The following is a 113,456-nucleotide window of genomic DNA, read 5'->3' on the forward strand; positions in this document are numbered from 1 at the left end:
AGCGCCCCCAACCTCGAGGCGTACCACGCACTGTGGGCCGAACCCGCCCCGGACGACGAACTGCGCCCCACAAGGGGCTGCTCCACTCCCACATTCCACGGCTCCGCCGCCGACCTGATGGCAACCACCGCCACCCTGATCACCCTGCTGGGCATCCAGATGCGCCACCCCGTATCCGGGACCCACCTGTGCGCCCAGCCCCACACCGGGACAGCCCCGGCACACCGCTTCATTCCGTACAGCGAGTAGGGAGCACTGCCCGCGTCTCTGGACCTGCGGCCCTGCATCCCCGGCAGGGCCGTCAGCCCCTTGAGGCTGCCGGGCGTCGGCAAGACCCGCACCCCCAGCTCCGCTCCGGCCGAACTTGGCATACCCCGCCGCGGCCACACCTCCAAGCCCTGATGAGAAGGCGCTCCACGGCGCCGCACGCCGGGCCGCCGTGTGCAGGTCAGCCGGGAACCTGCCCCACCTCCAAGGTGGGCATGTAGCTGCCCGCCAAGCGCTCGTAGATCACGAGCTGCGGGTGCACCTGCGGATGGTGAGCACGGCCCAGGGCGATTGCCGCGGAGACGGGAACGGCAGGCAGGACATGCAGGCGGCGCAGCGACTTTGCCTCCCTTTCCAGCCGCGCGAGAAGCGTCCGTAGCGTTTCCTCCATCTGTTGCAGTGACGCCCGGCACCGCAGTATGTCCGGACCGGCCTGCGTGCCCACCGGGCTGACCTCGTAGCGGCGCAGCGCCGAAAGGTCCCGCGGAACCTCCGAAGGCGCGATGATCCCGGAGATGTTCATCACGACGACAGCCTCGTCCCGGTCTTGCCCGGCCTGAACCGGATGCGCGGCGAACTCGGTCACCGGGCCGCTCTCGGCAGACCACACCCAGGACTGCTCGTGTCGGTGGCGTTGGTAGATGTGCGTCGGCACGGTGTCGTCCAAGAGCGACCCGAGATAGACCAGCAATGGCAGACGCGCGAATCCGAACACGCTCAGATGCTGCACGGATTCCCGCTCTATCCCTGGTCGCAGCCGGTTTCGGACCACGTCATCGATGACCGTGGTCGCCTGCCGATAGTAGTGACGGCTGGCCTCGGCGGCAGATTCCGCGTCCCAGGCAGCGGCTGCCTGCTCGCCGGGAATGTGCCGCAGATCTATCTCCACACCGTGCCGGGAGTAGGACTCCAGATACAAAGGAAACCGGCGGCCTGCCGTCACAGCGTCCGCAGCGGTCTCCCGCGACAGCTCGACGGCATTTCCGTGCACCGACCCCACCATCCGCACCACCGTGGTGGCCCTCTCCGGCCCCAACGCGGTCAGGTGCCTGACACGGTCCTCATGCTCCTGCTTCACACGGCGCAGCCACTCGACGGTGAAGACGTCCAGCGCGGCCTTCGCATCGATCTCCATATGTTGCTGGGCACACAGCAGCATCAGATTGTCCGCCTCATCCCGCAACGCCTTCTCCAACAGATCCCCGCCGCGCGGCGAGCGCGGATCAGTGCTCTGCCCAACGATGTGCGCGACCTCCCCCAAAGGAAGCGTCCGTCCCGACATCGTCCCCTCCAGCAGGTACGCGTTGCACAGCATGCACCTGCCTCCACTGCGCACCCACACGGCGAGAACCGCCTTGGTTGAAAGACGGCTCCGCTTCCCGCCGCTCCCGCTCATCAGCACTGCCTCCATCCCTTCGCGACAGACCAGACGCTAGACGACACCTCCCCTGACACCAGGGAGATTTGACAAAGCGCGGCGCACCCTGGGAGTGCGGCTCCGCACGAGGGCGTGTCCGTGGCGGACCGATACGCGCCCGTAGTGGGCGTCGTCGAAAGCCTCAGCAGAGCTGCTGGCATATCCAGCCCCCGCTGCACCTGCGAGTCATGCGGGCGGTTGGACGCCAGCTGCGCCTCGACTTCACCCGGGCCCGGGGTGCCGGTCCTCATCGCGTCGGCGGCGCTCACTGACACCGACCACCTCGTGGCCGTGCCCTCACGTTCCTGATATGCCGTCAGGTAAGTCAGCGTTTCGTCAGCATCGGTCCTGGCGCGTTCCGCGAAGAGTGTTCAGGTAGGGGCGTGTTCGACGAGCCACAACAGCCTGGTTCGTACGGAAGCCCAGGCAGGGAGCCGGCTCACCGAAGTGAAGCGATGTTCCTCACAATCTTCGACTCAGGCGCGTGCCAGTTGTAGGGTGATACCGCCCTTGACCTGCAGAAAGCTGGCAGGGAGCCGTCATACAGGAGTCCAAAGTGCTGCGTACTCTGTTCAAGTCCAAGATCCACCGAGCCACCGTCACCCAGGCCGACCTGCACTACGTGGGATCGGTGACCATCGACGCCGATCTCCTCGACGCCGCCGACCTGCTGCCCGGGGAACTGGTGCACATCGTGGACGTCACCAACGGCGCCCGGCTGGAGACGTACGTCATCGAGGGTGAGCGTGGGTCCGGGGTCATCGGGATCAACGGGGCCGCGGCCCACCTCGTCCACCCCGGCGACCTTGTGATCATCATCAGTTACGCTCAGGTCACCGACGCGGAGGCACGTGCGCTGCGGCCCCGGGTCGTGCACGTCGACGCCGGCAACCGGATCGTGTCCCTCGGCGCCGACCCGTCCGAACCGGTGCCCGGCTCGGACCAGCAGCGCAGCCCGCAGGCCGTAGGGGCCTGACAGGACGAGGACCAGGAGCGTGCGTGCCCATGAGCGAGACCGAGATCCGCGACGACCGGGCGGCGGGCCGCCTGGAGGCTCTCGGCGACGGTGAAGTCGTCGGTCGCATCGAGTACTTCGTCCTGGAGGCACCGGAACGCGCCCTGGTCCCCGTCCACACCATTGTCGAGCCCGCCCACGAGGGCAAGGGCATCGCCGGATCGCTCGCCCGTGAGTTGTACGCCCTCGCCGAGCGCGAGGGCGTCCCGGTGGCCCCGCTCTGCCCGTACGTCGTGAAGTGGGCCGAACGGCACCCGGAGGCGGCCCCGCCGGCCGACCCCCGACTGCTGTCGGCCGCGAAGGACTGGCTGCGCGCCCACCCGGACCGCTTCTGATCGAGCGGCGGTCCGCCTGGGCCGGTTCGAGTGTGCGGTCGCCCATCGGGGCCGCCTCTCAGCGAGCGCCCGAGACCCCGGCCGCCGTCCGTCGGCAAGCGCCCGCTCAACGTACCGTCGGCCACCCGCCTGGACTCGATCGGTGCTGCTGTCGGGTGAGTGGCCGGGCGGCGGTCGGGTAGGCGGGGGAGTAGTCCAGAGGCGACGTCCCGTGACTGCCCGGAGGACACCATGACGAACCCGCACCCCGACCCGGTACCGCCGGGCCCGACACCGGGTCCGGGCCCGACCCCGCCGGATCCTTACCCGAGCCCGGTCCCGACCCCGGAACCGGTCCCGCAGCCCACGCCACCCCCGCCGGGCCCCAACCCGAGCCCGCCCCCGCCCCACCCGGGCCCCCCGGAGCCGTCACCGTCCCCCATCCCGCCGGGCCCGGAGCCCGTACCGAATCCGGAGCCGGGGCCTCCGCTCACCTGAGGCACGGCAGGGGCCGGGCGCCTGGAACACAGGGGCGCCAGGCTCCCCCCGAGGGGCGCGGGACGGCACCGAGATGCGACTCAGCCGCGCCGAGCGGGCGCGACCAGCCACGCACAGCCTCCACCCGCGCCCTGATCGACAAGAAGAGGCAATTGAACCTGCCGGGCCCCGCGTAACCCGCCGAACCCGCCGAACCCGCCGGGCCCCGCATAGCCCGCCGAGCCCCGCCGAGCCCGCTCGGCTCCCGGGGCTCCCGCGCGAGCCCCTGCGTCCCGGGCGGGGTGGAAGGTGCGCACCGCCGAGACGGCCGAGACCACGAGCCCGCCGAGATCAGGAGTCCGCCGAATCCGCGGAGACCATGAGCCCGCCGAGACCAGGAGTCCGCCGAACCCGCAGAGACCACGAGCCCGTCGGCGCCGGTGAGCCCAGGGAGACGCCGAGCCCACCAAGCCCGCCGAGCCCACCGATCCCCCCGAGCCCCCGAGACGACCGAGCCCCGAAACCACCGAGACCCCGAGACCTTTCGTGCCCGGCCGCGCTACGCGGTCACCTCGCTCCGGTCACCGCCCCACAGCGTGTGGAACGAGCCCTCCCGGTCCACACGCCGGTACGTGTGCGCGCCGAAGAAGTCCCGCTGCCCCTGCGTCAGCGCCGCCGGCAGCCGTTCCGCCCGGAGTGCGTCGTAGTAGGCCAGGGCGGCCGCGAAACCGGGCGTCGGCACGCCCTGGCGGGTCGCCGCGACCAGCACCTCCCGCCAGTCGTCCTGCGCCTCGGCGATCTCGCGGGCGAACGTCTCGTCCGACAGCAGGCTCGGCAGGTCGGCCCGGGTGTCGTACGCGGCGCGGATGCGGTCGAGGAACGCGGCCCGGATGATGCAGCCGCCCCGCCAGATCGAGGCCACCGCGCCCAGGTCGATGTCCCAGCCGTACTCCTCGCTGCCCGCGGCGATCTCGTGGAAGCCCTGCGTGTACGACACGATCTTGGACGCGTACAGCGCCTGCTCCACCCGGTCGGCGAAGGCGGCAGCCTCCGACTCGCTCAGCGGGGACGGCTTCGGTCCGACCAGCTCCCGCGAAGCGGCCCGCAGCGGCGCGTGACCGGACAGCGAGCGGGCGAAGACCGCCTCGGCGATGCCGGACACCGGAACGCCCAGGTCCAGCGCGATCTGCACCGTCCAGCGGCCGGTGCCCTTCTGCTCGGCCTGGTCCACCACGACGTCCACGAACGGCTTGCCGGTGGCCGCGTCCACGTGGGACAGCACCTCGGCGGTGATCTCGATCAGGTACGAGTCCAACCGGCCGGTGTTCCAGGTGCGGAAGATGTCCGCGATCTGCGCGGGCGCGTACCCGGCGACGTCGCGCAGCAGCTGGTACGCCTCTCCGATCAGCTGCATGTCGGCGTACTCGATACCGTTGTGGACCATCTTCACGAAGTGCCCGGCACCGTCGGGACCCACGTGCGTCACACACGGCGCCCCGTCCTCCGCCTTCGCGGAGATCTTCTCCAGCATCGGGCCCAGCGACCCGTACGACTCCTTCGAACCGCCCGGCATGATGCTCGGACCGTGCAGCGCCCCCTCCTCGCCGCCGGAGATGCCCGTGCCGACGAAGTGGATGCCCCGCTCGCGCAGCTCACGCTCCCGGCGCCGGGTGTCCGCGAAGTGCGCGTTGCCGCCGTCGATGATCATGTCGCCGGGCTCCAGCAGCGGGGCGAACTCCTCGATCACCGCGTCCGTCGGCTGGCCCGCCTTGACCATGATGACCAGCCGGCGCGGACGTTCCAGGGCCGCCACGAACTCCTCGGCGGTCTCGGCGGCGACGAAGTCGCCCTCGTCCCCGAACTCCTCCACCAGCGCCTTCGTCCGCGACACCGTACGGTTGTGCACGGCGACCGTGTAGCCGTTGCGCGCGAAGTTCCGCGCGAGATTGCGGCCCATGACCGCGAGGCCCGTGACACCGATCTGCGCTGAAGTGCTCATACCGCCTGCTCCCTGGTTGCCTCGTGTACTACGGCTCCGTCAGTACGGGTCCTTGCCCATCCTGACGTGCCGCTACGGCGAGCGCACATCCGACCCGCCACGCATGTGTACGCAGCGGGACCGCCGTCCGCCTCACTGACCGGCCCGTCGGATCAAACAAGGGCCGTTCCCGGCCACTTGGACCGCACGGGAGGCCGATTTCCTGTCTTGTCATGGCCTGTTCGGGGCGCTTACTTTTGCCGCTCCTGACGCATGCCGAGGGGATTTCGGACATGGCCGTACGCGGCCGGCACCGCCGGTACCAGCCGAACAGGATCAACCGCGCCTCACTCACCGTCACGGCGGGCGGTGCCGGCCTCGCGATCCCGCTGGTCGCCGCCGGCACCGCGGACGCCGCCGACGTGGCGACCTGGAGCAAGGTCGCCGCCTGCGAGTCCAGCGGCAACTGGAGCATCAACACGGGCAACGGCTACTTCGGCGGGCTGCAGTTCACCCAGTCCACCTGGGAGGCCTACGGCGGCACCCGGTTCGCGCCGCGCGCCGACCTGGCCACCCGGGCCGAGCAGATCGCCGTCGCCGAGAAGGTCCTCGACGGGCAGGGGCCGGGCGCCTGGCCGGTGTGCTCGGTGCGGGCCGGGCTGACCCGGGGCGGACCCGCCCCCGACGTGCACACCGAGACCAGCTCCGCGCGCCCCGCGACAACCGGTTCCGCGCACTCCGGCTCAGCGAAGTCCGGCTCCACCCACTCCGCCTCCACCCACTCCGGCTCCGTCAAGGACGTGCAGCCGCAGACCACCCCGCAGTCCCGGGCCGGCCGGGCCGAGATGTACACCGTGGTGCACGGCGACACACTCTCCGGCATCGCCGGCGACCACCACGTGACGGGCGGCTGGCGCACGCTGTACGCGGCCAACCGCGCCACCATAGGCACCGATCCCGACCTGATCATTCCGGGGCAGCGGCTCAGCCTGAACGGCACCCCGACCCGCCCCGCGCCCCCCCAAGGCACCGAAGAAGAAGGCCCCTTCCGAGCACCCCACCACCCACCGGACGCCCCCGGCCCGGCACGCGCTCGTCGCCCCGGTGACCGCGTCCGTCGGCACCGGCTACCACGTGGCGGGCTCGCACTGGTCGAAGGGCTACCACACCGGCGTCGACTTCCTCGTGCCGACGGGCACGTCCGTGAAGGCGGCGGCGGCCGGGCGCGTGGTGGCCGCGGGCTGGGGCGGCTCGTACGGCTATCAGGTCGTGATCCGGCACGTCGACGGCCGCTACACCCAGTACGCCCACCTGTCGGCCATTGCCGTGCGCACAGGCCAGAGCGTCACCGCGGGCCAGCGCATCGGCCGCTCCGGCGCCACCGGGAACGTCACGGGCCCGCATCTGCACTTCGAGGTGCGGACGGGGCCCGGGTTCGGCTCGGACGTCGACCCGCTCGCCTATCTCCGGGCCGGCGGCGTCAGGATCTGACGCGGGTACGGCGCAGAGCCGGCACCGGCAGCGGTACGGCGACGCCCGCGGGCAGCGGGGTGTACGACACGGGGAGCACGCCGTCGGCGGGCACTGGCGTGTACGACGCCGGGAGCACACCGGCAGCGGGCGGTCCGGCGTCGTCGGTGTCCGCCCCGCCGCTCCCGGCCGGGCCGGACACCAACCGTGCGGGCACGCCCGGCTCGGTGGCCCCCGCCTCGCTCGCCCCGGCGTGCACCTTGGCCTCTGCCGGACCGGTGCGCACGACTCGTCGGGCCGGCTCTGGGTGGCCGACCGGTTCGGCTGCCCCGGCGTGCGTCACCGGCTCGGTGGCCCCCGCGAGGACACCCGCCTCGCTCGCCCCGGCGCGCTCCACGGCCTCGGCCGGACCGGGGCGGCCGGCCGGCTCGCTCGACTCGGCCCGGACCGGCGCCGGAACGGCCGCCCCGGGGACGCGCACCGGCCCGCTCGGCCCGGCGGGGAACGCCGGTTCGCCCGCCCCGGCACGGTTCACCGGGTCGGACGTGCCGACGCCGGTCACTCCGCGCCGGCCCCGCTCCGCACCGGTGGCCACGCCCTCGCGCGGCTGCGGCACGGCGAGACGCGCGTGCTCGGTGGACCGCGCCGGTTCCGCGGCCACCGTCACTCCCCGCTGCCCGGAGGTCACCGCGGCCGGTGACAGGACGTCCGGTGCCGGAACAGCGGAGGCCGACTCGCCCGACGCCGCGGTCGAGACCGGCTCCGGCTCGTGCGACGGCGCTGTCGGGACCGGCGCCGACTCGTCCGAGGGCGCGATCGAGACCAGCGCCCGTCCGTCCGACGGCGCTGTCGACACCGACTCCGGCGGGTCCGACGGCGTTGCCGGGGCCGGGGCCGTCTCGCGTGTCAGCCGCTCCGTCGTCAGCATGATCAGCCCGCCCGCCGCCACCACCCCGCAGCCCAGGGCGAGCACGGTGCCCGTGGTGCCGTAGCGGAACGTCTCGCCGAACATCAGGATGCCGACCGCGGCGGCCAGCACCGGATTGACCACCGTCAGCGTTGCCAGCGGGGCGGCGAGGCCGCCACCCCGGTAGGACGCCTGGGACAGCAGGACGCCGGCGACCGCGAAAAGGCCGATCACGGCGAGCGAGGGCAGGTCGCCCAGTGCGATGCCGTGGCTCCAGTCGACGGCCACGGTCTTGGTGAACACCGACGACATGCCGAACGCGATGCCGGAGGCGGTGGCGAGCAGCACGCTGCGCACGGCGGGGTGCCGGTGCGCGGCCAGGCCCGCGAACATCAGCGCCACCACCGCCCCGCCGGTGACCAGCGCGACCGCGAGCCGCTGGGCCGGGGCCAGGGAGTGCGCGGAGGAGGAGCCGACCAGGGAGAGCAGACCGGCGAGGCCCACCGTGGCCATGAGGGCGCCGCGCCAGGCGGTCGCGCCGGCCCGGCGGCCGACGCACAGCGCCGCCATGGGCAGCGCGAAGACGATGGTCAGCGCGCCGAGCGGCTGGACGAGGCTGAGCGGCCCGTAGGCCAGTGCCACGACGTGCAGCACTCCGCCGAGACCGTTGAGCGCCAGCGCACCCCACCAGCCCGGGCGGCGCAGCGGCAGGTACCCGCTGTCGGGGGAGGACACCGCGACCTGCTCCTGCACGATCGCTCCGCCCGCGTAGGCGAGGGCGGAGACGAACGACAGGAGCACGGACAACGCCAGGGCGCTCATCGGTGTCTCCTCTGCGTGCGACGGGCGTCCTGAGCCCGGCGCGGCGTACGGTCGGCTTCCATGGCCAACACTCTGCCCGCCCCGGTGCTTCCCGTCGTCGTACCTGAGCACGCAATGCGTCCTACTGCCGATGGAGTACACCAGCGGCCTGATCATCCCCTGGACGGGTGATCGGGGGGCGGACACCCGCCTGATCAGCCCCCCGCCGCGCCTGGTACGAGTGTCTGTCGTGGACCTGGACCCCGAACTCTCAGCCCTGCGCGCGCTCGGCGGCTTCTTCCCCCTGCGCACCCTCCCGGGAGCCGCCAACGGCACCGGTGCGCGACGGCTGCCGACCCTGGCGGAGGGCTACGCGGGGGCGGCCACGGAGACCGGCCGCGACCCTCTGGCGCTGCGCGTCGCCACCGTCGCGGACCGGCTCGGCACCGGCGAGCCCCGGGTCGCCGCCTCCCTCGCCCAGCAGGGACTGGCCGCCCGGCTGTGGTCGGCGGCCCTCGGCTGTGCCGTCCTGTACGGCCGGCTGCCCGATCTGGACCCGCCCCTGCTGCACTGGGACGCCCGCGCCGCCGTCCCCGACGATCTGTGGCTCGCCGAGCTGCGCCCGCTGCCGGGAGACGCCGCCACGCTCGCCGGCACCGTGCTGCACGGTCATCTGGAGCCCCTCGCGAAGGTTCTGCGGGCCCGCTACGGCGTCGCGCCGGGCCTGCTGTGGGGCAACGCGGGCTCCGCGCTCGCCGCGACCGCCCGGGAGCTGAGCCGCTGGGCGCGCGCCCACGGCCGTACCGACGTCGCGGCCCGCGCCCGGGAGCTCACCGGTGACCTCTTCGCCCACCCCCTGCTGAGCGCCACCGGCACCCGCACCGGCCCGGCGTTCCGGCGCCGCAGCTGCTGTCTGTACTACCGGGTGCCCGGCGGGGGGCTCTGCGGCGACTGCTGCCTGACCCGACCGCCGCGCTCGTCCCCGCGCTCTTCCCCGGGCGCCGCATCTGGGTGACCATGAGGGGAACCTGCCACCGAGACCAGGGGGTTGCCGGGTGCGAGTGGGACTGCTGAGCCGGGAGTACCCCCCGGATGTGTATGGCGGCGCCGGTGTCCATGTGGAGTTCCTCGCCCGCGAGTTGGCGTCCCTGGTGGACCTGGAGGTGCACTGCTGGGGCGAGGGCCGCGGCGTCGGCGTCGTACGGCACCGGCCCTGGTCCGTCCTGGACGGCTCCAACGACGCGCTGCGCACCTTCTCCGTGGACCTCGCCATGGCTGCGGCCCTGGAAGGCCGCGAACTCGTCCACTCCCACACCTGGTACGCCAATCTCGCCGGCCATGTCGCCAAGCTGCTGTACGGCATCCCGCACGTGGTCACCGCGCACTCGCTGGAGCCGCTGCGCCCCTGGAAGGCCGAGCAGCTCGGCGGCGGCTACGCGCTGTCGGGCTGGGCCGAGCGCACCGCGATCGAGGCCGCCGACGCGGTGATCGCCGTCTCCGGCGCCATGCGCGACGACATCCTCGCCTGCTACCCGGCCCTCGACCCGGCCCGCGTCCACGTCGTCCACAACGGCATCGACACGCGTCTGTACCGGCCCGACCACGGCACCGACGCGCTCACCCGGCACGGCATCGACCCGGCCCGCCCGTACGTCCTGTTCGTCGGCCGGATCACCCGGCAGAAGGGCGTGCCCCATCTGCTGCGCGCGGTACGGGACATCGACCCCGGCGCCCAGGTCGTGCTGTGCGCGGGCGCGCCCGACACCCCCGAGATCGACCGGGAGTTCCAGGAGCTGTTCGAGGAGCTGCGCCGGGTGCGGGCGGGCGTGCACTGGATCCCGCAGATGCTGCCGCGCACGGAGGTCGTCCAACTCCTCACGCACGCGACCGTGTTCGCGTGCCCGTCGGTGTACGAGCCGCTGGGCATCGTCAACCTGGAGGCGATGGCCTGCGGCACACCGGTCGTCGCGTCCCGGGTGGGCGGCATCCCCGAGGTCGTGGACGACGGCCGTACCGGTCTCCTGGTCGACGTGGACGACGACTTCGAGTCCGGGCTCGCCCGGACGCTGGACACCGTTCTCGGTGATCCCGGCGCGGCCCGGCGGATGGGCGAGGCCGGACGGGCCCGCGCGGTGGGGGAGTTCGGCTGGGACGCGGTGGCCCGCCGCACGGCGGGACTGTACGAGGAGATCCTCAAGCAGGCTTAGTCCGGCCCGCTCGGGGCAACCATGGTTCAACCACGGTGAGGGGAGCGGCCATGCGTCGTGGAGGGCCTTCCGTACTCGGGATCGTGCTGGCCGGCGGCGAGGGCAAACGCCTGATGCCGCTGACCGCGGACCGCGCCAAACCAGCCGTCACCTTCGGCGGCACCTACCGGCTCGTCGACTTCGTCCTGTCCAACCTCGTCAACGCCGACGTGCTGCGCATCTGCGTGCTGACCCAGTACAAGTCGCACTCGCTGGACCGGCACATCACCACCACCTGGCGGATGTCCAGCCTGCTCGGCAACTACGTCACCCCGGTCCCCGCCCAGCAGCGGCTCGGCCCGCGCTGGTACCTGGGCAGCGCCGACGCCATCCTGCAGTCGCTGAACCTGGTCCACGACGAACAGCCCGAGTACGTGGCCGTGTTCGGCGCCGACCACGTGTACCGCATGGACCCGCGGCAGATGCTCGCGCAGCACATCGAGGGCGGTGCGGGGGTGACGGTGGCCGGCATCCGGGTGCCGCGCGCGCAGTCCTCCTCCTTCGGGGTGATCACCCCGGGCTCGGACGGCCGCACCGTCGAGCGCTTCCTGGAGAAGCCCGCCGACCCCCCGGGCCTGCCGGACGACCCGGAGACGGTCTTCGCCTCGATGGGCAACTACGTCTTCACCACCAAGGTGCTGATCGAGGCACTGCACCGGGACGCCGAGGACAGCCAGTCCGTGCACGACATGGGCGGCTCGATCCTGCCCCAGCTGACCGCCCGCGGCGAGGCGCAGCTGTACGACTTCAGCGACAACCACGTGCCCGGCGAGACCAGCCGCGACCAGGGCTACTGGCGGGACGTGGGCACCCTGGACGCCTACTACGAGGCGCACATGGACCTGATCGCCGAGCGCCCGGCGTTCAACCTCTACAACCGGCAGTGGCCCATCTACACGCACTCCTACCAGCTCTCCCCGGCCCGCTTCAACGCGGGCGGGATCGCGAGCGAGTCCATCATCAGCGCGGGCTGCCTGATCCGCGGCCAGGTCACCCGGTCGGTGCTGTCCCCGGGTGTCCGCGTCGACCCCGGAGCGGTCGTCCAGGGCTCCGTCCTGCACGACAACGTCCACATCGGCCGGGGCGCGGTGGTCCGCGGTGCCGTGCTGGACAAGAACGTCGAGGTGCCGCCCGGCGCGACGATCGGCGTCAACCCGGAGCGGGACGCCGAGCTGTACACCGTGTCCAAGGGCGGGGTCATCGCGTTGGGGAAGGGGCAGCGGGTGCCCTGACGGACAGGGCGTCAGCGGCCCCCACGGCGCGACGCGTTCGACATCACCCTCTCGGAATGCCCAGGTTTGCACCGTCGGCCGTCCAGGATGCAGGCAACGACGTCCAACCTGCGGAGGTCATCCGACATGAGAGGGACCCGGCGCACACGGCTGTGCCTGGCCGGGGTGATGGCAGCGTCCGCGCTGATCGCCACCCCCGCCGCACGCGCCGCCGAGCGGACCGACGGCCACCTCACCGACCTGGTCAACCCCTTCATCGGGAGCCAGAACGAGGGCAACACCTTCCCCGGCGCGGCCGTGCCCTTCGGCATGGTGCAGCTCTCCCCGGACACCGGGCACAGCACCGGGTACGACTACGCGCAGAACCGTATCCGCGGGTTCTCGCTGGTCCACCTCTCGGGCGTCGGCTGCCGGATCGGCGGCGACCTGCCCGTGCTGCCCACCACCGGCGACGTCACCCAGACGGACTACGCCCAGTACGCGGCGGCCTTCTCGCACGACGACGAGGAGGCGAGCCCCGGCTACTACCGGGTCGGCCTCGCCTCCGGCATCCGCGCCGAACTCACCGCGACCGCCCGCACCGGCGTCCAGCGCTACACCTTCCCGGCCACCGACAAGGCCAACGTCCTGCTGAACGCGGCCCAGTCGCTGCACAAGGCGGTGAGCAGCGCGGTGCAGATCCTGGACGACCGGACCGTGCGCACCGAGATTACCGGCCACGGCTTCTGCCGGGACACCGGCCCCTACACGGTCTACACGATCACCCGCTTCAGCCGGCCCTTCACCGCCTACGGCACCTGGGCGGGCGGGACCGTCACCCCGGGCGCCCGCAGCGGATCCGGCGGCGCCTACGTCCGCTTCGACACCACCCGGGACCGCACGGTCGAGGCGACCACCGCCCTGTCGTACGTCGACTCGCGCGGCGCCGCCGGCAACCTGCGCGCCGAGGGCGGCCAAACCTTCGACGCCGTACGCCACCGGGCCCGCGAGGAGTGGGAGCGCCGGCTCGCCGCCGTCCGGGTGCGCGGGGGCACGCCCACGCTCCGCCGGACCTTCTACTCCTCGCTGTACCGCTCCCACCTCGCGCCCAACATCGGCAGCGACGCCGACGGCCGCTACTTCGGCTGGGACCGCCGTACCCACCGCGCCCGCGGCTTCACCTACTACCAGAACTGGTCGCTGTGGGACACCTACCGCACCCAGGCCCAGCTCCTCGCGCTGCTCGCCCCGCGCGAGGCCCGGGACATGGCCCGGTCGGTGGTCGCGGTCGACGAGGACGGCGGGTGGCTGCCCAAGTGGGGCTACGGTCCGGTCGAGACGAACATCATGAGCGGTGACCCGGTCACCCCGTTCCTGACCACCGCCTACCGGATGGGGCTCCTGAAGGGATTCGAGGAGCGGGCCTACCGCGCGCTGAAGAAGAACGCCGACGGGGTGCCGCCCGCCGAGTACCCGGGCATCGGCCGGGAGGCCAACGCCGAGTACATCGCGGAGGGTTTCGCGCCCTACGTCAAGGGCCGGCCGTACGCCAAGATGGGCGACTCCGACTACCACCACGGGGCTTCCGTCACCCTGGAGTACGCGCTCGCCGACGCGATGCTCGCCCAGATGGCCCGCGGTCTCGGCCACGAGGACGACGCCGTCCGCTACGCCGCCCGCTCGCGCAACTACCGGAACGTCTTCGACCCCGGCACCGGCTTCTTCCGCGCCCGTGACGCCTCCGGCGCCTTCACCGGCTCGCCCGACCCGGCCCGCGGCACCGGCTTCCACGAGGGCACGGCCTGGCAGTACCAGTGGCTCGTCCCGCAGGACGTCCCGGGCATGGTCGATCTGATCGGCGGCACGCGCGCGGCCAACGCCCGCCTGGACGCCTTCTTCGCCTACGACCGGCTGCTGGCGGACCCGGAGGGGACCGCCCGCGAGGTGTGGGTGCACGGCGACCCGTACGCCTACTACAACGCCGCCGTCTACAACCCGATGAACGAGCCGGACCTCATCGCGCCCTACACCTACCTCTCCACCGGCCAGCCCTGGAAGACCACCGACGTGGTGCACGCGGCGCTGACCCTGTTCACCGACAGCCCCACCGGCATGACCGGCAACGACGACCTCGGCACGATGTCCGCCTGGAACGTCCTGTCGTCCATCGGCCTCTTCCCGGTCCAGCCCGGCTACGACACCTGGGGCCTGACCACCCCGGTCTTCGACCGCGTCGACCTCGCCCTGGACCGCCGCTACTGGCCCGCCGGCCGGCTGACGGTGACCGCCCCCGGCACCTCGGCCGCCGACCGCTACGTCCAGGCCGTGCACACAGACGGCAGGGCGCACGGCCGGACCTATCTGACGACCGGCGCGCTGCGCTCCCTGCGCTCCCTGGCCTTCACGGTCGGCCCGCGGCCGTCGGAGTGGGGTACGTCACCCGAAGCGGCGCCGCCCGTCCTGAAATGACCTCAGCCGTCGCCTGCGTCCCGCCGATTTCACCGGTGGCGGGACTTAACCTGGCGTTAACTGTGCGTAGCGTGATCGTACTTGACCGTAATCGCTCAGCAGGGATTGACTGCTGATCCACCCCTCGTCGACGCGTGAGGCAAGCCCTTGACTTCCGACCTGCTGGCTCCACTCGACCTGGCCTTCTGGAACATGGAGTCCGACCGGCACCCGATGCACCTCGGGGCGCTCGGCGTCTTCTCCGCGCACTCGCCCACCGCCGGGGCCCACGCCGCCGACCTGCTCGCAGCCCGGGCCGCCGCCGTACCCGGGCTGCGCATGCGCATCCGCGACCTGTGGCAGCCGCACGCCTTCGGCGGCGCCGCCCGCGAGACCGACCCGGACTTCGACCCCCTGAACCACGTGACGCTGCACGCCCCGACCGACGACTTCCACGCGGACGCCGGGCGGCTGATGGAGCGCCCCCTGGAACGCGGCCGGCCGCCATGGGAGGCGCACGTGCTGCCCGGCGAGGACGGGATGTCCTTCGCCGTGCTCTTCAAGTTCCACCACGCCCTCGCCGACGGGCTGCGCGCGCTGAAGCTCGCCGCCGGCGTCCTCGACCCCGTCGACCTTCCCGAGCGCGCGCCCCGCGTGATCGAGCCGCCGCGCGGCCTGCTGTCCGACGTGCGCCGGCTTCCCGCGCGGATGCCCGGGCTCTTCCGGGACGCGCTGTCCGACGTGGGCCGGGCCCTGGACATCGGCGCCTCGCTCGCCCTGTCCACCCTCGGCATGCGGCCGTGTGCCGCGCTGACCTCCGCGCCCAGCGGCACCCGCCGCACCGCCGGGGTCGTCCTCGACATCGACGACGTGCACCGGGTGCGCAAGAGCGCCGGCGGCACCGTGAACGACGTCCTGATCGCCGTCGTCGCCGGCGCGCTGCGCCGCTGGCTGGACGAGCGGGGCGACGGCAGCGGGGGCGTGGCGCCCCGCGCCCTGATCCCCGTCTCCCGGCGCCGTCCGCGCACCGCCCAGCCACAGGGCAACCGGCTCTCCGGGTACCTGATACGGCTTCCGGTGGGCGAGCCCGACCCGCTCGGCCGGCTGGAGACGGTGCGGACCGCGATGATCCGCAACAAGGACGCGGGTCCCAACCGGGGTGCCGGAGCGGTCGCGCTGCTCGCCGACCACGTGCCGGCCCTCGGGCACCGGCTGGGCGGGCCGCTGGTCGGCCAGGCGGCCCGGCTGTGGTTCGACATCCTGGTCACCAGCGTGCCGCTGCCCGGGCTCGGGCTCCGGCTCGGCGGCCACGAGCTGACCGAGGTGTATCCGCTGGCCCCGCTCGCACCCGGCCAGGCGCTGGCGGTCGCGATCTCGACGTATCGCGGGCGCGTGCACTACGGGCTGGTCGCCGACGCGGAGGCCGTGCCGGACCTGGACCGGTTCGCTCATGCGGTGTCGGCGGAGGTGGAGACGCTCCTGGCCGTCTGCGACGGCTGAGCGTCGGCCACGGGGCTCGCAGCCGCGCCACCCGTGCGGCTCTCGTCGTCGGGTGCGGGTGGCTCCCGCGGGGCGTGCGCGCCGTCGGCGGCCGCGGGCGCGGGGTGGGCTGTCGGGCGGGTGCGGCACCCACCCGCCCGGGCAGCGGTTTGGTGCGCCGGGCCGGGCTCCGTAAAATTCGCTGTTCGAAAGCGGGCGCGACTCGGAGCGCTGCGCGGGTGATCAGGGAAGCGGCAGCGCGATGACGGTGACAGACGACGGCTCGGCGGCGATGGACGTGCCCACGGACGCCGCCATGGAGGAGGCGGTCCACGGGCCCGGTATCGACCCGGAGCGGCTGGCCGTCTGCCTGAGCGTGCTGGAGGAACTGGACCGGCTGGACGTCGACCACCCCGACGCCATCGCGGTCCGCCGGGCCACCTCGCACATCTACCGGACGGTGAAGCAGCGCCGCCGCCAGGAGCGCCGGGCCGCCAAGACCGCGCACGACCGCTCCGTCACCGAGGCCACCGCCACCGGCTCCGCCGAGCGCATCGACGACGAGACCGAGGGCATCCTGCCCTCCTCCAAGGTCGAGCCCGGCCGGATCGCGGGCATACTCCAGCGCCCGCGCTCCTGCTACATCTGCAAGCAGCGCTACGTCGAGGTCGACTACTTCTACCACCAGCTGTGCCAGAAGTGCGCCGCCGAGAACCGCGCCAAGCGGGAGGCCCGCACCGACCTCACCGGCAAGCGCGCCCTGCTCACCGGCGGCCGGGCCAAGATCGGCATGTACATCGCGCTGCGCCTGCTCCGTGACGGCGCGCACACCACCATCACCACGCGGTTCCCCAAGGACGCCATCCGCCGCTTCAAGGCGATGGAGGACTCGGCGGACTGGATCCACCGCCTGGAGGTCGTCGGCATCGACCTGCGCGACCCCGGTCAGGTCGTCGCGCTGGCCGATCAGGTCGCCGGGGCCGGCCCGCTGGACATCCTGATCAACAACGCCACGCAGACCGTACGCCGCCTGCCCTCGGCCTACGCCGCCCTGGTCGAGGGCGAGAGCGCCCCGCTGCCCGCCGGGGAACTCCCCGCCCACCACGTCATCGGTGCCTTCAACTCCGGCGCGGTCGACGGCCTGGCCGCGCTGCCCGTCGGCACCAGCGGCCTCGACGCGCAGAAGGTCGCCGACCTCGCTCTGGTCGCGGGCAACGCCAGCGTCGCCCGGCACCTCGACGGCACCGCCATCGACGCGGGCGGCCTGCTCCCCGATGTCGTGGAGTCCAACACCTGGGTGCAGACGATCGAGCAGATCTCCCCGGTGGAGCTGCTGGAGACCCAGCTGTGCAACTACACGGCGCCGTTCATCCTGATCAGCAAGCTCCGCCCGGCCATGGCCGATGCCGCCAGGAAGGCGGCGAGCGGACGGGCGTACGTGGTGAACGTCTCGGCCATGGAGGGCGTCTTCAGCCGGGGCTACAAGGGCGCGGGCCACCCGAACACCAACGCCGCCAAGGCCGCCATGAACATGGTGACGCGGACCAGCGGCCACGAGATGTTCGAGACCGACCGGATCCTCATGACCTCGGTCGACACCGGCTGGATCACCGACGAGCGCCCCCACTACGACAAGCTGCGCCTCGCCGAGGCCGGTTTCCACGCACCGCTCGACCTGGTCGACGGCGCCGCCCGCGTCTACGACCCGGTCGTGCGCGGCGAGGCGGGCGAGGACCTGTACGGCGTCTTCCTCAAGGACTACGCCCCCGGCAAGTGGTAGAGGGCGCGCGGAGCCGCCGCGGGTGACACCCGGGCGCACGCCACGGCGGCGGCGCCCCCGCGGACAAGCCCCGGCGCGGCGCCCCCCCGGGCGCGCCGTGGCGGCTGCCGTGCCCTCAGTCCACCGCGCCGAGCCGGGCGTGGCGGGCCGCCACCAGTTCCAGCACCGTGCGCCAGTCCTCCAGCACGCCCGCGTCGAGGCCGGCGGTGCGGCTCTCCTCGCCGGCCTGGCGCAGCCGCAGCGCGTCGTCGTCCGCCGGGTCCGCGTCCCCACGGACCAGCCGGAACACCCGCTCCCCGAGCAGGGCGCGCACCGCCTCGGCCGCGCTGCGCGCCCGGGCCGCCTCATCCCCCGGGCAGAGCACCGGCCCGATGCCCAGCACCAGCCCCGCCACCTGGAGCTCCTTGTCGGCGGGACGGCTGCGGCGCAGCAGCGCCGCGGTCCGCAGCGCGTGCACGGGCCGGCCGGCGTGCAGCAGATCCATCAGCTCCTCGACACTGCGCAGCTCCATGCGTCAGCCCTTCCGCGAGACAGCCGTTGCCGCGTCAGCAGAACACGGCGACCTTGCGGCCGGGCCAACAGCACTTGAAGAGGTGTTCGTCCCTGTAGGCCACGCGGGTGATTCGCCGCGTCGTCCGAGTGAGCGATTTGTTACAAAAAGCTCCATATTGGGGGGTGTTGAGGAGCGGTAGGAAGCATATCGGTTACAGCTTGTTTGCACTCCCTATCGAGCGGTTGCCCGCTCATTTGGTTAATCTGGAGCCGACGGACACCAGCACCGGGGTTCCACCCACACCCACCGTCCGTCCTGGGGCGAGCCGGCGGACAACGGCGCGCTCTGACAGAGGAACCGGCGCCACCGCGTCCGAACTGGCCTTCCACCCAGACCCGAGCGGGCGTCGAGCACCGGAGCGCAGACTGTCCGGTACGCCCCGAGGGTGACCCGACACATAAGGAGTGCGCGGTGACACCGGAGAAGACGAATCGCGAGCAGCGGCCCGACGAACACACGGAGCGCGCGGGCCGCCGGCCCGGAGAACTCGGCAGCCTCGACGTGTGGGCCCGGTCCGCCCCGATCCGCCTCGCGGGTTACGAGGACGACCTCGCCGAGCCCCACATCCTGCCGAGCGTGGACTGACCCCGGGGTCGGTTCCGTCGCGATCGCCGCCCGCGTGGGCGTGACAGACGCACGCCCACGCGGATCACAGAAGCCGCACCCGTACACCGGCCGCCGGTCGCCTCCCGCGCCCCGTACACCGGCCGCCCGTCAGGCCCATCGGCCTCACCGACCAGGTGCCGGCCCCTCGCCCTGCTCCGCCACCGGTGCCGTCCGCCGCCACGGGCTCAGTTCCTCCAACTCCCGCGCCAGCTCCAGCAGCACGGCCTCCGTGCCCGGCCGCCCCACCAGCTGTACGGCACAGGGGGCACCCGAGGGCAGACTGCCGGCCGGCACGGACATCGCCGGCCAGCCCGTCAGGTTCCACGGCGGGGTGAAGGGCGAGTAGGCGGTGTTGGCCAGGACGTTGCGCAGCCAGCCGCGCTCGTGCCACGGGCCGGCCGTGGGGGAGCGGCGGGCCAGGGCCGGGGTGAGCAGCACGTCGTACTCGGTGAGGAACGGCGTCAGCCGGGCCCGCAGCCGCTCGCGCGCCGCGCCGGTGCGGACCGGCCGGACGAACCGGCCGCCCACGGCCGCGTGCACCCGGGTCCGGCGGGCCAGCCGCGCCCGGTCCAGGCCCTGGGCGTCCACCGCCGTACCCGCCGTCCAGTGCTGGAGCGCGGTCACGCCGAGGGAGAGCGGGTACGGCGGCTCGGCCCGCCGCACCTGATGCCCCGCCCGGGCCAGCGTCCCGGCCGCCTGCCGGACCGCGGCCGTATACGACCGGTTCACGCTCACCCCGGCGAGCGGACTGCGCAGGCCGACGGCGATCTTCCGGCGCGTCCCCTCCCGTGGCCGTACGAACTCCGTGTCCGCGAGGACCCCCAGCATCAGCCGCAGGTCCTCGACCGTGGTGGCCAGCGGGCCGTTCTCCGACATGCCGAACCAGTCGCCGTCGCCGATCCCCGCGGGCACCACCCCGTGCCCCGGCTTCAGCGTGACCAGACCGCAGTTCGCGGCCGGGATGCGCAGCGAGCCCATCCCGTCGTTGCCCAGCGCGAGCGGCACGAGCCCCGCGGCCACCGCCGCCGCGCTGCCCCCGGAGGAGCCGCCGGCCGTGCGGGAGAGGTCCCAGGGGTTGCGGGCGATGCCGTACGGGCCCTCCGTGGTGCCGAAGACACACAGCTCGGGCACGTTCGTCAGCCCCACGACCACCGCGCCCGCCGCCCGCAGCCGGGCCACCGTCACATGGTCCTCGGCGGCCGGGGTGTCCGGGGTGGCGGCGGAGCCGTTGCGGCACGACTCGCCGCGTACCGCGAGATTGTCCTTCACCGCCACCGGCACGCCCGCGAGGGGCAGTTCGGCGAGGCCGGCGCGGGACGCCAGCTCGTCGGCCTCGGCGAGCGCCGCCTGGGCCCGGACCTTCCGGAACGCCCCGAGTCGGCCGTCGAGCCGCTCGATCCGCGCGAGGTGCTCGGCCACCACCTCCCTCGGCGTCACCCGCTTCTCGCGGACGGCGGCGGCGATCTCGGTGGCACTCCGGCCGGCCCAGTTGCTCACGGGCGCTCCTCGTTACTCATGGGTACGGAAGACGGGCAGGGAGAACTGTGCCCGCTCAGGGGGTCGCACGTCGAGAGGCCGTGCACCGCCATTGACTTCCGTCGAAGGCCCCGACAACGATGTCACGGCGCAGTCGTCACAGCAGGTACGTTCCATCCCTCATGGAGGCCTCCGCTCGTGAACCCCACCAGACGCACGGTCCTGATCGCCGCCGGCGCCGCCGCCCTGACCCCCGCGCTGCCCGCGCAGGCGGCCCCGCGAGCCGCCGCCGCGACCCCGCCGTACGCCTCCTACTGGTACCCGGACTCGCTGCCCGCCGGCAGTCCGGGCCCCGGCATCACCTGGCGCAGCCTGAAGAGCTGGCGCGCCGCCGACGACCCCGACCTCGCGTTCAACGCCGCCTCCATACCGCTCGCCGCCCGCTTCACCCCGACCCCGGCGAACACCACCGCCCGCTCCGGACAGGCCCGCGTCCAGGCCCTCGTCTCCTTCGGGCCCACCTCCGCCAACCCCTCCCAGGGCTCGGCCACCGCCGACTACTACGCCCTGACCCACTGGGCGTACATCGACGAGCTGGTGTTCTGGGGCGGCTCGGCCGGCGAGGGCCTGATCCTCGCGCCGAACGCCCCCATCGTCGACGCGGCCCACCGGCACGGCGTCCCCGTCCTCGGGAACATCTTCCTGCCCCCGGTGGCCTACGGCGGACAACTCCAGTGGACCCGGGACCTGGTGCAGAAGGACGCCACCGGCCACTACCCGCTCGCCGCGCAACTCGTCGCGGTCGCCTCGGCGTACGGCTTCGACGGCTGGTTCGTCAACGCCGAGACCAGCGGCGGCAACACCGCGCTGGGCACGGCCATGCTGGGCTTCCTCAAGGAGCTGAAGGTGCTCGCGGCGGCCTCGGGACAACGGGTGACCTGGTACGACGCGATGACCGTGAACGGCACGGTCAGCTGGCAGGGCGCCCTGAACAGCCAGAACCAGGCGTTCTTCCAGGCCGCCGACGACATGTTCGTGGACTTCCGGTGGAGCGCGGCCACGCTCGCCGCCTCCGGTACGAAGGCGGACCAACTGGGACGGAGCCGCTACCAGTTGTGGGCGGGCGTCGACGTCGAGTCCAACGGGTCCGGTACGTCCGTGAACTGGGACGCGATCGTGCCGACCGGCAAGCCGCACATCACCTCGATCGGTTTCTACCGGCCCGAGTGGACCCGCAACCACCTGCCCGCCGACCAGCGCGCCCCCGAGGACTTCCACGCGGCCGACGACCGGTTCTGGACCGGGCGGTCGCTCGACCCTTCGCGGCCCGACGCGAGCGATCCGTGGCGGGCGCCGGCGGTGTCCGTGGCGGACCGGTCGACGGTGACCTCCCTTCCGTTCGCGAGCGTGTTCAACACCGGGCACGGACTGCGGTGGTACGAGGAGGGGGTCGTCACCTCGGACGCGCCCTGGAACCACCTCGGGCTCCAGGACCGGTTGCCCTCGCGGCGGTGGGCGGTCCACACGACGGGGGAGCGGCCGGCCGTCTCCTTCGACTTCACCGACGCCTGGCGGGGCGGGAGCAGTGTGCTGGTCGCGGGTGAACTGGATCAACCGGCGGTGGTGGATCTGTACGCGACACGGCTGCCGATCGGTGAGAACACGGTTGCCGAGCTGACCTACCGGAGCGAGTCCGGGGAGATGGACGTCGAGCTGGCGGTGGCGACGGCCGAACCGAGCGCGCCGGGGGCGACACCGCCGTACACATATCTGGCTGTGAACTCCGTCAACACCGGGGTCCGGGTTCGGTCGGTCAACGGCTGGCAGACCGTGACCGTGCCGCTCACAGGTCTTTCCGGCACCGTCCGCGCGCTAGGCGTACGGCTCACCGCGACCGAGGGCCCGGTCCGCTGGCGCCTGGGCGGCCTGGCCGTACGCGACACCGTCACCGCGCCCGCGGCCCCTTCCGGCGCCCGCGTCACCGCTGCGAACGGCGGCGACCTCCGCCTCGCCTGGACCGCCGCCCCCGGAGCCGTCCGCCACTACACCCTCCACCGCCTCCTCCCCGACGGCACCCGCCGCTTCCTCGGCGCCACCGGCCAGCGCGCCTACTTCGTCGCCGGCCAGCGGCCCGAACAAGGGGAGACGGCCGCGCGGTTCGAACTGCGTGCGGTGGGGGAGCTGTTCAACGCCTCGACCCCGGTGACCGTGACCCACCCCTGGTAGTCCCGGAACCCCGGGGAGCACCCCGCACACCGGACGACCGCACGCTGATCAATGCCCGCCTCAAACGTGTCCGGAGAGGTGGAGCCGGTGGCAGGTGGGGGTCCGGTGGGGTGCTTCCTGGGGGACGAGCTGGTCCCGGGTGACCGGGACCGTGCACCGGGCACGGGCGGGCAAGACGGTAGGCCGGCTAGCCGCCGAGCTGGGCCCGTAGCCACTCCTCCACCTCGCCCACGTGGGCCGCTGCCGCCGCCCGGGCCGCCTCCGGATCGTGGGCGGCGAGGGCGCGGTGGATGGCGGCGTGTTCGCGGCGGGTGCGGGCGAAGGCGCCCTCCTCCTGGTAGCCGCGCCAGACGCGGGCGCGGAAGGTGCGCGAGGACAGGCCGTCCAGGATGGCGGCCATGGTCTCGTTGCCGGCGGCGGACGCGATCTCGCGGTGGAAGGCGAGGTCGTGGGCGAGGATCTCCTCGGGGTCGTCGGTGGCGTTCATCGCCGCCAAGTGCTTGTCGACGGCGGCCAGTTGGTCGGCGGTGATGCGCGCGGCGGCCAGTGCGGTCGCCGTCGACTCCAGGATCCGGCGCACCTCCAGGAGCTCCACCAGGCGCGGGCCCCGGGACAGGTCGGCGACCACGCCGAAGGTCTCCAGCAGGTCGCCGGCCTCCAGCGCGGTGACGTAGATCCCGGAGCCGTGCCTCGCCTCCAGGACACCCATGACCGTCAGGGCGCGGATCGCCTCCCGCATCGAGCTGCGGGAGATGCCCAGCTGAGCAGCCAGTTCCCGCTCGGTGGGCAGCCGCTGGCCCGGCTCCAGCCGACCCTCGGCGATCATCGCCTTGATCTCCTCGATGGCGCGCTGGGTCACCGTGCCCTTCTGCGGGGCTGCCTCGTCCACGCCACTCCTCCAGTCACCGGGTGCGTCGCAGTCTAACCAGCCGAGTGGTCCGACCACTACGCGCCGACAGCCGGAATTTTTGGTGCGCGAGGGTGTTCGACCGCCTGAGTGGTCTGATAAGTATGCGGTCGTCTGCTCGAACCCCCTCGACGAGGAGCCGCGAGATGCCCGCCAGCACAGTGAGCAAACGCAGCAGGTCCCGGATCACCGGCGCGGCGGCCCTGGCCGTCGGCGCCTCGCTGGTGCTCGCCGCCTGCGGCAGCACCAAGGACACCGCGAGCGCGGGAAGCGGCGGCACCGGCAAGGTCGGCGTGATCCTGCCGCTGCTGACCTCGCCGTTCTGGCAGTCGTACAACGACTACGTGCCCAAGATGGCCAAGTCCGAGGGTGTCGAGGCGCTGAAGACGGTCAACTCCAACAGCGACCCCTCGCAGCAGATCACCGACATCGACAACGAACTCAACCAGGGCGTCAAGGGGCTGGTCGTCGCCCCATTGGACAGCGCCGCGATCCAGGCCGGACTCGACCAGGCCGAACGCAAGGGTGTGCCGGTCGTCGCCGTGGACGTGGCGCCCGACAAGGGCAAGGTCGCCATGGTGGTGCGCGCCGACAACGTCGCCTACGGCAAGAAGGCCTGCGACTACCTCGGGCAGCACGTGAGCAGCGGCAAGGTCGTGCAGATCATGGGCGACCTGGCCTCGGTCAACGGCCGCGACCGCTCCGAGGCGTTCCGGTCGTGCGTGAAGGAGAAGTACCCCCGGCTCAAGGTGCTGGAGATCCCCGCCAAGTGGGAATCCGACACCGCCGCCGCCAAGCTCGACACCCTCCTCAACGCCAACCCCGACATCAAGGGCATCTACCTCCAGGCGGGCGGCGTCTACCTGGCCCCGACCCTGCAGACCTTGAAGTCGAAGAACATGCTCAAGACGGCCGGGCAGAAGGGGCACATCGCGATCGTCTCCAACGACGGCATCCCGCAGGAGTACGAGGCGATCCGCAAGGGCCAGATCGACGCCACCGTCTCCCAGCCGGCCGACGCCTACGCCAAGTACGGCCTGTACTACATCAAGGCGGCGATGGAGGGGAAGAAGTTCAAGCCCGGCCCGACCGATCACGACTCCACGATCGTCGAGCTGCCCAGCGGCATCCTGGAGGACCAGCTGCCCGCCCCGCTGGTCACCAAGGACAACGTCGACGACCCCAAGCTGTGGGGCAACACGGTCCGATGAGCCACGGTCCGCTCAGCCACACTTCGATGACCACCCCGTTCATCGACACCGCGCCCCTGGTCGAAGCGAAGGACATCGTCAAGCGGTACGGCCCCACGGTCGCCCTCGCCGACGGCCGGCTCACCGTGCTGCCCGGCGAGTCCCACGCCCTCGTCGGCCGCAACGGCGCCGGCAAGTCCACCCTGGTGAACATCCTCACCGGCCTCCAGGCACCGGACGCGGGCACCGTCCGCTTCGACGGCGAGCCCGCGCCCCCGCTCGCCGACCGGGACGCCTGGCGCCGCAAGGTCGCCTGTGTGTACCAGAAGCCCACCGTCGTACCGGAGCTGACGGTCGCGGAGAACCTCTTCCTCAACCGGCAGCCGCGGGCACGCGGGCTGATCAGCTGGCGCCGACTGCGCACCGAGGCCGCCGACCTCCTCGCCACCTGGGACGTTCACGTCGACCCGCAGGCCCGTACCGCCGAACTCAGGGTCGAGGACCGCCAGATGGTGGAGATCGCCCGCGCCCTGAGCTTCGGCGCCCGGTTCATCGTGCTGGACGAACCCACCGCCCAGCTCGACAACCGGGAGATCGAGCGCCTGTTCAGCCGGATGCGGGCGCTCCAGGACTCCGGGGTCACCTTCCTGTTCATCTCGCACCACCTGCAAGAGGTCTACGAGGTCTGCCAGACGGTCACCGTGCTGCGGGACGCCCGCTGGATCACGACGGCCCCCGTCGCCGAGCTGCCCAGGTCGGCCCTGGTGGAGGCGATGGCGGGGGAGTCGGTCGCCGAACTCGCGCGGTCGCGCGGCACGGTGAGCGATGCCGCCCCGGTCGTGCTCGACGTGCGCGGCCTGACCTCCACCGCGTACGACGGCATCGACCTCACCGTCCGCCGCGGTGAGGTCGTGGGACTCGCCGGGATCAGCGGCAGCGGCAAGATCGAGCTGGCCGAGACCCTCGCCGGACTGCACACCCCGGACGGCGGATCGGCGCTGCTCGAAGGGGAGCCGCTGCCGTTCGGCGACGTGCGGGCGGCGCTGGACGCGGGCGTCGGCTGTGTGCCCCGCGACCGGCACGAGCAGGGCCTGGTCCCCGGCATGACCGTCGGCGACAACACCACCCTGAGCGTCCTGGACCGGCTCGGCCGCTTCGGTTTCGTCGGCACCGACCGCAGAAGCGGTCTCGCCACCGAGCTGATCGACCGCCTCGACATCCGCACCGAGGGCCCCGCACAGCCCGTCTCCGACCTGTCCGGCGGCAACGCGCAGAAGGTCGTCATGGCCCGCGCCCTGGCCTCCGACCCCCGCCTGCTCGTCCTGATCAACCCGACGGCCGGCGTCGACGTGAAGTCCAAGGAGTCCCTGCTGGCCCGCATGGACAGCGCCCGCGAGGACGGCACGGCCGTGCTCGTCGTCTCCGACGAACTCGACGATCTGCGGCGCTGCGACCGCGTCCTCGTCCTCTTCCACGGCCGCATCGTCGCCGAGCACCCGGCCGGCTGGCGCGACCACGAGCTGATCGCCTCCATCGAAGGAGTGGACCATGGCTGACACCAAGGCCCCGCCGCTCACCTCGCCCCGCCTTCCCGACCAGCGGGCCGCCCGGGCCGTGCTGCTCCGCCGCGCCCGCGAACTGGCCCTCGTACCAGCCCTGTTGCTGCTCGTGGTGCTGGGCGCGGTGGTCAACGACTCGTTCCTCACCGAGCGGAACCTGATCTCGATCCTGGGCGCGTCGGCCGCCCTCGCCATGGTGGTGCTCGCCGAGTCGCTGGTGCTCATCACCGGCAAGTTCGACCTGTCCCTGGAGTCGGTCGTCGGCATCGCGCCCGCCGTCGGGGCGCTCCTCGTCCTGCCCTCGGCGCAGGCCGGCTGGGGCACCGGGTTCCCGGCGCCGGTCGCCCTGCTCGCCATCCTCGTCGCGGGCGCGGCCGTCGGCGCCTTCAACGGCGTCCTGGTCGTGAAGTTCAAGCTCAACGCGTTCATCGTGACCCTCGCGATGCTCATCGTGCTGCGCGGGCTGCTGGTCGGCGCCACCAAGGGCAAGACCCTGTTCGGCATGCCCGACAGCTTCTCCTCGCTCGCCACCACCACCTTCCTCGACGTCCCGATGTCGGTGTGGCTCGCCGCCGTCGCCTTCGCCGTCACCGGGGGCGTGCTCAAGTACCACCGGGTCGGCCGCGCCCTGTACGCCATCGGCGGCAACGCGGAGGCCGCACGCGCCGCGGGCATCCGTGTGGAGCGCGTGATGCTCGGGGTGTTCGTCGTCGCCGGTGTCCTCGCCTCCGTCGGCGGCATCATGCAGACCGGCTACGTCGGCGCCATCAGCGCCAACCAGGGCCAGAACATGATCTTCACCGTGTTCGCGGCGGCGGTGATCGGCGGCATCAGCCTGGACGGCGGCAAGGGCACCATGTTCGGCGCCCTCACCGGCGTCCTCCTCCTGGGCGTCGTGCAGAACCTGCTGACCCTCGCCCAGGTGCCGTCGTTCTGGATCCAGGCCATCTACGGCGGCATCATCCTCGTCGCCCTGATGATCGCCCGTGTGACGACGGGCCGCGCCCAGGACTGATGAACCGTCACCTTCTCCCAGCAGAAAGGGCATCCGTGTCCGACGCTCCCGCCCGCGTCATCGCGGTCGACACCCACGACATCCGCTTCCCCACCTCGCGCGAGCTGGACGGCTCCGACGCGATGAACCCGGACCCCGACTACTCGGCGGCCTACGTCGTCCTGCGCACCGACGCCGCCGACGGTCTGGAGGGACACGGATTCACCTTCACCATCGGGCGGGGCAACGACGTCCAGGTCGCCGCGATCGACGCGCTGCGCGGCCATGTGCTGGGCCGCGACGTCGGGGAACTGTGCGCCGACCCCGGCTCGCTCTTCCGGGACCTGATCGCCGACAGCCAGCTGCGCTGGCTCGGCCCCGAGAAGGGCGTGATGCACATGGCCATCGGGGCCGTCGTCAACGCCGCCTGGGACCTCGCCGCCCGGCGGGCCGGCAAGCCCCTGTGGCAGCTGCTCGCCGACGCCGAACCCGAGTGGCTGGTCCGGCAGATCGACTTCCGGTACATCACCGACGCGCTCACCCCCGAAGAGGCCCTCGACCTGCTCAGGCGCGGCCGAGCGGGGGCCGGGGAGCGCCGGGCCCGGCTGCTGAAGCGCGGCTTCCCCGCCTACACCACCTCCCCGGGCTGGCTCGGCTACGACGACGACAAGCTCGGCCGGCTCGCCGCCCGGGCCGTCGCCGACGGCTTCCGCCAGATCAAGCTGAAGGTCGGCGCCGACCTCGACGACGACATCCGCCGCTGCCGGGTGGCCCGCGCCGTCGTCGGACCGGAGATCCGCCTGGCGATCGACGCCAACCAGCGCTGGAACGTGGACGAGGCGATCCGCTGGACCAACGCCCTGGCCGAGTTCGGCCCGTACTGGATCGAGGAGCCCACCAGCCCCGACGACGTCCTCGGCCACGCCACCATCCGTCGCGCGGTCGGCCCCGTGAAGGTCGCCACCGGCGAGCACGTGCAGAACCGGATCGTGTTCAAGCAGATGCTCCAGGCCGGCGCCCTCGACATCGTGCAGATCGACGCGGCCCGCGTCGGCGGGGTCAACGAGAACCTGGCCATCCTGCTCCTCGCCGCCAAGTTCGGCGTCCCCGTCTGCCCGCACGCGGGCGGCGTCGGCCTCTGCGAACTCGTCCAGCACCTGTCGATGTTCGACTACCTGGCCGTCTCCGGCAGCACCGAGGACCGGGTCATCGAGTACGTCGACCACCTCCACGAGCACTTCGTCACCCCGGTCGTCATCCGCGACGGCCACTACACGGCACCCACCGCGCCCGGCTTCTCCGCCGCCCTGCGCCCGGAGTCCCTCGCGCGGTACACCTTCCCCGGCGGCACCTACTGGGCCGCCGACCCCGACACCCAGAAGGGACAGGCGGCATGAGCGACTTCGCGGGACTGAGGGCCCTGGTGACCGGCGGCGCGTCCGGCATCGGCCGGGCCACCGCCGACCTCCTCGCCGCCCGCGGCGTCCAGGTCGCCGTCCTCGACCTGGACCCGTCCGCGGTCGACAAGCCCCTCCTCGGGCTGCGCGCCGACGTCACCGACGACGCCTCGGTGCGCACGGCCGTCCAGGACGCGGCCGAGGCGCTGGGCGGGCTGGACATCCTGGTGAACAACGCGGGCGTCGGCGCCCAGGGCACCGTCGAGGACAACGACGACGCCGAGTGGCGGCACGTCTTCGACGTCAACGTCCTCGGCATGGTCCGCACCGCCCGCGCCTGCCTGCCGCACCTGCGCCGCGCCGCCACCGACCGTCCGGGCACCGCGGCGATCGTCAACACCTGCTCCATCGCGGCCACCGCCGGCCTGCCGCAGCGCGCCCTGTACAGCGCGACCAAGGGCGCGGTGTACTCCCTGACCCTCGCCATGGCCGCCGACCACGTCCGCGAGGGCATCCGCGTCAACTGCGTCAACCCCGGTACGGTGGACACCCCGTGGATCGGCCGGCTGCTGGACGCGGCCGAGGACCCGGCCGCCGAACGCGCCGCCCTGGAGGCCCGCCAGCCCACCGGGCGGCTGGTCTCCGCCGCCGAGGTCGCGGCCGCCATCGCCTACTTGGCGAGCCCCCTCGCCGGCGCCACCACCGGCACCGCCCTCGCCGTCGACGGCGGCATGCAGGGCCTGCGGCTGCGTCCGGCGGCGGACCGGTGACCCGCCTGGGCCGCGGGGGCGTCGAAGTCACCCCCCTGGGCTTCGGCGTCGCCGCCCTCGGCAACCTCTACACCCCGGTCGGCGACGATCAGGCGCACGCGGCCGTGCGAGCGGCCTGGGAGCGCGGCATCCGCTACTTCGACACCGCCCCGCACTACGGCCTCGGCCTGTCCGAACGCCGCCTGGGCGCGGCCCTGCGGGAGTACGACCGCGCCGACTACACGGTCTCCACCAAGGTCGGCCGGCGCCTGGAGCCGGCCGACGGCACCGGCGACGACCTGGCCAACGGCTTCGCCGTACCCGCCGCCCACCGCCGTGTCTGGGACTTCACCGCCGACGGTGTCCGCCGCACCCTGGAGGCGAGCCTGGAACGCCTCGGCCTCGACCGGGTCGACGTCGTCTACCTCCACGACCCCGACGACCACGCCGAACAGGCCTTCCGCGAGGGCTACCCGGCGCTGGAGAAGCTCCGTGCGGAGGGCGTGGTGGGCGCCATCGGGGCCGGAATGAACCAGGCGGAGATGCTGGCCCGGTTCGTCCGTGACACGGACGTCGACGTGGTGCTCTGCGCGGGCCGGTACACCCTCCTCGACCAGAGCGCGGCCACCGAGCTGCTGCCCGAGGCGGTACGACGTGGCGTGTCCGTGGTCATCGGCGGCGCCTTCAACTCCGGCCTGCTGGCGGACCCGACCCGCCAGGCGACGTACGACTACACGCAGGCACCCCCGGAGCTGCTGGACCGGGCGCTGCGGATCAAGGCGGTCGCCGAGCGCCACGGCACCACCCTGCGCGCCGCCGCCCTCGCCTTCTGCTCCGCCCACCCGGCCGTGGCGAGCGTCCTGGCCGGCGCCCGCTCGGCGGCCGAAGTCCACGACTGCGCCGACCAGTTCGCGACGCCGGTGCCGGACGCCTGCTGGCGGGAACTGCGCGCGACCGGCCTGCTGCCCCCGGAGGAACCGTCATGAGGGTCGCGCTGCACACCAAGGTCCGCGCGGACCGGGTCGAGGAGTACGAGGCCGCCCACCGCGCGGTCCCCAAGGACCTCACCGACGCCATCCGCGCCGCCGGGGCCACCTCCTGGACCATCTGGCGGTCGGGGACCGACCTCTTCCACGTCCTGGAGTGCGCCGACTACGCCCGTCTCCTCGCCGAGCTGGAACGGCTCCCGGTCAACACGGCCTGGCAGACCCGGATGGCGGACCTGCTGGACGTGGCGCACGACTACTCCGCCGAGGGCGCGGCCGCCACCCTGCCCGTCGTATGGGAGCTGCCGTGAGCGTCGACGCCCACCACCACGTCTGGGACCTGACCGTCCGCGACCAGGACTGGATCCGTGGCCCCGAACTCCAGCCGCTGCGCCGGAACTTCACCGTCGCCGACCTGGAACCCGAGGCCCGCGCCGCCGGAGTCGACCGTACCGTCCTCGTCCAGACGATCACCGTGCCCGAGGAGACCCCCGAGTTCCTCGCCCTGGCCGCCGCCCACGACCTGATCGCCGGGGTCGTCGGCTGGACCGACCTCACCCGCCCCGGCATCGCCGACGAGCTGGCCCGGCTGCGCGCGCTCCCCGGCGGCTCCTACCTGAAGGGCATCCGGCACCAGGTGCAGGGCGAACCCGATCCCGAGTGGCTGCTGCGGCCCGACGTCCTGCGCGGCCTGGCCGCCGTGGCCGACGCCGGACTGGTGTACGACCTCGTGGTCCAGGTTCACCAGCTCCCGGCCTGCGTGGCGGCGGCCCGGGCGCTGCCCCAGCTCACGTTCGTCCTCGACCACCTGGGCAAGCCGCCCATCGCCTCCGGGGACCGCGCGTCCTGGGCCGCCGCCCTGCGTGCCCTCGCCGCCCTTCCCAACACCGTCGCCAAACTCTCCGGCCTGGTCACCGAGGCCGGCCCGGACACCCGGAACCCCGCCGGACTGCGCCCGTACGTCGACATCGCCCTGGACGCCTTCGGCCCCGCCCGGCTGATGACCGGCTCCGACTGGCCGGTGTGCACCCTGGCCATGAGCTACACCGACGTCCACGCGCTCACCCGGGAGGTGACGGCAGGGCTCGGCGAGGCGGAGCGGACGGCGCTGTTCGAGACCACCGCGAGCCGCGTCTACGACCTCTGAACCGCGCCCGCGAGCCGTGTCGGCGGCAGGTACTCCTGCACGAACGTCCGCTCCCAGCACGCCCCCGTCTCCCGCAGCTCCTCCCAGGTCGTGTACCGGTACCGGAACAGCCGGGCCCGGACGTAGCGCGGCGGGGTGTCCGGCGGGAACGGGGAGCGGCGCAGCAGCCGCAGCGTGTCCCGGTCGTTCTCCAGCAGGCGTTCCACCAGGCCGCCGAACCACTCCCCGGCATAGGCCGGCGACAGCGCCGCGAACCACATCAGCCAGTCCAGGCGCAGATGGTAGGGGGCGAACTGGCGCGGCCAGCGGCGGGGATCGCCGGGCTTGCCCTTGAAGGCGTACTCCCGCCAGTCCGAGTCCGGGTGCGGGGTGTCGTCCAGCGTGCCCTCGACGACCACCTCGTAGCGGACCCGGCTGACGCTGCCGAACGCACCGTAGGTGTTCACCAGGTGCAGCGGGTCGAAGGAGCGGTTCATGACCTGGCGGCGGGAGACCATGTTCACCACCGGGCGGTAGCTGAGGAAGAGCAGCAGCGCGGCGACCGCGAGCACCAGCACCTCGTACCACAGCGGCGCCGACGGCACCGGCGGCGCGGTCGCCGGCAGATGGAGCGCGGACAGCGCCAGCACGATGGTGATCCAGTTCAGCCAGGAGAAGTTGCCGGAGAGCACCAGCCACAGCTGGGTGACGATCATCAGCGCGGCGGCGGCCGAGGCGATCGGCTGCGGAGTGAACAGCAGGACCGGTACGACGAGCTGGGTGACGTGGTTGGCGGCCACCTCCACCCGGTGCAGCGGCTTCGGCAGACGGTGGAAGAACCAGCTCAGCGGGCCCGGCATCGGCTGGGTCTCGTGGTGGTAGTCCAGACAGGTCAGCCGCCGCCAGCAGGCGTCGCCCCGCATCTTGATCAGCCCGGCGCCGAACTCCACCCGGAACAGGATCCAGCGCAGCAGGAACAGCACCACGACCGGCGGCGCCACCTCGCCGTTGCCGAGGAACGCGGCGAGGAACCCCGTCTCCAGCAGCAGCGACTCCCAGCCGAACGCGTACCACGTCTGGCCCACGTTGACGATCGACAGGTACAGCGCCCACGGCACCAGCCACAGCAGGATCCCGGCCCACAGCGGCAGCAGCGAGTCCGCCCCCGCCAGCAGGGCCGCCGACACCGCGCAGCCCGTCCAGGCGCAGGCCGCGAAGAAGCGGTCGGAGTAGTGCAGGTGGAACAGGCTGGGGGCGTGCCGGAACCGCACCCGGGCCAGGTGGCGCGGGATCGGCAGCATCCCGCGCTCGCCCAGCAGAGCCCGGAACTGCAGGGCCGCCGTCAGGAACGCGACCAGGTACACGGCGGCCAGGGCCCGCTGGAAGACCAGCCGGCTCAGCCAGTAGTCGGGTGCGGTGAACCAGTCCACGGCTGTGCGCGCCCTCCTGTGCGGCGAACCCGGCGCCGCTGTCGTCACGGCGTTCTCCGAGTTGCCAGCCAAACCTGAGCAATGCCAACAATAGGGCGTAATCACCCACAGTGATGCGGAGTGTGCGGTGCGGATACCCACCCGATCCATCGTCGCGGCCTGGGCGCTCTCGGTGGCGCTCCTCGCCGCCGGCTGTGCGGGCGCCGGTGTCAAGCAGACCAGAGCGGGCGAACTGGTCGTCCTGGAGGCCGCCACCGACCGGGGGCCCGACCCCTTCACCGACTCCACGGAGACCGCCACCACCCGGCCGGAGTCCCCCCGGGGCAGCGCCAGGGTCCAGCCCGGCGAGGTCGAGGCACCCCTGCGCGCGGCCCGTACCGTGTCCGGCGCCACCCCCGGCCTGTACCGGGGCACCCCGCACGTCGCCGCCTGTGACGTCGAGCGGCACATCGGCCGTCTGGTGGCGGACGGGGCCAAGGCCGACGCCTTCGCCCAGGCGGCCGGCGTCACCCGGTCGGCGCTCCCGGGCTATCTGCGCGGCCTGACCCCGGTCGTCCTGGGCGGCGACACCCGCGTCACCAACCACGCCTACCGCGACGGTCAGGCGGCCCGCTACCAGGCCGTCCTCCAGGCCGGCACCGCCGTCCTCGTCGACGACCGGGGCATGCCCCGGGTGCGCTGCGCCTGCGGCAACCCGCTGAAGCCGCCCGCGCCGACCCGCGGCGGTGCCGGGGCCCGGGGCACCCCCTGGGCCGGATACGAGCCGGACCAGGTGATCGTGGTGGCCCCGGCGCCCCGGGCCGTCAACAGCATCACGATCATGGACGCCGCGACCCGTACCTGGATCGAGCGCCGGGTCGGCCCCGATGTGCGCCGGGACAGGATCGTGCCCCCGCCCGCACGGGCCGCCGCCAGCCCGGTCCCGTCCGGTCCGGCGGACGCCGGGCCGTCGGTCACCGGGCGGCCGAGTCCGCGCGAGAGCGGCCCGGCCGTGTCGGAGTCCCCGTCCGGTACGCAGCGGTCCCCGGCGGGTACGCCGTCGTCCCCGTCCGGCTCCGCCGCGCCGGACGGCCGTGGCGATCGCCCGGCCGGTGCCAGCGGGCTCGCGGACCGGAACACCGGGACGACGGCGCAGGAGCCGCCGCCCGCCGAGGACGCCCCCGACCCCGACCCGGTTCTCGATCCGGCCCGCGATCTCTCCCTCGACCTCTCCGTGGCCCCCACGGACCCGGGTGTCTCCGACCCGGACGTCTCCGACCCGGACGTCTCCGATCAGGGCGCCCCCGATCAGGGCTGAGCGCGGCCCCTGCCCGACCGACCTCACCACGCCCCCGCCGTGCACACGTGCCCGGTCGCCGATCAAGTCGAAGAATCGGCCGGTTCCTGGCAAGGTGGCCCCATGGCCGATCGGGGAGCGAGCGCCCTGTCACTCCCGGAGGACTGGCCCGCACACCCGGACCCGATCCTCGCGCTCAACCGCATGGGCAGCTTCGACTGGGACCTGGACGCCGGTCTGTTCCACATGGACGTCCAGGCCTTCGAGGTGTTCGACCTGCTGCCCGAGGAGTACGACGGGCGCCCGGAGACCCTGGCCGTCCGGGTGCCGCCGCCGGAGGCCGCCCGGCTCGACGCGGCGGTCGCCCGTGCGATCAAGGACGGCAGCGAGAACTACGGCGCCTACTTCCGCATCCGCTGCCGTGACGGCACCATGCGCTGGACGCACACCCAGGGCTACATCCGGCGCGACGACACCGGCCGCCCGCGCCGGGTCGTCGGCATCGTGCGCGACGCCACCGAGGAACTCGCCGACAGCGCGGCCCGCAGCCTCCGGGCCGCCCAGGACGAGGCGTTCCGGCAGCAGACCAGTGTCGTCCAGGTCATCTCCGCCGCGCTCGCCCACGCCCGCAGCGTCCAGGACGTCATCGACGTCCTCAAGGACGCGCACGGCATCCGCCACCTCGGCGCGGCCAGCCTGGTGATGGGCCTGGTGGAGGCGGGCCGGATCCGGCTGGTGGCCGAGGGACCGGTGGGCGCCTCCGTCCCCGGGACCCGGATCACCCGGATCGACGAGCCGTACCCGATGAGCGAGGTCGTCCGCACGCTCAGCCCCCGGTTCATCGAATCGCCCGAGGAGTTCGCCGAGGGCTACCCGATCCTCTGGCCGCACCTCACGGACCTGCACGTCACCTCGGCCGCCTACCTGCCCCTGATCGCCCAGGCCCGCCCGATCGGCGCGATGGGCCTGCTCTACGACGACCGGCGCGGCTTCTCCGCCGAGGAGCGCGCCGTCCTCGTCGCGCTGGGCAGCAGCATCGCCCAGAGCCTCATGCGGGCCATGCTCTACGAACAGGAGAAGGACCTCGCCCAGGGCCTCCAGCAGGCCATGCTGCCCCGCACCATCCCCAGCGTCCCCGGCGCCGACGTCGCGGTCCGCTACCGCTCGGCAGCGCTGGGCCGGGACATCGGCGGCGACTGGTACGACCTGATCCCGCTGCCCGGAGGCCGGGTCGGCGCGGTCATCGGGGACGTCCAGGGCCACGACACGCACGCGGCGGCCGTCATGGGCCAGCTGCGCATCGTGCTGCGCGCCTACGCCGCCGAGGGCCACCCCCCGGCCACCGTGATGGCGCGCGCCTCCGTCTTCCTGCACGAACTCGACACCGACCGCTTCGCCACCTGCCTGTACGCCGAGGCGGACCTGTCCACCGGAGTCGTCCAGGTGGTCCGCGCCGGGCACATCGACCCGCTGATGCGCAGCGGTGACGGCAGGTGCGCCCGGGTCGGCGTCGAGGGCGGGCTGCCGCTGGGCCTGTCCGCCGAGTTCGGGCGGCTGGAGTACCCCGTCACCACCCTCGAACTCGACCCCGGCCACACCCTGCTGCTGTACACCGACGGGCTGGTCGAACAGCCCGGCGCCGACCTGGACGACGGCATGAGCGGCCTGGTGGCCCTCGTCTGCGACGGCCCGCGCGAGGTGCGCGACCTCGCCGACCGGCTGATCGAGCTCGCCGAGGAACGGGGCGGCGACGACGACGTAGCGCTGCTCCTGCTGCGCCGCCGCAGCCGCGAGGCCACGCGGGCCGGCGGCCGGCTCCGGCAGCATGTGGCGCCCGGCGACCCGGAGGCCCTCACCCACGCCCGGCACATGATCCAGGCCGCGGTCCGCGCCTGGGGCGCCGACGACCTCGCCGACGAGATCGAGCTGGTCGCCGGCGAACTGATCACCAATGCCCTGATGCACACCGAGGGCTCCGCGATCGTCACCCTGCGGGCCCTGGACGGCGGCGACCGCAGGCTGCGCATCGAGGTCGAGGACGGCTCCAGCGCCCTGCCGCGGCGCCGCGACGCGGGCGAGATCGGGGTCTCGGGGCGGGGCCTGGTCCTCGTGGAACGGCTCTCCGACAGCTGGGGCGTGGAGGCGCGGGGCGGCGGCAAGGCGGTGTGGTGCGAGTTCCGGGTGCCGTAGCCACCGGTCCGGGCGAGACGGCGGGGCGTTGTCGGTGCCGGGTGGCACTCTGGACGTATGCCCGAACTGCCCGAGGTAGCAGCGCTGACGGACTTCCTCACCGAGCACCTGGTCGGACGGCGGGTGGTGCGGGTGCTGCCCGTCGCCATCAGCGTCCTGAAGACGTACGACCCTCCGGTCACGGCCGTCGAGGGAGCCGGGGTGACGGCCGTGCGCCGGTACGGCAAGTTCCTGGACATCGAGACGGACGGCGGGCTGCATCTGGTGGCCCACCTGGCCCGCGCGGGCTGGCTCCAGTGGAGGGACCGGCTGCCGGACGGCCCGCCGAAGCCCGGGAAGGGCCCGCTGGCGCTGCGCGTGGCGCTGGAGACCGGCGAGGGCTTCGACCTGACCGAGGCCGGCACCCAGAAGCGCCTCGCCGTGTACGTCGTCCGCGACCCGGAAGAGGTGCCCGGCATCGCCCGCCTCGGCCCGGATCCGCTCGCCGGAGACTTCGACGAGGACCGCTTCGCCGCCCTGCTCCAGGGCGAACGGCGGCAGCTCAAGGGTGCCCTGCGCGACCAGTCGCTGATCGCGGGCGTCGGCAACGCCTACAGCGACGAGATCCTGCACGCGGCGAAGATGTCCCCGTTCAAGCTGGCCGCCTCCCTCACACCGGAGGAGACCCACCGGCTGTACGAGGCGCTGCGCGACACGCTCGCCGAGGCGGTCGAGCGCTCCCGGGGCGTGGCCGCCGGGCGGCTGAAGGCGGAGAAGAAGAGCGGTCTGCGCGTCCACGGCCGTACCGGCGAACCGTGCCCGGTGTGCGGCGACACCATCCGCGAGGTCTCCTTCAGCGACTCCTCGCTCCAGTACTGCCCCACCTGCCAGACGGGCGGCAAGCCCCTGGCCGACCGCCGGCTGTCCCGCCTGCTGAAATGAGCCCGACGCTCGGCGCCGGCTGGTGCGGAGGCCGATGACCACCGCTCCCCGTCGGCACACCCGGCCGTCGACGACGGGCCCGAGCACCAGGGCGAGTTCGGCCGGGGTGAGGGCGGCGCCCGGGCCGGGGTCCCGGTGCGGTCACCGTGGCCGTACCGTGACCAGCCGTTTCCCGTCCGTCGTGCGGATCTCGAACCGGGCGATCTGGTCCGGACGCATCGCGGCGGCGCCCATCGCGGTGGTGGGCCGGGTGCCGTCGCCCGCGTTGGTCCAGCCGGCGACGACCTGTTCCGTGCCGTCGCGGCCGACCGCGACCAGCCGGCAGGTGTGCGCTCCGGAGCCGTCCTTGACCTCCAGCCGCAGATCGCTGCCGAAGCCCTCCTCCGCGGAGGTGACCCGCGCCCACACCCCGGTGTCCGGATCGGTCGCCGCGGCGACCTGTGCGGCCGGGTCCGTGTGGCCGGCGAAGGCCACGATCCCGGGGCCGGCCACGGCCAGCACCACGGAGGCGGCCAGGCCGTACAGCATCCGGCGGCGCCGCGTCCGCCGCAGGCGCGCCAGCTCGCCGAACAGCCGGTCCGGCAGCCGGGGGCCGGGCTGTGCCATGGGGTGCACGAAGCGCGGCGTGGCCCGGCGGTACAACATCAACTGCCGGGTCGTGGCTCCGAATTCGGTCACGTGTGCCGCGCACTGAGGGCACTCCATGAGGTGGTCCTCGAAGCGGAAGGCCTCCGCCTCGTCCAGCACGCCGAGCGCGTACGCGCCGACGTCGCGATGCCTTTCCAGGGACCTCATGCCGAATCCTCGTGCCGAAGGGTGGGGGAAGGGTTACTCCTTGCTCCCACCCGTACGCAGGCGACCGCCGAATCACTCAAGCCGCGCACGAAATCACGGACAAGAGATTCGGAGCGGCCCGGCCCGCGGATTGGTGTGAATTCCGGAAGGTTCAGAAGAGGTGGATCGCGAGGTGCCCGAGGGGCAGCCCGAGCCGCCAGGCGGGGGTCCACACCTTCGGCCCGTCGTCCTCCCCGAACACCGCGCCCCCGCCGGGGACCGCGTCCAGGTCAGGCGCGAGCAGCTCGGTCTCCTCCAGCCAGCGCCAGGCGTCCGCCGCCAGTGCCAGGTCGGGGCTGGGCGTCCCGGAGCCGGCCGCCCGCTCGGTCAGCTCGGCCAGGCGCTCCCGTACCCAGTCCTGCCACGGCTGGTCGTAGGCGGTCAGGGACAGCCAGTTCTCCAGCTGGGAGATCACCCGGATGCCGGACAGCTCCCCGTCGGTGTCGGACAGGAAGACGGTCAGCGCCAGCGCGTCCCGGCCGGCCCGGAACTCGAACGACGTCGGTGGCATCAGATCGCCGGTGCGCAGCAGCTCGTCGGCGATGTACTCGGCGTACAACCAGGCCATCGGAACGGCCAGTTCACCGCCGTCGGCGCCGTCCGTGCTCTCGTGCCCTCTGTGCAGCATCCCTTCCTGCCTTCCTCCGGTGCGTGCGCGTCGCCCGGCCCCCGCCGGGACCGCGGCCCCGGTGCCCGCCGGAACGCGGATGAGGACAGCCCATGCCCGAACGGATGCCGCAGCAAGGCGCTTTACCGAGGTTTGACCCGGCTCCCGGTTTCACCGCAGGTCGGTCGCGTAACCCGGAAGGCCCCGGCGCAGGGCGCGCAACGCGTAATACGCGCGGGATTTCACGGTACCGGGTGGGATCCCCAGGGTCTGCGCCGCTTCCGCCACACTGGCCCCGCGGAAATACACGAGTACCAGTACGTCACGGTGCTCCGGCGTGAGTGTCTTCACAGCCTCCCGGACGTCGAGCATCGCGGCGGCCCGCTCGGCGTGATCAGCGGTCACCCGCGCGTTCTCGGGGACCTCGTCGCCGATCTCGGGCGGCCGCGCCTGCCGGGCCCGCCGGGCGTCGATCGCCAGCCGCCGGGCCACGGTGAGCAGCCAGGGCCGTACGGAGTCGTAGCCGTCGGCGTGCAGCGCCTCCGGATGCTGCCAGGCGCGCACCAGGGTCTCCTGGACGAGGTCCTCGGCACGCTGCCGGTCTCCGTCGCAGAGCCTGAACAGCAGGGCGAACAGGGGTCCGCCGTGCTCGCGCTGGAGCGCGGCCAGCTCGTGCTCGGCGGTCGTCGTCCCGGGGGTGAGTGAGGTTCCGGCCGTCATGGCCGTATGGCAGCGCAGGGCGCGGCCGGCGGACAGGGGGCGGACCCGGTTGTGCGACGGACGGTCGAACGCGTCGGCGAACGGTCGGACGAGCGGTACGCCAGGACCAGGGCGAGCGGTACGTCAGGACCCCGGACGGGCTAAGGACAGCTCTCGTGCCGTTTATCCGACTCATCAGATTCATACCCATATGCCCGTGACGGCTTCATCTGTATATACGACAATCTTGGGGTGAGTTGATGATCGGACGCAGACAGCAGGTGGCCCTGGCCCTGACCGCCGTCCTCGCGGCCGGAGCCGCCTGCCAGAACCAGAACCGGGAGTCCGGCGCGGAGGGACACGCCGCGCCCGCCGCCGCGGACGGCTTCACCCTCGTCGCCTCCGGGGACGTCCTGCCGCACACCTCCGTCATCGAGCGCGCCTCCTTCGACGCCGGCGGCAGCGGCCACGACTTCCGCCCGATGCTCGCCGGCATCAAACCACTGGTCGCCCAGGCCGATCTGGCTCTGTGTCACATGGAGACCGTCTACGGCGCCGACGGCGACTACGCCGGCTACCCCGACTTCAAGTCCCCGCCGCAGATCGCCCAGGCCCTCGCCGACACCGGCTACGACGGCTGCTCCACCGCCTCCAACCACGCCCTGGACGACGGCGCCAGCGGCATCCGGCGCACCCTCGACGCCATGGACCGGGCCGGCCTGCGGCACGCCGGGACCGCCCGCAACGAGGCCGAGGCCCGCTCGGTCACGCTCCTGCGGGCCGGCTCGGCCAAGGTCGCCCACCTGTCGTACACCTTCGGCACCAACGGCAACGCGCTGCCGCCCGGACAGCCCTGGGCGGTCAACCTGATCGACGCCGACCGGATGATCGCCGACGCCCGCGCGGCCCGGCGGGCCGGCGCCGACGTGGTCGTGCTCTCCGTGCACTGGGGCACCGAATGGCAGGACGAGCCCGACCGGCAGCAGCTCACCCTCGCCCAGCGGCTCACCGCCTCGGCCACGGCCGGCCGCCCGGACATCGACCTGATCCTCGGCACCCACGCCCACGTCCCGCAGGCGTACGAGAAGGTCAACGGCACCTGGGTGATCTACGGGATGGGCGACCAGATCGCCGGCGAGATGTACAACGGCGAGGGCGCCCAGGACCCGCGCGGCAACGAGTCCACCCTCGGCCGCTTCACCTTCGCCCCGCCCGCCCGGCCGGGAGAGGCCTGGCGGGTCACCAAGGCCGAGTTCGTTCCCCAGCTCTACGACCTCGACGCGGGCCGGGTCGTCGACCTCGACAAGGCCATCGCCGAGGGCGCCGAACTGGAGGGGGTGCGCAACCGGATCAGGGACGTGGTGCTCAGCCGGGGCGCCGGGCAGGACGGGCTGGTCATGGCGGAGTGACTACGGCGCCGGCCGCTCCGCCAGCACCGAGCGGCGGTAGGAGTAGCCGAAGTAGACACCGCAGCCGATCAGGAACCACACCGCGAACCGGACCCAGGTCTGCCACTGCAGGAACGTGATCAGCCAGATCGAGAAGACGACCCCCAGCGCGGGCACGACGGGCATGCCCGGCGTCCGGAAGGTGCGCGGCAGCTCCGGCTGCCGGTAGCGCAGCACGATCACCGCCGTGCACACCACCACGAACGCGAGCAGGATGCCGATGTTGGTCAGCTCGGCCGCCTCGCCGATCGGTACGAACCCGGCGATGACGGCCGAGGCCAGCCCCACGATCCAGGTCACCCGGGTGGGCACGTGCCGCGTCGGGTGCGTCTTCGCGAACCACCGGGGCAGCAGTCCGTCCCGGGACATCGAGAACCACACCCGGGTCACGCCCAGCATGAACGTGAACATCACGGTGAGGATGCCGATGATCGCGCCGACCGCGATCACGTCCGCGAGCGCGCCCAGCCCCACCGACTTGAACGCCGTGGAGAAACCGCTCTCCGGATCGATGTGCTGGTAGTTCTGCATGCCCGTCAGCACCAGACAGGCCGCCACGTACAGCACCATGGAGATCACCAGCGAGTAGATGATCGCCTTCGGCATGTGCCGCTGGGCGTCCCTCGACTCCTCGGCCGCCGTCGACATCGCGTCGTAGCCGAACACGGCGAAGAACACCGTCGCGGCGCCGGTGAACGCCCCGCTGATGCCGAACGGGAAGAACGGATGGTAGTTGCGCGTGTCGATGTGGAAGACGCCCACCCCGATCACCAGCAGCACCACCAGCACCTTCAGCGCGACCACGAACGTCTCGAAGCGGGCCGCGCTGCGGATGCCCTGGTTCAGCAGCCAGGCGATCAGCAGGCAGAGCAGGGCCGCGAAGAGGTCGACCCGGTGCCCGGACCCGGTGCCGGGCGCGCCCAGCATCCACCGCGGCAGGTCGGCGCCCATCTGCTCCACCAGGAAGCTGAAGTAGCCGGAGATGCCGATGGCCACCACGGCCACGATCGCGGTGTACTCCAGCAGCAGGTCCCAGCCGATGAACCAGCCCGCGAACTCGCCGAGCACCGCGTAGCCGTAGGTGTACGCCGACCCCGCCTTCGGGATCAGCCCCGCGAACTCGGCGTACGACAGCGCCGCGCAGGCGCTCGCGACACCGGCGATCAGGAAGGACACCAGCACCGCGGGCCCGGCCGTGCCGTTCGCCACCGTTCCGGCCAGCGTGAAGATGCCCGCGCCGATGATGCCGCCCACACCGATGGCGGTCAGCTGCCAGAGCCCCAGCGACTTGTCCAGCCGGGTGCCCTCGCCGACCTCCGTCTCCTCGATGTGCTCGATGGGTTTGCGGCGGAGAATCCCCTCACCCGCGCGGAGCCTGTCCATGGGCCTCACCTCTTCGCCGACGGCAAACGGCTGACGGCCGATCATGATGGCCCAGTGGAGATCCCCAGGGAAGACGCCACGCACGGCCCACGCGGAGCCCGGACCCGACCTCCGGCGAGCACGACGGGCCAGTGGCCGGCGACGGTACGGGTGCACCCCGCCGCCGGGGTGATCGAGGCGCGCGGCGATGCGGACGGGGGAACGCGTCCCGGCGATCGGGGCGCCCCCCGAGAAGCCGTCCCGGTCAGGGGGCACCGGGCCGGCCGGAGCCGCGGCAGGCGCGGGCGCCCGTGCGGTCCGCCGCGCCCCCGGTGGTCCGAGCGCCGGTCTCACCTCCGCCGAGACGCCCCCGCGGCGCCGCCCTACGGCACGACCGTGACCGGCCAGCGGCCGGCCTTCACCAGGCGGACCGCCACCGAGCCGATGATCCGGTGGCCGGCCTGTTCCGAGGCGCCCACCACCACCGCGTCCGCCTTCAGCTCGTCCGCCGCCTTCACCAGCCCGTTGTACGGGTCGCCGCGGAAGGTGTGGAACTCCCAGCGCACCTCGAACGTCCCCTTGAGCCGCTCGGCCGCGTCGCGGATCTGCGCGACCAGGTCCTCGGCGATCTCGTCGGTGGTCTCCGCCACCGGCGCCCCGAGCGCCGCCCCGGCCGCGAGCACCGGCTGCACGTACACCACCGCCAGCAGCGCGCGCTGGCGCCGGGCCAGACCCGCCGCGTACGCCGCGGCACGCATCGAGGAGTCGGAGCCGTCCACGCCGACCAGGATGACCTTCGGTCCGTCCGTGCCCCGTTCGAACCGGTGCGCATGCGAGTGCTGCTCGTGATGCTGTTCCGTCACGGCAAGAGGCTATCGGAATCGACCGTTCCTGGTGAACGGCGGTTCACGAGGGGCCGCTCGTCGGGCGGGGCACGGCGGCCCTTCCCGGAGTCGGAGCCATGACCGCCGCCGCGGAGCCGCCGCACGGAGGGCCGCCACAGCGCCGCACACCTGCCCGCCGGCGGACGCCTCGGCCGGGGCCCGGAGGCCTTCCCGACCCCCTTCGCCACCCTCGGCCTGCTGTGCGCCCCGCTCCCGATCACCAGCCCGCTGCGCCGGTGCGGCGGGAGACGGCGTACAACGGAGATCGCCGTGAGGCCGACGCCTGGCGGGACAGCGAGACCGAGCGTGGCTCCTCCATGGCCCTGGACCGGCTCGGCTCGCGCCGGCCTCCTGCATGCCCTGGGCCCACGACGGCGTCTGCCTGGACCTGACGGACCGTCACCGGGGGACCCCCGAAGAGGTCATGGAGTTAGCGGTCGCCGAACTGTGCGCCGCCGCGTCGAAACTGGACGTGCGCCGCGTCTCCCCGGACTTCGCCGTCGTCCGCTCGGCCTTCGAGCAGGACGCCCGCGTCGGCGCCGGACCGGTCCTGCGGCTGTGGCGCCGGCCGCTAGCTGTTCCTCTCCGCTGGTGGCAGCCGGAGGCCCCGTACCGCTCCGACGTCGAGCACCTTTCCGAGTGGTACCCGCGCTTCGTCTCCGTCCCTTCGTTGCGCAAACTCCGGGGAAAGGGGCACCCGGAGAGCGGACGGCGGCCCGCCACCACGGCGGGCCCGCCGTCCGTGCCGGTGTCCGGCCCCGCCGGAGGGGACGGGGCCGGGCCCGCCACCCCCGGACGCGGGCCCGCCCGACGGGCGGACCCGGCCCCGGCCTCGGCGTCGACCGTAGCGCCGTCGCGGTGTACGTGCGGGGGCGACCGCGGGTCCGTCATGGCCGTTCGCGCGGTTCCCCGCGCCGCTGGGGAGCTGCCGTGCCGTCGGCTTCGTGGCACCCGCGCCCTGCCGGCGCCGGTGAACGGACGGGGGACGCTGACGCCCACTCCGCTGTCCGGGTGTATTACCGCCGCCGCACCGGTGCCGTTGTGGTGCGCCGGAGCCCGGTGGGGCGACTGATGGGTCATGCAGAAGGATCAGTTGTTCACCCGGCGCCGGATGCTCCTCGCCGGCGTCGCCGCCCTGGGAGCGGCGGGCACCGCCGGAGTAGTCCTCGCGCAAGGCGGCGAGGAGACCGCCGGGACCGCCGCGGCCCCCGTCGCCGGCCCCCAGGCCCGCCAGGCGCTCAAGCCCTCCGCCTTCCGGCTCCAGCCGCTCACCGGAGACGGACCGCCACGCGCCGCCCCCCGCAGGCTGAAGGTGCGGAAGGAACCCATCATGCGGGTCTCCACGAGCGGCCGGCACATGGTGCTGACCTTCGACGACGGCCCCAACCCGGCGTACACCCCGCACATCCTGGACACCCTCGCCAAGCACGACGTACGGGCGATGTTCTTCGTCTGCGGGGAGTGCGTCGTGCAGAACAGGGAACTGCTGGCCCGGATGGCCGACGAGGGCCATGTGGTCGGCAACCACACCTGGACGCACCCGTTGCTGACCGAGCTGAACCGCCGTGAGATCCGCTCCGAGATGGAGAGCACCAGCGACGCCATCGAGGACGCCTACGGGGAGCGCCCGCAGTGGTTCCGCGCTCCCTACGGCGCCTGGAACCGCGCCGCGTTCCAGCTCGGCGCGGAGATGGGCATGGAACCGATGGCCTGGACCGTGGACACCACCGACTGGATGGAGCCCGGCACCCGCACCATCATCGACCAGGTGGAGAACGGCGCCGCCCCCGGTGTCGTGGTGCTCTCCCACGACGCCGGGGGCGACCGCTCGCAGACCGTCCGCGCGATCCGCGAGTGGCTGCCCTATCTGCTCGACTCCGGATACCGCCTCACCGTGCCGCGCCGGCGCGTGTGACGCCTTCCGGCCGTCCCGGCTCCTCCTCCGCCCGTCTGGCCGCGGTGGTTCAGACGACCGCGGCCAGACGGGCGAAGACCACGACGTTCCCGTCGTAGCCGTTCTGCTTCGAGAAACCACCGCCGCAGGTGATGACCCGGAGTTCCGGTGCGCCCTTCGAGCCGTACACCCGGTCGCCGGGGAAGTTGGTCTTCTCGAAGACCTCGACCCCGTAGATCTCGAACACGGCGGTCTTGCCGTCCTGGCGCAGGACCTCGACCTGGTTGCCCTTCTTCAGCGCCCCGAGCCCGTAGAACACGGCGGGGCCCTGCTTGTTGTCGACGTGTCCGACGATGACCGCGGTGCCCTTCTCCCCCGGGGACACGGCGCCGGTGAACCAGCCGGCCAGGCCCGGGTTCTCCGGCGGCGGCGCGGCGACCCAGCCGTCCGCGTCCAGCCCGACCTGCACGACGGGCGCGTCCACCTGGATCGCCGGGATCCGGACCCGCTGCACGGGGGAGAACGGCAGGGGGGCGGGCGCCGGTGCGTAGGTGCCCAGGGTGGCGCGGTTGTCCGGGGCCGCCGCGGTGGCGGGCTGCGGCGGGCCGACGTCGAATTCGCCCGAGCCATTGCGAATGAGCGCCAGGCCGGTCAGCAGAACAAGCGCTATCACGCCCCAGGGGGCACGCTTCCTCCGCCGCTCCTCCTCTTCGGCAAGCTGGGCCAGCTTGGACGCAGACATTCGTCACCCCTCTCGACGCGGGCCTCGCCACGTCCCTCGCGCATGGGAAAACGCTAAGTCCCGCGCGTGCGGCGGGCGACGGGTCGAACGGCGAACGGGTGGCCTCGCACCCGGCCGGTGCGCCATCCGAGTTGCCGTTTCCAGGAAATTTCTGACGGTCCGTGACCTGCGGCAATATCCGATTGTGTGGTTGTCCGTCGGCGTGTCGGCTCACCAGGACGGACCATTCTCGACATGCGGGCGTGTTCTGCGCGTCTGAGGGTCTACCCGGGAGGTGTTTTCTCGCCGATCCACCGGGGACGGGACCCGGGGTGCCTCCCGCGGAGGATCACATGCGCAACCAACGCGCCCTGGCCGCGGCGTGCACCGCGGTCGCCGTGCTCGGGCTCGCGGCCCCCGACGCCGTCGCGGACGGCATGGGCAACGGGGGCGGACCCAGCAGCACCGACAACAACGCCACGGTCATCGTGCCCGGTACCGGCAACATCGGCACCTTCAGTGGGAACGGCGTCCTCCCGGGGAACGGCGTCTTCCCCGGGAACGGGAACTTCAACGGGAACGGCCACTTCAACGGCAACGGCAACGGGAACTTCAACGGGAACGGGAACGGGAACGGCCACGGGAACGGGAACTTCAACGGCAACGGCAACAACCGGGGCGGCGAGGGCAACGGCCGAGGACGCGAAGGCAACGGCCGCGGGGGCGAGGGCTTCGGCAACGGACGCGGAGACGACTTCGGCCGCGGGAACGAGTTCGGGGGCCGTGGCGACGACTTCGCCAACTCGGGCGACATCTTCGTCACACCGGACATCGTTTCGGCCGGGGGCCGCCTCACCATCATCGTGAACGGCTGCCGGCGCGGTACGGCGAGTTCCGACGCCTTCGGCACCATCGACCTGGAACAGTTCCACGACGACACCGCGCGGGGTGTCGCCATCGTCGACCGCGACGCCGGCCGCGGCCGGTACGACGTCACCGTCCGCTGCGACGGCCGCACCCTGACCCGCCGCGGTGCCTTCAGTGTCGTCGGCGGCGTCAACGGCGGTTTCGGCGGCAGCAGGACCAGCGGCGCGACGCCCACCGACATGGCCATCGGCGGCGGCCTGGTGGGCGCGGCCGTGCTCGGCAGTGGTGCCTTCTGGATGCGCCGTCGGCACGAGAAGCGCGCCTGAGTCCCCGGTGCGCCGCCGAGGCCACCGGATCCGTCTCCCGAGCACACGCACGTCGGCAGGCCTTCGCCCCGGTTCCTCGCGGAAGCGGGGGCGAAGGCCTGCCGTGGCTGCCGTCCCGGTCCAGCGGCGGGCGCCGCTCCGGCGGGACGGCGGGGGTCACCCGGTGATGCCCGGGAACAGGCTCTGGAACGGCTCGGCCGTCACCGCGATGCCCCGGCTGTAGGGCGCGTCGAAGTCCCAGATGAGGAACAGCATGAAGGCGATGGTCGCGGAGAACAGCCCGGCCAGGACCAGTTCGCGCCCGGTGCGCCGGATCTGGAGCGCGAACACCATGCCGATGGTGATCAGCGCGCCGGTGAACAGCCCCCACCACACGACCGGCGGCATGGTGGCCCCGGTGGAGTCGGCGCGCGCGTTGCGCGCCTGGTCGGCGGTGGCCATCTGGTCCAGCAGCGGCTGGTAGGCCTGCGCCTCGAAGTCGTTCTTCGGCTGGTAGTCGGTGACGGCCTCCCGGACCTTGTGCAGCAGTTCGGTGCCGCGGTCCGTGACCCGCTCCTCGTCCGCCATCGTCCGCCACTCGGTGTGGACGACGTAACCGACGTAGGCGTCGACGTCCGCGCGGATCCCGTCCCGGACGTCCGGCGGGTAGACCCGGACCCGCTCCGAGATCTCGTGCAGCGCCTGGGCCTCGGTCTGCACGTGGTCCTGGGCGGTGTTGCGGGCCTCCCACACGCCCGCGATGGCCAGTCCCAGGACGATGGCGTAGATGACGCCGATCCACATCGTCATGTACTCGATGACGTCCGGGGTCTCGTTGGGATCCTCGTCCTCGGCGGCCGCCCGGTGCCGTAGCAGCGTGATGACGACCACCACGGCACAGGCCCCCAGCATCGCGAGGACGAGAACAAGCCAATCCGACAACTGATGCCTCCAGGGAGTGAGGGAGCCGGCGCGTCAGCGCGGGCGCAGCGCCGCCACGGCGACGATCGCGGGGACGGTGATGAGCAGGACGTAGGTGACCGGTGAGGTGTGACCGCGCGTGGGGCGGCTGATGGCGTGGGGGTGGTACTCCGGGTAGCTCACCGGGGTCACGGAGGGCCGTGGGGTGGGCTTGGGCGTCGGCTTCGGCGCGGGTCTCGGCGGTGCCGGCGGTGTGGGGGTGGGTGTCGGCCGGGGAGCCGGGGGAGCCGGGGGCGGCGGAGCGGGCCGGGCGGGCGGTCGCGGTGCGGGGGCCGGCCTGGGCGGCGGTTCCGGCGTCGGCCGGGGCGGCGGTGTGGGAGTCGGCGTCGGAGTCGGCTCGGGCGGAGGCGGCGGCTTCGGCGGGGGCGGTGTGGGAGTGGGCGTCGGTGTCGGCGTCGGCGTCGGCGGACACGGTGGCGGGGGCGGCTTCGGACAGGGCGGGTCGGGCCAGTGGTGGCCGCCGGCATGGGCCACCGCCACCGTGCCGTCCGGGCCCGTGGAGGCGTACGCGCAGGCGTCGGCCGACGCGCTGCCGGCCGGCCAGCCCACCAGGGCCCAGGTCAGCGTCAACAGGGCCAACACCCGTGTGGCGGGCGCGCATCGGGTCACTTCGGGTCCAGGCACGACCGAGATCATGAGGCGCGGAAGGCCGCCGTACCCCGCAGTGGGCCGAGATTGCTCCGAAAGAGGGAGATGGGGTGATCGGAGGTTTGACGAGCGGAAGAGTCCACTATCGCCCCGTATGTCCCTCTGGTGTTCCCGCTGCGGCCCGGGCACCGCACGGCACTGCGGAAAGAATTTCCGGCCGCCGTTGAACACCGGGGCCCCTGCGGTGCGTACCCATGGCCGTGCGGCGGCACATCAGGGCGCTGCAATATCCAGGCGATAATGGGGAGTTGACGATGAAGACCTCCTGGCGGACCGCCTCACTGGTGGCGACAGCCGCTTCTGTGCTGGCGCTGACGACGGCGTGCGGTCAGGACAATGCCACCACTCCCGCGTCGGCGGCCCAGAACGTCGGGGCCACGGCCGCGGCCGGCGACTACGGCAGCCCGGGCAGCGGCACCGCTGCGGGCGCGGGCAACGGATACGGTGCCGACGGCAACCAGAGCTCCAGCTCCCCGGCCCCGGCCAGCCCCGCGGGCAAGCTCACCGTGGCCGGCAACCCCCAGCTGGGCAATGTGCTGACCGACGGCTCCGGCCTCACCCTCTACCGGTTCGACAAGGACACCGCCAACCCGCCCAAGTCCAACTGCGACGGCGACTGCGCCACCACCTGGCCGCCCGTCCCCGCCGCCGACGCCACCGCCGGCGCCGGCATCGACAAGGCCCTGCTCGGCGAGGTCACCCGCGCCGACGGCTCCAAGCAGCTCACCGTCGGCGGCTGGCCCGCCTACCGTTACGCCAAGGACGTCAACGCCGGTGACGTCAACGGCCAGGGCGTGGGCGGCAAGTGGTTCGCGCTCGCCCCCACCGGCAAGAAGGCCAAGCTGTCCGACCTGCCCGGGCTGTCCGTCCGCAAGGACGCCAAGCTGGGTGACATCGTCGTCGACAAGAACGGCATGACGGTCTACCGCTTCATGAAGGACCAGGCCTGGCCGAAGTCCGTCTCCAACTGCACCGGCGCCTGCCTGGAGAAGTGGCCGGCGGTCGGCCCGGTCAACGCCGACGACACCGAGGGCGTCAAGAAGAAGGGCCTGATGCCCTTCACCCGCCCCGACGGGGTGAAGCAGATGACCGTCAACTGCTGGCCCATCTACACCTTCTCCGGGGACAAGGCCCCGGGCGACACCAACGGTCAGGGCGTGGGCGGCACGTGGTACGCCGTCTCGCCCGACGGAAAGCCGGTCGGCGCGCCGGGCGACTGATCACCTCCCCAGGTCGATCGCCCCGCCCGCCCCGGCGCGCGGCCGAAGATCCGCCCCCTCCGCACCGCACGGAGGGGGCGGATCGTTGTGTGCGGTGAGCCGGGTGTCCGTACAGCCGTCACACAGCGGGGTCGTACGGGCACTTGCCGCAGGCAGTGACCGGGAACGGACGGTCAATTTCCGGTTCGGGTCGCTCCCTTGGCGGGCGATCAGTAGCCTCAGCTCGAACACCGGATCGCCTGCACCCGTCCACGCCTTGGAGAGATACATGGAGCGTCCCGCCTGGGCCCCACGGAGCATCGACATCTCGGTGCCCAGCGTCTCGCGGATCTACGACTACTACCTGGGCGGTTCGCACAACTTCGAGGTCGACCGGGAAGCGGCCCGCAAGGCCATGGAGTTCATGCCGGGCCTGCCGAAGATCATGCAGGCCAACCGGGCGTTCATGCGCCGGGCCGTGCGGTTCGCGGCGGGGGAGGGCATCACCCAGTTCCTCGACATCGGGTCCGGCATCCCCACCTTCGGCAACGTCCACGAGGTGGCGCAGGCGGCCGTACCGGGCGCGCGCGTGGTCTACGTCGACCACGACCCGGTGGCCGTCGCGCACAGCCAGGCGGTCCTGGCGGGCAACGACGACGCGGACGTGGTCGCGGCGGACCTGCGCAAGCCCCAGGAAATCCTCTCCAGCCCTCAATTGCACCGCCTGATCGACCTGAATCGGCCAGTGGCCCTCCTCCTCGTTGCCATACTGCACTTCGTGGAAGACGCGGACGACCCGTACGGTGCGGTGGCCGAGCTGCGCGAGGCGCTCGCGCCCGGCAGCCTGCTGGTCCTCACCCATGCCTCGTACGAGGGAATCCCGCTGCCCGCCGAGCGGGCCGGGGGCGCGGTGGACGTGTACAAGGACATTCGCAACCCGCTGATCATGCGCTCGCGCGAGGAGATCGCGCGGTTCTTCGAGGGGTACGACATGGTGGAACCCGGACTGGTGCCGATGCCGCGCTGGCGCCCGGACTCGGCGCCGGAGGACGAGGATCCGTATGCCTTCTCCGGATTCGCCGGCGTGGGGCGTACGGCGTGAGCGCGGAGCCGGACGAGCCGGAGGACAGACTGCGCCGGCTGACGACGATCTGGAGCCGGGCGCTCTTCCCGGTAACCTCCACGTCACTGACCCGCGCCGAGTTCGAGGAACAACTCCTGCCGCTCGCCCGCCGGTTGAGCGAACTGCTGCGGGCCCGCAGCTTCGACGCGGACGCGGCGAAGGCCGTCGGGGCCGCCCTGGTCGGGGCGCACTGCACCGACCCCGAGGCACTGGCCCGCACCCTCGACTGCGTCGACGCCTACCTGGTCCTGTACTGCGGCGAGGGCGGCCCCCAGGACGAACTGCGCATCCGCTCCTCCCGGTTGCAGCACGCCATGGCCGCCGGCTACGCCCAGGCGCTGCGCGAGCGCACCCTCGCCGAGCAGGAGGCCATCGCCCAGGCCGCGTTGCGGGCCCAGGGCGTGGTGGCCCAGGCGCTGCACGCGAGCGAGGCCCGCTTCCGCGCGGTCTTCGAGGGCGCCGCGATAGGAATCGGCATCGCCGACCTCGACGGCAACGTCCTCCAGGTCAACGAGGCGCTGCTGCGCATGTTCGGCCTCTCCGAGCAGACCCTGCGCGGCCGGCGCGTCCAGGACTGGGTCCACCCCGAGGACGCCCCGCAGACCTGGCGGCTGTACGACGAACTCGTGCGCGGCGAGCGCGAGCACTACCACGTCGAGAAGGCCTTCAACCGCCCCGACGGGACGGTCCTGTGGACCAACCTGACCGTGTCCCTGCTGCGCGACGCCGACGGCGACCCGCAGTACCAGCTCGCTCTCATGGAGGACACCACCGAGCGCCGGCTGCTCAACCTCCGGCTGCGCTACGAGGCCACGCACGACGCCCTCACCGGCCTGCCCAACCGCTCCCTGTTCTTCGAACGGCTGGAGAAGGCCCTCAGCGCGGGCGAGGGCCAGCGCTTCGGGCTGTGCTACCTGGACCTGGACGGCTTCAAGACCATCAACGACAGCCTCGGCCACGCGGCCGGCGACCGGCTGCTGGTGGAGGTCGCCGACCGGCTCCAGTCCTGCGCGACCGCGCCCGGCGAGATGGTCGCCCGGCTCGGCGGCGACGAGTTCGTGGCCCTGACCACCGGCCCCGGCACCGAACGGAAGGTGGACGAACTCGCCGAGCGCATCATGAACGCGCTGGTCACCCCGATCAGCATCGACGGCCGCGATCTCATGGTGCGCGGCAGCCTCGGCATCGTGGAGGGCCCGGCCGGGGAGCGCACCGCGGCCGAGGTCCTGCGCAGCGCCGACATCACCATGTACCGGGCCAAGTCGGCGGGCGGCAACCGCTCCGAACTCGCCGACCCCGAGGCCGACGCCCGCGCCATCACCCGGCACGGTCTGACCACGGCCCTGCCGACCGCGCTGGAGCGCGGCGAGTTCTTCATCGAGTACCAGCCCCTGGTCCACCTCGGCGACGGCAGCGTGCGCGGCGCCGAGGCCCTGGTGCGCTGGCTGCACCCGCAGCACGGCGTCCTCGGCCCCGACCGTTTCATCCCGCTCGCCGAGCACACGGGCCTGATCGTCCCGCTCGGCCGCTGGGTCCTGGAGGAGTCGATCCGCCAGGCCCGCGCCTGGCGGGAACTGCACGGCGAGCAGAAGGCGGCCGGTCCGCTGCGGATCAACGTCAACCTGTCCCCGTGCCAGCTCAGCCATCCCGGCCTGGTGCAGGACACGGTCGACATCCTCGAACGGTCGGGCGTCACCCCGGACGCGCTGTGCCTGGAGGTCACCGAGTCCGCGCTCATCGGCGCCGACGACGACCTGCTCAAGCCCCTGCGCCGGCTCGCGGAGATGGGCGTCGACATCGCCCTGGACGACTTCGGCACCGGCTACTCCAACCTCGCCAACCTGCGCCGCCTGCCGGTGAGCATCCTCAAGCTGGACCGCTCCTTCACCCAGGGCATGCAGCAGTTCCCCGCCGACCCCGTCGACCTGAAGATCGTGGAGGGCATCGTCTCGCTCGCCCACAGCCTCGATCTGGCGGTCACGGTCGAGGGCGTGGAGACCGGCGCCCAGGCCGAGCAGTTGCGGATACTGGGCTGCGACACGGCCCAGGGCTGGTACTACGCCCGCCCGGGTCCGCCGGAGAGACTCCACGACCTGGCCCTGGTGGACGCGACGGGCTGACCGGCCGGAGGCGTGCCGTCGTCCCCCTCCCGGGCCGCCGCGGCGACGGCGGCGGCCGCCCGGACGAGTGCCGCGGTGGCCGTGGAACGGGACTGCTGCGGCCAGGCGACCGCCAGCAGCGAGGGCGGCGCGTCCGGGACGGGCCGGTAGACGACCCCCGGGCGCGGATAGCGTTCGGCGACGGACGCCGGCAGCAGGGCGACCAGCTCGCCGAGGGCGACACGGGTGAGCAACTGGGCCAGATCGCGGCCCTCGTTCCGCATGCCCTCCAGGAACCGGTGCACATCCCCGGGGCGCAGCCCCAGGTCGGCGAGGAGGACGTGGTCGCGGGCGGCGAGCGGGTGAGCCGCGCCGAGCACCGCGACCCGCGGCTCGGCGATCAGGGTCTCGCTGTCCAGGCCGGTCCGGTCGAAGGGCTCGTGGATCAGCGCGGCGTCGGCCTCGCCGCGCCGCAGCAGCCGCGGCTGTTCCAGCCAGCCGCACAGCCGGACGGTCACCGGTACGGCGGCGGGGTCGGTGGCGTAGTGCTCCAGGACCGGCTCCAGCAGTCCCGCGTCGCCGTCGGCCTTGACCGCCAGGACCAGCTTCCGGTCCGGGTCCGCCGCGCGCCGGGCCCGCCGCCCGGCGGCCTCCAGGGCGTCCAGCGCGAACCGCGCCTCCGGGAGGAGCTCTTCGCCCGCGCGGGTCAGGGTCACGCTGTGGGTGGTCCGTTCGAAGAGGGTGACCCCGAGCTCCGCCTCCAGGTGGCGGATCGCCCGGGACAGCGGCGGGGCGGAGATGCCCAGCCGGTCGGCCGCGCGGGCGAAGTTGAGTTCCTCGGCGACGGCGACGAAGTAGCGCAGCGGGCGGGACTCCACGGCTTCGCCCTCCCTTCGGCGGTGCCTTGGGCTCGGTATCGCTGAGCCCGGTATTGCCCTGAGGGTAACAACCCGGAGCCAAGCGGTCCTTCAGTTGCCGGGCGGCGGACGGCAGTCTCGATCACGCCCCCTCCCGTCTCTTCCAGGAGCTTCCCGTGATCCTTGTCACCACCCCGACCGGCCAGATCGGCAGCCAGGTCCTCGACTCCCTCCTTGACGCCGGGGACGCGGCGGGAGAGGTCCGCGTGATCGTGCGCGACCCCGCGCGCCTGTCCCCGCGCGTGCGCGCCCGCGTCGAGGCCGTCACCGGCTCGCACGCCGACCCCGGCGTCACCGCCAAGGCGTGCGCGGGCGTCGACCGGGTGTTCTGGCTGGTGCCGCCGACGCCCACCGCGGACAGCGTCGACGGCCACTTCCGCGCCTTCACCCGGCCCCTGGTCGACGTGATCCGCAGCGAGGGCGTCGAGCGGGTCGTCGCCGTCTCCACCCTGGGCCGCGGTGTCGCCCGCGACGCCGGGCAGATCTCGGCCTCGCTGGCCATGGACGACGAGATCCGGGCCACCGGGGTCCACCACCGGGCGCTGTGCCCGCCGTACCTGATGGAGAACCTGCTCCACCAGGCCACGGCGATCCGGGACAACGGGGTGATCGCCATGGCGGCGTACGGCGACCGGGTGCTGCGCACCTGCACCACCCGTGACATCGGCGCGACAGCGGCACGGCTGCTGCTCGACGGTTCCTGGACCGGTCAGGCCGACGTCCCCATGGTCGGTCCCGACGCGCTGACGCCCGAGGCCATGGCACGCGTCGTCTCCGAGGTGCTGGACCGGCCGGTCCGCTTCCGGCGGCTCAGCGGGGCGGAGTACCAGGCATCGGTGCTGCGGCACGGCGCGAGCGGGAACTGGGCCCGGGCCCTGGCCGACCTCGCGGCCGCGACCGCCGAGCAGGGCTTCTACGGCAGCGCGGCGCCCAGCACACCACAGACCGCGCCCACGTCCTTCCGCCGCTGGTGCGAGGAGGTGCTCAAGCCGGCCGTACTGACGCCACCGTCGGCATCGTGAGTCACCGGCAGCGCCGCACGGCCCACCGGTGGCGCCCCGCCGGCCATCCGAGGCCACCGGCACCGCCTACCGCTCCAGCAGCATCCGTTGCAGCTCCCGGGCAGCCCGCGGCGGAGCCACATCGCTGCGGTGGGCGAGGGCGATGGTGCGGTGCAGGCCGGGGCGGGCCAGCGGGGTGACCCGCAGTCCCCGGCCGCCCGGGTGGCCACCATCCGGGGCACGACGGCGAGGCCGAGGCCCGCCCGGACGAACCCCAGCACCGCGTCCATCTCGCCGCCCTCCACCGCGAAGTCGGGTTCGAACCCGGCGGAGCGGCACGCGGCGACGGTCAGTTCCCGCAGGTCGTACCCGTGCCGGAACATCACCAGCCGTTCCCCCTCCAGGTCGGCGATCTCCACGGCCCGCCCGCCCCGGCCGGGTTCCGGCGCCTCCGGCGAGGACACCACCACCAGGTCCTCGCGCAGCAGCTCCACGGTCGTCAGCGCGGGCGCGGGCGTCGGCAGCGGCAGCACGACGAGCGCGAGGTCGAGCGCGCCGCGCGCCAGCCCCCGCACCAGGTCGTGCGAGCCGCCCTCCTCGATCAGGAGCTGGATACCGGGATACCGGTCGTGGAAGGCCCGCAGCACGTCCGGCAGCAGGCCCGTGCACAGGCTCGGTGTCGCACCCAGCCGTACCCGCCCCCGCCGCAGCTGCACCAGTTCCTGCACCTCGTGCCGGGCGGTGTCGGCGTCGGCCAGGATGCGCCGGGCCAGCGGCAGCAGCGCCTCGCCGGCGTCGGTCAGCGTGATGTTGCCCCGGGCACGCAGGAAGAGGTCCGCGCCCAGTTCCCGCTCCAGCGCCTTGATCTGCTGGGACAGGGAGGGCTGGGCGACGTGGACCAGCTCGGCGGCCCGGGTGAAGTGCCGGGTCTCGGCGACGGCCACGAAGTACTGGAGCTGCTGGAACTGCACAAACCCAGAATAGTCCCAGCCTATGGAAACGAGCTGCACCATGTCTTGGACCGATCGGGTCCTTCGGCCCTAGCGTGCTGTTCCATGGCTCTGGCAACGCGGACGGACCGACGGCCGTCCATGGCGCGCACGATGTGGGACTCCTCCGTCGGCAAGAAGACGGTGATGGCCGTCAGCGGCGTGATCATGCTGCTGTACCTGGTCGCGCACATGATCGGCAATCTGAAGATCTACTTCGGCGCGGGCGAGTTCAACCACTACGCGCACTGGCTGCGCACCGTCGGCGAGCCCTTCATGCACTACGAGTGGACGCTCTGGCTCATCCGGATCGTCCTCGTGGTCGCCGTGGTGGCCCACGCCACGTCCGCCTACCAGCTCAGCCGACGCGACATCAAGGCACGGCCCGGCAAGTACGTGCACAAGAAGCCACGGGCCAGTTACGCGACCCGCACCATGCGCTGGGGCGGCGTCATCCTCGGCCTGTTCATCGTCTGGCACCTCCTCGACCTGACCACCGGCACCGTGCACTCCGGCGGCTTCCAGGAGGGCCATCCGTACCAGAACGTGGTGGACACCTTCTCCACCTGGTACGGCAACGTCATCTACATCGTCGCGATGCTCGCGCTCGGCCTGCACATCCGGCACGGCTTCTGGAGCGCCGCCCAGACCCTCGGCGTCGGCAGCCGCAGCCGCGACCGCGCCCTGAAAACCCTCGCGAACGTCCTCGCGCTGCTGCTCACGGCGGGCTTCATCGCCGTACCCGTGGGCGTCATGACCGGAGTGGTGAGCTGACATGACTACCTACGCCGACTACGCGACCGGCGCGCCGGTCACCGACAGCAAGGCCCCCGCCGGGCCCGTCCACGAACGCTGGGACAAGCGCCGCTTCGAGGCGAAGCTGGTCAACCCCGCCAACCGCCGCAAGCACACGATCATCGTGGTCGGCACCGGCCTGGCCGGCGGCTCCGCCGGTGCCACGCTGGCCGAACAGGGCTACCACGTCGTCCAGTTCTGCTACCAGGACTCCCCGCGCCGCGCCCACTCCATCGCCGCGCAGGGCGGCATCAACGCGGCGAAGAACTACCGCAACGACGGCGACTCCATCCACCGGTTGTTCTACGACACCGTCAAGGGCGGCGACTTCCGGGCCCGCGAGTCCAATGTCCACCGGCTCGCGCAGATCTCCGTGGAGATCATCGACCAGTGCGTGGCCCAGGGCGTGCCGTTCGCCCGCGAGTACGGCGGCCTGCTCGACACCCGCTCCTTCGGCGGCGTCCAGGTCTCCCGCACCTTCTACGCCCGCGGCCAGACGGGCCAGCAGCTCCTGCTGGGCGCCTACCAGGCGCTGTCCCGGCAGATCGCCGCCGGCAACGTGGAGATGCACCCGCGCACCGAGATGCTCGACCTGATCGTCGTCGACGGACGGGCGCGCGGGATCGTGGCGCGCGATCTCGTCACCGGGAAGATCGACACGTACTTCGCGGACGCCGTCGTCCTCGCCTCCGGTGGCTACGGCAACGTCTTCTACCTGTCGACCAACGCGATGAACTCCAACGCGACCGCGATCTGGCGGGCGCACCGGCGCGGCGCGTACTTCGCCAACCCCTGCTTCACCCAGATCCACCCGACCTGCATCCCGCGCACCGGCGACCACCAGTCCAAGCTGACACTGATGAGCGAGTCGCTGCGCAACGACGGCCGCATCTGGGTGCCCAAGGCCCAGGGCGACACCCGCCCGCCGAACGAGATCCCCGAGGACGAGCGCGACTACTACCTGGAGCGCATCTACCCGTCCTTCGGCAACCTCGTGCCCCGGGACATCGCCTCCCGCGCCGCGAAGAACGTCTGCGACGAGGGCAGGGGAGTGGGCCCCGGCGGGCAGGGCGTCTACCTGGACTTCGCCGACGCCATCCGGCGCATGGGCCGCAAGGCCGTCGAGGCCAAGTACGGCAACCTCTTCGACATGTACCAGCGGATCACCGACGAGGATCCGTACGAGGTGCCGATGCGGATCTACCCGGCCGTGCACTACACGATGGGCGGCCTGTGGGTCGACTACGACCTCCAGACCACGATCCCCGGCCTGTTCGCGATCGGCGAGGCCAACTTCTCCGACCACGGCGCCAACCGGCTCGGCGCCTCAGCGCTGATGCAGGGCCTGGCCGACGGCTACTTCGTGCTGCCGGCCACCATCAACGACTACCTGGCCCGCAACCCGCACCAGGACCCGGTCACCGAGCAGCACCCCGTCGTCCAGGAGGTGCTGGCCGAGACCGAGGACCGGATCAACCTGCTGCTGGCCGTGGACGGCGACCGCACCCCGGACTCCTTCCACCGCGAACTCGGCGAGCTCATGTGGGAGTTCTGCGGCATGGCCCGCTCCGACACGGGCCTGCGCAAGGCGCTGGAGCGGATCCCGCAGATCCGCGAGGAGTTCTGGCGGCGGATCAAGGTGCCCGGCACCGGCGAGGAGTTCAACCAGTCGCTGGAGAAGGCCAACCGGATCGTCGACTACCTGGAGCTCGCCGAGCTGATGTGCCTCGACGCGCTGCACCGCACCGAGTCCTGCGGCGGCCACTTCCGTGAGGAGTCCCAGACACCGGACGGCGAAGCCGCCCGCAAAGACGAGGAGTTCTCGTACGCCGCCGCGTGGGAGTTCACCGGCACCGGCGAGGCGCCCGTCCTGCACAAGGAAGACCTGGTCTTCGAGTACGTCCATCCCACCCAGCGGAGCTACGCATGAAGCTCACCCTGCGCGTCTGGCGGCAGAAGAACGCCGACGCCGAAGGAGCGATGTCCACCTACGAGGTGGACGACATCTCGCCCGACATGTCCTTCCTGGAGATGCTGGACGTCCTCAACGAACAGCTCATCCTCTCCGGGGAGGAGCCGGTCGCCTTCGACCACGACTGCCGTGAGGGCATCTGCGGCGCGTGCAGCCTGGTCATCAACGGCGACGCGCACGGGCCGGAGCGGACCACCACCTGCCAGCTGCACATGCGGTCCTTCCAGGACGGCGACACGATCGACATCGAGCCGTGGCGGGCGTCCGCCTTCCCGGTGATCAAGGACCTGGTCGTGGACCGGTCGGCGTTCGACCGGATCATCCAGGCCGGCGGCTACATCACCGCGCCGACCGGATCCGCGCCCGAGGCCCACGCCACGCCGGTGCCGAAGGCCGACGCCGACTTCGCGTTCGAGCACGCCGAGTGCATCGGGTGCGGGGCGTGCGTCGCCGCGTGTCCCAACGGGGCGGCGATGCTGTTCACCTCCGCCAAGGTCAACCATCTGAACGTACTGCCCCAGGGTGCGCCCGAGCGCGAGACGCGGGTGCTGGACATGGTGGCGCAGATGGACGCGGAGGGGTTCGGCGGGTGCACGCTGACCGGTGAGTGCGCGACCGCCTGCCCCAAGGGCATTCCGCTGGTCTCGATCACCAGCATGAACAAGGAGTGGCTGCGGGCTGCCCGGAAGGCGGGCAAGAGGTAGCACCCAAGAGCGTTCGCCGATCGGTGGACGGGCGGGGCCGGGAGTGGTGCTCCCCGGCCCCGTCTGGCTTTCCCGGCCCCGGTAGGCTCCGCGCATGATCTTCGGGAACAAGGGGAGGGAGCGGTTCCTCGACGCCGTAGCCGGTTTCGAGGCCGCTGTCCGCGAACGGGACGCCGACCGGTCGCAGCAGTGCTTCCAGGACATGCACCGGTTCTTCGGTGACGCGGCGGACCAGGAACTCCTCAAGGCCGGGCCACGGCTCGCCGGAACACTCGACGAGGTGCCACCCGGCCCACGCGCCACCGTCGCCGTGATCGTCGGCGCCTGCGTCGAGCGCGGTGCCGACGCCTCCGCATGCGGGCCGCACGTCCTGGCCGGGCTCGCGGAGACGCTCGACGGGGTGCATGAGGCCTGCGAGCGGTGGGAGGCGACCGGCGGCGGGGAGTTCCCCGACCCGGAGGCCGGGGAGCCGCACCCGGACCTCTTCGACCGGGTGGGGGAGGACGCGGCCGTGGCCTGGCTCACCCTGCACCAGTGGGAGATGGCCTCCGTCGCCATGCTCAACCACGCCGCCGTCCGCACCGCCCTCGACGCCGACACGCGCGCCCGCCTGTTCCGGACGCTGCGCTCGGTGGAGGAGGCCTCCGGGCACGACTTCAAGTGCCTGGCCTACGCCCTGCTCGTCCTGGACGACGAACCGCTGATCGTGCTCGACCGCCCCACCGGCACCGGTTACGCGCTGCGCATGAGCGGCATCGGCGACAACTTCCAGCTGCACACCCTGCTCGCCGACGTGCTGATCGGCGGCGGTCACCTGCCCGGCCGCGCCCCCTCCGCCGAGGAGGCGGCCGTCTGCCGGGACCGGCCCGGACAGGTGGACACCACCGGCTCCTTCAACCTCGTCACCCCGTCCGGCGACTGGGTCTGGAACGAGGGCACCCCCTCGGACATCCCCGTCGTGGACGGCGCACGGCTGCTCGTCCTGGACCCACCGCCGTACGAGCGGAGCTGGCCCGCCGGCCGGTTCTTCCCGCACATGACGGGCGACCTCGTCCTGGAGCGGGTGCTCGGCGAGGAGGAGGCCGGGCGTCTGCTCGCCGGGTGCGTGACCAAGGACGCGTGACCGAGCACGGGTGATCAAGAACGTCTGACGGAGCACGGCCGACCCCGCCGACCCCGGCGTTCACCACCCCCACATCCCCTCTCCCGGCACCGGTCACGCGCACGCCAACCGGCCTCGGAAGAACAGGAGCGGCGGGCCGTACGCACCAGGCCCGCCGCCTCTGTCGCCGACCCGGCCCGTGCCCAGGAGAGAGCCATGACCGGCGTTTCCACCCTCGACCGCCCCCCGCAGCCCGCGGCACCCACCCGCTACACCGTCACCCTCGCCCGCGACGAGGCCGACGTGCGTGCCGCCCAACGGCTGCGGCACGACGTCTTCGCCGGGGAGATGGGGGCCCTGCTGACCACCGCCGAGCCGGGGCACGACGTCGACGCCTTCGACGCCTACTGCGACCACCTGCTCGTGCGCGAGGAGGTGACCGGGCAGATCGTCGGCACCTACCGGCTGCTGCCGCCGGAGCGGGCCGCGGTCGCCGGCCGGCTCTACTCCGAGGGCGAGTTCGACCTGGCCGCGCTCGACGCGATCCGGCCCGGCCTGGTCGAGGTCGGCCGCTCCTGCGTCCACCCCGACCACCGCGACGGCGCCGTCATCGGTCTGATCTGGGCCGGCATCGCCCGCTACATGACCGACCGGGGCCACGAGTGGCTGGCCGGCTGCTGCTCGGTGCCCCTCGCCGACGGCGGCGCCCTCGCCACCGGCACCTGGGAGCGGGTCCGGAACAAGCACCTGGCACCCGAGGAGTTCCGGGTCCGGCCGCTGCTGCCATGGACCCCGAGCGCCGCGGCCCCCGCCGCCCGCACCGAACTCCCCGCCCTGCTGCGCGGCTACCTCCGGCTGGGCGCCTGGGTGTGCGGCGAGCCCGCGCACGACCCCGACTTCGGGGTCGCCGACCTGTACGTCCTGCTGTCGATGCGCCGGGTCGACCCGCGCTACCTGCGGCACTTCCTCTCCCTCGTCCCGGCCTGATGAGCGTCTGGCTGCCCACCGCGCCCTGCACCCCGGGGGCCTGCCTGGAGCCGGTCCGGGCCGCCGCGGCCGTACCCCGTGCCGTGCTGCGGCTGACCGCGGTCGCCGTCCTGCTGCTGGCCGGGATCGCGCTGTCCCCGCTCGGCGGGAGGATCCCCGCCGAGTGGGTCAGGCGGTGGTGCCGGATGATCGTGCGGGCCATCGGGGTCCGGGTCCGCATCACCGGCGCCGCCCCGCCGGCCGGCGGGCTGCTGCTGGTCGCCAACCACGTCTCGTGGCTGGACATACCGCTGCTCACCGCCGTACGCCCGGCCCGGATGCTGGCCAAGACCGAGGTCCGGCGGTGGCCCCTGGCGGGTGCGCTGGCCGCGCGCGGCGGGGCCCTGTTCATCGAGCGGGACCGGCTGCGCGCCCTGCCCGGCACGGTCGCCGAGATCGCCGGCGCCCTGCGCGCCGGCGCGGCCGTGACCGCGTTCCCCGAGGGCAGCACCTGGTGCGGGCGCGCCCACGGCCGCTTCCGCCGGGCCGTCTTCCAGGCCGCGCTCGACGCGGGCGTGCCCGTCCAGCCGGTCGGACTGCGCTACCGGCGGCAGGACGGCGGGCCCGGCACCGCGGCGGCCTTCGTCGGCGAGGACACCCTGCTGGCCTCCCTGTGGCGGGTGGCCCGGACCCGCGGCCTGGTCGCCGAGGTGGAAGTCCACCCGTTGATCCGGCCGGGCGCCCACCCCGACCGCCGCGCCCTCGCCCACGCGGCCCAGCCCGCCGCACCCGAGCCGGCCTGGACCCACGCGGCCCTGGTTTCGAGCGCGCTGGAGGGCCCGCACGGACGGCCCCGAACAGGCGTGCACGAGGGCCGGACGGAGGTCCTTCGGCTCCCAGCGCGGTGACCGCGGCGCGGTGTCGAACGGCACCCGCACGCTCCCGTCGAGGCCGGTGCCCAGGGTCCGGTGCGGCTCGTCGGGCGAACCCGGGCGGTGCGAGCCGGGCGGTGCAGCAGCACAGGATCAGCCGGTCGGTGCGGTCCGGGACCACGTCCTGCCGATCGTGCTCGGTGACCCGTCCGCCCACGTGGGGCACCCGCTCACGGCATGACCCGCGCCAGATAGGGAGCCGTCGCGCTGCCCTCCGCGCGGGCCACCCGGTCCGGCGGGCCGGCCGCCACGATCCGGCCGCCCCGGTCGCCGCCGCCCGGGCCCAGGTCGATCACCCAGTCCGCGCCCGCGACCACCGTCATGTCGTGCTCGACCACGACGACGGTGTGCCCGGCGTCGACCAGCCCGTGTAACCGGTCCATCAGGACCTCCACGTCGGCCGGGTGCAGTCCGGTCGTCGGCTCGTCCAGCAGGTACAGGGTGTGGCCCCGGCGCCCGCGCTGGAGCTCGCTCGCCAGCTTGATCCGCTGCGCCTCACCGCCGGACAGCTCGGTCGCCGGCTGGCCGAGCCGCAGATAGCCGAGGCCCACGTCGAGCAGGGTGGAGAGGCTGCGGGCGGCGGCGGGGGAGTCCGCGAAGAACTCCGCGGCGGCCTCCACGGTCAGGTCGAGCACGTCGGCGATGGTCCGCCCCCGGTACGTCACCTGGAGCGTCTCGGGGTTGTAGCGGGCGCCACCGCAGTCCGGGCAGGGCGCGTAGGTGCTCGGCAGGAACAGCAGTTCCACGCTGACGAACCCCTCGCCCTGGCAGGTCTCGCAGCGCCCACCGGCCACGTTGAACGAGAACCGCCCGACGCCGTACCCACGCTCCCGCGCCTCCCCGGTGCCGGCGAACACCTTCCGCACGACGTCGAACAGGCCCGTGTAGGTGGCCAGGTTGGAGCGCGGGGTGCGCCCGATGGGCTTCTGGTCGACGCGGACCAGCCGTTCGACGCCGTCCAGATCCTCCGTCAACTCGCCGATGAGCGTGGACTTCCCGGAGCCGGAGACACCGGTCACCGCGGTGAACGCGCCGAGCGGGAACGTGGCCGTCACCTCCCGCAGGTTGTGCCGGGTGACCGGACCCACCGTCAACCAGCCGCGCGGCGAACGGACTTCGCGTGGCGGACCGGGCGACTCGTCGAAGAGGAACACGGCCGTCGCCGACTCCTCGACCGAGGCCAGCTCGGCGACCGGCCCGCTGTACAGCACCCGCCCGCCGTGCTCCCCCGCGCCGGGGCCCACGTCGACCACCCAGTCGGCGCCGCGCACCACCTCCAGGTGGTGCTCCACCACGAACACCGAGTTCCCGGCCGCCTTCAGCCGGTCCAGCACGGTCAGCAGGGCCTCGGTGTCCGCCGGGTGCAGCCCGGCGGACGGCTCGTCCAGCACGTACACCACACCGAACAGCCCGGACCGCAACTGCGTGGCGAGCCGCAGCCGTTGCAGCTCGCCCGCCGAGAGGGTGGGGGTGGCCCGGTCCAGGCTGAGATAGCCCAGTCCCAGCTCGACCACCGGCGCGATCCGGGACGTGAGGTCGGCCGTGAGCACCCGGGCCGTCCGAGTCCCGGTCCCGCCGTCGAGCAGTCCCGCGAGGTCGGTCAGCGGCAGCGCGGCCAGCTCGGCGATGGTCCGCCCGCCGAAGGTCACCGCGAGGGCCTCGGGCCGCAGCCGGCTGCCCCCGCAGGCGGGACAGGGCGCGCTGGTCAGGAAGCGTTCCGCCTTCGCCCGCAGGGTCGGTGACCTGGTGTCGGAGAACGTCTTCAGTACGTACCTGCGGGCGCTCATGTAGGTGCCCTGGTACGGCCGTTGGATGCGGTCGGCGTCCCGGACCGGGTGCACGGTGACCACCGGCTGCTCGTCGGTGAACAGGATCCACTCGCGCTCACGGGCGGGCAGTTCCCGCCAGGGCCGGTCCACGTCGTGGCCGAGCGCGTCCAGGATGTCCCGCAGGTTCTTGCCCTGCCAGGCGCCCGGCCAGGCCGCGACGGCACCCTCCCGGATGCTGAGCGAGGGGTCCGGGACCAGCAGCTCCTCGGTGGTCTCGTGCACCTGCCCGAGGCCGTGGCACGTGGGGCAGGCACCGGCCGCCGTGTTCGGCGAGAACGCGTCCGAGTCCAGCCGTTCGGCGCCGGGCGGGTAGGTGCCGGCACGCGAGAACAGCATGCGCAGCGAGTTGGAGAGGTTGGTGACCGTGCCCACCGAGGAGCGCGAGCCGGGGGCGGAGCGGCGCTGCTGGAGCGAGACCGCGGGCGGCAGCCCGGTGATCTCACCGACCCTGGGCGCCCCCACCTGGTGGATCAGGCGGCGTGCGTACGGGGCGACCGACTCGAAGTACCGCCGCTGCGCCTCGGCGTAGACCGTGCCGAACGCCAGCGACGACTTGCCCGAGCCGGAGACGCCGGTGAAGACGGCCAGGACGTCCCGGGGGATGTCCACGTCGACGCCCTTGAGGTTGTGCTCGCGGGCGCCGCGGACGCGGACGTACGGGTCATGGGGGCTGTGCATCGGGGGGATACTCCAACCGCCCCCGTGCGTCAGACCTGCGGAGGGTTGTCCCGGTCCTGCGGCCGGGTGCCGAACTCGTCACGCAGCTTGTCCTGGCCGGTGTCGACCTGCGACTGGTACTTGTTCCCGGTGCGCTGGTCGACGTAGTCGCCGCCCTTGTCGATGCCCTTGTCGGCCATGCCCTCACGGCCCTTGAGCATGCCCTTGATCTTGTCCTTGAGGGACATGGCAGCCCTCCTCGTCGCTAGGGGTTCGCCCTCCCAGGGTCACCGGCCCGGGCCGGGTTCGCATCTCGGGCGGGTCACCGGACCGGCGCGAAGAGCGCGGCGAGCCGCCGGTGGGAGTCGAGCAGGGCCGTACGGTCGTAGGTGCTGGTGGTGACCAGCACCTCCTCGGCGCCCGTCTCCTTGAGCACGGTCTCCAGCTCGTGGGCGACCTGGTCCGCGGTGCCCGCGATGTGCCCGGCGAGCCCGGACGCGTAGAAGTCCCGTTCCTTCGCGGTCATCGCGCGGGCCTCGACCGCCTCGGCGGGGGCGAGGGGCGGAAAGGTGCCGTGCGTGCGGGAGTACGCCATCGCCCAGGCCTCGGGGACCAGCAGCCGGCGCGCCTCGGCCTCGGTGCCGGCGACCGCGACCGTGCCGGAGATCACGACGTACGGCTCGGCCGCCCAGCGGGAGGGGCGGAACAGGGAGCGGTACCGGTCGATGCCGCGCAGCATCTTCTCGCGGTCCCGCAGGTCCCCGATGACCAGGGGCAGGCCCGCGCGGGCCGCGATCCGCGCGCCCTCGCCCATGGCCAGCACGAACGGCGGCACGGTCAGGCCCTCCGCGGGGCGGGCGTGCACCCCGGTCGGCGAGCCGCCCGTGAACCAGTCCAGCAACTCGCCGAGCTGCGCCGCGAAGTCCTCCGCGTCGCCCTTGTCCCGGCCGAGCGCCCGGCGCACCCCGTCCGTGAAGCCGACGGAGCGGCCGAGCCCCATGTCGACACGGCCCGGGAACAGGGCCTCCAGCACCCCGAACTGCTCGGCGACGACCAGGGGTCGGTGGTTGGGCAGCATGACCCCGCCGGTGCCGACCCGGATGGTGCGGGTGGCGGCGGCGACCGCGGCGGCGAGCACGGTCGGCGCGGAGCCGGCGACACCCGGCACACCGTGGTGCTCGGACACCCAGAACCGGTGGTAGCCCAGCGCCTCCACCTCGCGCGCCAGCGCGACGGTGTCCCGCAGCGCCTCGGCGGGCGGATGGCCCTCGCGGGTGCGGGAGCGGTCGAGGACGGAGAACCGGGTGCGGCTGATCACGGTGCTGCTCACACCAGGGTTCAACGCCGTGGCGGGCCCGGGATTCCCCCGGCCACACCCGGTGGGTGCGCGGGTACGCACCGTACGACCGGCCGGGCGGGCCGTCCGCCGGTGGGCGCGCCCCCGGACCGGGCCGGGGGCTGGTTAGGGTGGTCGGTGTGACCGACAGCAGCACGCGCCCGCTCGCCGTGTTCGACCTCGACAACACGCTCGCCGACACCGCCCACCGCCAGCACTTCCTGGAGAGCCGGCCGCGGAACTGGGACGCGTTCTTCGCCGCCGCGCCCCAGGACCCGCCGATTCCCGAGGGTGTGGCGCTGGCCGTGGAGAGCGCCGGCGCCTGCGAGGTCGTCTACCTCACCGGCCGCCCCGAGCGGTGCCGCCGGGACACGCTGGAGTGGCTCGCGGCCCACGGGCTTCCCGAGGGGCGCGTGCACATGCGGCGCGACGCCGACCGCAGGCCGGCCCGCTTCACCAAGCTGGCGATCCTGCGCCGGCTCGCCCGGGACCGGGAGGTCCGGATGGTCGTGGACGACGACGAACTGGTCTGTGACGACGCCGAGCGGGCCGGGTTCACCGTCGTACGGGCCCGCTGGGCCGCGAAGTCGGCCGCGCTGGAAGAGGCGCAGGAGCGGGAAGGGCGTACCTGAGGAGGGCCCGAGCGGACGGGCTCAGTCGCCGTCCTCCAGGCGGAAGCCGACCTTCAGGCCCACCTGGTAGTGCTCGATCCGGCCGTTCTCGATCTGGCCGCGGATCTGGGTCACCTCGAACCAGTCCAGGTTGCGCAGCGTCTGGTCGGCGCGGGCGATGCCGTTGCGGATGGCCTGGTCGACGCCCTCGTGCGAGGTGCCGACGATCTCGGTGACCCGGTAGGTGTGGTTCGACATGCGGGTGCTCCTCTCGTGTCACGCCGTACTCCACCGTGCCGTATCGGCGCTCCGCGCGCACGGTGTCGCGGGCCGGCCGGGGCCGGCCCTTGACCTCGGCATTGGTCCATACCAAAATCCAGCACACCCGTACGAGCCGCGCGCTCGTCCCCCCCACGTCGGGCCCCCACCCCTGTCCCAGCACTCCCGCCAGACAGAACAGGACCCCCCGTGAGACGTCGTCTGCTCGCCCTCATCTGCGTCACCGGCTCGCTCGTCAGCGGCTGCGGGATGCTCCCCGGCGACCACGACCGGAAGACCGTGACCGTGTGGCTGATGAAGGGCAGCGCCTCCGGGGAGTTCCTGCGGCGGTTCACCGAGGACTTCGAACGCACCCACGATGATCTGCGGCTGGACATCCGCATCCAGGAGTGGACCGGCATCGTCGACAAGGTCCGCGGCGCGCTCAAGGCCGACTCCGGCGACGGCCCCGACGTCATCGAGGTCGGCAACACCCAGGTGCCGCTGTACGCGGACGGCGGCCGGCTCGTGGACCTGACCCTGGAGTCGATGCGGGACTGGGACAAGGAGAAGTGGCTGCCCGGTCTCGCCGAGCCGGGCAAGGACGGCAACAAGCAGTACGGCATCCCGTGGTACGCCGCCAACCGCGTCGTCATCTACCGCAAGGACCTGTTCGAGCAGGCCGGCATCACCAGCCCGCCGAAGACCCGCGACGCATGGCTCGCCGCCACCGAGAAGCTCGACTCGGGCGGCAACCAGGGCATCTACCTCGCCGGGCAGGACTGGTACACGCTCTCCGGCTTCATCTGGGACGAGGGCGGCGACCTCGCCCGGGAGAAGGACTACGAGTGGCAGGGCACCCTGGACACCCCGGCCGCCCTGCGCGGCATGGACTTCTACCGCCGGCTCCAGGCGCTGGGCGAGGGACCCGTCGACGCCGACGAGGAACACCCGCCCCAGGCCGGGGTGTTCGCCGGCGGCAGGGTCGCGCAGATCGTCGCCGTACCCGGGCTCGCCCAGGCGGTCGTCCGGCAGAACCCGGACCTGAAGGACAAGCTCGGCTTCTTCCCCGTCCCCGGCCGGACCGCCGGGCGGCCCGGCACGGTCTTCACCGGCGGCTCGGACCTGGTCGTCCCGCGCAACACCGACGACCAGTTCGCCGCGACCGCCGTCGTCGGGGCGCTCACCGGCGCCAAGTGGGACACCGAGCTCGCCCGCACCATGAACTACGTGCCCAACAAGACCACGCTGGCCGGTGCGGTCGGGAGCGAGGAGGGGGTCGCCGCCATGGCCGCGGGAGCGGCACACGGCCGGGCGACCCCCAACACCCCTCAGTGGGCCGACGTGGAGGCCGACAACCCGATCAAGGAGTACATGACCCGGGTGCTGGGCGGCGCGGACCCGGCGACCGAGGCCCACCGCGCGTCACGGAAGATCACCGAGGCGCTCGCCCCGAACGTGGGCTGACCGGGCGCACCGGCTCACCGCACCAGGCTCAGCGACCGCGCGCACCGGCTCACCGCACCACGCTCAGCGACAGCGCGAACCGGCCCTCGGCATCCGTCCACCAGTGGGTCAGCTCCAGACCGGCCGCGGCCAGTTCGCCGGTCACGCCCTCCTTGCGGAACTTGGCCGACACCTCGGTGCGCAGCTCCTCGCCCGCCGCGAAGTCCACGGCGAGATCCAGCGCGGGCACCTTCACGGTCTGCGCGGTGCGGGAGCGCAGCCGCATCTCGATCCACTCCCGCTCGGCGTCCCAGAGGGCCACGTGGTCGAACGCGTCCGGATCGAAGTCGGCGCCCAGTTCCCGGTCGACCACGGCCAGCACGTTCTTGTTGAACGCGGCCGTCACCCCGGCCGCGTCGTCGTACGCCCGGACCAGCACCCGCTCGTCCTTCACCAGGTCCGTGCCGAGCAGCAGCCCGTCGCCCGGGACGAGCAGCGCGCGCACGGAGGCCAGGAACCGCGCGCGTTCGGCGGGCAGCAGGTTGCCGATCGTGCCGCCGAGGAAGGCCACCAGCCGGGGTCCCGGCGTGACGGGCAGGGTCAGCGGGGCGGTGAAGTCGGCGATCAGCGCGTGGACTTCGAGCCCGGGGCGCTCCTCGATCAGGGCCTCGCCGGCCTGGGTGAGGGCACTCTCGCTGACGTCGACCGGGACGTACGCCGACAGGGGGAGCGCGTCGATCAGATAGCGGGTCTTCTCCGAGGAACCCGAGCCCAGTTCGACCAGGGTGCGGGCACCGCTCGCCGCCGCGATCTCACCGGACCGGGCGGCGAGGATCTCCCGTTCGGCGCGCGTGGGGTAGTACTCGGGCAGTTCGGTGATCCGCTCGAACAGCTCGCTGCCGCGGGCGTCGTAGAACCACTTGGGCGGCAGCCACTTGGGAGTGACGGTGAGGCCGTGCAGGACGTCGGCGCGCAGCGCGGCGTCCGTCGCGTCCTCGGGGAGCGTGCGGGTGACGTGCAGGGGACTCAACGGCAGGGCTCCTTCGGTGATCGGGGTGCTCCCGCCCGGGCGGAGCCGAGCGCGGGGGAGGCCGCCGGGTCCTCCAGCGGCGCGAGCAGCACGCCGGCGCGGCTCGCGGTGAGCACGGTGCGGTCGGGGACCTCCTGCCAGAGCGGGTCGTCGTCGTACGGCTCGGAGGCGACGACCGTGCTCCGGCCGGGCTCCGTGCGGTACCAGAGCGAGTCGCCCCAGGCGGTGGCCGTGATCGTGGCCCCGTCGGTCAGCAGCAGGTTGAGACGGGAGGCGGGGGCCGCCCGCGCCAGTTGGCGAACCGTTTCGCCTATGGCCTGGTCCGGTTCCTCGCCGCTGCGCAGCCGGTGCAGGACCAGCGCCCAGACGAACGCCGAGTCGGTACGGGCCTGGAGCGAGAGCAGCTCGACCGGCGGCAGCGCGGACACCAGGGGCGCCGCCGCGTCCGGCCAGCCCGCGACAGCGCCGTTGTGACTGAACAGCCACCGCCCGGACGCGAACGGCGCCGCGGCGGCCTCGGCGTCCGCCCCCGCGAAGGTCGCGTCCCGGACGGCCGCGAGCACGGCACCCGAGCGCACCACCCGGCACAGGTCGGCGAAGGACAGGTCGGCCCAGACCGGCCCGGCCCGCCGATAGCGCGCCGGCACCGGGTCCTGGGAGGCGTACCAGCCCACCCCGAACCCGTCGGCGTTGACCGTGCCGTGCCGCTGCCGGCGCGGCGCCCACGACTGGCGGAACAGACTGTGCGGGGGGTCCATGAGGACCCGGCCGAGCGGCTCCTCGGGGCCCAGGTAGGCGAGGTGACGGCACATCAGACCATCTCCGAGCGGGCGGTGCGGAACCCGGAGAAGATCTGCCGGCGGATCGGGTAGTCCCAGTTGCGGAAGGTGCCCCGGCAGGCCACCGGGTCCACGGCGAACGAACCGCCGCGCAGCACCTTGTACTCGGGGCCGAAGAACACCTCCGAGTACTCCTTGTACGGGAACGCCCGGAAGCCCGGGTACGGCAGGAAGTCGCTCGCGGTCCACTCCCACACGTCACCGATCAGCTGCCGCACCCCGAGCGGCGAGGCACCCGCCGGGTAGCTCCCGGCGGGAGCGGGCCTGAGGTGGCGCTGGCCGAGGTTGGCGTGTTCCGGTGCCGGGTCGGCGTCCCCCCACGGGTAGCGCCGCGAGCGGCCGGTGGCCGGGTCGAAGCGGGCCGCCTTCTCCCACTCCGTCTCGGTGGGCAGCCGCCGCCCGGCCCAGCGGGCGTAGGCGTCCGCCTCGTACCAGCACACGTGCAGCACCGGCTCGTCCGGCGGGACCGGTTCCGTGATCCCGAACCGGCGCCGCAGCCACTGGCCGCCGTCCCGCCGCCAGAACAGCGGGGCCGAGACGGCGTGCTGCCTGATGTGCGCCCAGCCCTGCGGCGACCACCAGCGCTCGGTGTCGTAGCCGCCGTCCTCGATGAACGCCTGGTACGCCGCGTTCGTCACCGGGGTCGTGTCGATCCAGAACGGCGCCACCTCGCGCGGGTGCGCCGGGCGCTCGTTGTCCAGCGCCCAGGGCTCGCTGGAGGTGCCCATGGTGAACGGGCCGCCGGGGACCAGGACTTCGGCCGGCCCGGTGAACAGCGGGGCCGGCTCCGGGTCCGGGGCGGTCAGCGCCTGCGGACCCTTGCGGAGCTGATGGGTGATCAGCATGGTCTCGTCGTGCTGCTGTTCGTGCTGCGCGATCATGCCGAAGGCGAAGCCGGCCTCGGTCAGCCGGGTGCCGTGGAAGTCCGCCGCCTGGAGCAGGTCCAGCGCCCGGCCGCGCACCTCCGCCGCGTACCGGCGGGCCTCGGCGGGCGGCAGCAGCGGAAGGGTGGGGCGCTCGGAACGAGGGTGCTCGAAGGCGTCGTACAGGCTGTCTATCTCGGGCCGCATCGCCTCCCGGCCGCCGACCGTCCGCAGCAGCCACAGCTCCTCCTGGTTGCCGATGTGCGCCAGGTCCCACACCAGGGGCGACATCAGCGGCGAGTGCTGGGCGGTGAGGTCCGGTTCGTCGATGCAGGAGGTCAGCAGCGTGGTGCGGTCGCGGGCGGTGGTGAGGGAGGCCAGCGCGCGCTCCCGCAGCGCCTCGGCGTCCGTCTCGGCCGTCCGGGTCTCGATGTCGGTCTCGGGGGCGGTCATGTGCGGATGTCCTTCCTCCCGTGGGCGGTGCGGGTGCCTCCGGCCGGGCCGGGCCCGGTCACGGGCAGCCGGTCCAGCAGGTCGTCGGCCGGGCAGCGGCCACGGGCGACATAGCGGTCCCGGTACGCCGCCACGGCGTCGGTGACCCGGGCGGTGGCGCCGAGCCGGGGCAGCGCGTCCAGGGCCGCCGCGAAACAGACGTCGGCGGCCTCGCGCAGCTCCGGGTCGGCGAGCCCGAACCGGGCCGCGTCGACCCACAGGGGGTTGTGCGGGGCGGGCAGGTTCAGGGCGCGTTCGCCCAGTGGTTTCACGGTCCGGTAGGCGGTCTCGGCGGCCTCCGGGTCGTCGAACAGCGCCGCCGTCACCGCGAGCGGCACGATCCAGCCGTCCTCGCCGGGCTGGGCGTCGATCATGCGCAGTTCCAGGTGGCCGCGCGGCCGGACCGGCGGGAACAGCGTGGTGAGGTGGTAGTCGAGGTCCGCCCGGGTGGGCGGCCGGGGCGAACCGGAGCGGGTCCACTCCCGGAAGGTCAGTCCCTCGGGCACCTCCCAGGGCCCGTGGTCCCGGCGTACGCACATCACCGGTGCGTCCAGCACGTGCCGGGCCCACGCGGCCCGCGGCTCGCCGTTCAGCGGGGGAGCGCCGGCCCGGCCGGCACCGATCTCCGTCCACATCAGCTGCCGGGTGGACTGCCAGCCCGTGGGGCGGCGGCCGATCAGCGGCGAGTTGGCGAACGCGGCCACCAGGACCGCACCCAGCTGGTGCGCCAGCCACCAGCGCCGGGCGTGCCCCAGCGGGCCGGGCTCCTCGTGGCCGGCGTCCACACAGACCTGGACCGACGCCGAGGCGCACATCATGTGCCGGCCGGCCGGACCGGTGCGGTCCAGGCAGGCCTCCATGGCGTCGTAGCGGGGCTCGTGCAGGAATCTGCGGGGTGCGTGCCAGGGATCGTGGCCGATGCCCGCGAGGCCGAGACCGTCCTGCGCCAGCACGGCCCGGACGGCGTCCAGGTCGGCGGAGACGGTGTCGACGCACTCCATCAGGGAGGCGGCGGGCGGCGAACTCAGCTCCAGCTGGCCGCCGGGTTCGACGGTAAGCGCCGATTCCAGGGGTACGGCCCGGACGCGGGCGTAGGCCGCGTCGAGTCGTTCGGGTGTGACCGGGAGCTGCGGCAGCTCCAGCGGGTGGACGAGCCACTCCAGCTCGACACCGAGGGTGCGGGGCGGTCCGGTCTTGAAGCAGATGCCCCGGACCAGGGCCTCCACCTCGGCCTCGGTGACGGCGGTGCGGTGCTCGGTACAGTCACCGCCGTCGCTCTGCGTATGAGACATGTCGGGATCCTCCTGAGATTCCACCATGCCACCGGCCCCGGGTGCGGGCCGGGCAGGCACTCGTCCCACCCAAGACCTTCGCACCGATTCGCACAAGGGTGCCAGTCGGGACGTTCCGGATCCGTCACCTCCGTTTCCTTGTGCGTCTCCGGGCCGTTGCGGGGCGTGGAAACTCCGTTGCACCGCCTCACCAGCATCACCCAGGATGCGTGCATGAGCACGACGGGGGAGACCGCGCGGGCCGCGGTCGTGGCGCCCACGGGGGTGGCGCCGTGAGCGCGCGCCTGCGCGGGATCGCCGAGGAAACGGAACGTGTCGTGGCCGCGGGCCGGTATCGCGCGCCGGACGGCCGGGAGGTGTCGCTCGCCGAATCCGTGCAGGCCGCGCGGGCGGGCACCCGGATGTTCGGTCCCTCCCCGGTGCCGGTGACACCGGCGAGCGGAACCGATGTGGTGGTCGAGGTCACCGGCGAGAGCAGCCTGGAGGCGGCCCGTCGGCTCGCCGACGGGCCCGTCGCCGTCCTGAACTTCGCCTCCGCCCGCAATCCCGGCGGTGGTTACCTCAACGGCGCGCAGGCCCAGGAGGAAGCCCTGTGCCGCGCCTCCGCGCTGCACACCTGCCTGCTGACGGCCCGCGCCTTCTACGACCATCACCGCGCCGACCGCGATCCGTTCTACTCGGACCGCGTGATCCACTCCCCGGCCGTCCCCGTCTTCCGCGACGACCGGGGCCGGCTGCTCGCCGAGCCGTACCTGGCGGGCTTCCTGACGGCCGCCGCCCCCAACGCGGGCGTGGTCCGGCGGACGGCGCCGGAGCGGGCCGCCGCGCTCCCCACAGCCCTGGCCGTACGGGCCGAACGGGTCCTGGAGACGGCCGCGGCCCACGGCTACCGGCGTCTGGTGCTCGGCGCCTGGGGCTGCGGCGTCTTCCAGAACGACCCGGCGCAGGTCGCGGGTGCCTTCCGGACGCTGCTGGGGCCTGACGGCCGGTTCGCCCGGGCGTTCGAGCACGTGGTGTTCGGGGTGCTGGACCGGACGCCGGGGACGACGGTACGGGGGGAGTTCGAACGGGCGTTCCCGGAGTCGGTGGGGGTATAGCGACAGTTCGGGGTGCGGCTTCCGGCCTTGCCGAGGCGAGGGGTGCGGTCTGAGTCGGCCGTGGCTGTTCGGCCGGTGGGCGCGGGTCCGGGTCGGTGAGGTCCAGCGTCAGCGCTGGGCTGGTGGGCCCGGGGTCGGTCGGGTTCGGCCGTGGCGTTCGGTCGGTGGGCCGGGGTCGATCAGGTCCAGTCCCACCGCTCGTTCCGTGGGCCGGGGGCGGTCAGGTCCAGCCGTAGCGCTGGTGCAGGCGTTGGCGGACCAGGTTGAACCGCATGCGGTCCAGTGCGCACGCCTCCCGGCGCATGCCCTGCTCGTGCAGGCGCAGCACCCGGTCGACGTCCACCCATGAGTCGCGGCCCGACCGGTCCCACGGTCCGCTCCCGATCGCCACCCACTCGCGGTCCCCGTCGTGCCGCTTGCTGGACAGCTGTACGGCGAGCAGGGTGCCAGCCGCCTCCCGAGCCACCACCAGCACCGGGCGGTCCTTGCCCCGGCCGTCGTTCTCCTCGAACGGAACCCAGGTCCACACGATCTCCCCGGGGTCCGGGTCGCCGTCAGGGGCCGGGGAGTACTCGGTGCGCACCCGGCCGACCTCGCGCGGGTCGGCTTCGGTGGTGGCGTGCGGGCCGTGCCGGCCGGGGACGTTCTCTTCGGTAAACGTGCTCACGGAGGCACCCTAGTGGTCCGCGCAACTCGGCTCCCGAGCAGGTGGGTTACCGCGGGGTGGAGCCTGGGTGCCGGGCCGGTGCGGAACCGGGGCGCTGGAGCGGTGCCGTGCCCGTCGGGCGGGCGCCGATCCGCATGCCGGGGCGCCGTGTGTGCACCGTCAGATAGGTCAGCCCGGACTCGCCGGCGGTGATGCTGCGGGCGGCGCCGTGCGGCAGCCAGACGAGGGCGCCCTCGGTGAGCGCCTCCACCGCCTCCGAGGAGCCGTTGCCGAGCGTGCCGTGTCCGGCGACGACCAGGACCAGCACGTCCAGTTGCGCCTCGGTGTGGGCCGTGATCCGCCCGCCCGGAGCCAGCCGGACGACATTCGCGTCGAGCTGCCGACCGCTCTCCGCCAGCTTCCACAGCACCCCGGCCGGTGCCGGGGGCGCGTCGGCCAGCGCACGGGTGTCGCACAGCACGCGCGGGTCCGCCGGACGGCCTGCTGCTGCGGTGTCGGTCGCGGACGGCGACGTCATCTGGTGTTCCCCTCGGCTCTTCCGTGTCCCGGGCCACGGTATCCGACCACTCTATAATTAATACATGTACGATTCGTGAAAATGGGCCTGATGAGAGGCGCGGGTGGGAGAGGGGTGTCCGGACGTGACCACGCGGGAGAGCCCACGCCGCCGGGAGGTGCTGGAGGTGCTGCGCACCGCGTCCGCACCGCTCGGGGTCGCGGAGGCCGCCGAGCGGATGGGGCTCCATCCCAACACCGTGCGGTTCCACCTCGACGCCCTCGTGGCCGACGGCCTGGTGGAGCGCCGGGCCGTGGCGCCCACGGGACCGGGCCGGCCCCGCACCGTCTACTCCGTGCGCCCCGGCATGGACCGCGGTGGCCACCGCGACTACCGGTTGCTCGCCCGTATGCTGCTCAGCCGGTGGGCCGCCGCCGACCCGGCCGGGGCGCGGGCGGAGGCGATGGAGACGGGCCGGGCCTGGGGCCGCTTCCTGGTGGACCCCCTCCCGCCGTACGAGCCGGCGACGCCCGGGCGCTCGGTGGCCGCGTTGCTCGCCCTGCTGGACGGCCTGGGCTTCGCGCCGCAGCCGGACGCGGAAGACGGAGCGAGCGGCGAGTCCGGCCGGACGCCGGAGCGGATCCGCTTGCGGCACTGCCCCTTCCTCGAACTCGCCGAGGAACAAGGCGGGCTGGTCTGCCCGCTCCATCTGGGCCTGATGCAGGGAGCGTTGGCTGAGCTGGGTGCCCCACTGACGGCCACCGCGCTGGAACCGTTCGCCGAACCCGATTCCTGCGTGGCCCACTTGGCGGGGACCGCGCCCGGCTGAACAACCGTCCCGCGCGGGTCCACGCGGTCCGGGCGCCTCACTCACCGATCCCGCCGCGTCCCGGCGAGCCGTCGCACTGCCTGTTGGATCGGCAGCCACCGCACCGCTCGCCGGACCAGCAACCACCGTGCCGCGCGCCGAAAACGCAGCCGTCGCACCATCCGCCGCGTCGGCAGCCACCGCACCGCTCGCCGGACCAGCAGCCGTCGTACCGCCCACCCCGATCAACCCCGCCGCCCGACCCACGCCGGCGGAGAAGGGCCCCTCATGAACACCACCGCCGCCGCCACCGCCGGCGCGGTCACCTTCGTCTGGCTCGGCATGGTGCTGGCGATCTCCTTCCTTGAGGCGCCGCTGAAGTTCCGTGCGCCGGGCGTGACGATCCCCGTCGGTCTCGGTATCGGACGGCTGGTCTTCCGCGCGCTGAACGCCGTGGAGGCCGTCCTCGCGGTCGTCGTGGTCCTCGCCGTCGCGCTGGGCGAAGCCCCGGCCTCCGTCATCTCGCTGACCGCGGCGGTGGCGGCGCTCCTCCTCGTCCAGCTCGCCGTCGTCCGCCCCCTCCTCAACCGCAGGTCCGACCGGGTCCTCGCGGGAGAGGAACTGCCCCGCTCGCGCAGCCACCTGTGGTACGTGGCCCTGGAAGTCCTGAAGGCGGGCGCCCTGATCGCCCTCGGCGTCAGCCTGCTCACGGCGTGATCCCGTAGGGTCGGTGCGGGTGGCCGCGAGGCCGGGACGCGTACGGGGGACACGGAACATGCCGACACCCGAACAGATCTGGGCGGAAGCCGACCTGCCGGCCCGCCGACTGGCCGGACTCGCGCTCAACCCGGCGGTGCCGCAGGACATCCTGCTCCGGCTGCTCGCCGACGCCCCGCTCGCCGTACGCATGGTGCTGTGCCGCGACCGTGAGCTGCCGGACGCCGTCGTCGACGCCGTGGTCGCGCACCCCGACCCGCGCACCCGCGGCTTCCTCGCCGTCAGTCCGCACGCCGACCCCGCCCAACGCGCCCGCCTGGTCGACGATCCCCACTGGACCGTCCGCGCCCACCTCACCGAGGGCCCCCGGGTGCCCCTGCCGCACCGGCCGAGTCCGCTGCCCGACGACACCGTCGTACACATGATCACGACCTACGACGGTGAGGAGCCGCTGGGTTCGATCGGCTTCTGGCAGCAGATGTCGTGGGGGCTGATCGACTCCCTGCCCACGCATCCGGTCGCCGAGGTCCGCCGCTGGGGCGTCGGCCAGTGGGCGTCGCTGTCCGCCGAGCGGCGGGCCGCGCTGCTCGCGGACCCGGACGACGGCGTGCGCGAGCGGGCTCAGGCGCGGGCGCGGTGGGAGGACCCGGCGTGGGTGGAGAGCCAACTGCCCCCGAGGCCGTGTCACGCCCGCACCGACATCCTGCTCAACCGGGCCCTCAGCCCCGCCGTCGTCGCGGGCGTCCTCACCGCGCCGGCCCGCGAGGACGAGCGGGTGACGATCGCCCTCAACCCCACCCTCCCTGCCGACGCGGTGGCCCTGCTGGCCGCCGACCCTGACCCGGAGGTGCGGGAGCGGATCGCGGGCCGCGCCGACCTGCGGCCCGCCGCACGCCGCGCCCTCGTCTCCGACCCCGACCCGGACGTGCGCCGGGCCGTGGCCCGCCACCCGGACCTCGGCCCCGAGGAGCGCCGTACGCTCGCGGCCGACCCGGACCCGGAGGTCCGGCTCGCGGTGTCCGTCCACCCCGCGTTCAGTGAGGAGGAGCGCGCCCGCATCGACTACCGGGCGCCGCTGGACCGTCCGTTCTGCTTCCACCCGGCGCCCCGGGTGCCCCGCGATCCGGCCGACGTCCGCCGGGACGCCCTCTCCGGGCACCCGCTGCTGCGCAGAAGGGCCGCGCGGGAGCACACGCTGCCGGCCGGCCTGGTGGCCCACCTCGCGGAGGACGACGACCTCGGCGTCCGAGTCCTGCTCGCCCAGAACCACCCGGACGCCCCGGCGCCACTGCTGCTGCGCGCCTTCCTGGAGTACACCGGCCCGGAACGCGAACGCCTGCCCACCCTGCCGAACTTCCCGCGCACCGGCCTCGCCCGGTTCGCCGACCACGCCGACCCGCAGGTCCGCGCCCTGGTCGCACGGGATCCGGACACCGAGCCGGCCGCCGTCGAACGGCTCACCCATGACCCCGACCCCGCGGTCCGGGCGGCCCTGGCCCGCCACCCGAGCCTTCCGTCCCCCCGGCTCACCGAACTCCTCGCCGACCCCGAACTCGCCCACGCCGCCGGGGCGAACCCGGCCCTTCGCCCGGAGACGGTCGACCGGCTGGTGCGCACGCACGGCCGGGGCCCCTGGTGAGGGACCCCGGCCGCGCGCCGCACCCCTTTCTCAGCCCTCCTGCTCCACGGCCACCTTCTGCGGCACAGGCGCCACCACACCGTTGAGCGAGGGCGAACCGCCGTTCACCGGCTGCCCGTTGTCACCCATCGTGGCGAGCAGCTTGCGGGCGAGGCCCAGCCCCGTGCCGCCCATCGTGAGCGCCTTGGCGAACAACTCACCCATGCCGTCGGCGCCGTTGAGCAGCACCATGTTGTCGACGTTGCCGAACGCCGACGCCCCCGCCTGGACGATCTCCGGCCACTTCTCGGCGAGTTGCTGGGCCACGACCGCCTCCTGGTTCTCCGCGAGGGCCGCGGCCCGGGCCTTGATGGCCTCCGCCTCCGCCAGACCCTGGGCCCGGGTCGCCTCGGCCACCGCCAGGCCCTTCGCCTGCTGGGCGGCGGCCTCGGCCTCACCGGTGGCCCGGGTGGCGGCGGCGGTCGCCGCACCCCGGGTCTTGGTCGACTCGGCCTCGGCCGCGGCGGCGGCCTTCACCCGGGTCGCCTCGGCCGCCGCCGCCAGTTCCGTCTCCTTCGCCTTCGCCTGCGCCGCCGAGATCCGCGCGTCCCGCTCGGCCTCGGCCAGCGTCCGCTTCTCGTACGCCTTGGCGTCCGCCGGCTTGCGGACGTCCGCCTGGAGCTGCTGCTCCCGCCGGTGCGCCTCCAGTTCGGCGACCCGCGTCTCCTGCACGACGACCTCCTGCCGGGCCGCCGCCGCGGCGAGCGGACCGGCCTGCTGGGCCTTCGCCGCCGCCTTGTCCCGCTCCGCCTGGTAGCCGGCCTGGAGGATCTCGCTGTCCCGGGTGGCCTCCGCCATCCGCGCGAACGACTGCTGCTCGGCCTCCGTGGCCAGCCGGTTCGCCTCGGCCTGCGCGATCCGCGCGTCCCGCTGGACGGCCGCCGCGTGCGGCATCGCCAGGTTCTGGATGTACCCGGTCGGGTCCTCGATCTCGTGGATCTGCAGCGAGTCCACGATCAGACCGAGCTTCTCCATCTCCGTACCGCAGGCCGCCCGCGTCTGCCCGGTCAGCTTCTCCCGGTCGCGGATCATGTCCTCGACCGTCAACCCGCCCACGATCGACCGCAGATGACCGGCGAAGACGTTGTGCACCCGCTCCGACATCAGCTTCTGCTGGTCCAGGAAACGGCGGGCCGCGTTCGCGATCGACACGAAGTCGTCGCCGACCTTGAAGATGACCACGCCCCGCACCTTCAGCGGAATGCCCTGGTGCGTCACGCAGTCCACATGCAGCTCGGTCTCGTTCAGGTCCAGCGACAGCTTGCGCACCGCCTGCACACCGGGCAGCACCAGCGTGCCGCGCCCGGTGACGATGCGGAAGCCCATGCCCTCCTCCAGGCCCTCGGTGCGGTGCTTGGACCCGGAGATGATGAGCGCCTCGTTCGGCTCGGCGACCCGCCACATCATCTTGAACAGACCGATCAACACGAGGACGGCAACGACGACCGCCCCCGCAACGACGCCGACAACCATCGGCATACGCCCCCTTTGCATGGTGCCCTCTCGGCACCGAACGAAGGGAGTGTGCGCCCGCCGGGAGCCCGGGTGAAGACGCCGGGGAATCCTTGTTGCAATCTTGACGCACACCGCCCTCACCTGGGGCGACGCATGCTCAACTGTCGTAAGCCGCCGTCACGTACACCGTCCTCGGCGGCAGGTGCTCCACCACCATCACGACCGTCCCCGTCGCGATCCGGGCCGTGCCGTCGGCCGGATAGGCGAGGAAGTGCTCCGCGCCGCCGCGCACGCGCACGATCACCTCGCCGACCAGACCGGGCCCGACCGTCCCCGTCACCCGCCCCATCAGCCCGACCATCGACGCGTCGTCCATGGCCCCAGCGTACGGGCGGAACGCCGTCACGCGGCCGGAGTGCCGGCATCCGCGTCGGCGTCCGCGCCCTCCGGCGGCCACAGCTCGTGCCAGCGCAGCTCCGCCTCCAACTGCGCGGCCAGGGACACCAGGAGCGGCTCACTGTCGGCCGGGCCGAGCAGTTGCGCGCCCACCGGGAGTCCGGGGCCGGTGAACCCGGCGGGCACGTTCACCCCCGGCCAGCCGAGCACGTTCCACGGCCAGGCGTACGGGCAGGCGGCGATGATCGCCCGGTCCGTGGCCAGTCCGCCGAGCCGGGACAGGGCGCCGATCCGGGGCGGGGGCATGGCGGTGGTCGGGGCGAGGATCACGTCGTACGACTCGAAGAAGGCGCCGATCCGCCGGTGCAGCACCGCCTCGGCGCGCCGGGCCGCCCGGAGCGGGGTACCGGCGAGCAGCCGGCCGAGCCGGGCCGCGCCCCGGGTACGCGGATCGAGCAGCGCCGGATCCGGTGCCTCGCGGACCCGCTCGGCGATCCCCGCGGTGGCCCGGGGCACGAAGGCCAGCCCGATCTGCCCGTACGGCGGATCGGCCTGCTCCACGACATGCCCCAACCGCGCCAGCCGCTCGGCGAGTTCGACGACCCGGGAGCGGATCACCGGGTCCAGCCGGGCGCGTACGGCGGTGAACGGCGGCTTCAGCGACAGGGCGACGCGCAGCCGGCCCGGGTCGCGGCCGACCGCGTCCGCCACCGTCAGCGCGGGCGGCCGGTGCGGGTCCCGGTCGTGGTTGCCGCTCGCCGCGTCGAGCAGCGCCACCGCGTCGGCGACCGTACGGGCGAGGGTGCCGTTGACCGTGATGCCGTGGAAGGACTCGCCGCGCGGCCAGGTCGAGATACGGCCGCGCTGCGGCTTGATGCCGATCAGGTGGGTCCAGGAGGCCGGGATGCGTACCGAACCGGCGCCGTCGGAGCCGAGCGCGGCCGGGAGGAGCCCGGCGGCGACGGCGGCGGCCGAACCACCGGAGGACCCGCCGGGCGTGTGGTCGGTGTTCCACGGGTTGCGGGTCTCCCCGAAGGCCGGCCCCTCGGTGAACGGCCACTGCCCCAGCTCGCACGTGTTCGTCTTGCCGACGATCACCGCTCCGGCCGCGCGCAACCGCCGGACCGCCTCCCCGTCCGCGGCCACCGGCGGGAACTCACCCCGGCAGCCGAACGCGGTCGGCTCGCCCGCCACGTCCATGTCGTCCTTCACCGCCACCGGCACCCCGAGCAGCGGGCGCCGCACTCCGGCGGCCAACTCCCGGTCCGCGGCGTCCGCTTCGGCGAGCGCGGCCTCGGCGCGCACGATCCGGAAGCAGTTCAGCGTCGCCTGCGCGGCCTCGATCCGCGCCAGCGTCCGCTCCACCACCTCCCGCGAGGTCACCTCCCCCTCGGCGAGCGCACGCCGGGTCTCCACGAGTCCTGCGGCACGGTCGGGCGTCATGGACGAGTACCTCCGGGAGACTCCGGGCACGATGTCTACCGAACGGTAACGTCATGTAGGGGCGGGAGCGCGGTTTTCGGGCGGGTGTCTTGTGGCGGTGCGGGTCTCTTCCAGGGGATGGGGGATGTTCCCGGGGCGGGGGCGGCCAGTCCTGTCCGGCGGATCAAGGACGTACGGCCTGTCCGGCGGGCCAGGGACGTACGGGTCTGTTCTGCGGATCAGGGCGGATCCGGAGACGGCGGGCCGGTGGGTGGTCGGCGGGGACGACGCCGCTCGTCACCAGTGCCTCGCCCGTGTCGGCGAGCTCCCAGCGGGCCGGGTACACCCCTGCCGCGGACGGCCACTCGGCACGGACGACAGGACGGTTCAACAGGCGCTCGAACCAGTCGGCGCACCGCTCGGCCGGCTCCTCGACCGTGCCGGAGGCGCGGAAGGAGCCGCCCTCGGGTGGCTCGTGCAGGTGGCAGAGCGGCGTGTCGCGCCTGGATGTCGGGTGTGCCGCGCGGTGAGCGATCAACCCAGCAGTCGTCGCAGCCACCCCAGGCGGGCCGCGCGGGCCGTGCGGGACAGGGTCGCCTCCGGGGCGAGGGCGTCGAAGCCGTGGCAGCCGCCCGGCCAGACGTGGAGTTCGGCCTCGCCGCCGGCCTGCCAGATCCGGGACGCGTAGTCGACCACCTCGTCCCGGAAGGTCTCCGCGGAGCCCACGTCCAGGAACGCCGGGGGCAGGCCGGACAGGTCGGTCGCGCGGGCCGGGGCCGCGTACGGGGAGACCTCGGGTCCGCCGCGGCGGTCGCCGAGCAGGGCGGTCCAGGCCGTCTCGTTCGCGCTACGGTCCCACACGCCCAGGCCGGCCATCTGACGGCTGGAGATGCTGTCGTTGCGGTCGTCCAGCATCGGGCACATCAGCAGCTGGCCGAGGGGACGCGGGCCCCGCCGGTCCCGGGCCAGCAGGGCCAGCGCCGCGGTGAGACCGCCGCCCGCGCTGGCGCCCGCGACGACGACCCGGTCCGGGTCGCCGCCGATCTCCCGCGCGTGCTCCGCGGTCCACACCAGCCCGGCGTACACGTCCTCGATCGGCGCCGGGTGCGGATGCTCGGGCGCGAGGCGGTACTCCACCGACACCACGACCGCGCCCAGCTCACGCGCCCAGGCAAGCGGCTCGGTGACACCGGCCCGGTTGGTGCCGGCCACCAGGCCGCCGCCGTGCACGTGGTACAGCACCGGCAGCGGGGCCGGGACGGGAGCGGCCGTCGGCCGGCACAGGAGGAGGGAGACACCGGGGGCACCCTCCGGACCGGGCACCGTACGGTCCTCCGCCTCGAACGCGCCGTCCATGGTCACGTCGACCAGTTCGAGGGCCGCGCTGCGCCGGGCGGCCTCGACGTCGGCCGGTGTCAACCCGGGCTCGATCACGCCCCGGAACGACTCCAGTACGGCGGCGAGTTCGGCATCGAACGGCGGGGGGACCAGGGACATGGCTCCTCCTGCTCCTTCCGTGAGTCGTCCGGCGGCCGGCCACGACGTACGCCGTCGTGACCGGTCATGAGCGGTCGTGACCGATCATGAGCCGTCTACCCCTTGTGGTCCGGAGCACGACCCGCCGGGGCCGGGAGCAGCCGGCGAAACCTGCGGTGGCGGTCATCCGTGCCGGCCAACCCCCATGTCGACGACACGGGTGAGGGCCGGAGCCGTGGCGGCTCCGGCCCTCACCGGGAACGCGGGACGCCGGTCCCGACGGGGAACGGCGGTACGACTCAGGCGGCGGCAGCGCCGACGTTGCCGTGCAGACGGGCGACGACCTCGGTCAGCTGGGCGGCGACCTCGGCGTCGTCGACCGGGTGGGTCTCGGCGAAGCGGGTCACCGAGCCGGGGATGGACAGCTTGATGTCCTCGATCACCTTGCCGCCGGCGATGCCGACGGCCTTGCGGGCCTCGTCCTGCGCCCACACGCCGCCGTACTGGCCGAAGGCGGTGCCGACCACGGCGACGGGCTTGCCACCGAAGGCGCCGGCGCCGTAGGGGCGGGACAGCCAGTCGATGGCGTTCTTCAGCACGGCCGGGATGGTGCCGTTGTACTCGGGGGAGAAGAGCAGGAAGGCGTCCGCGGCCTGGGCGGCGGCGCGCAGCTTGGCGGCGGCGGCCGGGACGTTGCCCTCGACGTCGATGTCCTCGTTGTAGAACGGGATCTCGGCCAGGCCCTCGTACAGCTCGACCTCGGCGCCCTCCGGCGCGAGCTTCACGGCCGCCTCGGCGAGCTGGCGGTTGTGCGAACCGGCGCGAAGGCTGCCGACGAGCGCGAGGATGCGAACAGACATGGGAACTCCAAGGGGCTGAAACATCGCTGTCACGATCCGGACCGGGGTCCGTTTAAGTTTGTACCACCCTAACCGGACCGCGGTCCAGTTTTGTTCCCGATGCTTTACGCTGTCGACATGTCCAGCGCTCTGCCGCCCTTCCCGAAGCCCGAGGAGCCCGTCGACACGCCCCGGTTGCTGGAGGTCGGCCCGGCTTCCGCGGAGCCGTTCCTGCGTGCCGACGCCGCCCGCAACCGGGCCAGGCTGCTGGAGGCCGCCGCTCGGCTGATCGCGGAGCACGGGGTGGCCGGGGTCACCATGGAGGCGGTGGCGGCGGCGGCCAACGTGGGCAAGGGCACGGTCTTCCGCCGCTTCGGCGACCGCACCGGGCTGCTGATGGCCCTGCTCGACCACTCGGCCAGGCAACTCCAGGCCGACTTCCTGAGCGGGCCCCCGCCACTGGGGCCCGGCTCGCCGCCCCTGGAGCGGTTGCGGGCGTTCGGCGTGGCGGTGCTGTACCGCACGGCGGAGCAACTGGACCTCCAGCTGGCCGCCCAGCCGGAGCCGACCCGCCGGTTCGCGCACCCCGCCGTCGGGTCGCTGCACATGCACGCCACGATGCTGCTCCGCCAGATCGTCCCGGACGCCGACTGCGACCTGCTGGCTCACACCCTCCTGGCCTCACTGGACCCCGCGCTGATCCACTACCTGACCCGGCAGTGCGGCATGCCGATGGAGCGCCTGGAATCCGGCTGGCTCGACCTGGTCGCCCGGGTGACCGGCACGGAGGCGCTGCGCTAGCCAGGGCCGAGCGGGCCGCGCCGGACCGTCCCGGCGGGCCGGACCCCCGCGAAGCCGATGGGGCGGCGTGGACCCGCACCGAGCCGTTGGGGCCGGGCGGCCTGGTACGGAACCTCCGCACGGCACGCCGTCGCCGTGTCCGCCGGCGCCGAGGCCCGGCTGCCCGAACGAGCCCAGACGCCCTGTCAGTCCCCTCGGCCGGTGAACATGTTCACCAACCCCTGCGGCGCGTCCGTGCGGAACAGCAGGGACTGGCTGTGGGCGGAGTCCGTCGCGGAGGCCTCGGCGCGGGGGAACATCCGGGACTCGTAGGCGGCCAGCGCGGCCTCCGTGTCCCCGGGGTGCGCGGCCAGGGCGAGGCCCAGGTCGGCGCCGTCGATCAGGGCCAGGTTGGCGCCCTCGCCCGCGAACGGCGACATCAGGTGGGCCGCGTCGCCGAGCAGGGTCACCCCGGGCACCCGCTCCCAGCGGTGCCCGGCCGGCAGGGCGTGGATGCGGCGGGGCACCAGCGCGCCGTCCGCGTCCCCGACCAGCGCCCGCAGGCTCTCGTCCCAGCCGTCGAACTCCTTCAGCACGGCCGCCTTCGCCGCTTCGGTGTCGGTGAAGTCGATGCCGTCCAGCCAGTCCTCCGGCGCCACCACGGCGGCGTACACGTGCAGGCTGCCGTCGGTCTCGCGGTGGGCGAGGAAGCCGCGGCCGGGCCCGAGCGCGAAGAGCATGCCGCCGCCGACCACCTCCGCGCTCACGGGGTGCCGCGCATCCGCCTCCCACAGGTCCGCCTCCACGAACGACACACCGGTGTACGCCGGCCGGGCCGCGGACACCAGCGGGCGCACGCGCGACCAGGCGCCGTCCGCGCCGACCAGCACGTCGGTGGTGAACTCGGTGCCGTCCGCGAGCGTCACCCGGTGCCGGCCGCCGTCCAGCGGGCGCGCGCCGGTGACCTTGGCGCCCCAGCGGACCGTGCCGGCGGGCAGGGAGCCGAGCAGGAGTGCGCGCAGGTCGCCCCGGTCTGTCTCGGGCCGGCCGCCGGTGCCGTCGTCGGGCTCCGCCAGCCGGACGGCGCCGTACCGGTCGAGGACCCGCACGGCCTGGCCGCCGGAGTGCACCCGGGTCAGGAACTCCTCGTGCAGGCCGGCGGCCCGCAGCGCCGCCTGGCCGGTGTCGTCGTGGATGTCGAGCATGCCGCCCTGGATCCGGGCGTCCGCCGACGCGTCCAGGTCGAACAGCGCGGCCTCGATGCCGTGCACGTGCAGCACCCGCGCGAGCGTGAGCCCGCCGAGACCCGCGCCGACGACGGCGACGGGGTGGTGGGGGAGGTGGCGGAGGTGCGGGAGGGAACCGGTGGTCACGTGGCCTCCTGGCCTTCGGTCGGTACGTCGGTCGGTGCGGGGGTCGGTACGGCGGTCCGCTCGATGCCGTTGATCAGCGTCTGGAAGGCCCACGACAGGCGGGCCTCGGGTGTGCCGGACAGCAGCGCGTCGGCGCCGGCCGCGATGTGCGGATGGGTGGCCGCGGGCACCTCGCGCAGGGCCCGGGCCGCCGCCTGCCAGTCGCCCTGGGGCTCCTCCCCGGCGTGCTCGGCGGCGGTCGCCGTGGCGTGCTGGAGCAGCAGGTCCACGCCCCAGGCCGCCTGGGCGAGGGGCACCCCGCCCGCCTGGAGCAGCTCCAGCAGGGTCTCGACCAGGCGCAGGTAGTGCGGGCCGCTCGGCCGGGCGGTCAGCGCCGAACGAGCCAGGGTCGGGTGCTCCAGGAGCATCGCGGTGTAGTCGGTGAGCACCCGCTCCAGCCGTTCCCGCCAGCCCCCCTCGGCCGGAGCCGGGCCGATCGTGCCGAGCAGTTCGTCCAGGACGGCCGCGTGCAGTTCGTCGGTGTTTCGGACGTACACGTAGAGCGAGGCGGGGCCCGTGTCGAGTTCCTGCGCGAGTCGTCGCATCGTCACCTTGCGGAGCCCTTCCGCCCGCAGGATCGCGACGGCGGCGGCGATGATGCCCGCCCGGGTGAGGGCGGGCTTGGCGGGACGCTCCCGGCGGGAGCGGGGGGCAGCGTTCATGCCCCTCACCGTAACGAACATGTTCGTCGCGAACAAGTTCGTCACGAACATGTTCGCCGCCGCGGTGCGAGGACGTCCTCTTTGTCAAACGATGAACCACCTTGCCCCGCCCGCCCCCGGCCCCCGCCCCTCTGCCAGGATGCGGTCTGTCATGGTGCAGATACCGAACACGCCCACGAGTGCCGATGTGGCCCGCCTGGCCGGCGTCTCGCGCGCGACCGTCTCCTACGTCCTCAACAACACCAGCGCCGTGCGGATCAGCGAAGCGACCCGCCAGCGCGTGCACGAGGCCGCCCGCGAACTGGGGTACGTCCCCCACGCCGCCGCCCGCAGCCTGCGCGCCGGACACAGCCGTACGGTCCTCATGCCCGCCCCGGCGATCCCGGTGGGCCCCCTGTACAGCCGGTTCCTGAACGAACTCCAGTGGGCGCTGGGCCGTCTCGACTACACCGTCGTCCAGTACGGCAGCGTCGGCCTGGAGGGCGACGAGGCCGCCCGCGCCTGGGCGGAGCTGCGGCCGGTCGCCGTCCTGGTGCCCGGTGCCGGCCTCGGCCCGCGGGGCGTCGCCGTCCTCAAGCGGTCCGGCGCCCGGGCCGTGGTCACCCTCGGTCCCGGCCGCGTCGAGGGAGCGCACGCCCTGCTGATGGACCACGACGCCGTCGGCCGCTGCGCGGGCGCCCACCTGTACGCCCGGGGCCGGCGCCGGATCGGTGTCGTCCTGCCCGAGGAGCCCGGACTGGAGACCTACTCACGGCCGCGGCTCGTCGGCGTGCGCGAGGCGCTGCGGGGTACGGACGCCACCGTGACCGAGCTGCCCCTCGCCTACACCGAGGAGGCCGCCGCCGCACTGGCCGCCCGCTGGAGCGGCTCCGGCCTGGACGCGGTGTTCGCCTACAACGACGAGTACGCGATGCTGCTCATGCGCGCCCTCCAGGACGAGGGCGTACGCATCCCCGGGGACGTCTCCGTGATCGGCGCCGACGACCTGATGCTGGGCCGGCTGCTGCGGCCCCGGCTGAGCACGGTCCACATCGAACTGCCCTCCGGGCAGGACCTCGCCGAACTGGTCGACCGTGCCGTGCGCGACCCGGGCGGCGAGCCCGAGGTGCACACCGTGCTGGGGGCCTCGGTGATCCCGCGCGAGTCCAGCTGAGCCGGCCCCGTACGCGGTGTCACCGCGGCCCCGCACGCGTTACTGCTGCGCCTGCCCCGGCTGCTCCTGCCCCTCCGCGGCCTGACCCTGCTGGGCGGCGATGTCCTTGCGGACCTCGTCCATGTCGAGCTTGCGGGCCTGCCCGATGAGGTCGGCGAGCATGGGCGCGGGCAGGGCGCCCGGCTGGGCGTAGACCGCGACCTGGTCGCGCACGATCATCAGCGTGGGGATCGACTGGATGTCGAACGCGGCGGCAAGCTCCGGCTGCGCCTCGGTGTCCACCTTGGCGAAGACCAGGTCGGGGTTCTCCTCGGCGGCCTTCTCGTAGACCGGCGCGAACGAACGGCAGGGCCCGCACCAGGACGCCCAGAAGTCGATGAGAACGAACTCGTTCTCGGTGACCGTCTGGTCGAAGTTCTCCTTGGTCAGCTCCACAGTGCTGCTCATGGCGTGATTCCCTCTTCCTGGTGTGGGGTGTGCCGACGGCGGAAACACGGCCGCCGGGCCGCCTATTCCACCCGTGCACGCCCGTGTTCCGCGCGCGTACCCGTGTGGCCACGGCGCACACCACCCACCAGACTGACTCCATGACGGAAACGGAATCCATCGCTTACGACGTCGTGGTGATCGGGGGCGGGCCCGTGGGGGAGAACGTCGCCGACCGCACCCGCGCGGCCGGCCTCACCACGGCCCTCGTGGAGAGCGAACTGCTCGGCGGAGAATGCTCGTACTGGGCGTGCATGCCCAGCAAGGCCCTGCTCAGGCCGGTCATCGCACAGGCCGACGCCCGCCGCCTGCCCGGCCTCGCCCAGGCGGTCCAGGGGCCGCTCGACGCCCCGGCCGTCCTGGCCCGCCGGAACTACTTCGCCGCCGACTGGAAGGACGACGGCCAGGTCGGCTGGCTGGAGGGCACCGGCGCCGTCCTGTACCGCGGCCAGGGCCGGCTGGCCGGGCCCCGCACGGTCACGGTCACCGGCCCCGACGGCACGGTCACCACCCTCACCGCACGGCACGCCGTCGCCGTGTCCACCGGCACCAAGGCCCAGCTGCCCGACCTGCCCGGACTCGCCGACGTCAAGCCCTGGACCAGCCGTGAGGCCACCAGCGCCCAGGCGGTCCCGGGCCGGCTGATCGTCGTCGGCGGCGGTGTCGTCGCCACCGAGATGGCCACCGCCTGGCAGGCCCTCGGCTCCCGGGTCACCATGCTGGTGCGCGGCAAGGGCCTGCTGAACCGCATGGAGCCGTTCGCCGGTGAACTGGTCGCCGAGGCCCTCACCGAGGCGGGCGTCGACCTGCGCACCGGCACCTCCGTGGAGTCCGTCAGCCGCGAGAACGGCACGGTCGTGGCCGTCACCTCCGCCGGCGACCGGATCGAGGGCGACGAGATCCTCTTCGCCACCGGCCGCGTCCCGCACACCGGCGACATCGGCCTGGAGACCGTCGGCCTGGAACCCGGCTCCTGGCTGGACGTCGACGACAGCCTGCGCGTGACCGGCACCGACTGGCTGTACGCGGTCGGCGACGTCAACCACCGCGCGCTCCTCACCCATCAGGGCAAGTACCAGGCCCGCATCGCCGGGGCCGCCATCGCCGCCCGCGCCACCGGCAGCGCGGTGACGGAGGAGCCCTGGGGCGCCCACACCGCCACCGCCGACCACCACGCCGTACCCCAGGTCGTCTTCACCGACCCGGAGGCCGCCGCGGTCGGGCTCTCCCTCGCCGAGGCCGAACAGGCCGGCCACCGGGTCCGCGCCGTCGACGTGGAGTTCTCCGCGGTCGCGGGCGCCGGCCTGTACGGCGACGGCTACAAGGGCCGCGCCCGGATGGTCGTGGACCTGGAGGACGAGATCCTGCGCGGGGTCACCTTCGTCGGCCCCGGCGTCGGCGAGCTCATCCACTCGGCCACCGTCGCGGTCGCCGGACACGTCCCGGTCAGCCGGCTGTGGCACGTCGTCCCGTCGTACCCGACGCTGAGCGAGGTGTGGCTGCGGCTGCTGGAGGCCTACCGGGACAACTGAGCGGCAGCCTACGGCAGTTCGAAGCCCAGGGCCTCGGCCGCCGCGTCCGGCGTCGGCTGGGCCCACAGGGCCGCCACCGCCTCGTTGGTGGACAGCGAGCGCGGCTCCGCGCGGTCCAGGTAGAGCGTGCCGTCGAGGTGGTCCGTCTCGTGCTGCACGATCCGGGCCGGCCAGCCGGTGAACACCTCGTCCAGCGCGCGGCCCCGCTCGTCCGCGCCGCGCAGCCGCACCTGGGCGTGCCGGGCCACCACCGCCTGCCAGCCCGGCACGCTCAGACAGCCCTCGAAGAAGGCGGCCCTGGCGGTGCCGACGGGCTCGTACGACGGGTTGACCAGGACCCGGAAGGGCTGCGGCACCCGGCCCCGGGCGACCGCCACCTCCTCCGGTACCGGCGCAGGGTCCTCGATGACCGCGATCCGCAGCGGCACACCGACCTGCGGGGCGGCGAGACCCACACCGGGGGCCGCGTGCATGGTGACGCGCAGGGCCTCGACGAACCGGGCGAGCAGCGCGGGGCCGAGCTGGCCGTCGTACGGCTCGGTGCCGCGCCGCAGCACCGGCTGTCCGGCCGCGACGATGGGCAAGGGGCCGCCGGCGGCGAGGAGTTCCTCGACCCGCTCGGCGAGCGGTGCGTGATCACGGGGAGGTGCCATCGCGTCAGGATGCCACGCCCGCCCGCCGCCCCCTGTGGCACAGGTCACCAACACCCCGGGGAACTCAGCCCTTTCGCGGTCCGACTACTGGACCGCCCTCGCTTTTCACACCGAGCCCCGGAGAAGCCCGCCGATGACCACCGCTCCCCCGGCCACCCCGGCCGAGGCGTCCCGCCCCGCCACCCGCGGCCGCTGGGCACCCCTGCGCCCCCTCGTGCTGCGTCTGCACTTCTACGCCGGCGTGCTCGTCGCCCCCTTCCTGCTGGTCGCCGCCGTCACCGGCCTGCTGTACGCGGGCTCCTTCCAGGCGGAGAAGCTCGTGTACGGCCATGAGCTGACCGTTCCGGCCGGCGAGCGCGAGCTGCCCGTCTCCGCCCAGGTGGCCGCCGCCCGCAAGGCCCACCCGCAGGGCACCGTCGCGGCCGTCCGGCCCGCCCCCGAGCCCGGCGCCACGACCCGGGTGCTGCTCACCGGGGTCGAGGGCGTCGACCCGGAGCACACCCTCGCCGTGTTCGTGGACCCGTACACCGGCACGGTCCGTGGCGCCCTGGAACAGTACGGTTCGACGGGCGCGCTGCCCCTGCGCACCTGGATCGACGAGCTGCACCGCGATCTGCACCTGGGCGAGACCGGCCGGCTCTACAGCGAGCTGGCCGCCAGCTGGCTGTGGGTGATCGCGGGCGGCGGTCTGGTGCTGTGGTTCTCCCGGCGCCGCGCCCTGCGCAGGGTGCGCGGCACCAGTGGCCGGCGCCGCACCCTCGGCCTGCACGGCACCGTCGGCGTCTGGACCGCCGCCGGGTTCCTGTTCCTGTCCGCGACCGGCCTGACCTGGTCGGCGTACGCCGGCGCGAACATCGACGAGCTGCGCACCTCGCTCGGCCAGGCCACCCCGTCCGTCTCGACGGCCGCGGCCGGCGGCGACCACGCGGGCCACGGCCGGGCGGCCTCCGCAGGCGGCACGGCCGAGCACGGGGTGGGCCTGGACCGGGTCCTCGCCGCGGCCCGCGCGAAGGGGCTCGGCGACCCGGTGGAGATCGTGCCGCCCGCGGACGCCGACAGCGCCTACGTGGTCCGGCAGATCCAGCGGAGCTGGCCCGAGAAGCAGGACTCCGTCGCCGTCGACCCCGCCACCGGCCGGGTCACCGACGAACTCCGGTTCGCCGACCACCCGCTGCTCGCCAAGCTCACCCGCTGGGGCATCGACCTGCACACCGGCGTCCTCTTCGGGCTCGTCAACCAGATCGCCCTCGCGCTGCTCGCGCTCGCCCTGATCCTGCTCGTCGTCTGGGGTTACCGCATGTGGTGGCAGCGCGGCCGGGGCACCGCCTTCGGCCGGCCGATCCCGCGCGGCGCCTGGGCGGAGGTGCCGCCGTACCTCCTCGTGCCGGCGCTCGCGGCCGTCGCCGTACTCGGCTGGTTCGTGCCGCTGCTCGGCGTCCCGCTGGCCTGTTTCCTCGCCGTCGACATCCTCCTCGGCGAGATCGCGCACCGGCGCGGGCGCCGCGCCCACGGGAGTGTCGGTGGCGTGAAGTAGCGTGGAACGGCGGGTGAGCGAGCGACGCGAGACGGACGGGGGAGGAACCACGGATGACGAGGGAAGGCGGCCGGGCCCGGCGGCGCGGGCAGGGGGAGCTGGAGGGCCAGGTCCTCGGCGCGCTGCGCGAGGCGGACGGACCGGTCACCGCGGCCTGGGTGCAGCAGCGCCTCGGCGGCGACCTCGCCTACACCACCGTCGTCACCATCCTGACCCGGCTGCTCGCCAAGGACGTCGTCTCCCGGGAACGGCACGGGCGGTCCTTCCGGTGGACGCCGACGGCCGACGTGGCCCGGCTGGCCGCGCTGCGCATGCGCCGCCTGCTGGACGGCGAGCGGGACCGTGAGGCGGTCCTCGCCAGCTTCGTCACCGCCCTGCCGCCCGGCGACGAGCAGGTGCTGCGGGCCCTGCTCGACATTCCCGGGCCGGACGCCGGCGGCACGGAGGACTGACCGCTCATGGGGGTCTTCGTCTTCCTGCCGCTGGTGCTGCCGCTGTCCGCGTGGCCGGTCGCCCGGCTCGCCGAGACCAGGCTGCACCCGCGCACCGCGACCCGGCTGCTGACCGCGGTCGCCGTCGTCATGGCCGGGTGCAGCACGCTGTGCCTGGCCCTGCTCATGGTGGTCGGCACCGCCCAACTGCCCGGCAACCCGCTGCCGGACGGCTGGTCCGACCCTGAGGTGCGGGCCGCCGTCCCGCACGACGAGGTGGCCGGCCGGGCCGCCATTCCCGCGCTCGCGGTGGTTGCCGCCGCCTGCGCCCGCACCCTGTGGCGGCACCACCGGGTCACCCGCCGCGCCCACCGCGCGCTCGCCGGGGTGCCGGGGTCGACGGTCGCGGTCCTCCCGGACAGCGCACCGTACGCCTACGCCCTCCCCGGGAGCCGCAGCCGGGGGCGGGGCCGGATCGCCGTCAGCACGGCCCTGCTGGCCGGGCTGGCGCCCGCCGAGCGGCGCGCCCTGTTCGCCCACGAGCGCGCCCATCTGTCCGCCCGTCACCACCGCCACCTGCTCGCCGCGCACCTGGCGGCCCGAGCCAACCCGTTCCTGAGACCGCTGCGTACGGCCGTCGTCTACACGGCCGAGCGCTGGGCGGACGAGGAGGCGGCCCGCGCGGTCGGCGACCGGCGCACGGTCGCCCGCGCCATCGGCAAGGCGGCCCTGCTGTCCCCGCGCACACCGGTGCCGACCGTGGCCGCGCTGGCGGCGACCGGTCCCGTGCCGCGCCGGGTGGCCGCGCTGCTGGCCCCCGCTCCCGCGGCCCGGACCTGGCCGTCGGCGTTCACCTCGGTCGGCCTGGCCGCCTGGGGCGCCGCCGCCGGGGCGCTGGTGTCGGCGATGTCCTCGGCGAACTCCGCTGTCACCCTGTTCCTGATCCTGCACGCGGCGACACCGCTGTGACGAGGAAGGCGCTGGGGCGGCCGCGGCCGGACCGCACGGGCTGATGTCGGTTTCCGCAGGCACCTCGGGACCGTTCGAGAGCCCGAGGGGGGCGGCCGGGCTGCCACCTCTCGGTGACAGGTGGCCCTACCGCCGCCGCAGGCCGGCCAGCTCCGCGTCGGCCCGCTCGGTGAGCAGGGCGAGCACGCGGCCGGCCGCCGCCCGGTCCTCCTCGGGGATGCCCGCGTACAGCCGGGCGGAGACCGCCGCGGCCTCGGCGGAGCTGGTGGTGTACACCGTGCGCCCCGCGTCCGTGAGCCGCAAGGCGGAGGGGCCCTCGGGGGTGAGCAGGCCGGCGGCCGTCAGGTCCCCGATCGTGCGCTGGGCGTCGCTCTCGTCGACCCTCACCGTGCCGACGACGCCGTCCACCAGGGCGGCCCGCTCGACCGGCCCGTCCGCGAGGGCCGCGAGGCGCAGCGCGACGGACTGGAGGAAGGAGATGCCGTGGGGGGCGAGGACGCGCTCCAGGACGGCGCGCAGGGCGTAGTGGGCGAGGCCGATGACCCGGCTGTCGACGCGGGGTGCGGTGGTGGTCATGACTGCTCCGTCTCGTGATCGGTGGTGCCGAACGGGTCAAGCGGTGCGTCGAGCAGGGTCGTCAGTTCCCGGGTGAACGTCCGGGCGCGCGGGCTGTCGGGTCCGCCGAGGGGTGCCAGCAGCTGGCGAAGCAGTCCTTGGACGACGTCGATCGCCTTCCGGGTGGTCTCGCGGCCCCGCTCGGTGAGCGCGAGCTGGACCGCCCGCGGGTCGGCCGGGTCCCGGGTGCGTTCGAGGAGACCGGCCGCTTCCAGGCCCCGGGCGAGTTTGGAGACGTACAGGGCCTCCAGGCCGGTGTGGTCGGCGAGGCGGCGCTGGCTGGGACGCAGTCCGGAGCGCTGCATGCCGTACAGCGACGCCACCAGGGAGTACTGCGCGTGGGTCAGTCCGAGCGGGGCCACCGCTCGGTCCACCGCGACCCGCCACTTCATCGACAGCCGCCACACCAGGAAACCGGGCGTTGCTCCTTCGGACACCTTGCTCATGGCCGATACAGTACATGGCTACTATGTACATGGCTACTAAGTTCTGCCCCGCCTGGCCCTCGCCCACCTCCTGGCCATGTCGACCGGCGTGGCTACCGCATGCCTCCCGCGCGCCTACCGCGCAGGGCGCACCGCGCGCCCCGCGACCGCGCCGCGTGCGGGGCGCCAGGTGGCGACCAGGGCCGCCGCCAGCAGGAGTTCGGCGATGTCGCCGCCGTAGTACATGAGCTCGGCAGCGCCCTGGACCTGGGTGACCGGAGCGTCGACGGCCACCCCGAAACCGCCGTACATCAGTTGCGCGACGCTCGCGTGCACGGCGATGGCGCAGCCCAGGCAGACCAGCCGGGCCCGGACACCGGGGCGGGCCGGGGCGGGATCGGGCCCGGCGACGGCGTGCGCGAACAGGCAGCCCGCCAGCAGGAAGTGCGCGTGCAGCAGCCAGTGTCTGGCCGGGCGGGCCGTGACGGCGTCGTACAGCGGGGTGAAGTACAGCGGCGCGAGGCTGCCGGTGGACAGCAGCAGACCGGTCACCGGGTGGGCGAGCAGGCGGGCCGGGCCGCTGTGCAGGAACGCGGTGAGGCGGCGGGCACGGGGTGCGGGCAGGGCGCGCAGCACGAGGGTCGCCGGGGCGCCGAGCACCAGGGCGAGCGGCGCGTACATGCCGATGAGCAGGTGCTGGGCCATGTGGCCGCGCAAGTCACCGTGGGCGAAGGCGGCGAGGGGAGGCAGCACCGCCGCCGCCAGCAGGAGGAGGCCCGCGCAGAAACCGGCCGTGCGCCAGGGGTTCCAGCCCCGCACGGGGTTCCGGCGGCGCACCCGGCGCGCCAGCAGCAGATAGCCGCACGCGCACGCCAGCAGGGCCAGGGCCGGGAGCAGGATCCCCAGCACGCCGCCGCCCTCCGCGTGATGCGGATGCGTGTGCATGTGCGGGGTGCTGCCGCCCATCAGACGGCGTGCCCCGGCCGTGCGGCGCGGGGCGCGGCCGGATCGAAGGGCCGGGCGCCGCGCCGCAGGAGCATGCCGCCCGCCAGCAGCAGCGCGCCGAACACGAGGAAGCCGATGTCCCACCACACCTGGTGGGGACCGCCGCGGACGTGGTGGATGCCCAGGACGTGGTGGTCGAGAACGCCCTCCACGAGGTTGAACAGACCCCAGCCGGACAGGACCCAGCCCCAGAGCACCCGTGAGCCCCACACCTGGCGCCGGCCGGTGGTCACCCGGGCGTACAGGACGGCGAGACCGCCCAGGACGGCGAGCCAGCAGACGGTGTGGAAGACGCCGTCCCACACGGTGTTCATCTCCAGCCCGGAGACGGTGTGCGGGTCGTAGTACCTCACCCCGATGTGGTCGTGGTCGGTGCTGGTGAGCATGTGGTGCCACTGGAGGAGCTGGTGGAGCAGGATCCCGTCGACGAATCCGCCGAGCCCCACTCCCAGCAGCAGGCCGGGCAGTCGGAGACTGGGTGGCGCGGTCTGGGCTCCGGCCTCGCGCACGGTGGTCGTCATCGCTCCTCGTCTCGGTCGGTTCCTCGGTCGGTCCCCCGGTCGAGCGGGTACGGCAGCGGCTGCCCTACGAGAGCTACCAGCTCCCCGGCTCCGCCGCTGCGGCACACTCGGCCATCTGTGCCCAGGCGGGCGCCGCGGCGACGGAACCGGCCGGCCGGAACACGTCCTCTCATGCCGTCCGCCCGCCAGGGGTACCCGCCCGGCACGGGAGGAACCCGCACGCCCGCGAGGGCGCGGGTGCCTGCGACGGCTCGGACGGAAGGGCGACGGACCCATGCCCGGTACCACGGACCCACCCACCGACGACACGGTCGACCTGCACTTCCTCGGCAACGCGACCGTTCTGCTGCGCTACGGGCCGCTGACCCTGCTCACGGACCCGAACTTCCTGCACCTCGGCCAGTACGCCTACCTCGGCAAGGGCCTGCTGAGCCGGCGCCTGACCGAGCCCGCCCTGGAACCGGAGGACCTGCCCCGCCTCGACGGGATCGTGCTGTCCCATCTGCACGGCGACCACTGGGACCGCCGGTCCCGACGCCACCTGGACCCCGCGGTGCCGGTGCTGAGCACCCCGCACGCCGCGCGCCGCCTGAAGGTGCTGCACGGACGCGAGCGGGTGGCCGGACTGCGCACCTGGCGGGGGTTCACCCTCCGGCAGGGCCCGGTCCAGGCCACCGTCACGGCGTTGCCCGGACGGCACGCCGGACATCCGGTGCTGCGGGGACTGCTGCCCCCGGTGATGGGCAGCATGATCGAGCTCGGCCCGGTGGGCGGCCCGCCGCGGCTTCGGCTGTACGTGTCCGGTGACACCCTGCCGTACGACGGCCTCGACGAGATCACCCGCCGCTTCCCGGCCGCCGACCTGGCCGTCCTGCACCTGGGTGGCACCACGCTCCCCGGCGGCTTCGTGGTCACCATGGACGGCCGGCAGGGTGCGGAACTGGCCCGGCGCCTCGGTCCCCGCGCCGTCCTGCCCGTGCACTACGAGGAGTACACGGTGATGCGCTCGCCCCTGTCCGCCTTCCTGGCCGAGGCCGGCCGGCTCGGCCTCGGTGACCGGATCGTGCACTGCCCGCGCGGGCGCCACGCCCGGGTCGCGGCCGAGCCGGGGGCGGCGCCCGTCGTGAGCTGACCGGCGTTCCGGGGCGTCAGGCGTTCCTGCGCCAGACGTTCCGGGGCCTCAGGGGCGCGGGCTCAGCGGGTCACCTCGTCACCTCATGGCGCGCGTCGGGGACGCAGTGCGTCATGGTGAGGCCCTCGACGTCCCGCGGCGGGTTCTTGCCGAGGTTCGCCAGCCGCTCCTTGTCCTCCTCGGTGAGGTCCTGGCTGGCCAGCGGCTCCAGGTCCGCGACGTCCTCCGGGCGGATGCCGAGGCCCTCGCCGACCCGCAGCCCCAGGTCGTTCTCCACCAGCAGGAAGTGCCACACCATCCGCTCCTGGACGGACCGGTCGCACCGCGAGAGCTGACCCACCAGGTTGCGCACCAGGTCGTCGCGCTCCCACTGCTCCATGAGCAGGTACCGCTGGCCCGCCTGGAGGTAGTCGTTGGTGCGGGGGATGCGCTTGCGGGTGAGCCGGCCCCGGACCTCGGGCCCCTGCTCGTCGTGGGCCGGGTACTCCGCCTCGCGCAGGCCGCCCCGGATCGACGGCTCGTAGTTGACGCTCGGATTCTCCCCGCCGCCGTCGACGTGGTACGTCATCAGCCCGTCGCGCTGGTTGGTGCGTACCTGGGCGTTCTTCGCCTGGTTGACGGGCAGTTGGAGGTAGTTCGGGCCGACCCGGTAGCGCTGGGTGTCGCTGTAGGAGAAGGTCCGGCCGACGAGCATCTTGTCGTCGGAGAAGTCCAGGCCGTCGACGAGCACACCGGTGCCGAAGGAGATCTGCTCGTTCTCCGCGAAGAAGTTCTCCGGCATCCGGTCGAGCACCATCCGGCCCACCGGCTTCGGCGGGAACTCCTGCTCCGGCCAGGTCTTGGTGTCGTCCAGCGGATCGAAGTCGAGTTCGGGGTGCTCGTGGTCCTCCATGACCTGCACGAGCAGCTCCCACTCGGGGTACTCGCCCCGTTCGACGGCCTCGTACAGGTCCTTGGTGGCGTGACCGAGGGAGCCGGCCTGGACGTTGGCGGCGTCCTCCTCCGTCATCGAGCGCACGCCCTGCTTGGGCATCCAGTGGTACTTGACGAGCACGGTGTTGCCCTCGGCGTTCACCCACTTGTACGTGTTCACGCCGAAACCCTGCATGTGACGGTAGTCGGCGGGGATGCCGCGCGGGCTGAACAGGTTGACCAGCATGTGCATGGCCTCGGGCGTCTGCGACATGAAGTCGAAGATCCGGTTCGGCTTCTGCTCGAAGTCCACCGGGTCCGGCTTCAGGGCGTGGATGACGTCCGGGAACTTGATGGCGTCCCGGATGAAGAAGACGCCCAGGTTGTTGCCGACGAGGTCCCAGTTGCCGTCCTCCGTGTAGAACTTGACGGCGAAGCCGCGCGGGTCGCGCGCCGCCTCGGAGGAGTCACGGCCGCCGATGACGGTGGAGAAGCGGACGGCGACGTCGGTGCGCTTGCCGCGCTCCTGGAACAGCTTCGCGCGCGTGTAGCGGCCGATCGGCTCGTCGCCCCAGGCGCCGTACGCCTCGAAGAAGCCGTACGCCGTCACGCCGCGGGCGTGCACCACCCGTTCGGGGATGCGTTCCCGGTCGAAGTGGCTGATCTTCTCCAGGAACTGGTAGTTCTCCAGCGTCGCGGGCCCACGGGCGCCGACGGTGCGCTGGTTCTGGTTGTCGTAGACGGGGTGGCCCTGTCGATTGGTCAGGATGCTCCGGTCGTCTCCGGAGGCGGGACCGGTGCCTGCTACGTCTGTCATGTCGAGGGCTCCTAGAAACGGGAGAGGCGGTACGACAAGCGTCGCCACGACCACCGTCCGAGTACCCGAAGGCGCGCGGCCATGCCCGTACCGAACCCCCGTACGGCTCTCGGGCGCGGCGGCCGCGCGAGCACGCCCCCTGACCGCCGTATAGGGCAAAAGGCTGAAAAACCATAACTTGCACGTTTGAGGCGCCGTTTCCTCCGGTGCGGGTGAGCGCCCGCAACGGTGTCTGGAAGGGCAGGGAACCGATGAAACGGGCTACCCGAAACAGTGTGATCGCCATCGCCGCCGCGTCCGGCGCGATGGCAGTGGCGGGACCGGTGCAGGCCGACTCCGCCGCGGACGGTTCCGCGGGCGGCTCGCCCGGGCTGATCTCGGGCAACGGCATCCAGTTGCCGGTGCACCTCCCGGTGAACGTCTGCGGGAACACCGTGAACGTGGTGGGGCTGCTCAACCCAGCCATGGGCAACACGTGCGCCAACAAGGGCGGCGGCAGCACCGAGGGGAAGACGCAGCCCGCGGCGACGAGCGGGGCGACGGCCCACAGCCGCACGCAGGACTCGCCGGGCGTGGTCTCCGGCAACGGAATCCAGTTGCCGGTCGATCTGCCCGTCAACGTCAGCGGCAACAGCGTGAACGTGGTCGGCGTCGGCAACCCCGTCTTCGGCAACACGTCCGTGAACGCCCCGGACCACCCCGACGAGCCCGCCCGGACCACCCCGCCCAAGCCGCCCACCCGGGTCACTCCGCCGCCGGTGCGTTCCGAGCCCCCGCGGCCGCAGGAACCGCCCGCCACCCACCCGGCGCCGAAGCCGACCCCGCCCGTCGTACGGCACGAACCGCCCGGCACCCTCGCGCACACCGGAACGGACACCGCCTGGGTGGCGGCCGCCGCGAGCCTGGCCTCACTGATGGGCGGAACGCTCCTGTACCGCCGCTTCCGCACAACGGAGCCCGGCCGGGAGGCCTGAGCCCGGACGCCGCGAGGCACCCTGGCCGGGTCGCCCCCGGCCAGGGACGCCCGACGGCCGCCCGGCCGGGCGGTCCGTCACGGCCGGGCCGACTCGGGAGGGCGGGGCGGGCACGCTCTGGCCGGCGGCGGGCGGTGTACGGCCGCCGGGCGGTCGGGCACATTCCGGGCCCTCTGCGAACGTGGCCGCCTGGGCACTCCCGGGCCCCTGCGAACGTGGCCGCCTCGCCCCCGACGGCCGACGCCCCCGCAGGCCGGTTCACCACCCCGTGAGCAGCAAGTGGTTGAGCAGGAGCGCCAGCGTCGCCTGGGCGGCGAGCCAGCCGCGTGGGCGGGGCAGGAGCGCGCAGGCCGGGAGCAGCCACATCGCGAAGGGCAGCCAGATGCGTTCCGTCTCCGCCTTGCTCATGCCGGACACGTCGGCGGCCAGTAGGGCCGGCAGCGCCGCCGCCACGAGGAGGGCCAGCCGGACCTGTGCCCGGGGGGCCGTGCGGTGGCGGGCGAGGGACACGCCCGTCCGCCTCAGCCCCGCCGCCGTGGCCAGGCCGGTGACCAGCACCGTGCAGGCCAGGTTGGCCCACACCCAGTAGCCGTAGGGGCGGATGCCGCCGACACCCTGGTAGTAGCGCGTCACCAGCAGCCGGTACCCCTCCCACCAGTCGAACCCGGCGAGCGTGAACGCCGTCGGGACGACCGCCGCCCCGGCCAGGAAGAGGACGATCAGAAGCGGTCGCGGCCGGCGCCGCCCCGCCACCAGCACCGCCGCCCCGATGAGCGCGAAGAGCGTCAGGCCGTACGAGAGGTAGCAGGTCAGCCCGTACAGCAGACCGCTGCCCGCAGCCCAGGCCACGGACCGCCCGGTGACCGCCAGGGCCAGCAGGGCCACCGACCACGCGGCGACCGCCGCGAAGTACCCGTCGGCCGAGGCGCCCACCCACACGGCGGCCGGGGCGAGGGCGAGGAACGGCGCCGCCCGCCGGGCCAGGCGCTCGTCGGCCAGCGCCCGCACCGCCACCAGCACCGCCACGCAGGCGGTCGCTCCGACGGTGACGCACCAGGCACCGGCCCAGCCGCCGCCGCGCAGCCCGGCCCGGTCCAGGAGGACGAAGGTGACGGTGGCCGCCGGGGGATGCCCGGCGATGTGCGCGGGCCAGGGGTCAGGGGAGCCGCTCACGATGTGGTGGGTGAAGTCGCGCAGCGCGGCCGGAAGGTCGTGGAAGCGGCCGATGACCGTCAGGTACTCGTTGCGGGTGGTGAGCCGCCCCGCCACACCCCGCTGCCAGCCGTCGACCAGCGCCAGCGACCACGTCCAGGCCAGTGCCGTGGCCCAGGCCGCGAGGAGCAGCCCGCGCCACGGCAGCCGCGCGGCGACGGCGGGCCCGTACGCCACCACGGCGACCGCCACCAGGACGGCGGCCGGGGTGCCCGGGCCCAGATGCGGGTCCCAGTCGGCGAACAGCGGCGGCCAGTGGACGAACAGGGTGCGCCGGGTGTCCTGGATGTGCCGGCCGACCAGTACGGCGACGAGGACGAGCAGGGCGGCGGCCGACGCGGCACGGAGATCGGCGCGCAGGCCGGCGTACCGGTCACGTGGGGGAGGCTGGGTCACACCGGAACGCTAGGGCGGCGACCGGGGGAACGAGGGGACCGGTGGTCCGACGTCAGCGTTTCGTCATGGGTCGCGGCCCCGGTCAGGGGTGGTTCCGGCCTACCGTCGTAGCATGCGAGACGACGACCCGCGGCTCCCCTCCTCGCCCGGTTTCTGGCGCAGCCCGCTGCGCGGCCCGTGGTTCACCTCGGTGCTCGGCATCGTGCTGCTGGTGGGGATCACGGTGCTGTTCGTGACGGGCCTGGTGTCCTACGCCGCCTACAACCCGGGCCTCGCACGGGTGAACGACCAGACGCCGGACAAGGGAATCCTCGGCTTCTACCTCTTCGCCTGGCCGACGAACCCGTACTGGCTGTACCGGCTCACCCAGGGGCTGCACGTCACCCTCGGCATCACCCTGATCCCGGTGCTGCTGGCCAAGCTCTGGTCGGTCGTGCCGAGGCTGTTCGCCCTGCCCCCGGCCCGTTCGCTCGCCCACGCCCTGGAGCGGATCTCCCTGCTCCTCCTCGTCGGCGGCGGGCTGTTCGAGTTCACCACCGGCGTCCTCAACGTCCAGCTCGACTACGTCTTCCCCGGCTCCTTCTACCCGCTGCACTTCTACGGCGCCTGGGTGTTCTTCGCCGCGTTCGTGGCGCACGCGGCGCTGAAACTGCCGACCGCCGTACGAAGCCTGCGCCGGCGGCGCGAGGAGCGGGGGGAGCCGGTGTCCCGCGCCCCGGAGCCGGGGGAGTTGGTGTCGCCCCGCCCGCTGCCGCCGACCGTGTCCCGGCGCGGGGCGCTGTGGTTCGTCGGGGGCGCCTCGCTGCTGCTCCTGGTCACCACCGCGGGCCAGAGCATCGGGGGCGTGCTGCGGCGCACCGCCCTCCTCGCGCCGCACGGCGGAGCCGACCCCGGCCGCGGGCCGAACGGCTTCCAGATCAACAAGACGGCCGCCTACGCCGGGATCGACGCGGCCGAGACCGGCGAGGAGGCCTGGCGGCTCGTCGTCACCGGCCGCACCGGAACGGTCCGCCTCAGTCGGGCCGAACTGCTCCGCATGCCCCTGCACAGCTCGGCGTTGCCCATCGCCTGCGTCGAGGGCTGGTCCACGGACGACCAGTGGTGGCGCGGGGTGCGGCTGCGCGACCTCGCCGCGCTCGTCGGGTACGACGGCGAGCCGCCGGACCTGTTCGTGGAGTCGCTCCAGCGGCGCGGGGCCTTCCGCCGGGCCGCCCTGCGCGCCAACCAGGTGGCCGACCCGCGCTCCCTGCTCGCCCTGTACGTCAACGGTGAGGAACTGTCCCCCGACCACGGCCGTCCGGCGCGGATCATCGTGCCCGCGGCGCCCGGTGTGCTCAACACCAAATGGGTGGCCCGGCTGACCTTCGGAGAGCTGTGATGCGCCCGCGCCCGACCCTCGGCAGCCCCTTCCAGATCCTGCTGCTCGCCTGCTCCTTCGCGCTCGCCGGCTATGCCGGCGTACGGCTGTTCGCGGGGAACTGGCAGGGGGTGGCGCTGTGGCTGGTGGGTGCGGCCCTGCTGCACGATCTCGTGCTGCTGCCGCTGTACGCGGTGGCGGACCGGGCCGTCGTCCGCGCTCTCGGCACCGCCGGGCTGCGGGAGCGGACCCTGTACGTCCGGGTCCCGGCCGCCCTGTCCGGACTGCTGCTGCTCGTGTGGTTCCCGCTGATCACCGGCATGGTGGACCGGCCCTACCGGTCCGCCACCGGCCTGTCGGCGGACGGCTTCCTCGCCCGCTGGCTGCTGATCAGCGCGGCCCTGTTCGCCGGCTCGGCGCTGCTGCTGGCGCTGCGGGAGCTGCGGCTGCGCAGGGCGACGAAGCGGCGCCGGCCGGTCGTCCACTGACCGGCGGTCCGCCAGCCCGCCCGGCCCGCGTACCGCAGCAGCGCCGGGGTGCCGAGCCGCGCCCACGGGAAGACACCATGGCCGCCCGTCTCCACCTCGGTGCCGTCGACGAGCTGCACCTCGGACCGTTCGTCGACGTCCACCGCGGCCGTCTCGGCGATCAGCAGACCACCGGGCCGCAGCAGCCGGGCCACCCGGTCCAGCAGGGCACGCGGGTCGCCCCCGATGCCGACGTTGCCGTCCATCAGCAGCACGGTGCCCCAGCGCCCCTCGCCGGGCAGCGGCTCGAACACCGAGCGCCGCAGCGCCTGGCCGCCGATCCGTACGGTGTGCTCGACGGCGGCCTCGCTGACGTCGATGCCGAGGACGGTACGGCCCCTGGCGGCGAGTTCCGCCACCAGCCGCCCCGGTCCGCAGCCGACGTCGAGCACGGCACCCTCGCACCGGTCCAGCACCGCCCGGTCGGCCCGGTCCGCCCGCGCGCACCAGCGCTCGACCTCCAGCGGCAGCAGCCAGCCGTCCGACCGGCGCAGGAACAGCGGGCCGCGCCCGGCGCGCAGGGCGACGGCGTAGGGGTCGGCCCCGGCCCAGGGGACGACCGGCGGGGTGCTCATAGCCCCTCCCGAGCCTGGCACCGGCTGCTCATCGCCCCGTGCCGGGTCCGGCGGGGTGCGCGGTGCAGCGGGCCAGCCGGGCGGCGAACCGGCCGTGCGGCGCCCGGGCGGCGACCGCCACCGCGTCGGCGGCCGTGTCCACGTCCCGCAGCCGGGGCAGCTCGCGCACCCGCAGTCCGGCGGCCACCAGCCGCCGCCGCTGGACGGCACCCGTCCACGGTGTCGACATGGGCACGCCCCGCAGCAGAGCCGGGTCGGGCTCGGCCAGCCCCAGCGCCCAGAAGCCGCCGTCCTCCGCCGGACCGAAGCAGGCGTCGTACCCCGCGAAGTCCACGGCGAGCAGCTCCGGGGTCACCTGCGGGGTGTCCATGCCGATGAGCAGGGCGGGACCGGCGCACCGCGCGAACGCGTCGGCCAGCCGCAGGTCCAGCCCGCCCGCGCACTGCGGTACGACGTCGAAGCCGGGCGGCAGCCAGGGGCCGGGGCTCCCGTCCAGCACCAGGACGCGCCGGCCGGCGGGGGTCGCCGCGACGGCGTCCAGGGTGTCGGCGAGCGAGGCCTCGGCGAGCTCAGCCGCCTCGGCGGGGCTGAACGGCGGGGTGAGCCGCGTCTTGACGCGCCCCGGCAGCGGTTCCTTGGCGATCACGAGCAGCGTGGTCACGGTGCGGTCCTCCCGCCGGCCGGCGGCTCGGCCAGCACGCGGCTCATGTCCCGCACCGCCTGCCAGGTGCCGCGCCAGGTGCCCGTGACCTTGGAGGTGCCGGCGCGCGGCAGGTACGGCACGTCGTGCTCGGCGATCCGCCAGCCCGCGTCGGCCGCGCGCACCACCATCTGGAGCGGATATCCGCTGCGCCGGTCGCTGAGACCGAGCGCCAGCAGCGGCTCGCGGCGGGCGGCGCGCAGCGGACCGAGGTCGTGCAGCCGCAGCCCGGTACGGCGGCGCAGCAGCCGGGCGAGCGCCAGGTTGCCGGCCCGGGCGTGGGCGGGCCAGGCACCCCGGGTCCGCGCCCGCCGCCGGCCCAGGACCAGGTCGGCCCGGCCGTCGAGGACTTCCCGGACGAAGGGCACCAGGTGCCCGGGGTCGAGGGAGGCGTCGCAGTCGCAGAAGCAGACGACGTCGGCGGTGGCGGCGGTCAGCCCGGCGTGGCAGGCGGCGCCGAAACCGCGCCGCGGCTCGTGCACGACGGTCGCGCCGAGCGCGCGGGCGATGTCCGCCGAGCCGTCCGTGGAGCCGTTGTCGACGACGAGGGCGCGCCAGCCCGCCGGGATCCGGGCGAGCACCCAGGGCAGGGCCTCCGCCTCGTCCAGGCAGGGCAGCACCACGTCCACGCTCGCCGCCGATGAGGGGAATGAAGGGGTCACGCCGTTCACCCTACGAACGGGAACCGGGCATATCGGGCCGCCGCTGCTTACGAAACGCGGACGTCCGGGCCGGGAACGGGCCAGGGGTGCGACACCCGTCGCGGCCCGGTGCCAGGCTGGAGGCATGCAGCAGCCGCACGTGCCCGCCGGGCGCCCAGCCATGGACGGGACCGCACCCGACACCGCCGCACCGACTCCCCGGTCCGTCCCCGGTGCCGCCCGGGTCCTGGTCGTGGACGACGACGCGACCGTCGCCGAGATCGTCGCCGGATACCTCGGCCGCGCCGGGTACGTGGTCGACCGCGCCGCCGACGGCCCCACCGCCCTCACCCGCGCCGCCGCCCACTGGCCGGACCTGGTGGTGCTGGACCTGATGCTGCCCGGCATGGACGGCCTTGAGGTCTGCCGGCGGCTGCGCGCGCGGGCCCCCGTCCCCGTCGTCATGCTCACCGCCCGCGGTGACGAGGACGACCGCATCACGGGCCTGGAGGTCGGCGCCGACGACTACGTGACCAAGCCGTTCAGCCCCCGCGAACTGGTCCTGCGGGTGCAGTCGGTGCTGCGCCGCGCGCTGCCCGGCACGGGCACCGGCCCGCTGACCGCGGCCGGCGTCACCATCGACCCGGCCGCCCGCCGCGCCACCAAGAACGGCTCCGAACTCGCCCTCACCTTGCGGGAGTTCGACCTCCTCGCCTTCTTCCTGCGGCACCCGGGGAGGGCCTACGGCCGGGAGGACCTGATGCGCGAGGTGTGGGGCTGGGACTTCGGCGACCTGTCCACCGTGACGGTCCACATCCGCCGGCTGCGCGGCAAGGTCGAGGACGACCCCGCCCGGCCGCGCCTGATCCAGACCGTGTGGGGCGTCGGCTACCGCTTCGAGCCGAGCGGCGCGGAAGAGGAGGGCTGACGTGCGCGACATCGTCGTCATCGCCCTGCTCGCCTTCGCCGGGGCCGCCGTCACCGGCCTGGCCGGGGCCGCCGCGCTCCGGCTGCTGCGGCGCCGCTCGCTCACCGTGTCGCTCGCCGTGATCGCGGCGGTCGGCGTGGGCGGTGTGCTGGCCGGGACCCTCGCCGTCGCCTGGGCGATGTTCCTGTCCGCCCACGACCTGACCGTGGTGACGACGGTCGTCGCCATGGCGGCCGTGGTCTCCCTGGCGACCGCCCTCGTACTGGGCCGCTGGGTCGTCGCCCGCAGTCACGAACTCGCCATGGCGGCGCGCTCGTTCGGCGAGGCCGGCGACTTCGCCGCCCCCGAGGGCCCGGCCACCGCCGAACTGGCCGAACTGAGCCGCGAACTGGCCGCCACCAGCGCGAGACTCGCCGAGTCCCGGGAGCGGGAACGCCTGCTGGAGACCTCACGCCGGGAACTCGTCGCCTGGATCTCCCACGACCTGCGCACTCCGCTCGCCGGTCTGCGCGCCATGTCGGAGGCCCTGGAGGACGGCGTCGCCGACGACCCCGACCGCTATCTGAAGCAGATCCGCACCGAGGTCGAGCGCCTCAACGACATGGTCGGCGACCTCTTCGAACTCTCCCGCATCCACGCCGGCACGCTCCCGCTGAGCCCGTCCCGGATCTCGCTCTACGACCTCGTCGGCGACGCCCTCGCGGGAGCCGACCCGCTCGCCCGCGCCCACGGCGTACGGCTGGTCGGCGACCGGGTGGAGCCGGTCCCGGTCGAGGTCGACGCCAAGGAGATGAGCCGCGTCCTGGGCAACCTGCTCGTCAACGCCATCCGCCGGACGCCCGCCGACGGCACCGTCGCCGTAGCCGCCGAGCGCTCGCCCGACGGCGTGGTGCTCTCCGTGACGGACGGCTGCGGCGGCATCCCGGAGGATGACCTGCCCCGCGTGTTCGACACCGGCTGGCGCGGCACCCACGCCCGCACCCCGCCGGCCGGCGCGGGTCTGGGCCTCGCCATCGTGCGCGGGATCGTGGAGGCCCACCAGGGCCGGGCCACCGTCCACAACATCCCCGGCGGCTGCCGCTTCGAGGTCACGCTCCCGGCGGCCCCCTGAGCAGACGTCCCCGCCCCGGTCATCCCGAGGCCGCGAACTCCCGCATGCCCTCCTGGAAGCCGACCTCCGGCTTCCAGCCCAGTTCGGCCCGCAGCCGTGAGGAGTCGGCGGTGATGTGCCGTACGTCGCCCAGCCGGTACTCACCGGTGACGACCGGCACGGGACCGCCGTGGGCATCGGCCAGCGCGCGGGCCATCTCCCCGACGGTGTGCGGCTCGCCGCTGCCGGTGTTGTACGCGGTCAGCGCGCCCGGCGCGGAGTCCGCCTCCAGCGCCACGACGTTGGCCGCGGCCACGTCCCGGACATGCACGAAGTCCCGGCGCTGCCGCCCGTCCTCGAAGACGCGGGGTGCCTCACCCCGGGCGAGCGCGGACCGGAAGAAGGAGGCGACGCCGGCGTAGGGGGTGTCGCGGGGCATCCGGGGCCCGTACACGTTGTGGTAGCGCAGCGACACGGCGGACCCGCCGGTCGACCGGGCCCAGGCGGCGGCCAGGTGCTCCTGCGCCAGCTTGGTCGTCGCGTACACGTTGCGCGGGTCGGCCGGCGCGCCCTCGCCGACCAGCCCGGGGGTCGGTTCCGCGCCGCACACCGGGCACCGCGGCTCGAACCGCCCCGCGTCCAGATCGGCGACGGCCCGCGGCCCCGGCCGTACGACCCCGTCGCGCGGACACACGTACCGCCCCTCGCCGTACACCACCATCGACCCGGCCAGCACGAGGCGCCGTACCCCCGCCCCGGCCATGGCCGAGAGGAGGACGGCGGTGCCCAGGTCGTTGCGGGAGACGTACTCCGCCGCGTCCCCGAACCCCTTCCCGAGCCCGACCATCGCGGCCTGGTGGCAGACGGCGTCCGCACCGGCCACGGCCCGCGCGACCGCCTCGGCGTCGCGCACGTCGGCGGCCGGATCCGTACGCACGTCGAACACGACCGGCTCGTGCCCGCGCGCCTTCAGCGCCTCGACCACATGAGACCCGATGAACCCGGCGCCGCCGGTGACCAGTACCCGCATGCCCCCACGCTAGGCCCGCCGCCGCACCGGGCCGCAAGGCCGCGCCCGCACGTCACGACTCCGTAAGACGGCGTGGCGCCGGGGGAGGCGGTTCAGCGGCGCGGGGTGGTCTCGCGGCCCGTGCGGGACAGCTTCCCGGGGTCGCGGCCACCCCACGCCGGTCCTCCGGCTCGACGGCAGGATCGACACCGTGATCGCGGCGCACCTGGGCGACGGCCGCGTCACCGGCCGCTCCGCCGCAGTGCCCTCGGCGGCGCCCTGATGCGGCGCGTCCGCCGGGAACCCGCGTCACTCCCGCCGCGCGGCGATCAGCGCCCTGTACCAGTGGTAGCTGTCCTTCGGTGTGCGTCGCTGGGTGTCGTAGTCGACCCGGACGATCCCGAAGCGCTTGTCGTAGCCGAAGGCCCACTCGAAGTTGTCGAGCAGCGACCAGACGTAGTAGCCGCGGACGTCGACGCCGGCGTCCATCGCGGCGCGCAGCGCGGTGAGGTGGTCGCGCAGGTAGGCCACCCGGTCGGTGTCGTGCACCGCGCCGTCGGCGGAGAGCGTGTCGTCCTCCGCCGAGCCGTTCTCCGTGATGTGGACCGGCGGCAGCACGTCCCCGTACCGCTCCTTGAGGTCGACCAGCAGGTCGGTGAAGGAGCCGGGGACGACCGGCCAGTCCATCGCCGTGTGCCGCACGCCCGGCAGCCTGACCTCCGTGTAGCGGTTGTCCGTGGCCACCCGCCGCGCCGGGTCGGCCTCGCGGTGCGGGGCGTCGGCGACCACGATGGGCCGGTAGTAGTTGATGCCGAGGAAGTCCAGCGGCTGGGAGATCAGCTCCAGGTCGCCGTCCCGCCGGAAGTCCGCGCCGGTGATCAGCTCGCCCCAGGTCTCCTCCTCGGTGGCCGGGTAGCGGCCCGCGAGGATCGGCTCGGTCCACACCAGGTTGTGCTGGGTGTCGGCGCGGACCACGGCCGCGCGGTCGGCCGGGGAGTCGCCGGCCGGCAGATTGCGGTCGAGGTTGAGGGTGATGCCGACCTCGCGCACCCCGGCCGCCCGCAGCGCCCCGACCGCCAGGCCGTGGCCGACCAGCAGGTGGTGCGCGGCGGCCAGCGCACCCCGGCCCTCCTGGGCGCCGGGCGCGTGCCGGCCCACGGAGTAGCCGAGGAAGGCGCTGCACCACGGCTCGTTGAGGGTGATCCAGCGCGGCACCCGGTCGCCCAGGTGCGCGGCCACGACGGCCGTGTACTCGGCGAACCGCTCCGCCGTCTCCCGCACCCGCCAGCCGCCCCGGTCTTCGAGCGCCTGCGGCAGGTCCCAGTGGTAGAGGGTGGCGGCCGGCTCGATGCCCGCCGCGAGCAGCTCGTCGACGAGCCGGGAGTAGAAGTCGAGCCCCTTGGGGTTCACCGGGCCGGAGCCGTCGGGCACGATCCGCGGCCAGGCGATCGAGAAGCGGTACGAGTCCACGCCCAGGTCGCGCAGCAGCGCCACGTCCTCCCGGTAGCGGTGGTAGTGGTCGCAGGCCACGTCTCCGGTGTCGCCGTTCGCGGTCCGGCCCGGCGTGTGGCTGTAGGTGTCCCAGATCGACGGCCCGCGGCCGTCCTCCCGCCCCGCGCCCTCGATCTGGTACGAAGCGGTCGCGGCGCCGAAGACGAAGCCGGGCGGGAAGCCGGGGAAGCCGGTGGCGTCGGGGGAGTCAGTCATGGAGGCCGTTTCCAGGTGTGCGGCGGGGCGGGGTCACTTGACGGAGCCGCCGGTGATGCCGGCGGCGATGTACTTCTGGGCGAGCACGAGCAGGATCGCGGCGGGCACCGCGGACAGCACGGACGCGGCCATCACCGAGCCCCAGTCGCCGACGTGGGCGCCGATGTACTGGTAGATGCCCAGCGTGACCGGCTTGACGTCGTCGGTCGTGTTCAGCGTGAGCGCGAACATGAAGTCGCTCCACGAGAAGAGGAAGGCGAACAGACCCGAGGTGATCAGCGAGTTGCGGCTCATCGGCAGCACCACCCGTACGAACGTCCGGACCGGCCCGGCACCGTCCATCTGCGCCGCCTCGATCACCTCACCCGGGATCGACACCATGAAGGACCGCATCAGCACGATCGAGAACGGGATGCCGAGCGAGGCGTCCGCCAGCATCAGGCCGAAGTAGGAGTTGACCAGGCCGAGGTCGACGTACGAGTTGTAGAGCGCGTTGGCGATGACGATGCCCGGCACCATCTGGGTGATCAGCGTGCCGAACACGATCGTCCGCGAGCCGCGCAGGCCGAACCGGGCCAGCCCGTAGGCCGCCGGTGCGGAGACCGCCAGGCAGATGACGACCGCGCCGAGCGAGACGACCAGCGAGGTCAGCAGGTGTCCGCCCTGGTCGTCCAGGGCCTTGGAGAAGCCGGACAGGTCCAGGTTGTGGGGTACCGGGTCGACCTGGAGCAGACCCGAGGCGGGTTGCAGGGCGGTGTTGAGCATCCAGTACAGCGGGAACAGCATCACGCACAGGATGAGCACACCGGCGATGGTGGAACCCCAGCGGCGCCCGGATGTCGTGGGCGTGCGAGCGGCCATGGACGTCACTTCCCCTCGGTGCGGTTGGCCCGCAGGTAGAACACCGCGAACACCGCGGAGACAAGGATGAGTACGTTGCCGACGACCGCGCCCGCGCCGAAGTCGAGCCGTACGAAGGAGTTCTGGTAGGTCAGCGTGCCCAGCGTCTGGGTGGCGTCGGCCGGGCCGCCGTCGGTGAGCGCGAGGATCAGGTCGAGGATCTTCACCGTCGACATGAAGCCGAGCACGAGGACGACGGTGATCACCGGCTTGAGCTGCGGCAGGGTGATGGAGCGGAAGGTCCGCCAGGCCGAGGCGCCGTCCAGGGCGGCCGCCTCGTACAGCTCCTTGGGGATCTCCTGGAGACCGCCGTAGAGGATGACCATGTTGAACGGGATGCCGATCCAGATGTTCACCAGGATCACCGACAGCAGGGCCATGCCGGGACTGGTCAGCCACGGGGTGTGGCCGCCGAGGCCGAGCGTGTCCAGGAACGAGTTCAGCACGCCCGTGTCCTGGTCGAGGATGCGGCGCCACACGATGCCGGACACCACCATGGGCACCAGCCAGGGCAGCAGGATCAGCGACCGCAGGACACCGTTGAGCGGGAAGCGGCGGCTGAAGAACACCGCGAGCGCCATCCCGATGCAGAACTGGCCGAGCAGCGAGCCGGCGGTGAAGACCAGGGTGTGCCAGAGCGCCTTGCCGAACAGCGGGTCCTGGAAGACGTTCGACCAGTTGTCGGCGCCGTTGAAGGGTGCGTCCCCGGTGAAGAACGTCTTCGGGGTGAAGTGCTGGAAGCTCATCACGACGTTGCGGACGAGCGGGTAGCCGAAGAACAGCAGCATGAAGACGACCGCGGGGGCGACGAACCCCCACTGGGCCAGTCTGCGGCGGCGGCGCAGCCGGGCCGGGTCCGGCGCGGTGGCCGCCTTGGACGCCTTCTCGGGCGCCTGAGCGGTGACGATGGACGTGGTCATGGTGGCTTTACCTCAGTTCCCGCTCGTGGCCCGCTGCTGGGCGCGCTTCAGGGCGGCCTCGCTGGACTGGCCGGTCAGGGCGGACTGGAAGGCGCTCTGCAGCGCGAGTGACACACTCGGCCAGCCCGCGCCGAGCTTGGCGGTCCGGGACCGGGCGGCGGCCACCTGGTCGGCGAGCGCGTCCAGCTCGGGCACCCGCGTGCGCCACACGGCGGCGGCCTTGGCGTTCGCCGGGACCATCCAGCTGTTGAGCGCGTAGGTCAGCTGTTCCTTCTGACTCGCCAGACAGGCGACGATCTCGCCCGCCCGCTTCTCCCGCGCCGTGTCACCGGTGTTGGGGACGGTGAGCACGGCACCGCCGAGCGGGCCGACGGAGGGCGCGCCCGCCCGGGGGACCGGGATCTTGGCGATGCCCCAGTGCAGCGACTTCTTCGTGTTCAGCGTCTCGACCTGCCAGGGGCCGTTGATCATCATCGCCGCGTTGCCGGCCATGAACTGGTCGTTGACGTCCGCCTGGGTCCAGCTGACCGTCGACTTCGACAGCGAGCCGTCCGCCAGCAGGGCCTTCCAGTAGTCGAGCGCCCCGGCGACCTGAGGGCTGTCCAGCTTCGTCTCGTCGCCGCCGTTGGACCACATGAACGGCGTGAACTGGAAGACGCCGTCCTCCGCGCCGCCCGCGCTGAGCGCCAGTCCGTACCGCTTGCCCCCGGTGAGCTTCTTCGCGGCCTCGCGCAGCTCGTCCCAGGTGGTGGGGACCTTCACGCCGGCCTGGTCGAGGACGTCCTTGTTGTAGAACAGCGCCAGGGTGTTCACCGACCGGGCCGCGCCGTAGTACGTCCCCTTGTACGAGCCGAAGTTCACGATGCCCCGGGGGATGTCCCGGGTGCTCAGGCCGAGCGTCCTGAGGTCGACCAGGCCGCCCGCCTCGGCGAAGGTGGGCATCTCCGACGCGTCGAACTGGACGATGTCGGGCAGCGACTTCGACGACGCCATGCGCAGCGCCTTCGTCATCACCTGCGCGGCCGGGACGCTCTGCTGCTCGATGGTGACGCCGAGCTGCTTGCCGCAGCGGGCCATCGCCTCGGCGTCCCAGCGGTGGTAGGTCTCGTCGGTCGACGAGTTCATCACGGTGTAGACGTCGCCGTCACGCTGCTGACCGCATCCGGTCAGGGCCGCCCCGGCGACCAGGACCGACACGGCGGTGAATGGTGCCACGACCCTGCGGGAGCGTCCCGGGCGCCTGGCGACCGGGGACCTCTCAGGAATGCGATTGAAGCGCTTCGACATGCTGCGGCCCTTGCTGTCGTGTGCCCGGCTTCTTCGCCGGGGCTT

Annotated in this window: 102 protein-coding genes and 3 pseudogenes; 54 read left to right on the plus strand and 51 right to left on the minus strand. The window is 73.4% G+C overall.

Translation table 11 applies throughout. The features are described 5' to 3' along the window. Positions 1-249, plus strand: a pseudogene (locus C3492_RS23135) (thiamine biosynthesis protein ThiF); the annotation flags it as partial. Positions 250-448: 199 nt separating this feature from the next. Here C3492_RS23135 and C3492_RS23140 read toward each other — a convergent pair. Continuing rightward, positions 449-1,582, minus strand: a complete 1,134-nt coding sequence (locus C3492_RS23140; RefSeq protein WP_181140510.1) for an SAVED domain-containing protein — start codon at positions 1,580-1,582, stop codon at positions 449-451. A gap of 658 nt (positions 1,583-2,240) precedes the next feature. On the opposite strand from C3492_RS23140, the gene panD reads away from it, so the two are divergent. Together panD and C3492_RS23150 are read left to right on the plus strand one after the other, a co-directional pair. Next, a complete protein-coding gene (panD, locus tag C3492_RS23145; protein WP_103813675.1) occupies positions 2,241-2,660 on the plus strand; it encodes an aspartate 1-decarboxylase in 420 nt (139 codons plus the stop codon). A 29-nt stretch (positions 2,661-2,689) separates the two neighbouring features. Further along, positions 2,690-3,034, plus strand: a complete 345-nt coding sequence (locus C3492_RS23150) for a GNAT family N-acetyltransferase (protein WP_103813676.1) — start codon at positions 2,690-2,692, stop codon at positions 3,032-3,034. Positions 3,035-4,049: 1,015 nt separating this feature from the next. Here C3492_RS23150 and gndA read toward each other — a convergent pair. Then, positions 4,050-5,489 carry an NADP-dependent phosphogluconate dehydrogenase gene (gndA, locus tag C3492_RS23160; RefSeq protein ID WP_103813677.1) on the minus strand — a complete coding sequence of 480 codons (1,440 nt, stop codon included), beginning with the start codon at positions 5,487-5,489 and terminating at the stop codon, positions 4,050-4,052. Positions 5,490-5,761: 272 nt separating this feature from the next. On the opposite strand from gndA, the pseudogene C3492_RS23165 reads away from it, so the two are divergent. Beyond that, positions 5,762-6,959, plus strand: a pseudogene (locus C3492_RS23165) (transglycosylase family protein). Between the two features lie 870 nt (positions 6,960-7,829). Here the strand turns inward: C3492_RS23165 and C3492_RS45940 are convergent. Further along, positions 7,830-8,667 (minus strand): annotated as a pseudogene (locus tag C3492_RS45940) (DMT family transporter); the annotation flags it as partial. A 229-nt stretch (positions 8,668-8,896) separates the two neighbouring features. Between C3492_RS45940 and C3492_RS23175 the strand changes: the two are divergent. The 6 genes from C3492_RS23175 (at position 8,897) to C3492_RS23205 (ending at position 17,810) form a co-directional block, all read left to right on the plus strand. Further along, positions 8,897-9,661 (plus strand): (2Fe-2S)-binding protein, encoded by a 765-nt coding sequence (locus tag C3492_RS23175; protein ID WP_103813678.1) that lies wholly within the window; start codon positions 8,897-8,899, stop codon positions 9,659-9,661. Between the two features lie 40 nt (positions 9,662-9,701). Next, on the plus strand, positions 9,702-10,853 hold the full coding sequence (glgA, locus tag C3492_RS23180) for a glycogen synthase (RefSeq protein WP_103813679.1): 1,152 nt from the start codon (positions 9,702-9,704) through the stop codon (positions 10,851-10,853). 50 nt (positions 10,854-10,903) lie between these two features. Next, positions 10,904-12,124 (plus strand): glucose-1-phosphate adenylyltransferase, encoded by a 1,221-nt coding sequence (gene glgC / locus C3492_RS23185; RefSeq protein ID WP_103813680.1) that lies wholly within the window; start codon positions 10,904-10,906, stop codon positions 12,122-12,124. Between the two features lie 126 nt (positions 12,125-12,250). Continuing rightward, entirely contained in the window at positions 12,251-14,572 is a 2,322-nt protein-coding gene (locus tag C3492_RS23190) for a GH92 family glycosyl hydrolase (RefSeq protein WP_103813681.1), read from the plus strand. A 147-nt stretch (positions 14,573-14,719) separates the two neighbouring features. Beyond that, on the plus strand, positions 14,720-16,051 hold the full coding sequence (locus C3492_RS23200; RefSeq protein ID WP_103813682.1) for a wax ester/triacylglycerol synthase family O-acyltransferase: 1,332 nt from the start codon (positions 14,720-14,722) through the stop codon (positions 16,049-16,051). A gap of 241 nt (positions 16,052-16,292) precedes the next feature. After that, positions 16,293-17,810: an SDR family NAD(P)-dependent oxidoreductase gene (locus tag C3492_RS23205; RefSeq protein ID WP_103813683.1), complete on the plus strand. Its 1,518-nt coding sequence runs from the start codon at positions 16,293-16,295 to the stop codon at positions 17,808-17,810. Positions 17,811-17,925: 115 nt separating this feature from the next. Here the strand turns inward: C3492_RS23205 and C3492_RS23210 are convergent, their stop codons facing one another. After that, the gene (locus C3492_RS23210) at positions 17,926-18,321 is read right to left on the minus strand and encodes a hypothetical protein (protein ID WP_103813684.1); all 396 of its coding nucleotides are present in this window, start codon (positions 18,319-18,321) and stop codon (positions 17,926-17,928) included. 453 nt (positions 18,322-18,774) lie between these two features. Between C3492_RS23210 and C3492_RS23215 the strand changes: the two genes are divergently transcribed. Beyond that, positions 18,775-18,948 (plus strand): hypothetical protein, encoded by a 174-nt coding sequence (locus C3492_RS23215; protein ID WP_103813685.1) that lies wholly within the window; start codon positions 18,775-18,777, stop codon positions 18,946-18,948. A 144-nt stretch (positions 18,949-19,092) separates the two neighbouring features. On the opposite strand, the gene C3492_RS23220 is transcribed toward C3492_RS23215, so the two are convergent. Then, positions 19,093-20,466 carry an amidase gene (locus C3492_RS23220; RefSeq protein ID WP_103813686.1) on the minus strand — a complete coding sequence of 458 codons (1,374 nt, stop codon included), beginning with the start codon at positions 20,464-20,466 and terminating at the stop codon, positions 19,093-19,095. 177 nt (positions 20,467-20,643) lie between these two features. Here C3492_RS23220 and C3492_RS23225 point away from each other — a divergent pair, with 177 nt between their 5' ends. Beyond that, complete coding sequence (locus C3492_RS23225) at positions 20,644-22,671, plus strand: endo-beta-N-acetylglucosaminidase (protein WP_103813687.1); 2,028 nt, start codon at positions 20,644-20,646, stop codon at positions 22,669-22,671. 187 nt (positions 22,672-22,858) lie between these two features. Here the strand turns inward: C3492_RS23225 and C3492_RS23230 are convergent, their stop codons facing one another. Further along, a complete protein-coding gene (locus C3492_RS23230) occupies positions 22,859-23,560 on the minus strand; it encodes a FadR/GntR family transcriptional regulator (RefSeq protein WP_103813688.1) in 702 nt (233 codons plus the stop codon). Between the two features lie 164 nt (positions 23,561-23,724). Here C3492_RS23230 and C3492_RS23235 point away from each other — a divergent pair, with 164 nt between their 5' ends. The 8 genes from C3492_RS23235 to C3492_RS23270 are packed head-to-tail and all read left to right on the plus strand — an operon-like array spanning position 23,725 to position 31,600. After that, complete coding sequence (locus C3492_RS23235) at positions 23,725-24,789, plus strand: sugar ABC transporter substrate-binding protein (protein WP_103813689.1); 1,065 nt, start codon at positions 23,725-23,727, stop codon at positions 24,787-24,789. A 26-nt stretch (positions 24,790-24,815) separates the two neighbouring features. After that, a complete protein-coding gene (locus C3492_RS23240) occupies positions 24,816-26,324 on the plus strand; it encodes a sugar ABC transporter ATP-binding protein (protein ID WP_103813690.1) in 1,509 nt (502 codons plus the stop codon). Further along, entirely contained in the window at positions 26,317-27,342 is a 1,026-nt protein-coding gene (locus C3492_RS23245) for an ABC transporter permease (RefSeq protein ID WP_103813691.1), read from the plus strand. The genes C3492_RS23240 and C3492_RS23245 overlap by 8 nt, the downstream gene beginning before the upstream one ends. 35 nt (positions 27,343-27,377) lie before the next feature. After that, positions 27,378-28,718, plus strand: coding sequence for an L-fuconate dehydratase (locus C3492_RS23250; protein ID WP_103813692.1), 1,341 nt, complete (start codon positions 27,378-27,380; stop codon positions 28,716-28,718). Continuing rightward, positions 28,715-29,488 carry an SDR family NAD(P)-dependent oxidoreductase gene (locus tag C3492_RS23255; RefSeq protein ID WP_103813693.1) on the plus strand — a complete coding sequence of 258 codons (774 nt, stop codon included), beginning with the start codon at positions 28,715-28,717 and terminating at the stop codon, positions 29,486-29,488. Before C3492_RS23250 ends, C3492_RS23255 begins: the two co-directional genes overlap by 4 nt. Beyond that, a complete protein-coding gene (locus tag C3492_RS23260) occupies positions 29,485-30,453 on the plus strand; it encodes an aldo/keto reductase (RefSeq protein WP_103813694.1) in 969 nt (322 codons plus the stop codon). Before C3492_RS23255 ends, C3492_RS23260 begins: the two co-directional genes overlap by 4 nt. Then, on the plus strand, positions 30,450-30,764 hold the full coding sequence (locus C3492_RS23265; RefSeq protein WP_103813695.1) for an L-rhamnose mutarotase: 315 nt from the start codon (positions 30,450-30,452) through the stop codon (positions 30,762-30,764). Before C3492_RS23260 ends, C3492_RS23265 begins: the two co-directional genes overlap by 4 nt. Beyond that, a complete protein-coding gene (locus tag C3492_RS23270; protein WP_103813696.1) occupies positions 30,761-31,600 on the plus strand; it encodes an amidohydrolase in 840 nt (279 codons plus the stop codon). The genes C3492_RS23265 and C3492_RS23270 overlap by 4 nt, the downstream gene beginning before the upstream one ends. Here C3492_RS23270 and C3492_RS23275 read toward each other — a convergent pair. Further along, positions 31,588-33,009: a lipase maturation factor family protein gene (locus C3492_RS23275; protein ID WP_103813697.1), complete on the minus strand. Its 1,422-nt coding sequence runs from the start codon at positions 33,007-33,009 to the stop codon at positions 31,588-31,590. The two genes, C3492_RS23270 and C3492_RS23275, sit on opposite strands and share 13 nt — an antisense overlap. A 127-nt stretch (positions 33,010-33,136) precedes the next feature. Between C3492_RS23275 and C3492_RS23280 the strand changes: the two genes are divergently transcribed. From C3492_RS23280 to C3492_RS23290, 3 genes are all read left to right on the plus strand, one after another. Next, on the plus strand, positions 33,137-34,306 hold the full coding sequence (locus tag C3492_RS23280) for a DUF6777 domain-containing protein (RefSeq protein WP_258055831.1): 1,170 nt from the start codon (positions 33,137-33,139) through the stop codon (positions 34,304-34,306). Positions 34,307-34,408: 102 nt separating this feature from the next. Further along, positions 34,409-36,475 (plus strand): SpoIIE family protein phosphatase, encoded by a 2,067-nt coding sequence (locus C3492_RS23285; protein WP_103813698.1) that lies wholly within the window; start codon positions 34,409-34,411, stop codon positions 36,473-36,475. Positions 36,476-36,532: 57 nt separating this feature from the next. Continuing rightward, on the plus strand, positions 36,533-37,396 hold the full coding sequence (locus tag C3492_RS23290; protein WP_103813699.1) for an Fpg/Nei family DNA glycosylase: 864 nt from the start codon (positions 36,533-36,535) through the stop codon (positions 37,394-37,396). Between the two features lie 141 nt (positions 37,397-37,537). Here C3492_RS23290 and C3492_RS23295 read toward each other — a convergent pair whose 3' ends face one another. From C3492_RS23295 to C3492_RS23305, 3 genes are all read right to left on the minus strand, one after another. Then, positions 37,538-38,191, minus strand: a complete 654-nt coding sequence (locus C3492_RS23295) for a zf-HC2 domain-containing protein (protein ID WP_103813700.1) — start codon at positions 38,189-38,191, stop codon at positions 37,538-37,540. A gap of 151 nt (positions 38,192-38,342) precedes the next feature. Further along, the gene (locus C3492_RS23300; protein ID WP_103813701.1) at positions 38,343-38,858 is read right to left on the minus strand and encodes a hypothetical protein; all 516 of its coding nucleotides are present in this window, start codon (positions 38,856-38,858) and stop codon (positions 38,343-38,345) included. Positions 38,859-39,008: 150 nt separating this feature from the next. Further along, positions 39,009-39,557, minus strand: coding sequence for a sigma-70 family RNA polymerase sigma factor (locus tag C3492_RS23305; protein ID WP_103813702.1), 549 nt, complete (start codon positions 39,555-39,557; stop codon positions 39,009-39,011). Positions 39,558-39,796: 239 nt separating this feature from the next. Between C3492_RS23305 and C3492_RS23310 the strand changes: the two genes are divergently transcribed. Continuing rightward, complete coding sequence (locus C3492_RS23310; RefSeq protein WP_103813703.1) at positions 39,797-40,945, plus strand: CapA family protein; 1,149 nt, start codon at positions 39,797-39,799, stop codon at positions 40,943-40,945. Here C3492_RS23310 and C3492_RS23315 read toward each other — a convergent pair whose 3' ends face one another. Both C3492_RS23315 and C3492_RS23320 read right to left on the minus strand, forming a co-directional pair. Beyond that, a complete protein-coding gene (locus tag C3492_RS23315) occupies positions 40,946-42,367 on the minus strand; it encodes an amino acid permease (protein ID WP_103813704.1) in 1,422 nt (473 codons plus the stop codon). Between the two features lie 362 nt (positions 42,368-42,729). Next, the gene (locus tag C3492_RS23320) at positions 42,730-43,209 is read right to left on the minus strand and encodes a universal stress protein (protein WP_103813705.1); all 480 of its coding nucleotides are present in this window, start codon (positions 43,207-43,209) and stop codon (positions 42,730-42,732) included. A gap of 376 nt (positions 43,210-43,585) precedes the next feature. Between C3492_RS23320 and C3492_RS46945 the strand changes: the two genes are divergently transcribed. Both C3492_RS46945 and C3492_RS23330 read left to right on the plus strand, forming a co-directional pair. After that, a complete protein-coding gene (locus C3492_RS46945; protein WP_374938362.1) occupies positions 43,586-44,302 on the plus strand; it encodes a phosphatidylglycerol lysyltransferase domain-containing protein in 717 nt (238 codons plus the stop codon). A 6-nt stretch (positions 44,303-44,308) separates the two neighbouring features. After that, on the plus strand, positions 44,309-45,145 hold the full coding sequence (locus C3492_RS23330; protein WP_103813706.1) for a polysaccharide deacetylase family protein: 837 nt from the start codon (positions 44,309-44,311) through the stop codon (positions 45,143-45,145). Positions 45,146-45,194: 49 nt separating this feature from the next. Here C3492_RS23330 and C3492_RS23335 read toward each other — a convergent pair whose 3' ends face one another. Then, entirely contained in the window at positions 45,195-45,866 is a 672-nt protein-coding gene (locus C3492_RS23335; RefSeq protein WP_103813707.1) for a class F sortase, read from the minus strand. 332 nt (positions 45,867-46,198) lie between these two features. Between C3492_RS23335 and C3492_RS45150 the strand changes: the two genes are divergently transcribed. Further along, complete coding sequence (locus tag C3492_RS45150) at positions 46,199-47,038, plus strand: hypothetical protein (protein WP_103813929.1); 840 nt, start codon at positions 46,199-46,201, stop codon at positions 47,036-47,038. A gap of 156 nt (positions 47,039-47,194) precedes the next feature. Here C3492_RS45150 and C3492_RS23345 read toward each other — a convergent pair whose 3' ends face one another. Both C3492_RS23345 and C3492_RS45950 read right to left on the minus strand, forming a co-directional pair. After that, positions 47,195-47,959: a DUF4239 domain-containing protein gene (locus C3492_RS23345; RefSeq protein WP_103813708.1), complete on the minus strand. Its 765-nt coding sequence runs from the start codon at positions 47,957-47,959 to the stop codon at positions 47,195-47,197. A 33-nt stretch (positions 47,960-47,992) separates the two neighbouring features. Beyond that, positions 47,993-48,121, minus strand: a complete 129-nt coding sequence (locus tag C3492_RS45950; protein WP_258055832.1) for a hypothetical protein — start codon at positions 48,119-48,121, stop codon at positions 47,993-47,995. A gap of 779 nt (positions 48,122-48,900) precedes the next feature. Between C3492_RS45950 and C3492_RS23355 the strand changes: the two genes are divergently transcribed. The 3 genes from C3492_RS23355 (at position 48,901) to C3492_RS23365 (ending at position 53,088) form a co-directional block, all read left to right on the plus strand. Then, entirely contained in the window at positions 48,901-49,866 is a 966-nt protein-coding gene (locus tag C3492_RS23355) for an SCO0930 family lipoprotein (RefSeq protein WP_103813710.1), read from the plus strand. 268 nt (positions 49,867-50,134) lie between these two features. Beyond that, positions 50,135-50,947: an SAM-dependent methyltransferase gene (locus C3492_RS23360; protein WP_103813711.1), complete on the plus strand. Its 813-nt coding sequence runs from the start codon at positions 50,135-50,137 to the stop codon at positions 50,945-50,947. Further along, a complete protein-coding gene (locus C3492_RS23365; protein ID WP_103813712.1) occupies positions 50,944-53,088 on the plus strand; it encodes a bifunctional diguanylate cyclase/phosphodiesterase in 2,145 nt (714 codons plus the stop codon). The genes C3492_RS23360 and C3492_RS23365 overlap by 4 nt, the downstream gene beginning before the upstream one ends. Here the strand turns inward: C3492_RS23365 and C3492_RS23370 are convergent. Beyond that, positions 53,025-53,945, minus strand: a complete 921-nt coding sequence (locus C3492_RS23370) for a LysR family transcriptional regulator (RefSeq protein WP_103813713.1) — start codon at positions 53,943-53,945, stop codon at positions 53,025-53,027. The genes C3492_RS23365 and C3492_RS23370 overlap by 64 nt on opposite strands. Before the next feature lie 155 nt (positions 53,946-54,100). Between C3492_RS23370 and C3492_RS23375 the strand changes: the two genes are divergently transcribed. Then, on the plus strand, positions 54,101-55,006 hold the full coding sequence (locus tag C3492_RS23375) for an NAD(P)H-binding protein (protein WP_103813714.1): 906 nt from the start codon (positions 54,101-54,103) through the stop codon (positions 55,004-55,006). Here the strand turns inward: C3492_RS23375 and C3492_RS23380 are convergent. Beyond that, the gene (locus C3492_RS23380) at positions 54,898-55,998 is read right to left on the minus strand and encodes a LysR family transcriptional regulator (protein ID WP_258055833.1); all 1,101 of its coding nucleotides are present in this window, start codon (positions 55,996-55,998) and stop codon (positions 54,898-54,900) included. The genes C3492_RS23375 and C3492_RS23380 overlap by 109 nt on opposite strands. A gap of 78 nt (positions 55,999-56,076) precedes the next feature. Here C3492_RS23380 and C3492_RS23385 point away from each other — a divergent pair, with 78 nt between their 5' ends. From C3492_RS23385 to C3492_RS23410, 6 genes are all read left to right on the plus strand, one after another. Further along, entirely contained in the window at positions 56,077-56,748 is a 672-nt protein-coding gene (locus C3492_RS23385) for a succinate dehydrogenase (RefSeq protein ID WP_103813715.1), read from the plus strand. 1 nt (position 56,749) lies between these two features. Beyond that, the gene (locus tag C3492_RS23390; protein WP_103813716.1) at positions 56,750-58,699 is read left to right on the plus strand and encodes a fumarate reductase/succinate dehydrogenase flavoprotein subunit; all 1,950 of its coding nucleotides are present in this window, start codon (positions 56,750-56,752) and stop codon (positions 58,697-58,699) included. Continuing rightward, positions 58,696-59,445 (plus strand): succinate dehydrogenase/fumarate reductase iron-sulfur subunit, encoded by a 750-nt coding sequence (locus C3492_RS23395; RefSeq protein ID WP_103813717.1) that lies wholly within the window; start codon positions 58,696-58,698, stop codon positions 59,443-59,445. Before C3492_RS23390 ends, C3492_RS23395 begins: the two co-directional genes overlap by 4 nt. Positions 59,446-59,539: 94 nt before the next feature. After that, positions 59,540-60,568 (plus strand): hypothetical protein, encoded by a 1,029-nt coding sequence (locus C3492_RS23400; RefSeq protein WP_103813718.1) that lies wholly within the window; start codon positions 59,540-59,542, stop codon positions 60,566-60,568. A gap of 195 nt (positions 60,569-60,763) precedes the next feature. After that, complete coding sequence (locus tag C3492_RS23405) at positions 60,764-61,534, plus strand: GNAT family N-acetyltransferase (RefSeq protein ID WP_103813719.1); 771 nt, start codon at positions 60,764-60,766, stop codon at positions 61,532-61,534. Beyond that, complete coding sequence (locus C3492_RS23410) at positions 61,534-62,421, plus strand: 1-acyl-sn-glycerol-3-phosphate acyltransferase (RefSeq protein WP_258055834.1); 888 nt, start codon at positions 61,534-61,536, stop codon at positions 62,419-62,421. The genes C3492_RS23405 and C3492_RS23410 overlap by 1 nt, the downstream gene beginning before the upstream one ends. 194 nt (positions 62,422-62,615) lie before the next feature. Here the strand turns inward: C3492_RS23410 and C3492_RS23415 are convergent, their stop codons facing one another. The 3 genes from C3492_RS23415 to C3492_RS23425 all read right to left on the minus strand — a co-directional run bounded on the left by C3492_RS23415 (position 62,616) and on the right by C3492_RS23425 (position 66,261). After that, the gene (locus C3492_RS23415; protein ID WP_103813720.1) at positions 62,616-64,952 is read right to left on the minus strand and encodes an excinuclease ABC subunit UvrA; all 2,337 of its coding nucleotides are present in this window, start codon (positions 64,950-64,952) and stop codon (positions 62,616-62,618) included. A 29-nt stretch (positions 64,953-64,981) separates the two neighbouring features. Next, positions 64,982-65,179 (minus strand): antitoxin, encoded by a 198-nt coding sequence (locus tag C3492_RS23420; protein ID WP_103813721.1) that lies wholly within the window; start codon positions 65,177-65,179, stop codon positions 64,982-64,984. A 74-nt stretch (positions 65,180-65,253) separates the two neighbouring features. After that, a complete protein-coding gene (locus tag C3492_RS23425; protein ID WP_103813722.1) occupies positions 65,254-66,261 on the minus strand; it encodes an LLM class flavin-dependent oxidoreductase in 1,008 nt (335 codons plus the stop codon). 146 nt (positions 66,262-66,407) lie between these two features. Here C3492_RS23425 and C3492_RS23430 point away from each other — a divergent pair, with 146 nt between their 5' ends. After that, positions 66,408-66,899 carry a hypothetical protein gene (locus C3492_RS23430; protein ID WP_103813723.1) on the plus strand — a complete coding sequence of 164 codons (492 nt, stop codon included), beginning with the start codon at positions 66,408-66,410 and terminating at the stop codon, positions 66,897-66,899. A gap of 21 nt (positions 66,900-66,920) precedes the next feature. Here the strand turns inward: C3492_RS23430 and C3492_RS23435 are convergent, their stop codons facing one another. Next, positions 66,921-67,136 (minus strand): dodecin, encoded by a 216-nt coding sequence (locus C3492_RS23435; RefSeq protein WP_103813724.1) that lies wholly within the window; start codon positions 67,134-67,136, stop codon positions 66,921-66,923. 210 nt (positions 67,137-67,346) lie between these two features. Between C3492_RS23435 and C3492_RS23440 the strand changes: the two genes are divergently transcribed. Next, positions 67,347-68,603 (plus strand): extracellular solute-binding protein, encoded by a 1,257-nt coding sequence (locus C3492_RS23440; protein WP_103813725.1) that lies wholly within the window; start codon positions 67,347-67,349, stop codon positions 68,601-68,603. A 49-nt stretch (positions 68,604-68,652) separates the two neighbouring features. On the opposite strand, the gene egtD is transcribed toward C3492_RS23440, so the two are convergent. The 4 genes from egtD to egtA are packed head-to-tail and all read right to left on the minus strand — an operon-like array spanning position 68,653 to position 73,098. Next, complete coding sequence (gene egtD, locus C3492_RS23445) at positions 68,653-69,612, minus strand: L-histidine N(alpha)-methyltransferase (RefSeq protein ID WP_103813726.1); 960 nt, start codon at positions 69,610-69,612, stop codon at positions 68,653-68,655. Further along, on the minus strand, positions 69,609-70,424 hold the full coding sequence (gene egtC, locus C3492_RS23450) for an ergothioneine biosynthesis protein EgtC (RefSeq protein ID WP_103813727.1): 816 nt from the start codon (positions 70,422-70,424) through the stop codon (positions 69,609-69,611). Before egtC ends, egtD begins: the two co-directional genes overlap by 4 nt. Next, positions 70,424-71,767, minus strand: a complete 1,344-nt coding sequence (egtB, locus tag C3492_RS23455) for an ergothioneine biosynthesis protein EgtB (protein WP_103813728.1) — start codon at positions 71,765-71,767, stop codon at positions 70,424-70,426. Before egtB ends, egtC begins: the two co-directional genes overlap by 1 nt. Then, entirely contained in the window at positions 71,764-73,098 is a 1,335-nt protein-coding gene (gene egtA / locus C3492_RS23460) for an ergothioneine biosynthesis glutamate--cysteine ligase EgtA (protein WP_103813729.1), read from the minus strand. The genes egtB and egtA overlap by 4 nt, the downstream gene beginning before the upstream one ends. A 272-nt stretch (positions 73,099-73,370) precedes the next feature. Here egtA and C3492_RS23465 point away from each other — a divergent pair, with 272 nt between their 5' ends. Next, positions 73,371-74,195 carry a TIGR02452 family protein gene (locus tag C3492_RS23465; protein ID WP_181140511.1) on the plus strand — a complete coding sequence of 275 codons (825 nt, stop codon included), beginning with the start codon at positions 73,371-73,373 and terminating at the stop codon, positions 74,193-74,195. A gap of 220 nt (positions 74,196-74,415) precedes the next feature. Here the strand turns inward: C3492_RS23465 and C3492_RS23470 are convergent, their stop codons facing one another. Together C3492_RS23470 and C3492_RS23475 are read right to left on the minus strand one after the other, a co-directional pair. Next, complete coding sequence (locus tag C3492_RS23470) at positions 74,416-74,862, minus strand: type II toxin-antitoxin system PemK/MazF family toxin (protein WP_103813731.1); 447 nt, start codon at positions 74,860-74,862, stop codon at positions 74,416-74,418. Positions 74,863-74,908: 46 nt separating this feature from the next. Further along, entirely contained in the window at positions 74,909-75,379 is a 471-nt protein-coding gene (locus C3492_RS23475; RefSeq protein WP_103813732.1) for a hypothetical protein, read from the minus strand. Positions 75,380-75,503: 124 nt separating this feature from the next. Between C3492_RS23475 and C3492_RS23480 the strand changes: the two genes are divergently transcribed. The 3 genes from C3492_RS23480 to C3492_RS46675 all read left to right on the plus strand — a co-directional run bounded on the left by C3492_RS23480 (position 75,504) and on the right by C3492_RS46675 (position 78,522). Beyond that, positions 75,504-76,187, plus strand: a complete 684-nt coding sequence (locus C3492_RS23480) for a metalloregulator ArsR/SmtB family transcription factor (protein ID WP_103813733.1) — start codon at positions 75,504-75,506, stop codon at positions 76,185-76,187. 267 nt (positions 76,188-76,454) lie between these two features. Next, positions 76,455-76,883, plus strand: coding sequence for a hypothetical protein (locus tag C3492_RS23485; RefSeq protein WP_103813734.1), 429 nt, complete (start codon positions 76,455-76,457; stop codon positions 76,881-76,883). A 58-nt stretch (positions 76,884-76,941) separates the two neighbouring features. Then, complete coding sequence (locus C3492_RS46675; protein WP_103813735.1) at positions 76,942-78,522, plus strand: hypothetical protein; 1,581 nt, start codon at positions 76,942-76,944, stop codon at positions 78,520-78,522. 30 nt (positions 78,523-78,552) lie between these two features. Here C3492_RS46675 and C3492_RS23495 read toward each other — a convergent pair whose 3' ends face one another. The 6 genes from C3492_RS23495 to C3492_RS23520 all read right to left on the minus strand — a co-directional run bounded on the left by C3492_RS23495 (position 78,553) and on the right by C3492_RS23520 (position 84,170). Continuing rightward, the gene (locus tag C3492_RS23495) at positions 78,553-80,040 is read right to left on the minus strand and encodes a flotillin family protein (protein WP_103813736.1); all 1,488 of its coding nucleotides are present in this window, start codon (positions 80,038-80,040) and stop codon (positions 78,553-78,555) included. A gap of 133 nt (positions 80,041-80,173) precedes the next feature. Continuing rightward, positions 80,174-80,392 (minus strand): hypothetical protein, encoded by a 219-nt coding sequence (locus C3492_RS23500; RefSeq protein WP_181140512.1) that lies wholly within the window; start codon positions 80,390-80,392, stop codon positions 80,174-80,176. Positions 80,393-80,418: 26 nt separating this feature from the next. Then, positions 80,419-81,855 (minus strand): amidase, encoded by a 1,437-nt coding sequence (locus tag C3492_RS23505; RefSeq protein ID WP_103813737.1) that lies wholly within the window; start codon positions 81,853-81,855, stop codon positions 80,419-80,421. Between the two features lie 163 nt (positions 81,856-82,018). Further along, positions 82,019-82,372, minus strand: coding sequence for a hypothetical protein (locus C3492_RS23510; protein WP_258055835.1), 354 nt, complete (start codon positions 82,370-82,372; stop codon positions 82,019-82,021). Beyond that, positions 82,369-83,331 carry an alpha/beta hydrolase gene (locus C3492_RS23515; protein WP_103813738.1) on the minus strand — a complete coding sequence of 321 codons (963 nt, stop codon included), beginning with the start codon at positions 83,329-83,331 and terminating at the stop codon, positions 82,369-82,371. Before C3492_RS23515 ends, C3492_RS23510 begins: the two co-directional genes overlap by 4 nt. Positions 83,332-83,609: 278 nt before the next feature. Further along, the gene (locus C3492_RS23520) at positions 83,610-84,170 is read right to left on the minus strand and encodes an NADPH-dependent FMN reductase (RefSeq protein WP_103813739.1); all 561 of its coding nucleotides are present in this window, start codon (positions 84,168-84,170) and stop codon (positions 83,610-83,612) included. A gap of 99 nt (positions 84,171-84,269) precedes the next feature. Here C3492_RS23520 and C3492_RS23525 point away from each other — a divergent pair, with 99 nt between their 5' ends. Continuing rightward, positions 84,270-84,950, plus strand: coding sequence for a TetR/AcrR family transcriptional regulator (locus C3492_RS23525; RefSeq protein ID WP_181140513.1), 681 nt, complete (start codon positions 84,270-84,272; stop codon positions 84,948-84,950). Positions 84,951-85,135: 185 nt separating this feature from the next. Here the strand turns inward: C3492_RS23525 and C3492_RS23530 are convergent, their stop codons facing one another. Together C3492_RS23530 and C3492_RS23535 are read right to left on the minus strand one after the other, a co-directional pair. Continuing rightward, positions 85,136-86,302 (minus strand): NAD(P)/FAD-dependent oxidoreductase, encoded by a 1,167-nt coding sequence (locus C3492_RS23530; RefSeq protein WP_103813740.1) that lies wholly within the window; start codon positions 86,300-86,302, stop codon positions 85,136-85,138. Beyond that, positions 86,299-87,003: a TetR/AcrR family transcriptional regulator gene (locus tag C3492_RS23535; protein ID WP_103813933.1), complete on the minus strand. Its 705-nt coding sequence runs from the start codon at positions 87,001-87,003 to the stop codon at positions 86,299-86,301. Before C3492_RS23535 ends, C3492_RS23530 begins: the two co-directional genes overlap by 4 nt. Positions 87,004-87,142: 139 nt before the next feature. On the opposite strand from C3492_RS23535, the gene C3492_RS23540 reads away from it, so the two are divergent. Beyond that, positions 87,143-88,156 carry a LacI family DNA-binding transcriptional regulator gene (locus C3492_RS23540; RefSeq protein WP_181140514.1) on the plus strand — a complete coding sequence of 338 codons (1,014 nt, stop codon included), beginning with the start codon at positions 87,143-87,145 and terminating at the stop codon, positions 88,154-88,156. A 39-nt stretch (positions 88,157-88,195) separates the two neighbouring features. Here the strand turns inward: C3492_RS23540 and trxA are convergent, their stop codons facing one another. Next, complete coding sequence (trxA, locus tag C3492_RS23545) at positions 88,196-88,603, minus strand: thioredoxin (protein ID WP_103813742.1); 408 nt, start codon at positions 88,601-88,603, stop codon at positions 88,196-88,198. Positions 88,604-88,743: 140 nt separating this feature from the next. On the opposite strand from trxA, the gene C3492_RS23550 reads away from it, so the two are divergent. Continuing rightward, positions 88,744-90,174, plus strand: a complete 1,431-nt coding sequence (locus C3492_RS23550; RefSeq protein ID WP_103813935.1) for an NAD(P)/FAD-dependent oxidoreductase — start codon at positions 88,744-88,746, stop codon at positions 90,172-90,174. Positions 90,175-90,182: 8 nt separating this feature from the next. Here the strand turns inward: C3492_RS23550 and C3492_RS23555 are convergent, their stop codons facing one another. Continuing rightward, entirely contained in the window at positions 90,183-90,827 is a 645-nt protein-coding gene (locus C3492_RS23555) for a peptide deformylase (RefSeq protein WP_103813743.1), read from the minus strand. 133 nt (positions 90,828-90,960) lie between these two features. On the opposite strand from C3492_RS23555, the gene C3492_RS23560 reads away from it, so the two are divergent. Genes C3492_RS23560 through C3492_RS23570 form a run of 3 tightly spaced genes read left to right on the plus strand, consistent with a single transcriptional unit; the run spans position 90,961 to position 93,761 of the window. Next, entirely contained in the window at positions 90,961-92,361 is a 1,401-nt protein-coding gene (locus C3492_RS23560) for a PepSY domain-containing protein (protein WP_103813744.1), read from the plus strand. Between the two features lie 53 nt (positions 92,362-92,414). Next, positions 92,415-92,813 carry a BlaI/MecI/CopY family transcriptional regulator gene (locus C3492_RS23565; protein WP_103813745.1) on the plus strand — a complete coding sequence of 133 codons (399 nt, stop codon included), beginning with the start codon at positions 92,415-92,417 and terminating at the stop codon, positions 92,811-92,813. Positions 92,814-92,819: 6 nt separating this feature from the next. Further along, positions 92,820-93,761: a M56 family metallopeptidase gene (locus C3492_RS23570; RefSeq protein ID WP_103813746.1), complete on the plus strand. Its 942-nt coding sequence runs from the start codon at positions 92,820-92,822 to the stop codon at positions 93,759-93,761. 126 nt (positions 93,762-93,887) lie between these two features. Here C3492_RS23570 and C3492_RS23575 read toward each other — a convergent pair whose 3' ends face one another. From C3492_RS23575 to C3492_RS23590, 4 genes are all read right to left on the minus strand, one after another. Continuing rightward, on the minus strand, positions 93,888-94,337 hold the full coding sequence (locus C3492_RS23575) for a winged helix DNA-binding protein (RefSeq protein ID WP_103813747.1): 450 nt from the start codon (positions 94,335-94,337) through the stop codon (positions 93,888-93,890). Next, positions 94,334-94,822 carry a MarR family winged helix-turn-helix transcriptional regulator gene (locus tag C3492_RS23580; protein WP_103813748.1) on the minus strand — a complete coding sequence of 163 codons (489 nt, stop codon included), beginning with the start codon at positions 94,820-94,822 and terminating at the stop codon, positions 94,334-94,336. The genes C3492_RS23575 and C3492_RS23580 overlap by 4 nt, the downstream gene beginning before the upstream one ends. Before the next feature lie 114 nt (positions 94,823-94,936). Further along, positions 94,937-95,767: a cytochrome c oxidase assembly protein gene (locus tag C3492_RS23585; protein ID WP_103813749.1), complete on the minus strand. Its 831-nt coding sequence runs from the start codon at positions 95,765-95,767 to the stop codon at positions 94,937-94,939. Continuing rightward, the gene (locus C3492_RS23590) at positions 95,767-96,327 is read right to left on the minus strand and encodes a DUF2243 domain-containing protein (protein ID WP_103813750.1); all 561 of its coding nucleotides are present in this window, start codon (positions 96,325-96,327) and stop codon (positions 95,767-95,769) included. Before C3492_RS23590 ends, C3492_RS23585 begins: the two co-directional genes overlap by 1 nt. Positions 96,328-96,601: 274 nt before the next feature. Here C3492_RS23590 and C3492_RS23595 point away from each other — a divergent pair, with 274 nt between their 5' ends. Further along, the gene (locus C3492_RS23595) at positions 96,602-97,459 is read left to right on the plus strand and encodes an MBL fold metallo-hydrolase (RefSeq protein WP_103813751.1); all 858 of its coding nucleotides are present in this window, start codon (positions 96,602-96,604) and stop codon (positions 97,457-97,459) included. Positions 97,460-97,529: 70 nt separating this feature from the next. Here C3492_RS23595 and C3492_RS23600 read toward each other — a convergent pair whose 3' ends face one another. Then, positions 97,530-99,188, minus strand: coding sequence for a catalase (locus tag C3492_RS23600; protein ID WP_103813752.1), 1,659 nt, complete (start codon positions 99,186-99,188; stop codon positions 97,530-97,532). A 251-nt stretch (positions 99,189-99,439) separates the two neighbouring features. Between C3492_RS23600 and C3492_RS46680 the strand changes: the two genes are divergently transcribed. Next, positions 99,440-100,162 (plus strand): chaplin, encoded by a 723-nt coding sequence (locus C3492_RS46680; RefSeq protein ID WP_374938363.1) that lies wholly within the window; start codon positions 99,440-99,442, stop codon positions 100,160-100,162. A gap of 258 nt (positions 100,163-100,420) precedes the next feature. Here C3492_RS46680 and C3492_RS23610 read toward each other — a convergent pair whose 3' ends face one another. Continuing rightward, positions 100,421-101,770 (minus strand): hypothetical protein, encoded by a 1,350-nt coding sequence (locus C3492_RS23610; protein WP_103813754.1) that lies wholly within the window; start codon positions 101,768-101,770, stop codon positions 100,421-100,423. 112 nt (positions 101,771-101,882) lie between these two features. Between C3492_RS23610 and C3492_RS23615 the strand changes: the two genes are divergently transcribed. Further along, the gene (locus C3492_RS23615; RefSeq protein WP_103813755.1) at positions 101,883-103,148 is read left to right on the plus strand and encodes a molybdopterin-dependent oxidoreductase; all 1,266 of its coding nucleotides are present in this window, start codon (positions 101,883-101,885) and stop codon (positions 103,146-103,148) included. A 313-nt stretch (positions 103,149-103,461) separates the two neighbouring features. Here the strand turns inward: C3492_RS23615 and C3492_RS23625 are convergent, their stop codons facing one another. The 3 genes from C3492_RS23625 to C3492_RS23635 are packed head-to-tail and all read right to left on the minus strand — an operon-like array spanning position 103,462 to position 105,600. Next, complete coding sequence (locus C3492_RS23625; protein ID WP_103813756.1) at positions 103,462-104,229, minus strand: bifunctional 2-polyprenyl-6-hydroxyphenol methylase/3-demethylubiquinol 3-O-methyltransferase UbiG; 768 nt, start codon at positions 104,227-104,229, stop codon at positions 103,462-103,464. Between the two features lie 28 nt (positions 104,230-104,257). Next, a complete protein-coding gene (locus tag C3492_RS23630) occupies positions 104,258-104,890 on the minus strand; it encodes a DUF2064 domain-containing protein (RefSeq protein WP_103813757.1) in 633 nt (210 codons plus the stop codon). Beyond that, on the minus strand, positions 104,887-105,600 hold the full coding sequence (locus C3492_RS23635; RefSeq protein ID WP_374938364.1) for a glycosyltransferase family 2 protein: 714 nt from the start codon (positions 105,598-105,600) through the stop codon (positions 104,887-104,889). The genes C3492_RS23630 and C3492_RS23635 overlap by 4 nt, the downstream gene beginning before the upstream one ends. Positions 105,601-105,751: 151 nt before the next feature. Between C3492_RS23635 and C3492_RS23640 the strand changes: the two genes are divergently transcribed. Both C3492_RS23640 and C3492_RS23645 read left to right on the plus strand, forming a co-directional pair. Then, positions 105,752-106,498: a response regulator transcription factor gene (locus C3492_RS23640; protein WP_181140521.1), complete on the plus strand. Its 747-nt coding sequence runs from the start codon at positions 105,752-105,754 to the stop codon at positions 106,496-106,498. A 1-nt stretch (position 106,499) separates the two neighbouring features. Next, complete coding sequence (locus C3492_RS23645) at positions 106,500-107,609, plus strand: sensor histidine kinase KdpD (RefSeq protein WP_103813759.1); 1,110 nt, start codon at positions 106,500-106,502, stop codon at positions 107,607-107,609. Positions 107,610-107,628: 19 nt separating this feature from the next. Here C3492_RS23645 and C3492_RS23650 read toward each other — a convergent pair whose 3' ends face one another. The 5 genes from C3492_RS23650 to C3492_RS23670 all read right to left on the minus strand — a co-directional run bounded on the left by C3492_RS23650 (position 107,629) and on the right by C3492_RS23670 (position 113,411). Continuing rightward, positions 107,629-108,618, minus strand: a complete 990-nt coding sequence (locus C3492_RS23650) for an NAD(P)-dependent oxidoreductase (protein WP_103813760.1) — start codon at positions 108,616-108,618, stop codon at positions 107,629-107,631. Positions 108,619-108,906: 288 nt separating this feature from the next. Beyond that, the gene (locus tag C3492_RS23655; protein ID WP_103813761.1) at positions 108,907-110,304 is read right to left on the minus strand and encodes a GH1 family beta-glucosidase; all 1,398 of its coding nucleotides are present in this window, start codon (positions 110,302-110,304) and stop codon (positions 108,907-108,909) included. 33 nt (positions 110,305-110,337) lie between these two features. Further along, positions 110,338-111,165: a carbohydrate ABC transporter permease gene (locus tag C3492_RS23660; RefSeq protein WP_103813762.1), complete on the minus strand. Its 828-nt coding sequence runs from the start codon at positions 111,163-111,165 to the stop codon at positions 110,338-110,340. A gap of 5 nt (positions 111,166-111,170) precedes the next feature. Continuing rightward, on the minus strand, positions 111,171-112,124 hold the full coding sequence (locus C3492_RS23665) for a carbohydrate ABC transporter permease (RefSeq protein ID WP_103813763.1): 954 nt from the start codon (positions 112,122-112,124) through the stop codon (positions 111,171-111,173). A 12-nt stretch (positions 112,125-112,136) separates the two neighbouring features. After that, complete coding sequence (locus C3492_RS23670) at positions 112,137-113,411, minus strand: sugar ABC transporter substrate-binding protein (RefSeq protein WP_103813764.1); 1,275 nt, start codon at positions 113,409-113,411, stop codon at positions 112,137-112,139. Between the last annotated feature and the right edge of the window lie 45 nt (positions 113,412-113,456).

This window comes from Streptomyces sp. Ru62 (assembly GCF_002920615.1).
In the GTDB taxonomy this organism is placed as follows: Bacteria; Actinomycetota; Actinomycetes; order Streptomycetales; family Streptomycetaceae; genus Streptomyces.

Bases quoted from the DNA above. Each gene is read 5' to 3' on its own strand.
- C3492_RS23140 (WP_181140510.1), bottom strand. From the start codon at position 1,582: ATGCTGTGCAACGCGTACCTGCTGGAGGGGACGATGTCGGGACGGACG.
- C3492_RS23150 (WP_103813676.1), top strand. From the start codon at position 2,690: ATGAGCGAGACCGAGATCCGCGACGACCGGGCGGCGGGCCGCCTGGAG.
- gndA (WP_103813677.1), bottom strand. From the start codon at position 5,489: ATGAGCACTTCAGCGCAGATCGGTGTCACGGGCCTCGCGGTCATGGGC.
- glgC (WP_103813680.1), top strand. From the start codon at position 10,904: ATGCGTCGTGGAGGGCCTTCCGTACTCGGGATCGTGCTGGCCGGCGGC.
- C3492_RS23190 (WP_103813681.1), top strand. From the start codon at position 12,251: ATGAGAGGGACCCGGCGCACACGGCTGTGCCTGGCCGGGGTGATGGCA.
- C3492_RS23205 (WP_103813683.1), top strand. From the start codon at position 16,293: ATGACGGTGACAGACGACGGCTCGGCGGCGATGGACGTGCCCACGGAC.
- C3492_RS23210 (WP_103813684.1), bottom strand. From the start codon at position 18,321: ATGGAGCTGCGCAGTGTCGAGGAGCTGATGGATCTGCTGCACGCCGGC.
- C3492_RS23235 (WP_103813689.1), top strand. From the start codon at position 23,725: ATGCCCGCCAGCACAGTGAGCAAACGCAGCAGGTCCCGGATCACCGGC.
- C3492_RS23240 (WP_103813690.1), top strand. From the start codon at position 24,816: ATGACCACCCCGTTCATCGACACCGCGCCCCTGGTCGAAGCGAAGGAC.
- C3492_RS23245 (WP_103813691.1), top strand. From the start codon at position 26,317: ATGGCTGACACCAAGGCCCCGCCGCTCACCTCGCCCCGCCTTCCCGAC.
- C3492_RS23255 (WP_103813693.1), top strand. From the start codon at position 28,715: ATGAGCGACTTCGCGGGACTGAGGGCCCTGGTGACCGGCGGCGCGTCC.
- C3492_RS23265 (WP_103813695.1), top strand. From the start codon at position 30,450: ATGAGGGTCGCGCTGCACACCAAGGTCCGCGCGGACCGGGTCGAGGAG.
- C3492_RS23285 (WP_103813698.1), top strand. From the start codon at position 34,409: ATGGCCGATCGGGGAGCGAGCGCCCTGTCACTCCCGGAGGACTGGCCC.
- C3492_RS23290 (WP_103813699.1), top strand. From the start codon at position 36,533: ATGCCCGAACTGCCCGAGGTAGCAGCGCTGACGGACTTCCTCACCGAG.
- C3492_RS23295 (WP_103813700.1), bottom strand. From the start codon at position 38,191: ATGAGGTCCCTGGAAAGGCATCGCGACGTCGGCGCGTACGCGCTCGGC.
- C3492_RS23300 (WP_103813701.1), bottom strand. From the start codon at position 38,858: ATGCTGCACAGAGGGCACGAGAGCACGGACGGCGCCGACGGCGGTGAA.
- C3492_RS23305 (WP_103813702.1), bottom strand. From the start codon at position 39,557: ATGACGGCCGGAACCTCACTCACCCCCGGGACGACGACCGCCGAGCAC.
- C3492_RS23310 (WP_103813703.1), top strand. From the start codon at position 39,797: ATGATCGGACGCAGACAGCAGGTGGCCCTGGCCCTGACCGCCGTCCTC.
- C3492_RS23315 (WP_103813704.1), bottom strand. From the start codon at position 42,367: ATGGACAGGCTCCGCGCGGGTGAGGGGATTCTCCGCCGCAAACCCATC.
- C3492_RS46945 (WP_374938362.1), top strand. From the start codon at position 43,586: ATGCCCTGGGCCCACGACGGCGTCTGCCTGGACCTGACGGACCGTCAC.
- C3492_RS23330 (WP_103813706.1), top strand. From the start codon at position 44,309: ATGCAGAAGGATCAGTTGTTCACCCGGCGCCGGATGCTCCTCGCCGGC.
- C3492_RS23335 (WP_103813707.1), bottom strand. From the start codon at position 45,866: ATGTCTGCGTCCAAGCTGGCCCAGCTTGCCGAAGAGGAGGAGCGGCGG.
- C3492_RS45150 (WP_103813929.1), top strand. From the start codon at position 46,199: ATGCGCAACCAACGCGCCCTGGCCGCGGCGTGCACCGCGGTCGCCGTG.
- C3492_RS23355 (WP_103813710.1), top strand. From the start codon at position 48,901: ATGAAGACCTCCTGGCGGACCGCCTCACTGGTGGCGACAGCCGCTTCT.
- C3492_RS23360 (WP_103813711.1), top strand. From the start codon at position 50,135: ATGGAGCGTCCCGCCTGGGCCCCACGGAGCATCGACATCTCGGTGCCC.
- C3492_RS23380 (WP_258055833.1), bottom strand. From the start codon at position 55,998: ATGGTGCAGCTCGTTTCCATAGGCTGGGACTATTCTGGGTTTGTGCAG.
- C3492_RS23385 (WP_103813715.1), top strand. From the start codon at position 56,077: ATGGCGCGCACGATGTGGGACTCCTCCGTCGGCAAGAAGACGGTGATG.
- C3492_RS23390 (WP_103813716.1), top strand. From the start codon at position 56,750: ATGACTACCTACGCCGACTACGCGACCGGCGCGCCGGTCACCGACAGC.
- C3492_RS23395 (WP_103813717.1), top strand. From the start codon at position 58,696: ATGAAGCTCACCCTGCGCGTCTGGCGGCAGAAGAACGCCGACGCCGAA.
- C3492_RS23400 (WP_103813718.1), top strand. From the start codon at position 59,540: ATGATCTTCGGGAACAAGGGGAGGGAGCGGTTCCTCGACGCCGTAGCC.
- C3492_RS23405 (WP_103813719.1), top strand. From the start codon at position 60,764: ATGACCGGCGTTTCCACCCTCGACCGCCCCCCGCAGCCCGCGGCACCC.
- C3492_RS23410 (WP_258055834.1), top strand. From the start codon at position 61,534: ATGAGCGTCTGGCTGCCCACCGCGCCCTGCACCCCGGGGGCCTGCCTG.
- C3492_RS23415 (WP_103813720.1), bottom strand. From the start codon at position 64,952: ATGCACAGCCCCCATGACCCGTACGTCCGCGTCCGCGGCGCCCGCGAG.
- C3492_RS23420 (WP_103813721.1), bottom strand. From the start codon at position 65,179: ATGTCCCTCAAGGACAAGATCAAGGGCATGCTCAAGGGCCGTGAGGGC.
- C3492_RS23435 (WP_103813724.1), bottom strand. From the start codon at position 67,136: ATGTCGAACCACACCTACCGGGTCACCGAGATCGTCGGCACCTCGCAC.
- egtC (WP_103813727.1), bottom strand. From the start codon at position 70,424: ATGTGCCGTCACCTCGCCTACCTGGGCCCCGAGGAGCCGCTCGGCCGG.
- egtB (WP_103813728.1), bottom strand. From the start codon at position 71,767: ATGACCGCCCCCGAGACCGACATCGAGACCCGGACGGCCGAGACGGAC.
- egtA (WP_103813729.1), bottom strand. From the start codon at position 73,098: ATGTCTCATACGCAGAGCGACGGCGGTGACTGTACCGAGCACCGCACC.
- C3492_RS23475 (WP_103813732.1), bottom strand. From the start codon at position 75,379: ATGACGTCGCCGTCCGCGACCGACACCGCAGCAGCAGGCCGTCCGGCG.
- C3492_RS23485 (WP_103813734.1), top strand. From the start codon at position 76,455: ATGAACACCACCGCCGCCGCCACCGCCGGCGCGGTCACCTTCGTCTGG.
- C3492_RS46675 (WP_103813735.1), top strand. From the start codon at position 76,942: ATGCCGACACCCGAACAGATCTGGGCGGAAGCCGACCTGCCGGCCCGC.
- C3492_RS23495 (WP_103813736.1), bottom strand. From the start codon at position 80,040: ATGCCGATGGTTGTCGGCGTCGTTGCGGGGGCGGTCGTCGTTGCCGTC.
- C3492_RS23500 (WP_181140512.1), bottom strand. From the start codon at position 80,392: ATGGACGACGCGTCGATGGTCGGGCTGATGGGGCGGGTGACGGGGACG.
- C3492_RS23505 (WP_103813737.1), bottom strand. From the start codon at position 81,855: ATGACGCCCGACCGTGCCGCAGGACTCGTGGAGACCCGGCGTGCGCTC.
- C3492_RS23515 (WP_103813738.1), bottom strand. From the start codon at position 83,331: ATGTCCCTGGTCCCCCCGCCGTTCGATGCCGAACTCGCCGCCGTACTG.
- C3492_RS23520 (WP_103813739.1), bottom strand. From the start codon at position 84,170: ATGTCTGTTCGCATCCTCGCGCTCGTCGGCAGCCTTCGCGCCGGTTCG.
- C3492_RS23525 (WP_181140513.1), top strand. From the start codon at position 84,270: ATGCTTTACGCTGTCGACATGTCCAGCGCTCTGCCGCCCTTCCCGAAG.
- C3492_RS23535 (WP_103813933.1), bottom strand. From the start codon at position 87,003: ATGAACGCTGCCCCCCGCTCCCGCCGGGAGCGTCCCGCCAAGCCCGCC.
- C3492_RS23540 (WP_181140514.1), top strand. From the start codon at position 87,143: ATGCGGTCTGTCATGGTGCAGATACCGAACACGCCCACGAGTGCCGAT.
- trxA (WP_103813742.1), bottom strand. From the start codon at position 88,603: ATGAGCAGCACTGTGGAGCTGACCAAGGAGAACTTCGACCAGACGGTC.
- C3492_RS23550 (WP_103813935.1), top strand. From the start codon at position 88,744: ATGACGGAAACGGAATCCATCGCTTACGACGTCGTGGTGATCGGGGGC.
- C3492_RS23555 (WP_103813743.1), bottom strand. From the start codon at position 90,827: ATGGCACCTCCCCGTGATCACGCACCGCTCGCCGAGCGGGTCGAGGAA.
- C3492_RS23560 (WP_103813744.1), top strand. From the start codon at position 90,961: ATGACCACCGCTCCCCCGGCCACCCCGGCCGAGGCGTCCCGCCCCGCC.
- C3492_RS23565 (WP_103813745.1), top strand. From the start codon at position 92,415: ATGACGAGGGAAGGCGGCCGGGCCCGGCGGCGCGGGCAGGGGGAGCTG.
- C3492_RS23570 (WP_103813746.1), top strand. From the start codon at position 92,820: ATGGGGGTCTTCGTCTTCCTGCCGCTGGTGCTGCCGCTGTCCGCGTGG.
- C3492_RS23575 (WP_103813747.1), bottom strand. From the start codon at position 94,337: ATGACCACCACCGCACCCCGCGTCGACAGCCGGGTCATCGGCCTCGCC.
- C3492_RS23580 (WP_103813748.1), bottom strand. From the start codon at position 94,822: ATGAGCAAGGTGTCCGAAGGAGCAACGCCCGGTTTCCTGGTGTGGCGG.
- C3492_RS23585 (WP_103813749.1), bottom strand. From the start codon at position 95,767: ATGGGCGGCAGCACCCCGCACATGCACACGCATCCGCATCACGCGGAG.
- C3492_RS23590 (WP_103813750.1), bottom strand. From the start codon at position 96,327: ATGACGACCACCGTGCGCGAGGCCGGAGCCCAGACCGCGCCACCCAGT.
- C3492_RS23595 (WP_103813751.1), top strand. From the start codon at position 96,602: ATGCCCGGTACCACGGACCCACCCACCGACGACACGGTCGACCTGCAC.
- C3492_RS23600 (WP_103813752.1), bottom strand. From the start codon at position 99,188: ATGACAGACGTAGCAGGCACCGGTCCCGCCTCCGGAGACGACCGGAGC.
- C3492_RS46680 (WP_374938363.1), top strand. From the start codon at position 99,440: ATGAAACGGGCTACCCGAAACAGTGTGATCGCCATCGCCGCCGCGTCC.
- C3492_RS23615 (WP_103813755.1), top strand. From the start codon at position 101,883: ATGCGAGACGACGACCCGCGGCTCCCCTCCTCGCCCGGTTTCTGGCGC.
- C3492_RS23625 (WP_103813756.1), bottom strand. From the start codon at position 104,229: ATGAGCACCCCGCCGGTCGTCCCCTGGGCCGGGGCCGACCCCTACGCC.
- C3492_RS23640 (WP_181140521.1), top strand. From the start codon at position 105,752: ATGGACGGGACCGCACCCGACACCGCCGCACCGACTCCCCGGTCCGTC.
- C3492_RS23650 (WP_103813760.1), bottom strand. From the start codon at position 108,618: ATGCGGGTACTGGTCACCGGCGGCGCCGGGTTCATCGGGTCTCATGTG.
- C3492_RS23655 (WP_103813761.1), bottom strand. From the start codon at position 110,304: ATGACTGACTCCCCCGACGCCACCGGCTTCCCCGGCTTCCCGCCCGGC.
- C3492_RS23660 (WP_103813762.1), bottom strand. From the start codon at position 111,165: ATGGCCGCTCGCACGCCCACGACATCCGGGCGCCGCTGGGGTTCCACC.
- C3492_RS23665 (WP_103813763.1), bottom strand. From the start codon at position 112,124: ATGACCACGTCCATCGTCACCGCTCAGGCGCCCGAGAAGGCGTCCAAG.
- C3492_RS23670 (WP_103813764.1), bottom strand. From the start codon at position 113,411: ATGTCGAAGCGCTTCAATCGCATTCCTGAGAGGTCCCCGGTCGCCAGG.